Raw genomic sequence first — 115,343 nt, forward strand, 5'->3', positions numbered from 1 at the left:
AAATTCTTTCCGGTGCACAGGCTGGAACACAAGTATTTGGTCAAGATCCGTTATGGCTTGCATGGGCAACTGATTTAGTGAACTTGAAGGATGCCGGCGATGCCAGCCAATATGCTTATGTGCTCAGCAACTGGACACCGGCACGTTTCAAAGTAGGTCAAATGATTGGTTCATCAGGTATTCTGATGGGGATGACATTGGCAATGTATCGCAATGTAGATGCTGACAAACGTCATAAATATAAATCTATGTATGTTTCAGCAGCATTGGCTGTATTCCTGACAGGTGTAACTGAACCGCTGGAATTCATGTTTATGTTTGCCGCGGTTCCATTATATGTCGTTTATTCTGTCATTCAAGGGTTGGCTTTTGCCATGGCAGATATCATCTCGCTTCGTGTCCATTCCTTTGGGAACATTGAGCTTTTAACACGAACACCATTGGCAATCAAAGCCGGCTTAGGCGGCGATTTAATTAATTTTGTGCTTGCGACGATTCTATTCGGTGTTCTTACTTATTTCCTTGCGAATTTCATGATTAAGAAATTCAATTTTGCTACACCCGGTCGAAATGGCAATTATGAGAACGAAGGCGATACAGATGGTGGTGGCGCAAACAGCGCTGTTACTTCTGATCAACAGGTAATTGATATCATTAACCTTCTGGGAGGTCGTGAAAATATCACCGACGTGGATGCTTGTATGACAAGATTACGTGTCACTGTCAAAGAAACAGACAAGGTTGGCAGCGAGCAAAATTGGAAACGAGCCGGTGCAATGGGGCTGATTCATAAAGATAATGGTGTTCAAGCAGTTTATGGTCCGAAAGCGGATGTATTGAAATCTGATATACAGGATTTGTTGGAATCGGGAGCTGAAATTCCAGCATCTACCTTCATGCAAGAGCCTGTGGCGACTCAGGCAAATCAATCAGTCGCATTTACTGGTGTGGTTGAGGAGCTGGCAGCAGTTGCAAAAGGTGAGGTTATTTCTATTGAAGCTGTCGCTGATGAGGTATTCTCCCAAAAAATGATGGGTGATGGCTTTGCAGTCGAACCGGCTAGTGGAGACATTTATGCACCTGTGTCAGGAACGGTAGTCAGCGTTTTTCCTACAAAGCATGCGATTGGCTTACAAACGGATAGCGGTTTAGAGGTTCTTGTGCATATGGGCTTGGATACCGTGGAAATGAAGGAGTCTGCTTTCACTATCCTTGTAAAGGATGGGCAGAAAATCACTATTGGAGATAAGATTGCCGAGGCTGATTTAAGTAAAATCAGAGCAGAAGGTAAAGGAACCACAATCATTGTTGTTTTCACAAATAGTGAGAAGATTCAAGCCGTTCACTTGGATAAAAAAGGAATTCAGGATGGAAAAACAATCGTTGGAACGGTAAACTTATAGATAGGAGCATACTCGGAGCACAAGTGTTCAGTCTATAGTGAAACTAAGATACAAGCAGGGCTATACGGGGAACAGCTGCATTGGCTTCCGTCGTAGCCCTGCTTTTTAGAAACGAGAGCAGTACAAAAGTGAGTAGCTCTGAGAGGATAGTTCCACTTAACAGATAGGTCTGCGAAATGATACGCGGAATACTGATAATGCTGAATGAATAATGGTTGAAGGAGTCGTAATACTAATGAAAATACTGACGTTAAATACCCATAGCTGGCTAGAAGATAATCCATTAGAAAAGCTGGAGCAGCTGGCAAAAGTTATTGTGGAACGAGAGTATGATTTAATTGCTTTGCAGGAGGTCAATCAAAGCATAACAGCTGATACCGAAGAAACCGATGTCTTTTTCCACGGAGCTGCATTGGACGGACTGGCCATACATGCAGATAATTTTGCTTTGCTGCTTTCAAAAAAATTGCAGTCGTTTGGTCAGTCGTATTATTGGTGCTGGCAGCCGGTACATATCGGTTATGGTCGTTATCATGAAGGCGTTGCTTTGTTTTCCAAGAAGCCAATTGATTCAAAAGGGTATTTGGTATCGAAGCAGAGCGAGTTTACTGATTATCGTACGAGAAAAATTCTATTTGGAAGAACGCAGTTGGATGGGCGAGAGGTGGTTGCTGTTTCCTGCCATTATTCATGGTGGTTAGAAGATGAAACGGAAGGCTTTCTAAAGGAGTGGCAGCAGACATTGGAGCATTTGGCTGAGTATGATGTACCCATTCTTCTACTGGGAGATTTCAATAATCCGGCTGGTATGAGTGAGCAAGGCTATGAACTGGTTCTAAAACATTTTCGAGATAGCTATGAGCATGCAGAGGAAATTGATGGCGAGCATACGGTCGTCAAAGAGATTGATGGTTGGTCTGGGAACAATCAGAAACTGCGCATTGATTTTGTATTTACCTCTGAGGAAATCAAGGCTAAGCGCTACGAGGTATTGTTTGATGGTCGAAAAACACCAATCATTAGCGATCATTTTGGGATTGAGGCGACCTTGGACTATAGATAGTTGCATGCCGTTGTGCATTCGAAATAGTGCCGATTGTATGTTTGGAGAGTATGAGTCTGTTAGTTTGCTCATGCTCTCTTAGTTTTTTGCATTGACAAAGCAACCGTTTGCATTTATTCTTAAGAAAGAAAAAGACAGCTTAATTCAGGAAGTAGAAATCCTGAAATAAATAGATAAAGAGGGTAACGATAATGAGTGTGACAATCAAGGATGTAGCTCGAGAGGTGGGCGTAGCGCCATCAACAGTTTCAAGAACCTTACAGGATCACCCAAGTATTTCCAAGGCGACAAAAGAGAAGGTCAGGAAGGCGATGGAGAAGCTTGGGTATGTGCCCAATGCGGCTGCGCAAAATCTGGCAAAAAAATATGCCAATACGATAGGTGTGGTATTTCCTGTCCTTTCCTCTTCTGATAGAAAGAGCAATCCATTCTATTTGGAAGCCATTACTGCAATGAACCAAGAAGCAGGAAAGCAGGATGTGACGATTTCGATTGCCTCCGGAGAAACGCAGGAGGAGCTTTTGGAGAATGTTCAGCTGATGTACAAGCAGAAGCGCGTGGATGGATTTATTCTTCTGTATATACGCAAGGATGATCCGGTGCTGAATTATCTGGTAGAGTACAATATTCCCTATACAGTGATTGGTCAGCCTTATCGCTACAATAATGGGACAAGCAGTGTAGATAATGATAATCAATTATTAGGAAGAACGGCCGCTCAATATCTAATTGATAAAGGACATGAAAGAATTTTATTTGTCACGAATTACGAGAAGGAAAATGTTTTTCAGGAGCGGTTTTACGGATATGAGAAATCGATGGAGGAGAACGAGCTGAAGCCGTATCCTTATGTCGTATTGAAAAAGCCGGAGGACTACACTGCGTTTGAAGACGTGCTAAAGGAAAGTCAACCGACAGCGTGTATTGCAATCGATGATATGTTTGCGTTGCGGGTGATTCAGCTGTGCAACCTATACGGGTATCAAGTGCCGGACGATATTTCTGTCATCAGCTTTAACAATTCAATATTCACCTCACTGATTCATCCCTATATTACGTCTATTGACATTCATACGGAAGAGTTGGGGAAGGTTGCTGTACAGCAGTTCTTGATTCAGCTGAAGGATCAGCAGGCATTGAAGCAGAAGGTATTGATTCCACATACGTTGATTGAAAGAGAGACCGTACTGGATCGAAACAAACAGAAATAGTACTGTCTGCCAGTTTGCAACTCTAATTATTACCAAAATAGTCAAGAATATTGAGAATACCTTGATTTATCAGGTTTTCTTGACCGCATCAGAGCTTTTTCTATGCAAAATGAGGTTGAAAACATTGGAATTTTTGTGGTATCCTTTTTGAGCTTGGTTTTTAGCCAGTCAAATAAGAATAAAAGGGGTAAGAAAATGGAAGAAAAACAAATCAAGGTTTGGCCATTAGTTGGTATGCTTATGGCTGTTGTACTAACTGCTATTAGTGTCTTTTTACCAATAGCAACAAGCGGTTCGAGAACGTATGAGTCTCTTATCGTAGATAGCGGCGGCGAAACGGGGCGTACCGTCCTTATTGGAGCAATTATTATTGGTATTTTACCTATTGCGGCATTGATTACAAAGAAAACGCTGTTGAGTAAGCTTGCTGGAATATTAGGTATCTTAGGAGGGCTAGGACTAGCGGGAATTCAGGCTGTTTTGTATTATGGCTTAGTTCATTTCTCTATATCACCTGCTGCTGGTATGTATCTTGGTTCGGTAGGAGCGGTACTTGGTTTTGTTATGGGAATCGCATCGTTGCGTTCAAAGAAAAGCTAGTTTGTTTTCCATAATGAGTTATTTAAAAACGAAAGTTGAATAGTTAGATAAAGTGTGGAGAGGCGTGGCTTCTTCATGCTTTTTTTGTACACTTTTTAAGTTAAAAGAAGAAAACAATTTGCGACTGATGAAGCGACCAACCTCTTTTTTTTATAAGGGGGAAAACTCTTTAAGGGATACTGCTTTTGTTTTTGAACCATTACTCGTCAAAAAATACCCCCTAAAAGCTGTTTTCATGAACAGCTTTTAAGGAGCGTGCTATATGATTACCCATTCTTATTTTGAGCATAGAACCTGTAAAAGTTTTTACGCAATAATGGTTTCCAACGCTAAGACAATCATATCATTAAATGTCGTTTGACGTTCCTCTGCGGTTGTCTGCTCACCTGTAATCAAATGGTCGCTGACAGTTAACAGAGACATTGCCTCAACCCCAAATTTTGCGGCCAGATAGTAAAGTCCCGCTGTTTCCATCTCGACACCCATGACACCATAAGTTCCCAGACGCATAAACTCTTCCTGATGATCTTTATAAAAAGAATCATCTGATAAGACATTTCCCACACGAACATTCATTTCCTTTTCCTTTGCAAGGTGATAGGCGCGATCAATCATGTCGAAGTTTCCGATTTGAGGAAAATCATACTGAGGAAAATCATTTTTGATCATTGAAGAATTTGTAGCTGCAGCTTGTGCAATCAGTACGTCACGAATGGCAATATCCTTTTGAATAGCTCCGCACGTCCCGATGCGAGATAGCTTGTTCACACCATAATCCTTAATCAATTCATGGATATAAATAACTGCGGAAGGCATGCCCATTCCTGTTCCTTGAATCGAAACCGGCACCCCTTTGTAGGTTCCCGTGAACCCCAGCATTCCTCTAACCTGATTATAACAAACCGCATCATCTAAAAATGTTTCTGCAATATACTTGGCCCTCAATGGATCTCCCGGTAGTAAAACCCTCTCTGCAATTTGCCCTTTTTCTGCTTCAATATGAAAACTCATAAAATCCCTCCTGTATTTTTTTGTATACGCTTACTTTTCATAATATAACACAGGAGGATTTCAATTCGCCGTTAATGGCGTTACGTTAAAAGTGTGAATTGGCTCACATTTTTAGTGTTATCGGCATAACTGAAGAAAGCGATTTCAAATGTTAGGATACAGATATAGAAAGACTATTTCCATTTTCTTAAATCTTGGATTTCTTCGGCTTCATCACACATGGAGAACAGTTTTTCCTTATCAATAATATGCAAGTATTTTCCACGGAAATTGATTATTTTTTCATCCTGCAACTCATTTAAAGTTTTAGAAACGGATTCTCTGGAAACACCAAGCATATTGGCAAATAGAGACTGATTGATTTTCATATCGATTTTTAGCATACCATCTTCGTTATTGCCGAAATTATAGTAGAAATCGGCAATGAGGTTAGCGACTTTTCGACGAACATCATAAAAACTTAGATAGCGAATCAGGCGGTTCAATAATCTGGTTCTGCTGGCCAATACAGAGTAAGCCCGCTTCAGAATACAAGAATGCTCATCAATTAATAAGAGAAAATTCTTTTTGGAAATTGTTAGCAAGGAAACATCAGAGAGTGCTTCAACTGTTGAAAGACGATATTCCACATCAGAGAGAGCCTCCGTTTCACCGATGACATCTCCTGGAGTGGCGATGCCAAGAATAATTTCTTTGTCTTCATGCATTCGATATATTTTTAACAAACCGGATTTGATGAAGTAGATTTCTTCGGTATCATCATTTTCAAACATGAGGATATGGTTCTTCTTATAATTTCTTATTCTGAAAAAATGTTCATAAGAAGCCAATTCATCTTCTGATAAATCCGTAAAGATTTCAATATCTTTCAAATAGTCAATCATCTTAGTAAACCCCTTTCTATATTGCGGTTATATAAATCTAGTTTACCATTTTTTCACATAAAAGATTGGAGAATAAAGGAGGAGTTCGATGCAATTTAAGAAAATTTGTGTCATTGTCATGGACAGTGTCGGGATTGGAGAACTGCCGGATGCGGCCCAGTTTGGAGATACAGGCAGCCATACCCTGGGACATATCAGTGAGCGAATGCCTGATTTACAACTACTGAACCTGAGAGATTTAGGATTGGGCAATATTGCACCATTAGCCAATATTTCTGCTGTTGAGAAGCCGTTGGCCTGTTACGGAAAAATGAATGAGATTTCTGTAGGGAAGGATACCATGACTGGTCATTGGGAATTGATGGGGCTGGAGATTACCAAACCCTTTCAAGTATATCCAAACGGATTTCCAAAAGAACTGCTGAAGGTTTTCGAGGAGAAAACCGGAAGAGGGATTCTGGGTAACAAGCCGGCTTCCGGAACGGAGATTTTGGAAGAATTTGGAGAGGAGCAGAGAAAAACCGGGAAATGGATTGTTTATACTTCTGCAGATAGTGTCTTTCAATTAGCAGCAAACGAAGAGGTTATTCCTTTAGAGGAATTGTACAACGCTTGTGAAGTGATTAGAGCGCTCACTCTCGAACCACCTTATATGGTTGGTCGAGTTATTGCCCGCCCTTATATCGGTCAAGCAGGTGCATATGTTCGAACCCCTAATCGACATGATTATGCATTGGCTCCGTTTGGGCGGACAGTTTTGGAAGCGCTGACAGATAAACAGGTGGAGGTAACCTCAATCGGCAAAATCAGTGACATTTTTTCAGGCAAAGGTATTTCTGCTTCTTATCCAACGAAGAGTAATGAAGACGGCATCTTGCAGACTATCAAACAATTACAGGAAGTTTCATCAGGATTTATTTTTACTAATTTAGTTGATTTTGATTCATTGTATGGTCATCGCAGAGATGTTCAAGGCTACGGGCATTGTCTGGAAGAGTTTGATCGTTATCTTCCTGATATTATGGCAGAGATTACACAGGAGGATCTGTTGATCATTACAGCAGACCACGGGAATGATCCGATTCATCCTGGAACGGATCATACAAGAGAATATGTTCCGCTTCTGGTTTATAACCCAACATTTGCAGAAAAATCAGAAAAAAATCTGGGGATTAGAGCTACTTATGGTGATTTGGCTGCAACACTGGCAGAGAACTTTGGCACGGAACTGCCGAAAATCGGCAATAGTTTTTTGAAAAATTTACTTTAGGAGGAAATGAAATGAAGAAAATGGGATGGAAATGGACACTCTCACTGGGAGTTGTTTTAGTCACTTTAGTCGGATGCGGCGGAAATGACACCGGCGGAGCAGAGAAAGGCTCCGGAGATAAAGAGTTAAAAATAGGGATGGTTACAGACCTTGGAAGTGTGAATGACAAATCCTTTAACCAGAGCGCATGGGAAGGGCTGCAAAAGCTGAACGAAGATTTTGGTTATGAAGTGAAGTATCTGGAGCCAAAAGCAGATGCGGATGTTTTGCCAAACCTACTCGAATTTGTAAATAACGGTTATGATCTGACCTGGGCGACTGCGGCTACTTTAGAGGATGCAGTGAAGCAAATTGCAGAAGAGAATCCTAATGCAAAGCTGGGGATTGTCGATTCTGCTTTGGAAGTAGAGAATGTAGCTTCGGTTTCTTTTAAAGAAAATGAAGGAGCCTTTCTGGTAGGGGTTATTGCCGGTTCCATGACGAAAACAGATAAAGTCGGCTTTGTCGGCGGGATGGAAATCCCTGTCATTCAGAAATTTGCTGCCGGCTTCAGAGAAGGGGTTAAGGCTGTAAATCCGGATGCAAAAGTGATTGTTAATTATACAGGGCTGTTCAATCGTGTAGACATGGGGAAATCTGCTGCTTCGACAATCTATAATGATGGGGCTGATATTATTTTCCACGCTGCCGGCCTAACAGGAAATGGTGTGTTTAATGAAGCAACAGAGCGTAAAAACAATGGGGAAGACGTTTGGGTTATCGGTGTAGATAAAGACCAGTCGATTGAATTTGGCGATGAAGTAACATTGACGTCCATGATTAAAAAAGTAGACGAAGCAGTTTATAAAATCAGTCAGGACTTGGCTGAAGGGAATTTTCCGGGAGGAAAGGTAACAGAAATGGGCTTGAAAGAGAACGGAGTTGACATTGCACCGACCTCTGATGTTAATGTTCCGGCTGATATTCTGGAAAAAGTGGAAGAGTATCGAGAAAAAATTATCAATGGAGATATCACTGTACCAACAGAATGAGCGGATTGAGACATTGAAATTAACTGTATTAAGGGAGGAAAGATTCCTTATGTTTCCTCTCTTTTTACTTAAAAAAGAAGGTGGAGTATATGGAGACAGTTTTAGAACTAAAACATATTAGTAAAGCATTTGGCTCATTCATGGCAAATGAAGACATAAATTTTCAACTAAAAAAAGGAGAAATCCATGCACTTCTTGGTGAAAACGGCGCTGGCAAATCCACACTCATGAATATTGTTTTTGGGCTGTATCAACCGACAGCGGGCGAAATTTTTATTCATGGGAAGCAGGAGGTAATGGATAGTCCAAACAGAGCAATTGATTTGGGCATTGGGATGGTGCATCAGCATTTCAAATTGGTTGAACCATTTACTGTGACAGAAAATATCATTATAGGAACTGAACCGAAAAAAGGAATCAAGATTGACATTGAGAGAGCCAGACAGGATGTTATCGCTTTATCAGAAAAATATGGGTTGGATATTAATCCAGATGCCAAGATTGAAGATATTAATGTCGGCATGCAGCAGCGTGTCGAAATCATTAAGACATTATATCGGGGTGCAGAAATTCTGATTTTTGACGAACCGACTGCTGTGTTGACCCCTCAGGAAATCACTGAGTTTTTGGATATTCTAAAAAAATTAGTTGCTGAAGGAAAATCAATTATTTTAATTACACATAAATTGAAGGAAATCATGGCAGCCGCAGATTCCTGTACAATCATCCGCAGGGGAAAAGTAATTGATACAGTCACTGTGTCAGAAACGACAACCGATGCATTGGCTGAAATGATGGTTGGCAAAACAGTCCAATTTTCAACTGAAAAGACACCAGCTTCACCCAAAGAGGTTTTGTTGGAGGTTAAGGATTTAGTTGTGGAAAATGCTCATGGCAAGAACAGCATCAATCATTTGTCCTTTGATATCAGAGCCGGGGAGATACTAGGTATTGCTGGGGTAGATGGCAATGGGCAAACGGAACTGATTGAAGCCATTACAGGAATGAAAAAAGTAACGTCTGGCGACATTCTGCTTGAGGGTCAGTCTATTACGAATCATTCACCAAGAGATATTACCCAAGCCGGGGTTTCACATATTCCGGAAGATCGACATAAATATGGACTGGTTCTGGATTTTTCTGTCAGTGAAAACAGTATTCTGCAGACGTATTACAAGCCGGAGATTACACCGAAGGGGCTTATTAATCGAGAGGCAGTGAAGCAGCTGACAGATGGTTTTATTGAAGAATTCGACATTCGAGTTCCTTCTTCTGAAACCATTGCCCGTTCGCTCTCCGGTGGGAACCAGCAAAAGCTGATTATTGCCAGAGAGATGAATATGAAGCCTCAGGTAATGGTGGCTGTCCAACCGACAAGAGGTCTGGATGTGGGAGCCATTGAATTTGTTCATAAGCAGCTAATCGCACTCCGTGATCAAAATGTCGCAGTACTACTGGTTTCTTTTGAACTGGAAGAAATATTAAATGTTTCTGATCGAATTTTAGTCTTATTTGATGGACAGGTTATCGGCGAAACGAGACCTGAAACAACGACAGATCGAGAGCTTGGCTTAATGATGGCTGGAAAATATCAGGAGGAGGGAAAGTAAATGGAAAGTAAAATACAAAAAAAATACCATGCGGCCCTGATTCCTCTGATTGCTGTTGTCTTCGGCCTTCTTCTGGGAGCGGGAATGATGTTGATTAGCGGGTACGATCCTTTGCTGGCTTACGGCTCGCTGATTAAAAAAATTATTGGTAATGGCTATGACCTTGGAGAAGCGTTTCGAACGGTAGTTCCGCTGGTGATGAGTGGGCTGGCAGTTGCTGTTGCAAGCCGTGCAGGATTGTTTAACATCGGGGTAGACGGACAAATTGTCATGGGTTCTTTGGGTGCATTAATTGTAGGAACACAGCTAAGCTTACCGCCTATTTTACACGGGGTGGTGGCGTTGCTTGCAGGCGGTCTGTTTGGCGCAGTTTGGGGCGGCTTGGTTGGCTATCTGAAAGCAAAGCGTGGCATTAATGAAGTCATTTCTTCTATCATGTTGAATTTTGTTGCTCTTTATCTCAGTCACTATTTGATTCGGCTCTTTATGGATCAGCCGGGAACGCAACGGTCGGCATTAATTAAGGATTCCGCAAGTATTACAATTGGCTGGCTGTCTCAACTGTTGAATGGTGCACGTGTCCACTGGGGCTTTTTCATTATGTTGGCGATGGTTGTTTTCTATCATATCTATGTGAATCAAAGCAGACCGGGCTATGAAATTCGAGCGGTGGGGCTTAACCCCTTTGCATCAAAATACGCTGGGATGAAGGTTCCTTCTGTGATGATTCGTTCTATGATGCTGTCCGGTCTGATTGGTGGTTTGATTGGCAGCTTTGAAGTATTGGGTGTATTCAATTATATTGCAATCAGCTCAACAACATCCGGGATTGGTTTTGATGGGATTGCAGTAGCTTTATTAGGCGGCGGCTCCGGATTAGGTATTCTGCTGTCTGGTAGTTTGATTGGTCTGTTAACGTATGGCGCACAGGGAATGAGCTTCGGAGCAGGGGTTCCGAGAGAAATTATCAACATGGTGATTGCATTTATTATCTTCTTTGTTGCCGCTTCGGGAATTGTTAAGCGCTTTTTAGGATTGTTTCTCAAAAAGAAACTGGCAAAGGAGGAAAGCTAAATGGATATTTTAGCAAATTTATTTAATGGTATGCTGGTTTTTTCAACACCGTTAATCTTTGCCGCACTTGGAGGAATGCTGTCTGAGCGGGTAGGTGTGACGAATATTGGAATTGAAGGTTTTATGGTTTCAGGCGCTTTTTCTTCAGCGATAACTGCTTATTATGCAGAACAAAACGGGCTGGGAAGCCTAACTCCTTGGCTTGCTTTATTGGGAGCATTTATCTTTACGGTGATTTTTTCCAGTCTTCATGCAGTTGCTGTGTTGAAATATCATGCAGATCAAGTCGTCAGCGGTGTGGTTATTAATATGCTGGCAACAAGCTCGACATTCTTTTTGGTCAAAATGATTTTTGATGGTTCGGCAGAAACACCGATTATTACGCACGTATTAAAAAAGATTCGCATTCCAGTGTTAAGTGATATTCCAATTTTAGGTAAAGCACTGTTTAATGCGTATCCAACTACGTATGTGGCGTTAGGGTTGGTTGCCCTGCTGTTCTTCATTTTCTTTAAAACACCATTGGGATTGCGTCTGCGGGTAATCGGGGAAAATCCAAGCGCCGCTGCTACTGCTGGTGTAAATGTGATGAAAATCAAGTATTTGACAGTTATTCTTAGCGGCTCTGTGGCGGCCTTGGGTGGAGCGACCATTGTTTTGACATCCAACAGCAATTTTGCATTCAATACAATTTCGGGACAAGGCTACATCGCTCTGGCAGCAGTTATTTTTGGTCGTTGGCACCCTGTTGGAGTAATGGGAGGAGCGCTCTTCTTCGGTCTGGCTCAAGCTGTGAAGGACCAGTTTCAGATTTTTGATTTTGCGGCGGCAATCCCGAACGAATTCTTCTATGCACTGCCCTATCTTTTGACACTGCTGGTCTTGTTGATTGCGGGTGGAAAAACAAAGGCTCCCGGTGCTTTGGGGGAGCATTATGATGTTGGAAAACGATAGAAGGAGCTGTTTTTTTGAAAAAATTTCTTGAGAGTAGGTTCCATCTTGAAGATGAGCAGACAACTGTCCGTAAAGAAGTTTTGGCTGGAATTACAACATTTGTAGCAATCTCGTATATCATTGCAGTCAACGGATCAATATTGAGTATGGCAGGAATGTCTTATGAGTGGGTGACGCTTTCAACTGCCTTGACAGCCTTTATTGGCTGTATGCTGATGGCTTTTGTGGGGAACTCTCCTCTAGTGGTTGTGCCCGGAATGGGAGATAATGCATTTTTTGTTTTTGTTCTGGTGGCTTCCTTTGGGCTCACTTGGCAACAGGCTTTGGCGGCAACACTGATAGCAGGAGTGCTCTTTTTAGTGATAGCAAATAAGAAAGTGACTAATTATCTAATCGAGGTCATTCCAAAATCAATGATTGCTGCCATGTCCGGTGGGATTGGGATGTTCATTGCCTTTTTAGGATTTAAGAACAGCGGTATTATCATTGGTGACGAGGCTACCTTTGTCCGCTTGGCTGACTTAAGAGAGGCTGTTCCTTTAGCTGCTGTTATCACTCTGATTATTATGGTGATTCTTTTTCTAAAAAATATAAAAGGAAATTTTTTGATTGGCATTATTTTGGGCACACTAATTGCCGCTGTTTTTGGTCTGGTGGATTTTTCGGGAATAGGACAAGGGGCAGTTTCCTTTAGTGGATATAGCAGTCAGCTGCTTGCCTTTGATTTTTCAGCAGCTGCGAGCTTTAATTTTTGGATTGCTGTTTTTTCGTTGACAATGATGATTGTTTTTCAAAATATGGGTGCTCAGCTGAGTATGCTGCCGGAAAAAGAGAAATTTCCAGTTTCTTTTCGGATCAATGCACTGTCAGTGATTATTTCAGCAATATTAGGTACCTGTGCAACGACCTCGGCAGCAGAGAATGCTGCGGGATTAGCAGTCGGAGGCCGTACCGGGTTGACATCGTTTGTAGCTGGAATATTATTTTTACCGGCTATACTACTGGTCCCACTCTTTAGAATTATTCCACAGAGTGCTATCTCACCTGTACTGATAATTGTAGGTTGTTTAATGGTGATGAGTGTGAAGGATGTCTTGTGGGGAGATTTTAGTGAAGCATTTCCGGCGTATTTGATGATGGTGATTATGCCCTTGTCTTTCAACGTAGCGAACGGTCTGGCTTTTGGCTTTATTGCGTATCCGCTGGTTAAGTGTGTGATGGGGAAAAGCAAAGAGGTGAAACCGTTAATGTATCTACTATCAGCTTTATTTCTGATTTATTTTATTTTGGGAAGCGGCTGAAAAATGGAAAGGATGAGTATGAAAATGATGAAAAAGAGATTAGTTGTATCAATGCTGGCGGTTGTAATGGTGTTTGCAGGCTGCAATAAAGCCAATGACGATACTTCGTCACCAGCTGCTGATGAAAAGGGTGAGGTAACCATCTATTTGACACGTCACGGGGAGACGATGTTCAATGTCTTGGGAAAAGTTCAGGGCTGGTCAGACACGCCATTGACTGAGGAAGGCGAACAGATAGCGGTTGATTTAGGCAAAGGTCTGGAAGGGGAAATCACCTTTGCAGCTGCTTATTCCAGTGATTTAAAACGGGCATATGATACTGGCGTGTCTGTACTAAAAGGAATTGGACAAGAGGATATCGAGGTGCAACAGCTGGCAGGATTACGGGAGTCCTGTTGTGGTCAGTTTGAAGGAGAGTCGTTGGAGACTGTAGGTGACAGTCAAGTAGCACAAACAGAATACAAAGACTATGAAGCGTATGAAAAGGCAGTAAGAAAAGATGACGAAGATACTTGGTCATGGTTTGCCAATGCGCATTATCATGCCGACCAATCAGGCTATGCAGAAAAACCGGAAACAGTGAAAAAACGAATGACAGAAGCAATCATGGAAATTGCAGAGGAACAGAGTGAAAATGGTGGTGGAAATGTTCTGGTGGTTAGTCATGGCATGTCAATCAATATTATGCTGTCGGGCATGACAGATAAATACACCGGCGAATCCTTGAAAAATGCCAGTGTAACAAAAATTCATTATAAAGATGGCGAGCTGGATGTAGAATCTATTGGAGATATGTCCTATCTTGAAAAAGTTGAAAAAGAGTAATATATAGGTATTTGCATGGAATCTAAGGAGAGGGAGGAATAACCCTGTCTTTAGATTTCTTTTTTTGAATCCGGCAAAAAGCTGTGCAAATGGCTCATTAAGTCTTTTTATGAATAATTGTATATAATTGACTATAGATAGAGTAAAATTGTTTTGTAAGCATATATATTTGTTGTTGAAAAAGCTGTTCATGAAAGGAGAGAAAAATGAAGCTGATTTTAGAGAATATCACAAAAAGGTTTAACGAGAAAGTCGTTTTGGAGAACGCTGATTTTACGTTTGAAACAGGGAAAATATATGGATTATTAGGGCGTAACGGAGCAGGAAAAACAACGTTGTTTAATTGTATTTCGCGAAATTTAATTCTTGATGAGGGAACAATTGGTATCGAGGAGGCAGGTGAACTTGATGAGAATTATGAAAATACAGCAATCGGCTTTGTTTATACGCAACCGCATTTGCCTGTATTCATGACAGCCTATGAATTTATCAAGTTTTTTATGGAGATTAACAGCGCAAGAATTTCGGAACCGAAAACACCAGAAGAATATCTGGATTCTGTGGGTATCGAGCGTGATGACCAACATCGGTTACTAAAGGACTTTTCCCATGGAATGCAAAATAAGGTTCAGATGTTAGTTTCGTTAATGGTGCAACCGCCTGTCTTGTTGCTGGATGAACCGCTGACCTCTTTTGACGTAGTAGCTGCTCACGAGATGAAGGAGCTAATCTTACAAATGAAGTCGAAATCCATTGTAATTTTTTCAACACATATTTTACAGCTGGCTCAAGACCTTTGTGACGAAATTGTCCTGCTTCATCATCACAAGCTGAATAAGGTTGATTCAGCAAGAATTCATGACAAAGGCTTTGAAGAGGAAATCATTGAGCTGTTATCGGATAAAGGAGTGCTAGATGAATCTAAAGAAAAAGAGGTGCAGTCATGACTCTTTTTACAGCTTATCTAAAGGATTACTGGTATTACAAAAGAGTTGGGATTGCCAGTAAGGTTAATGGGCTAATCTACTATTTTCAAAGAATTCCATTTATTGGTAAATTCATTCCTCAAACAATTTATAAAACCTACGGTATCAAACAGGCTTTGTCGGTTTTAGGTGTGATATTCAGCTATGTTACCAGCTTTGCTGCGAAATTCTTTTGGCTGGCACTTTATTACGGTGCAGCAATTTTGTTAAGTGGTATGGGAATCACAGGAGAAAAAATCGAATTTTTTAACCAGCAAATATTTCTTTCTGGCTTGTTTTGCTGGTGGCTGTTTGTACCTGTTTTTCTTGGGTTTTATAATGGGTACGCATTTTCAGCACATAAACCATTGGTTGATTTTATCGATCAATTTAATTTGTCTCGAACCATTGTTGTTAGAGGGCATATGATTATGGATGTTGGCATACAAGGCCTGGCATATATACCCGCAGGACTTGTTTATGGTGCATTGCTTGGTCGTCCGATAGAGGTGTTGTTATTCATCTTGTTTACCTATTGGGGCTTCAACTATCTGTTTCTGTACTTGGGTCGATTTCTATATACCTTGCATTTATCAAAAAAAATGCGTTGGGCTTTAGGTAGTGTCGTTGCTGTCTTCATTTTTGCGGGAACTGGGCTGATTTATTGGCAGCAGCTCGTGATTCCGATTGCTTCAGCGTTTGTTTCCTGGCTTGGTGTTGTCTTGTTTGGTCTGCTTTTTGCTATCGGTACGTATCTGCTTCTTCATTTTAAGCAGGAAAATGAGTATCTGCTGTATTGGATTAATCAGGCAACCGTAACGCTGGATCAAGCAAAAAACCAGACGAGTAAAAATAGTTACATCAGTGAAGGTTTGGCGATGCAGAGAAAGCTTGAGATATCTAATGAGGGTGAGTATAGTCACCTGCAAGGAAGTCAGTATCTGAATGCTCTGCTTTTCAGTCGTTATCGTACAATTTTGAATAAGGCGCTGCGTTTGAGATTCTTAGGGATTGCTGCTGCATTGGTTGCTGTGATAGGTGCTAGTCTATTTGGACTTTTTCGTTCTGTGACAGCTCATGAGATGACAGCGACCTTACCGATACTTTTCTTTCTGATGTATTTGATGACCTTCGGGAAAAAGGTCGTGCAGATGGTTTTCGTTAATTGTGACGTCTCAATGCTGTATTATCCTTTCTACCGTGAAGCAGGTACAATTATCAGCGGCTTCAATTATCGATTTAAGCAGACACTTTTTTATAATGGGCTGCTGTCGATAGGGATTTTCAGTGTTTATTTGTTGCTGAGTGTGCTGAACAATTTCTTTTTAACTTGGAACTTTTTTGCCGTTCTATTTTTACTGCTGCTGGCATTATCTGCATTGTTTTCTTTTCACGAATTGTTTATCTATTATCTCATTCAACCGTTTACAGGAGATATGGAGGTAGTCAGTCCACTGTATAAAATCATTTCAGGTGTTTTCTACTGGATATCCTATATGAATGTTCAGGTTCGCTTTACCGGTTTTTATTATGCACTGACTGTTTCCGTGCTGAGTCTATTATACGTTGGCATCGGTTTTATTGTAATCTATAAAAAGGCGCCGCAGACCTTTAAGATTAAGGGCTAAAAGGAAATGACAATGGAATAGCTCACTTGCTGAAAATAGAGAGAAATATAAAAAATGAAGTGAGCTATTGAGGTAAATAGCCAATCATGACAGTATTTGTCGTTCTAGCATGTGTCTATTGTCTGTGTTGATGTATTATTGATTAGATTTTTTTAGGTTGCTAATTCAGTTTGAATAGATGGAAAGGATGGGATTCTAAATGTATCCCGTCTTTTTTTGCATCATTCGAGCACCTTTCCGGCATATCGTAAAGGAGATAATCTTTTAGATTTCAGACCCGGACACCCCTTTATTTTCGTTTTTAATAAAATTATTAAATTTTGTTTATTTTTGAGATAGTTATTCTGGTTTTTATGTGTTATTATTCAATTGTTGTGTATGAATTATTTTCTATTAGAGTTGTTAAAAGCTCTTTGTAAAAATGGGAACGATAGATTTCATTAGGGTGAGGGATAATTATGATTAGATTGACGAGTGTTGAAAAATCTTATTCTTCTGGGGAAAAGAAGATCAAAGTAAGTAATGATGTGAGCTTGACAGTGAGGGAAGGAGAGTTTGCGCTTTTTGTTGGTGAATCCGGTGCGGGAAAATCAACAATCTTAAATATTATCAGCGGTTTAGAAAAACCAGATTCCGGCAGTGTTAAAATCAGGGGAAATGATGTGAGTCGATATACGGAAAATGAACTGGCTGATTTTCGAAAAGAGCAGGTGGGATTTGTTTTTCAATTCTATAACTTAATTCCCAATCTGACAGTAAAGGAAAATGTTGAATTAGCTGCTAGGATGAAAGAAAACAGCCATGATACAAAGCAAATATTGAAAATTGTTGGGCTGGAGCATCGGCTAAACAGCTTTCCAAGCCAGCTTTCCGGGGGAGAGCAGCAAAGAGTGTCGATTGCTCGAGCCATTGTTAAAAAACCAGATATTTTATTGTGTGATGAACCAACAGGAGCGTTGGATCAGCAAACTGGAAAGGATGTTTTAGCTTTGCTTCAACAGCTTTCCGTAGACAATGGAATGACCATTTTAATGGTTACCCATAATAGAGGGCTAATACCTATGGCTAATCGAGTGTTCGAAATTTCAGATGGAAGAGTACAGAAGGAAACCAAAAATGAAAAACCAACGTTTGTTTCTTCGCTGGAATGGTGAGTAGGTAACATGAAGCAAATACTGAGAAAAGATTTATTAAGGGAAATTAAGTATTCATTTATGCGTTTTGTATCGATTGCTGCGTTGATTGCTTTAGGCACTTCTTTTTTTATTGGGTTGAAATCAGCGGCACCGAATATCTTAGCAACAGGAAGCAGCTATTTTGACAGATTTCATTATTATGATGCACGCATGATTTCTGCTGACGGCATCACAGAAGATCAAGCAGAAGCATTTCAGAAATTAGATATCGTAGCAAAGGTTGAGCTTAAGCAAATGGTTCATCAAATCATTGAGCCTAGCGGACTTACAATAGAGATGGACACATTTGAGGATGGGCAATATGAGCTTATTAAGGGAAGAGAGCCTAAAGCTGCAAACGAGATTCTTTTAGATGAGAAAGCACAAGAGTATTTTGCCTTAGATGAGTTTGTAACTGTTGGTGGAGCACCGAATGAGGAGCAGAAAATTTTTAAGGACTCAGCATTCAAGGTTGTTGGTTTTGCCAACTCCTATCGGTTTATCAGCAAGAATAATCGAGGAATTACGACTATTGGAAATGGTGAGCTCACTCTTTTTGGCGCCGTTCTTTCTTCTTCTTTTTCTGAGCAAGGATATAATGTATTAGATATTCAACTAACCGAGGAATTTCGTAATAAGGATCGATTTAGTGAAAGCTATTCAAATCAGCTGGCTGAAGCAAAGCTGATGCTTCACGAAATGAGGCTTGAACAGCAGGAAGAAATGAAACAAAGTTTTGAAGAGGAGCTATCCGAGAAGGAAGCACAGCTAGAATCAGAAAGGAAAGATGTTGAGGCGCTGATTAGTCAACTGGACGGTCAAATCAAAGAGGCAACCATTTCTATGGCGAATCTTCCAAGTGACATGTCACAGCTGCCCGCTGATTCGATTCAACAACCAACGAATGATATCATCGCTGAATTAACTGCAGAGCGCAATAAAGGCTTGGAGGCCAAGTCTCAGCTTGAAGAAAAAGAAAAAGAGCTGGCTGATGTTCGAAACGCTTATAGAGAACCAACCTTTGATTTACAAGGAATTGATGAGACTGTAACGTTTAGTAGTTTCAAGGAAAATATCCAATGCTTAGATGCTTTAGGAAATATTTTGCCAATCATTTTCTATTTTGTCGCTTGTCTGATTACAGTGTCGATTATTACTCGTATGATTGACCAAGAACGCAAACAGATAGGAACATTAAAAGCGTTAGGAGTAAAGTCACATCTAATTATCAGAAAATACAGTACCTATAGTTTGTTGTCAGGCAGTGCCGGCTTTGCTATCGGGCTATTAATTGGCTGTTTTCTTTTTCCGACTCTGCTAATCAGACTTTATTCCCCCTTATATATTTTTAAAGAGTATGACTTAATTATATATTGGCCGCTAGTAACGATTGCAGGGATTGCCAGTCTATTGTCAATAGTCATTATTCCGTACTTCTTTTATCGAAACACACTGAAAAGTCCGCCGCTTCATTTAATGCGGAGAAAGCCCCCGGTTAGCGGAAAAGCAATTTTTTTAGAAAAGCTTCCTTTTTTTTGGAATCGGTGTTCTTTTTCAGCGAAAATGGGGTTACGAAATATTTTCAGGTATAAAATGCAGATGTTGCTGCTTTCTATTGGAATTACAGGATGTATGGTGTTATTGGTTACCGGTTATGGCGCAAGAGAAGCAGTCTCCCTTTTACAGGAACAGCAATTCGATAAAGTTCTAAACTATGATATGATTACTGTTTTTCATACAAATGCTAATGCGGAAGAGAAGTCTAGTTACCGACAGCTCACACAATCTAAAGAGCTGCAGACGCTTGGAACTATTCAAGAAAAATGGGAAACGAGTTTGAAAAATGGAAAAAGTGTCCAAATAAATACGATTGTTCCCATCTCTGAAAGCAAAAAAAATCAGTTGTCTGAGTATATTAAGCTAACAGACAGTATAACGAAGCAGCCGATAACCATTAGTCCAAAGGATGCTGTTGTTACTGAAAAACTGGCTCAGCTCTTGAACATAACGGTCAATGATCGTTTGAAAATTAAAAATTCTGCAAACGAAGATGTTGAGGTAACCATCACTCATATCGCCGATAATTATTATTTGCATTATCTTTATTTGGGTACAGAAATCTATAAAAATCAAATTAGCGAAGAGCTTTTGCCAAACATGGAGCTGATTAGGTATGATCGGCTTACAACAGAGGATAAAGTAAAAATTCTTGAAGAGAAAGCATTAACATCACTTACAACAGTGGATCAAATGAGTGAACAAATGACGGAGCTGACCGCTCAGCTTGATCGATTAATTGCTATCGTTATTATTGCTGCAATCGTTTTGGGGATAGTGGTTATTTACAATCTATCCTATATTAATATTCTGGAACGAAAGCAGGAATTATCTGTTGTTTATGCAATGGGCTATCGACCACTTAAACGAACATTCTACATTTTTAGAGAAATGATTATTTTGGGAGTTTTATCGATGTTAATCGGTTATGGCGTTGGTGTGCCTATCTATCAGCTTATCATGAAGCAGCTTGAGCTTGAATTTTTAAAATTTCCGGAGCCGATATATTGGCAGATTTTTCTGCAATCCTCCGTTACTTTAGTCGTTGTTTTTTGTATTCTTCTTATCCTAATGCATTATAAAATTGGAAAAGTAGATGTTTTGGGTGCATTGAAAGACCGAGAATAACGTGTGGTGAATACCGAAAAGGGCTAAGTAGACAGAGCATGAAAAGAAGGAGTGGAAGAACACATCCTTCTTTTTTTCTCTGCTATTTATTTTTTTACAGAAATAAAATTCTAAAAAAGCTTTACAAGCCAAAAAATCAGTGATACAATAAATTCAAGTTAAAGGTAAAAAATACCTAAAATAAACTGAAAAAAGATTTGATAGTCTTCATTGGTTTTTTCTTTTAAATAATTAAAGGTAAATTTTACCTAAAAAGGAGTGGCGAAAATGAGGAATAAATTAACAGGAACAAATATAGGTGTATTTTTTGGGACGTGGGCACCCATGCATATTGGCCATATTTCAGCAGTACATCAGGCAAAACGATTATGTGATGGTGTGATTCTGGCAGTTAGCGGCTATGACGGAGATCGAGGAGATCAGATTGGTCTAAGTCTGGAAAAGAGATTTCGCTACACCAGAGAAACTTTTAAAGAAGATGAACTGATAGCTGTCGATAAAATTGACGAGACAGCAATTCCCCGTTATCCACAAGGCTGGCTGCCATGGCTTGAAATGCTGGAAACAGTGATTAGTAAAAACTGTGAAGCAAGCGAAATGACAATTACCATTTTTGTCGGGGAAAAAGAGTATGTCGAGAAGCTTAATGAACTGCGTCCTACGTGGAAGGTTGTGCTAATTGATCGACAGCTGCTGCCAATTTCAGCAACACTTATCCGAGAAAATCCTTTGAAATACTGGCAGAAAATTGCCCGTCCATTTAGAAGACACTTTAGCAAAAATATTCTAATTGCGGGTTCAGCATCAGGAGGGAAAACAACGTTAGTTAAGGATTTGGCAAGAAGCTATGGAAGTCCTTTTTCATTGGAATATGCTCGGCATTATCAGCAAAAGTACAATGTACTTGATGAAGAGCTGAATGCAAAGGATTATGTATATTTATTGGCTAATCAGTATCGTCAGACTTCGAATGAAATTGAAGGAACAGCCAATAACGGACTTGTATTTGCAGATACAAACAGTACAGTTACTAAGGCTTATATGGATTGGTACCTAACAGCTGATGAACAGGAAGCACAAAGTAAGGAAAAAACACTGGTTCAAAAAGAGGAATTCGAGGCACTAAATCGGCAATATGCAGCAACGGTGCAGCAGGAAAAATGGGATATTATTTTTATCGTTCCACCTGTGACGAAATATGTCGACGATCATTTTCGAGACATGACAATGGCAGAAGAGAATATTCGTTGGGCCTTTCACGAACATCTGCTCCGGCTGTTTGAAGAAGCCGGATTGGGAGATAAGGTTGTCTTATTGGAAACAGAAATGACTTCAGCTGACCCTCAAGGCTTTTATAGCAGGTATCAGCTGGCTCAGGATAAAATTGCAGAGATATTGGATATAACTGTTTGGTAACTAACAAGAATAATTTGTTTTTTATAAATGAGAAGGAGTGGACAGAATGGAAGCAGTGAAAGGGATTAAATATTGGGCAATGGAAAGATTACAGGGAAGCTATTGGAAAAACAGAGGGAAGGACATAGTGAGTAATCTTTCGATGCTTACAGCACAGGCGAAAGCACTTGGCATGAAGGGTCTTCTAGCCGCGTTAATCAAAGATATTTTCTTAGGCTGGAAACCGTTGGAAGTAGTTTATTTATTGGTATTAGTTGGGATTCAGATTGGTGTCTACATCAAACAGCCGGATAGTTTTTTAGGAATGATTGCCGGCGCAACAGGAATTATCAATGTGATTTTCGTGACAAAGGGAAAAATCAGCAATTACTTTTTTGGTCTGATCAATGTTGTCATTTATCTTTATTTAAGTGTTATTAGCGGTTTTTATGGCGAAGTGTTGACATCTATCTATTTTTTCCTGATGCAATTTACAGGAACCTATCTATGGCTTCTAAATTTAGATAAAAAAGAAGATGATAAAGATGAGCTGGTCTATGTGAAGCCTAAGAAGCTTTCTTTTGCAGGCTGGGTAAAGGCGGTTATCGGTATGATTTGTATCTGGGGCATATTCGGACTGATTTATCGCAGCATTGGGGCAAACCGTCCCTTCCGAGATTCTGTAACCGACGGAACAAATTACGTTGGACAGTGGCTGATGAATGGTTCCTTTTCAGCACAATGGCTATTTTGGATTGCTACGAATGTATTCAGCATCTATTTGTGGTGGGGAGCCAGTCTGGAAATGGTCGTCATGTATTGGGTATTTCTAATTAACTCGATTGTAGGATATATTCGTTGGAGCATTAAAAGCTGAACGAGCTCGGTCAGTTTCTGAATAATAAGGAAAAGCGGCAGAAGAGGAGTGTTCTTCCTCAATGCCGTTTAGACTTATTATTGAGGAAACTAGCTCGTAAAGCTGGATAAAAGTAAAAGCTGAACGAGCTCGGTCAGTTTCTGAATAATAAGGAGAAGCGGTAGAAGAGGAGTGTTCTTCCTCAATGCCGTTTAGACTTATTATTGAGGAAACTAGCTCGTAAAGCTGGATAAAAGTAAAAGCTGAACGAGCTCGGTCAGGTTCCGAATAATAAGGAGAAGCGGTAGAAGAGGAGTGTTCTTCCTCAATGCCGTTTAGACTTATTATTGAGGAAACTAGCTCGTAAAGCTAGATAAAAGTAAAAGCTAAATGAGCTCGGTCAGTTTCTGAATAATAAAGAAAAGTAGCGGAAGGAAAAAACTTTTTTTACAATATTTTCCATCTTGCTAGATTACCTAAAAAATACTTAGCAAAATAGATTGACCTCAGAAGTCTGGTAGCATAAGCTTAAATTAATAAGCAGTTAAAATGAACTAAAAGTGAGTGGATAAGATGAAATTCAAAGAATATGCGGAAGAAAAAAAGTATTATGAGCAAGAAGCAAGTCAGGAAGAATTCTTGAAGTGGTATCAAAAGCAAGACCTTCCGAAATATGAAAAGCCTTCTGTAACTGTTGATAATGTGATTCTTGGCTGGGATGAGGAAGAGGTCAAGCTGCTGCTGATCAAGCGTAAGGCCAACCCCTTCCGAGATCATTATGCCCTTCCGGGAGGGTTTGTCGATAAGAAGGAGGACACAACAGAGGCTGTATTAAGAGAGGTTCAGGAAGAGGTCGGCATTACTTTAGATGAAAGCTATGTAGAACAATTGAAGACGATTGCCACACCTAATCGAGATCCAAGAGCCTGGACAATTACCGTAGCCCATTTGACCTACTTACCTGATATGCAGGCTGTGAAGGTTACTGCAGGAGATGACGCAAGAGAGGCACATTGGGTCACGTTGAGAGCAGATAGAGAAGGAATACCTCATCTCTTTTTTAAAGGAGAAGAAATTCCATTGGAAGAGTTAGCATTTGACCACAAAGAAATTATTTGTGAAGCAGTTCATCGGATCAAGAATCGTTTGGATTACATACCGACAGTTTTACAGATTTTAGGAACGACATTTACTCTGACTGAAGCAAGAAAGGTTTATAGTAAGTTTTTAGGTGTAGAGCTGGATGAATTGGATAATAGCAATTTTCGTAAAACCCATGGAAAGTTTTTTACAGAGATAGGCTTTGAGACAAAGCCGGTAAAGGGCAGACCGAGAAAAGTGTATAAGCTGAAAAGCCTTACCTAGTAAAAGAGTGCGAAGGCGATTAAAAAGAACAGCAATGAATGGAGTTCTTGTTTCTACTATATTAATAGTAGAAACATTAGCAGAAGTACCAAAGGTGGGATACAGAATGGCTATGTTATCCTTAGGGTCTCCTCTATGAAATCTCTATTAGGAAAATGAAATGTTATTAAAACAAAAAGACTAGCTAAAAAATATTAGCTAGTCTTTTTGCTTTTTTTGATATTAAAAAAATAAGATAAATTATATGGACATATAATAATTTCTGTTATATTATTAATTTTATGATGATTATTCTCTTTATATAAATTATTTTTTCTTATATGAAACGAGTATAGGAAAAAATGTGAAAAATAGATTGTTGTATCCGCTCGTTTATTCAATTCTTTATTCATTTTAACGTATTAATTAGAAATAGTCTACACCAAAAAAAGAATTTTTTCGATATTTTTATCGTATTAATGATAAAATTATTTTTCTTTTTGGGTGAAATGGCAATAAATTCAACAATAGGATGAAAATAACACAGAATAATTACATATATTTTTAAGCCGTCAGATAAGCCGTCATTTTTTTTCGGAGAGGATGTTATTTTATGAGCAGAAGAGGAGAAAACATTTATAAAAGAAAAGACGGTCGTTGGGAAGGCAGATACATCAAAGCAAGAGATGAACAAGGAAAAATTGTTTATGGTTATGTGTATGGGCGCAAATATACAGCGGTTAAACAAAGGCTCGCTGAGCTGAAAGTACAGTATATTGCCAGCTATGGAAGTTTGAAAATCTATGAGGGAACCTTGGAGCAGTGGCTTTGGTTTTGGCTAAATGGACCTATGAGGAGCAGAATCAAGGTTTCGACCTACTCAAGCTATCAGCTTAGGATAAGAAAATATATCCTGCCATTTCTTGGTCAAATCAAGCTGATTGATTTAAAGCCGAACCAAATTCAGGCATTTGTCACACATTTAGGAGACAAACAGATTTCCAGCTCTTCGATTCGTTCAATTATTACCGTATTGAAAAGTGCGTTGAATCAAGCCGTGGTCGACAATCACCTATTGAAAAATCCCTGTCAGAATATCGCCATCAAGAAAAGCGATGTAGATGATGTCAGAGCGTTGACAAAGGAGGAACAAAAACGAATAGAGCAGGCTGCACTACAGGAACCAACCTGTTCCCCAATCATAGTGGCCCTTTATACGGGGATGAGAATCGGGGAAATCAGCGGCTTGAAATGGTCGGATATTGATTTCAAAAATGGGCGAATAGCGGTTAATAGAACCTTGTATCGTACGACTCTTGATGACAAAAGAGGGAAAACACAGATAGTTATTGATTTGCCAAAGACCAAATCCTCCAAAAGAATGATTCCAATTGCCGGGAATTTGAAAGAGTATCTATTAAGTAAAAAAGCGGCAGCCGTATCTGATTATGTGATATCCTGCCGAGAACATTTTGCTGAACCACGACTAATCAACTATCGTTTTAAAAAGACCTTGAAAAATACCGGGTTGGATCATATCCATTTCCATATGCTGCGGCACACATTTGCTACACGCTGTATCGAGCAGGGGATTGATATCGTAACAATCAGCAAGCTGTTGGGGCACTCCTCGACAAAAATGACCCTTGATGTTTATGCAGATTCTATGTGGGAGAATCGTTTGGAAGCCATTACCCTTATTGACAGCCAATTGAATAGTAACTAATTAAAAACCAAGCTCAGCATTTGTCGCTGAGCTTGGTTTTTTTATGTATAAAAGGAAAGCGTCGGGTTTTGTTTATTGACTGCTGTCTATTTCGTTTACGTCGTCAAAAAATGGTCAGATAACTATCAGGTTGTTATTAAAGCAGAGTTGGTTGGCATTTTTCCTATACTCGTTTCATATAAGAAAAATGCAAAAGAATAGTATACAAGTACAAGCAACAAATTCTTCATCCGTGTAAAACTCATATATGCTGACCGCCAAATAAGCACAATATGACTGTTGTTATCCGCTGACTTATTTAGAGTATAACCTATAAAGGGTCTTTTTGTGGAGTCAAAACTCTTGTAGGCAATGCTGAAGTGATGAGGTTAAGGAGGAGATAGGATGTATCACATTGGCTATTTGGTTTCAAAAAATCAAAAAAGTGAATATATTGATCGTTTTTTGGATGATCAATTATACAATTTCCATGAAATCGGAGAAGATGAGTTATTTGATTATTCTTCGCTAGATGGGCTTGTACTGGAAGAAACAGATTCAAATATTAATTGGGTGTGCAGCTTGCTGATGAAGCTTAAAGAACGTTCTGATTTACTAGTTTGGGTATTGTCCCCTGAGGTAATTGTTCCAAAATCAATTCGACTTGTTTATTTACAGCTTGGGGCAAACGGAGTGGCAGATAGTTCGGATGACTTCGATGAGTTCAGCTTGATTGTAAGAAACACGCTGGAGCGCTGCAAAGATACTGGTAGAGCGTTACCGAGCAAAACAGCGATTGAAAAGGAAGAGACACATGATTTTCAATTACTTCCTAAAAATTTGAGTGTGGTTTTAGAAGACGGAAAAGAAGTAGAGCTGACAAAGCTGGAATTTATGGTTATCCAGTATTTGCATCGACATGCTCAGGAAACTGTTACGTATGAAGAAATCTACGAGAATGTCTGGAAAAGCGGTGAACCTTGCAGGTATCGTGTAAGCAATATGATTTTCCATTTAAGAAGAAAGATTGAAAAGGATGAAAAGGAACCAAGATATATTAAAAATGTCCGTTCCTTGGGATACAAGCTTGTCATTTAATAGGGGAGGGAGGAGTAGAACGATGTATCGATCAGACTACAAAATCTGCCGCGAAACTGGCTAATTCACACACACAGCCAGGAGGGAGGAAATACCTAAAGTTTCAGGCAAAAAACACTTTACAAAAATTTAGGAGGAGAACAGTTTGAAAAAGACAAACATTCTTAAAAAAGGAATTTTAACGCTAGCTGCAACATTTGCACTTGGTGCAGTTGCAACATTAGGTGTGGAAGGAGTTCCATTCTTGGCACCTCAAGGCGTTGAAGCGGCGGCTAGTACGGTTCAAGTAGGTACAGTTGGGGAGTTTGAAGCGGCACTGAAGGATTCAAATGTCAATGTAATCGTCGTGACTTCTAGCATTTCATTCAACAAAAACATTACAAATATTCCAAACCGTGATGTTGAAATCCGTGGAAGAAAAGGACAGGGCGTTATTATCAACTCAGGTCACTTTTCAATTTATGGAAAACAAAACACTAAAGGTAGAAACACACTAACTATCAAAAATGCACGTATTATCGGTGACAGTGGCGATGGCCGCTTCTTCACAGGCGGATCCGGAAACGGTCCTTCAAGCTATGGTTGGGATGTTGTTGCTCAAAACGTAAACTATGATGGTGCTCGTTTTGTTCATTTGAGCGAAGGAAAATTAACCTTCGAAGGTAACAACGTAATCAATACAAGAGCTGAAAATGCTTGGGTACATGATTTGGAATTTGCAGCTGATTCTGTTTATACAGGAACTGCAGCAAACCGTGATCATTCTCAATTCTCAGCTTTCTACTTCAATGGTGCTTTGATTAATGGTAAAGCAACTGGTGAAGTAACAATTGGTGAAAATGCAAAAGTAAACGTAAAAATTGGACCTCAAAGTACAGTGAACTATTACTACCCAGTATTCTACGACAAAGTAGATACAGTAACATTGAAGCCTAAAGCAGAATTGAACGTTGATGCAGCGGGTGTTGCATTCCAATTCATTCCACGCGCAGATTATAAGAGTGGAAATCCTAGCTTGAACCTTGAAGAAGGAAGCTCTGCAAACTTCAACGGTCGCGGCGGCGGTAACTATGCGGCAATGAAACTGCAATATTACAACACAGAAGTAAACTTAGATGAAAACTCTTCATTAGTTGTTACTGGTAACAGTACAAAAGGTGTTATCGAGAGTGAATACAAAGGTGCTTCAATCAACTTAGAAAATCCTAAGAACTTTGAAGTAACAAACAACAAAGCAAATTCTAAATTATTCTACTCAACTAACACAACAATCAATGGTTTTGGTACAGGTGAAATTCTTGCTTGGAACCAACGTGGTGCAGTTTATCCGGAAGATCAAGATTACGGATTTGACGGTGGTAACTTCTCTATCAGCTTTGGTAAACTTTGCAACAGCCAAACATTATCAACATTTGGTAAAGGCGTAAAAGATATCAAGCTTGAAAACTATGGAAAAATCCAAATTGGCCAAGGGGTCAACTAATTTTTTCAATCATAAAGTGAGGAGGTTATGAGTTGAAAAGGAGAATATCAAAACGAAACCTGTTTATTCTATCTTTGACTTCCATCATTGCCTTTAATCTTATGTATTACTTTGGAACACAAGAGCCGCTTTCGGCGGCTCCTGTGTCTCTGGGATATGAAGATATATTAGCGAATTCTTCTGTCAATAAGGTTGGTAACAGCGGTTCAGATGTGGAAATTCCGGGAGATTACGGCTTTATGCTGAAGATTCAGGATGACACTACATATGAAGGAATCAATCCGAGTGAAGTGATACAGTACCGCAGCTCTCAATCCAATATCTATAGATTTGCGAAAGGCTCCAGCCTTGATCAAGGTGTTTGGATTCGAAATGCCGGATTTTATAATGGTAAAAAGATTGATGTTAAATTAGTTATTGATTCACTGAGCTTTCAAGAGTCGCCATATTTCAACTTCTTCGCTTTGAATCCGGGAGAGGCAAAAAATTCTGCACAGCTGCCAACAGGAAGTATCAGTACCTGGGAAGAAGCATACTTTATGGTGGGAAGTAGTAGTAGTGCACTGTCCGGATTTGCTGACAGATACAAAAAGGGTGATACTGCCGAATATCATTATGAGTTTTACGATCAGTCAGGGACACAAATCTCGATTAAAGGAAGTTGGAACTACAACAATATTAATAGTCTTAAGTCTGTAACTGTTCCATTTAAAAATGATTTTGGAAACATCTATGTAAAGCAGGATAGTTGGATTGGCTATAAAACGGACACACCTACAGCTGGTGAGTTGGAGCTTTACGGAGAAACACAAAATGTAAATGATGAAAAGAGCAGATTGACCTATTTATATTCAGGAAATAACTATGCAACGAATATGGTTTTCCGTGGTGACACAGATAACCGGATGGGGGTTCTTTACAGCAACGAATCTCTGGCGAGAATTGCTCCGGCCACACCGATTGTTATTGGTGAGAAAAACTCAGCCGGGCACACAGAGTCAGACTACTTAGAGTTGCGTTACTCCATTCTGCAAAATGTGATGGATAACAAGGTGGAAAACAGAAACAGCAGCGTGATAGTCAATACTGAAGTGCCGGACTTCTACTCGATTGATTCAATAAAAGTGTACGAATTCGGACGTTCAGAGGATGTCAGCGGTCGTTTCTATATAACAATTACGAACAACAAAGCAGTTTTAGAAGCGAGAGATCCTAAGTCTGATGCATTCAATGGTCAAATTTATGATATTCAGGTAGTTGCTAAAAAGAATAATCAATTCAGCTTTGATAAGGTACTGTACAACTACCAAACTGGTGATAGCAATGCTGATAACGGTCATATGGTTTTTGAAGAGGGCGGCATTAGAACATCTACTTCTTATAAGTATAATGATCCTACAAATGCAAGTGTTGTTAAATTTGAAGGAACATTGGCAGCTGATGTTGTTGATGGGCAATCTCAAGCAAAAGTCAGATATGACGGTGTTCCATCGGCAGATGCCAGAGAAAATGTCACCTATCCGGTGGGAACAGATTTTGGCAGTCTAACACGACAAGAAATCGAAGATACATTGATTGAAAATATTTCTGTTGATACAGGAAATTTTCCACTCGATGAAATAAAAACGATCAAAGTCGATGAAACACGATTGCCTGATACTTCTACTCCCGGAGAAAGAATCGTCTACGTTATTTTGACGACCAACCAAGGGGTCAGTACAACGGTTCCTGTTACAGTTACTCTGGGACAGGCAAGTGCTGATTTGACTGTTCGATTTGTTGATACAAGCGGAACTGATATTGTCGGCTACACGCCGGTTACACTCACTGATGTGATTGGAGAGACGGTAGATTTAACACGGGAAGATCGTGTAACGGATGTTCTGGATGCGCTGTATCTTGCTGGCTATGATGTCACAGTACCAGGAGGCCGACCTGCAAATGAAACAGCTGTAGAGTTTGTTGAAGGCGGATCAGAGGTTAAATACATCCTTAGTAAAGCAAGCAGTACGATAACGGTGGAATTTTATTATGTATCTAAGCAAGGTGTGGAAACAGCCATACAGGAGGTAGCTCCAGTTGTATTGACGAATAAAGAAGTTGCTACATCAGTTAACTTGACTCTGGAGTCTAGTGTAACTAATGCGATTTCTACAATTGTTGATACTGGGCGTTTCACGTTACTTGATACAGGACGTCCAAGTGATGAAACAGCCGTGCTTGTTGAACGTACAGCTAAAACAGTGAAATACATCTTTACCGGTCAATTGAAGTTAGAATCCGTACCAAGCTTGGATTTTAACAAGCAGTCAATTACAGTAACAGACGAGATAAAAGTAGACAACCCAAGTCTGATTGACAATGAAAACTACACTGCGGCGGATAATGTAGACAACAAAGATAAGCTGATTGTCTCGGATTATCGGAGTATGGCAAACGGCTGGACACTGTCTGTTAAGCTGTTGTCACCATTGCTTCCTGATGAAGCAAATCCAGATAATGCTTATGTATTGGCAGATGCAATCCGCTATAACACGGGTAGTGAAGAAGTGATTATTACAGAAGAGCTGCGAGATATTGTTTCCGAAACACACGAGGGGCAATATGATGTGAGTTCTACTTGGACTCCTTCAGGCAAAGGGTTCAAGCTGGAGCTTCCAGCAGGTGCAGTCAATAAAATGGGTAAGTATAAAGCAACAATGCAGTATGTGTTAGCGAACACACCATAGGATGGAGGAAGAAAAGAGATGAAAAAAAGAGTACCTGTATTACTGATTACTTCCTTCTTCTTGGTGTTGAGTTTAGTTGCTTCTTTTCCGGTAAGAGCTGCAGCAAATGGAAATGGCGGTTCAGTTCAAACAAACGGTGTTATCAGTTTCTATGATGAAACGATCGCATCTTCTTCAACTGACCCGACAGATTCATCTACAACAGATTCTTCGACTTCACAATCATCAACTACGGATTCAAGTACAGTTGAGAAGCCGGCTGGCGGTAAATTGCCTTCAACCGGTGAGCTAGTGAAGATGAGCCTGTCTATCAGTGGAGTTGCTGTTATTGCAGCTGTTCTGTTCTTCTTCTTCTGGAAGAAGCGAAAAGACAACAGTAAGAGAGAGGGGAATGAATAAATGAAGATAAAAAAACTGCTTCCAGCCGTTGTATTGTTTTCAACCTCCCTGCTCTTTTTCTGTGGCAAGACAGTTCAAGCAGAAGAAGGAGTCGACCAAGACGCAGTCATTGAATTTACAAACGGAGCAGAGATCGATTATATCGTAGACCCGGAAAACCCGGAAAATCCGGTTAATCCCGGAGAAAGTCCGAGTACATCAGGAAGGCTGAGGATTGATTTTGTTCCTCAACTTAATTTTTCCGCTAATCGTATTTCGGAGGAAGAAATCGCCTATCCAGTCAATGCACAACTGTTTTTAGATGACACAAGTCCGCGAGGAAACTTTATTCAAGTTTCTGATTATCGGACAACAGCAACAGCTCAAGGCTGGACGCTGCAAGTAAGGCAGGTAAGTCAATTTACAAATTCAAATACGACAAACAGTTCATTAAATGGAGCCGTATTGTCCTTTGATAAATCATGGACCAGCACACCAAATTCTACGACAGGTGCTCCCATTGTCTCCAGCGAAGTTATTCGTTTGAACAACATTGGCGATACCTATGTATTAGCTAAAGCTGAAAAGGACAGCGGAGCAGGAACCTGGAGTATTTCATTTGGTGCCTCCCCAGGGCACACAAACGGTCAAGCATCAACTTTGACCCCTAAGGTTGGGAAGGATGACGCGCCTGTTTTAGATGCGTCATTTAACAATCAGCAAGTCCATGAAAACAGCGCAATAAAACTAACTGTACCGCGAGGAACAACAGTCGATCCGGTACCCTATTCAACGGTGATAACTTGGATATTAGCCGAGTTACCATAAATATCATACACATTTATTAGGAGGAAACACAAATGAAATTGACAAACAAACTTTGCGGAGCTGCTTTATTGGCAGTAGCAGGAGTTGCGATTGCAGCACCAAATACGAAAGCGGTAGATAATCTTGAACACAGTGGCGATGCGTACATCGAATTTACACGTAACACAGATGGCGGACCGGATACAACAATCACTAAACCTGGTACAACTGATTCAACAATCACAAACATTCCTGGTGTTACAGATCCAGGTGATTTCGGAATTATGGCTGTAACACCATTGGACTTCAGCTCTCATGAAGTAGTTGCTGGTTCGATTGCAATACGTGAATACTTTGCAGAACCATTTGAAGCGAACAAGGGTAACGCAGATGCATACAAAGTAGAAAACTTTGTTAAATTCCGTGACAAGCGTTCAACGTTAAATCGTAAATATTCGTTGAGTGCTAGAATGACTCAAGAATTTACAGGTAATGTAGATGGTACACCAGTAACATTGGAAGGTTCTATTTTGACATTCACGAACTTGCAGTTGAAATCAATTGAGCCAACTCATTTACAGCCGCAAAACCCTACAATTAGCGCAACTGTTGCATTGGCAGTGGCTGATGGGACATCAAAACCCTTTGTAGTGAACAATGAAGCGGATAGAGGTGCCGGAAACTATGAGCTTACATTTGGTACTTACGATAATGGTAGTGCTGATAAAGCGGTAAGACTGGACATTGATGGTAAAGCTCAAATTTATGAAACAAAATATACAGCTAAAGTTCTTTGGACTTTGGCAGAGGTAAAATAAGTCACAGGTTAAAAAGGATTTACCGGTTCGCTTGAACCGGTAAATCTTCTTGTTGAAAATATGAAAGGTAGTAAGGTAACCGAACGATGAAGAGAAAGAAACACTATTTATGGCCATTATTCCTTCTGTACATAGTTACAAGTTTCATTTGGGGTGTCTCTACATATGCAGAAGAAGCAGCAACAACTGAAAGCGGAACAGAAGATCCGCTGGGCGGATTTAATTATCAAGTTATTTTTCCGGAGAATCAACACACCAAAAATGTTGGTTACTTTGATTTAATGATGACACCGGGACAGGAACAGACAGTAGAGGTGCAATTAATCAATGATTCAGCGCATGAAATGACCATTAACATCTCATTGAATGGGACGAAAACGAATGGGAATGGCGTAATCGAATACGGACCAACGGACATAGAAGATGACAAATCATTGAAATATAAGTTTACAGATATAGTGACTGGGGAAAAGAAGGTTACTATTCCGGCACAATCACTTGTGTCCTATTATCTGACGATAAAAATGCCGGAAGCTTCCTATGATGGACAGATTGTTGGTGGGATACAAATGCAGCAGGAAGTAGACAATTCTAAGAGCCAAGGCGGAATCATCAACGAGTATGCATACATGATTGGTATGGTACTTCAAGAAAATGAAAACCCATTAGAGCCCAATTTGGAAATGAATAAAGTCTATGCAGGATTATCAAATTATCGCAATGCTGTTTTTGTCAATTTCTCAAATACAGTAGCTGATTTTATGCGTGATATGACAGTAGATGTTCAAATTATGCCAGCTGATTCAGATGAGGTTCTCTACGATACTAAAAAAGCCGGTATGGAGATGGCGCCTAATACATTGATTAACTTTCCGGTAACAATGAATGGTGATCGAATGGAACCGGGAGACTACAAGGCGTATGTTCTGGTAACCTCCGGTGACAAACGTTGGGAATGGACGGAAAATTTTACGATTACCGATGAAGAAGCAGATAAATTCAATGGACAGGATGTATCGCTGCTGCAGGAAAGAACCATTGATTGGAAAACGATTGTAGCTCTTGTTGGTGGCGCATTAGTAGTCATCCTAATTATTTTTGTTGTCGTGCGTATAATTCTTAAAAATAAAGGCAAGAAAAAAGGGAAACGTAAGTCTTCTAAAAAAAGGAATAGAAAATAGTTTGAAAATGAGGGAAAATCTATGAATTTGAATATGAGTATACTGGATTTGACCTTCATAGGTCTACTATCATTGGGAATTCTTCTATTCTTATTAGGGATTCTATTTCTTTTTCTTAACGCAGCTTCCAGACGAAGCTTAAAAAAATTAAAGGCTAAAAGGCCCAAAAATAAGAAAAAGAGAAAACGATGGCAACGAATTTGTAAGAAGACGGAGCAGACGAAAAAGAGACGCTTAAGAAACGGTATATTATTGATTGTTTTATCTTTACTATTGGGCGGCAGTGCATCCTATGCACGATACTATCAATTAACAAGCCTAAGTTCATCCAATTCAGCGGCATTAGCAAAAAGTTATTATCTAATTGGTGAAATTGAAGGTCAGCTGGAATCTTATAACAATGGTGCCTCGATTGAAAAGACAACTAAGAATATTCGTGACTTATCTCAACAGCTTGCGGGAGCCGGAACTGAAATGGCTTATGTAGGGATGGCTGTTGACGGGCAGAGATTGGTCAACCGACATTTCAATTTGGTAAAAAATTTGGGCATCAACCTGAATGCGCAAGCACGAGAAATTTTGGAAAATCAAGAGGAAATGACAAACTATTTGTCGGATATCGAAAAAGTAAAAGCAAGTCAGCAGGAAGTATTCAAGAAATATCAAGTGAACGAAAGTGCTTTGCAGCAAAAAAAATGATTCGGCATAAGAAGTGATACGCATGAAGAAAAACGATAAAAAGAATAGAACGAAAAAAAAATCATTAAAAGCGCAAGGAAACCGCGTTCCCTTGCGTTTTACTGAAGATGAAAAAAAGCATTCTGTGAGAAAGAAAAAGAGCGTAAAAACAGCAAGACCGCATCGACAATCCTCAAAGAAAAAAGTAAAGAAGCCCTTGAAACGGAATGCCCCGTCGAAAATAGCGAAGGGGAAGCGGAATAAAAGGCGCTTCTCTACTGAAAAACAAAAGAAAAAAAGGCTGAAGCTCTTTATGCTGGAGCTTGGTCTTACAATGGGTGTATTTTTGGGTCTGTTTTTACTCATCTATTTCTTCACCTTTAGGATTGTTCAGACACAGGGGTATTCAATGACTCCGACGTTAAACGATCGGGATCAATTATTTGTGAGTAAATTAGAAACGATCGAGCATTTTGATTTAATTTGTATCAAAGAGGCTGGAACCAATGAGCTTCTTATCAGGCGCGTTATTGGTCTGCCGGGAGATCGTCTGGAATATAGAGAAGATCAGCTTTATATTAATGAAACGGAAAAGGTTGAACGGTATTTGACTGCCGGTATTGCACAAAATGGAGAGGTTCAATTTACAGAGGATTTTACTTTGAATGAATTAACGAAGAAAAATCAGGTTCCTGAAAAAAGCTATTTTGTACTGGGAGATAATCGTCCGTATGCACTGGACAGCCGTCACTTTGGTTTTGTCTCGGAGAAGGATGTTGTCGGTGTTGTAAAGCTTCGCCTTTTCCCGTTCCATACAATGACCGTTTTTTAGTTGCTCAAAGAAATGACACTATATCTCGCTCAGCTTTGCGGGATTACTAGAGATAAGGACAGACTGGATAATGAAAAGAAAGAAATTAATTGAATTCCGTTTGAAAAAACAATCTTTAGCAAAGCAGAAAGAGTTCCTTATTTCTGCTTTCTTCTTTATTTGTATTGTCGGCTTGGCGCTTCTATTTTTCTTGAAGATTCGAACCCATCGAATTGATGGTGATTCGATGAAGCCGACATTGCATAACGGTGATCGCGTAGCTATTTGGAGAACGGATCAGTTGAAACGGTATGAGTTGATTACTTTTGTACCGGAGAATCAGCCGGATGAATCGTATATCAAACGTGTAGTAGGAATGCCGGGAGATCAAATCTGGGTGGAAGGGAATGCTCTATTTATCAATTATCAGATGAAAGACGGTAAGCCAAATGAGACGATTCCTGCGAAAGAATTACCTGATGGCACATTGAAGGTGACGATTACAGAAAACGTCTGGAATGACTTGGAACACTTGGATGTTATCCCGGCTGACTGCTATTTTGTTTTGGGAGATAATCGGACTCATTCAACAGATAGTCGGCATTTAGGACTCATCAAATCGGAGCAAATAGAAGGAACCGTAATGTTTCGTTACTATCCGTTTTCTAGTATAGGAAATGTAAATTAATGCAAATGAATGTGAGGAATATATGAAAAATAAGATAGGCAGCTACATTAAAAAGAATTACATTGCTTTGCTTGCAAGCTTTATACTGCCAATAATGATTTTAGCGATTGTGTATGCCATGAATGGCATCTATTTTGGTAGTGAATACACCATACTTGCCAGCGACAGCTTTTCTCAGTATTCCAATTTTCATGCGAGCTTTAACAATGTGCTGCATGGTGAACAGAATATCTTTTATACATGGTATGGATCGCTGGGGCTAAACTATTGGTCATTTTCTGCTTACTACCTCAATAGTCTATTCACGCCGCTGGTTTTCTTTTTTGAGAACAGTGCGATGCCAGATGCTCTTTATGTGATTACCTTGGTGAAATTTGGTGCGATTGGTTTCTCGTTTTGTGTTTTTGCTTCCCAGACATTTAAGCGGATGTCTCCGTGGCAATATATTTCCTTCAGTGTAGCATATGCGCTGATGGGGTACACTGTTGCCTATTCGCCAGTTATTATGTGGTTGGATGCATTTGTGTATCTGCCTTGGATTATTTTGGGCATCAATCGGTTATTAAAGGGAAAGAGTCCTCAGGTGTTGTTTTGGAGCTACCTGCTGCTTTTTTTGTCTAACTTCTATATGGCATTTATTGTTGGGGTGTTCTCTTTCTTGTTTTATGTTGTCCATCTATTGATTGATTGGAAGCAGTACAAGCAAAGTATTCGCGGGTATCTGGTTGCGGCGTTTTCTGCCGGCGGAGCGTCAATGGTAACGATTCTGCCAACTATTATGGATTTAAAGAATAACGGTGAATCATTAGAAACTGTTCGAACTTTTTTTACAAAAGATACGGGTATCTGGGATTTTGTTGTGAAAAACATGGTTGCAGCATATGACACCAGTAAATATGAATCTGCCCCTTTTATTTATATTGGCTTGATTCCTTTGATTTTTTGCTGCTTCTATTTTGCATCTGGAAAAGTTTCTTTAAGAAGCAAGCTTGGATATGGCGGGCTGCTGTTGCTGGTCGTAGCCAGTGTCTATATTGAACCTCTCAACCTATTCTGGCACGGCCTTCATGCTCCAAACATGTTCTTATTCCGATTCAGCTTTCTTGCCTCTTTTTTGGTCATTTATCTGGGCTGTTCTGGTTTTGAAGTTTATGAAAAGGAAGATCGAAATAAGCTATTCAATATTTGCTTGTTGCTAGGCGGCTTGTTCATTGCGGCTATTCTCTTTTCGAATCCGAAAAGATACAACTATATCACAAACGAGATGCTGTATATAACGATTGGCTTATTGATTGCCTATCTGATTTTTATTTCCGTCTATAAGACAAAAGGACGCTTGGAGAAAGTTGCTCCGCTACTTTTACTCGCACTAATGCTTATCGAAGTCTTCTTTAATACAAAAGGGATGGTTACAGGAATACATTCGGACTGGGGGTACCCTAAACGAGAATATTATACTGAGTCTTATTCGGATATAGAACATTTGGTAGAGAAAACAAAAGCTGAAAACGATTCGTTGTATCGTTTGGAAAACCTTGACCGTATTACTCACAATGACAGCTTCAATTATGGGTACAGCGGCGTGACAATGTTTTCTTCTATTAGGAATCGGCACTCCTCGGCCTATTTGAATGGCTTAGGGTATCGTTCGCTTGGAACCAACCTGACAATTAATTATGAGAACAATACACTTTTTATGGATGCCTTGTTGGGGATTAAATATAACCTATCAAAAGAAGACCCTATGAAGTTTGGGTTTGAAAAAACCTCGGAAAGCGGAGAATACAGCTTATACGAAAATCAATACGCACTGCCTCTGGGGGTGTTGACAGATGAAGAGATTTTTGGAACGGATGCTGTAAAAAATCAAGTAGATTTATTTACCCATTTATCAGGAGTAGAGGATATAGGGATAGAAATAATTGAGCCAAGGCAGGTTGCTTTGGAGAATGCGACGGTTATTACAGAAGGAAGAGAACAGACCTATACCGAAATCAGCCCGACGAAGCCGCAAACAGTGACGTGGTCCGTTTATGTACCGGCGAAGCAACAAGCCTATATTAGCTTATATCCGACAGATGTGAGCTATATGTTTGAGAGCAGTGTTGAAACAACAGTCAATGGGGTAACCAGAGAATCCAAAATAGTTTCCATGGGTCAGTATTATAATCTGGGCTATTACGAAGAAGGAACAACTGTACAAGTTACGGCATCGTTTACTGGTGCCGGTATGGTCAAAATCTATAAGCCGGATATATTACTGATTGACACAGAGGATTTTGAAACGGCTGTTGAGGCGATTCAGGCAAAAGGCGTAAGCTTTGAGACAACAGGACGAACGGCAACTGCAACGGTCAATTTGGAAAAAGATCAGGTGATTTTTACTACCATTCCGTACGATGCAGGCTGGAGTGCTTATATCGATGGCAAGAAGGTCGAGATGCCAACCTTCAAGAAAGCCTTTCTAACGCTTAATGTACCTGCCGGCGAGCATGAGATTAAATTTGTGTTTTTACCACAGGGATTCAAGATTGGTGCCCTGCTTTTTGTCAGCGGTCTTGTGCTGTTTCAAGCATATATCTGGTATGACACCCGAAAAAAGAAAAAGAGTGAGGAACGATAAATGAATAAAAATGGGTTACGTATAATTGTGTTGCTGCTCTTTATCTTGAGCGGCTGTTCAGCAAAGCTGGCAGATGAAAAAACGACATTCGAAGGAGCCGGACGCCAATTTGAATTTAAGCTGCCGGATTCATGGAAAGCACAGGAAGCTTCAGTCTATAAAAATAATTTTGGTGAGAATGCTGTTTTTGGTGCAGAGGATGAAAAAAGCGATTCCTTTATGTACATTTTGACTTTTTCGAAAGAAGACATTGAGCTTGACGGATTTGGAGAAAAAACGAGAGAAGATTTGCAGAAGGTTCACGGATACAAAAATATCGACGACATTTTTATGAAGGAATACGAAGTGAACGGTTATCCTGCATTTAAATATACAGTCAATACTATTTATAAGGACGAAAGTATCTGGGCTCATTTCTATTATCTTGTAACAGAAAATAGCATGGTTCAAATCAATTATTACTCTGCTGATGATCGAAACTATGAAAAACGTGTAGAAATTTTGAATGAATCTGCGGATAGTTTAAAAGAAATCGGTGAGGCAGCAACTAAGACTGAGGAATCCACTAGTGAGATAGAAAATAGTGATTTGTCTACTGAAAACGAAGAGCTTCGTTTTGATGTAACAGGTTATCGGAAAATCACTGTCGAAGACCAGGAGTATTTAGCTGTGCGATTCACATTATTGAATAAGGCCGATACAGTGGTAACACCTGAGCTTTGGTACGAGAAGACAACGCTTAAGCAAGGGGAAAACAAGTTGGTTCAAGCTGAGTTTCCGGAGGATGCAGAGGCAGCGAACCTGAAGGAACTGGCGATGACAAACGATGAAGAGCTTTTAAAGGGACAGGAACAGGAAGGTCTGGCTTTTTATAAGGTTTCTTCCGATAAAGATGAACGGATTGTCAGCATTCAATTTAATGAGGATGAGTTTGAGCGTGACCAAGAGATTCATCTGGATTTGAGCACATTTGATGAATGATGATTATCACAAAGAATAGGATGAGGTGAGTTGAATGATTTTTTGTGAGAAGAAAATAACTGCGAAGCTGCTCTTTGCATTTTTATGCTGCAGTCTACTACTGGCGGCTTGCGATAAATCAGAAACAAATGCCAATAATTTAACACCGGAAGACCAAAAAATCAGCTGGTCAAAATCAAGAGAATCAAGCTTTTACAATTATTCGTTTGACGAACTGAGTAAAGAAGAAGCAGAAGAGCTGCTTACAGATAAATTACAGCTGGCATATACAGAAACCTTGACATCTGCTTCAGAGGTCTTAATGGATCAGTTGGCAGAAACCGACAAATGCTGGGTCGAGTCAATCCAATATACTATTTCCTCAAATAAGAAGGAAACAAATTATGGGGAGTATTGGACTTTTAAGACGAGTGAAGGCTATTACCCATTATATGTTCAAACTCAGACGATATATACTTATAATGAAGAAGAGAAACTGGCGTATGCTTCACGAGAAGTAATTGAAGTGAAAAACGTAACCTCTACTGGAGAATTTAACGGAAAAGATTTGAAGAAGCTGATTTCTCAATTGAGTGGCGTATACAATATTCCTGAAAAGGACTTTTCAGTTAAGCTTTCGGAGGTCTTACAACAAACGGATGACACAACCGTCCTATATGATACTTTGGAAGCAGCTGAGAAAGAAAAAGTAATAGGCAAAAAACTCTATATAAAAAGAGCAGAGAATGGCATCGTCTCTCAAATTGTTGTTGTGATGGAGGACAATAGTCATTAAAGGAATCTGTAGTTGAATGATATGAGCTGACTGGCTTGCTTTAGAGTGGAATAGTATTTGCAGAGGAGTAGCTGGGTTTACAGCCTACAAAAATAAATTGAATTATCAAAAAGTGTATGGGACAGAAATAAACATCCAACTCTTTTTACACCTAAAATCCGAATAAACGGTGGTCCAAAAGCTGCTTCTTCGGAAATAAGGCGAATGATACTGAAAATGTGAGTAGCCATTTTCGTATCATTCGCCTTATTTCTTGAAGCAAAAAACTTTTGGCCCAACCTCTTTGTAAGCTGTTAACTAAGATTAAACCGATTGGTGATAATCGAAAAGTGTATTCAATCGATTCGCATAATCTGTATAGCCCAATGTGTCAGAGAAGATTTCAATAATTTTCTGACACTCTTTTGCTCCCGCCGAATCGCTCTTTCTGATAAGAAGCAAGCCGTGGACAAAACGGGCAAACAAGTCATAGTGAATGTAGTAGAATTCTCTATCGCCAGTTAGTTTACTGAGATAGGTATTAAGCAGACTATCCGCTTTTTGCAGCTCACTTTGCCTCAATAATTCCAAAATAATATGTAAGACTGCGTCACAACGCCATTGGTTAATCGTGATTGAAACGGAATTACGCTTTAGCAGCAGCTTTCCATAGAGAAACATTTCTTCTACTTCGAACAGACTACCGGAATAGGTCAGTAAGAATAATTCAAATTTTCCCCATTGTTCTGTTTGGCGCAGATACTCTTTAATTTCAGTGAGATCAACTGTATAAAGCTGGAAAAACAGGTAATTGTAGTATTTTTTTCCTATATCCGCAACATATTTATATTTACTATCCTTTGTTTCCGCGTATTCAGTTTCCTGTTTTTCAATGAACTTTTTCATCAGGAAAGAGTTTCCAGCATTAAAAGCATAGTCCAACTCCTGTTCAACTTTCATTAACCAGGTGTCCATATTATCGGTAATGTGCGCCAGAAATTCTTCCGTCGTCACGTTCATTCTTGATAGTAGTTGTAAAAGGTTGGTAAAGCGAATGTCACTATTGCCACTTTCATATTTGCCTAAGAATTGCGTCGTGACGATATCTGCCGCTGTTTCTTTGACAGACAGATTTTTTTCCTCTCGGATTTTTTTGAATATTTTCCCTGTGGATTCCAAGTAATCCCACCCCTTTCATTTTGAAACTATAGTTTCATTCTTTTATAGTTTATCAAAGATGGCACGTCGAAAAAGCATTTTTTGAATAGATTTTTTCTGTTTTTTAATTTTCGATCAATCAGCTGTTATGATTATAGTCAAATAGAGGAGTGATGACGATGGAAAATTTAACGATTAGTGAACAGTTTTTCTTATTGATGATGAACAAGAAAGGGACTATCGGTGCCCTTAATGATTATGGAAAAATCAGCCTAGTCATGGCAGGTCTGCTAGATTTACAGAATGCAGGGATACTCAAAATCGAAGAAAGCCAAGTCGTTCTTTTAGAGACAGAAATACCGGAAAACTACCAAAGTCTGGCACCATTGGCTGCAAAAATATACGAGATGAAAAAACGAACACTTGAAAAAATTGCTGATGCGTATGGCGGGACCTTCCTTGATAGAGAGCTGAATTTGCTGATACAAAATATTCGGCAGAGGTTAGAGGAGAAAGGCGTCATTCAAAAGAAACAGGAAAGCGGGCTTCTAGGTGAAAAAGTCAGCTGGTTTGCTGATGAAGCCAAAGTGGGAGAGATTATAGATTCATTGAAGGGTGCTTTTGATAATATCGATGGACACCTAGATCAATTAACATTAGTGTTGTTGCTGCAAAAATCCAATGCCTTGGCACAATACCTATCTAAGTACGACCAGAAAGTAATGAAAGAAGATTTGAAAGAATTGAAGCACAGCCCATTAGCGAAAGATGTCCAGAAAATGATGAATGTCATTGACCAGATGTATGTGATACTGGCAGTTGTTGCGATTGTATGATAAAGGAATAATAGAAACCGGATGGCTCAGCGGGCCATCCGATTTTTTATTCGATAAATAGGTACAGATTTTCTAATGAATCGCCTTTTTAACGGTATGAAGGTCAGCCTTCGCAAGGCGGGTTGAGCCCTTTGTGCTCTTGGCTTTCCTTTTAATATCGCCGCTTTTAGAGACTTTAACTCTTTTCTTTAAGCCGCTGTGTGTCTTCATTTTTGGCATAATCGTGCTCCTTTAGTTGTCATTGAATTAGTATCGAATGAGGTAAGGCGGAACTACGCGGACAGTCTTCATACAAGCTACCTCCTTAATAGATAAGATAAGAAAAAAGACTATTTTCTAATAAAGAATCTTCTGTCTTGAATCATCTTTATTATAGAAAAAAGTCTTTTTATAAACTTCTGAATTCTTGCCTTATTTAATAGGGATACAAACATCTATCGCGACACGGTCATTTTCAAAATCGGCTCTTCGGTAAATCGTTAATCCATATTTTTCGGTCATTTGATAGGGACTTTTAGGTAGCCAAATACTGAACAAGCCTTGGATTTCTCTAAAAATATCTTGAACACTTCCACTAAAGGAATAAACAGCATATTTTCCGCCGGTTATTACGTCAAAATTTTCCTCAAAAGACTCAGCTTCGACAATGGGTATACATAAATCGCAAACATTATTATGAAGGGTGGTGGAGGAAGGATCACTATAGAATCTTTCTATTAAAAGGTTTTCTTCATTCAAATCGCCTTCATTTTTATCGATAAACTGCTGCCATTTTTCTTTTATATCAGCATAGTTTCCCAGCGTCCGTTCATATACTACATAGAAGCTGTCAAGCTCCTTGATTTGAACCTTACTGTCAAACGATTCATAAGAGTCAAAGCATTCAGTGATTTCCGGATAAAAGGGGTTCACTGTACTTAAGCGACCAGCTAATTTTCTATAGTCCGATGGAGAAGAGTGGTAATGTTGTTTGAAGACAGAGCTAAAATTTGTAGAGCTGTAACCATAATTTAAGCCAATCTCTGAAAGCAGTTGTTTCTCGTTGATTTTGAGTTCTATGGCACTTTGTTCCATTTTGAATCGTTTAATAAAGGCATAAACACTCTCTCCGGTCATCTCTTTGAAAATTCTGCAGAAGTAGTATTTTGAAATATGGAGCTGATTTGATAAGTCATCGATTGTAATGTTTTTTTCAAGATTAAGCAAAATATAATCGATACTTCTGTTTACTATCTCTTGCTTGTTCAAATCAATCATCCTTTCAAAGAGCGTCTGTTTGTTAGTAAAGAAGCTATGTTTTGTGTATTCCTGTAGACAGTTGAATCATTGAAGTATTTTATAATAGTTCGCTTGATTTTTTCGTTTCGTGAAGCCGATATGTTCATAGAAGCGATGAGCAGCGGTTCGGTTTTCCCCTGAACTTAAGCGGATACCTTCAGCTTCAACATCAAGGGTCCACTTTTCCATCGCTGTCATCAGCGCTTTTCCACAGCCTTTGCCATGGAAGTCATTGTCGACCGAGAGAGCTAAAATATTAATCATTTTTGGTGCGTAAAGTGTTTGGTAAATCGCGCCATGAATATAGCCGCATACCTGATTATCAATGCTGCATACAATCAATTTGTTGTCAGCTTGTTCAAGCAAGTCCGCCAGCTGTTCTTTTGTCTGTGCTAGTGGATAATCATAGCCTAATGATGTTTGATTAATAAAATGCAATGCTCCGGCATCTGATAACTGTGCTTCTCTTAATTCCATTATTGATTCCTCCCTGTATAGTGATTTTTATCAGTCAAAGCTTTTTGTATAAGAGGGTCTTATCCCTTCTCAGCAATCTTTTGTGCCTTAGCAGTATTGGCAAAGTGAAGCTTGGCATAATTCTCTAAAAGGGAGAGGCCGCCTTGTTTCAAAATACGAGCTGCAACTTGATCTGACTTGGCACCTGCTCCGGAAGGAACTGTATAGCCCAATTCTTGGCTCTCCTTTGTCAGCTCCTCCAAGAAAGCAGCGCGACAAATGATTGATGCAGCAGCGACTGCGATATGATATTGCTCTCCCTTGGTAACAAAGTATAGTTTTTCCATGACCTGATTTTTTTCTGCTCGTACATACTTCCGATAATTGCCCTCCGGTGTGAACTGGTCAATGAGTATGCCCTCCGGTTTAATTGGGTCCAAGTCTCTTAAAAGCAGAAAGATCGCTTGATTATGCAGAGCCACTTTCATATGGACTGCATTATACTTTGGTTGAATTTCATTGTATTTTTTTGGTTCCATAACCAATAAGCGATAGGGAATCAGCTCTTTGATGACTTTTGACAGCTTGACGATTTGGTCATCAGTCAGTTCTTTGGAGTCTTTTACACCTAAAGCCTGCAGCTTAGAAATCATGTCCTTTTCAACATACGCAGCACAAACGGTGACGGGACCAAAATAACTGCCGTTTCCAACCTCATCACTGCCGATAGCGGAACGCTGAGCAAAACCGGCTGGAAGTGAAGGACTGTTTTTTTTGGACTTGGTACTTGTTTTTGGAGAAAGAGCAGCACCCCATTTAGCAGCCTCTCTTTCTGCATCGGCACCTTGAAACATCACTTTCCCAGAAGTATAGGCGGTAATGGTCGTGGCTCCGACTTTTGCAACGAAGTGCGTATAAGGGACGACCTTATTCAGAATATTTTTTTGATAGGTTTGCTTCATTTTATTTAGAGTATCTTTTGATACTTTGATTACTTGATTAGCCATTCTTTTTCCTCGCTTTCATTTCTTCTATGGTAAAAGAAAATCGAACAAAAGAAAAGCGTCAGCTGAAATTAATCTTGGTTTTTAATAAGGGAACAGGTAATATAAAGGAAAAAGATGGAAAAGAAGAAAGTTGGCTAATAGATGAATGCGAAAATAATTGAAAAAAACGAGTTGTATTATTATGGCTTGGTTAATCCCAAAAGAGAATCAACGGAGGTTATTGAATACAGTAACTCGTTAGTTCCGCAAATGTACGATCATAACTTTTTTTATATGAAAGCACCGCTTTTGGCATCTGAGCTTCCGGCTTTTATGAAAGGTCAAGCGGCAGAGCAAGGCTTTCTAAAACTGTTCGGACGAATTTTTCCAACAAAAAAACAAGCAGAGTGGCCCGCACCTGCATTTGAAGGCTATGACTATGCAGAGGAGGAGCTTGTTTATTTATCCTTGGCAGATTATCAGGCACTAAATCAAGCTCAGACAGAAGTGGCTTATCGAAAAGTGGAGACAGAGCAGGACTTGCAGTTGTATTGTGAGTTCTCCTTTAATGATGCAAAGCGAATCTCCTTGAGTTTTGCAGAAGAAAAAAATAAGTTGATTCGTTGGCTGTACCAGCTCCCTCCAGCAGCATTTTATATAGCTGTGTCAGAAGGCAAGGTTGTCGGAAGTATTGATGTATACGAGCTGTCGGACTACTATAAAATAGAAAATGTCTATGTAGATGAAGCCTATCGAAAACGAGGCATTGCAGGCTCTTTGATTAAAACAGCTGTTCAGGAACGCCAAAAGAAAGCCTTGGGCGTTGGTTTGACAACGCATGTTGAGGGAATGGCAGGTTCTCTTTATAAAAAGCTGGGGTTTGTGGAAGAAGCGTTTTCTGTTAATCATTTGTTCACGAAGCCAATGGAGAGCTCAGAGGATTAATAACAGAGGAAGGGCAACTAAATCTTTGGCAGTCTTGTATCTGTCTGCCTGTAAGAGAACATAAAGAATTTGTCTATTTGAACTTTCTTCCTATTTATGGTAAACTATGCACAAGTAATGATACTGATTGTGAGTGAGCGGGTTTCTGCTCACTCTTTTTAATGGCATTTATCAGGAGCCTTGAGTTGCCAATGGTACGTTACATCTAATCTCGAAGGAGGCGAAAATTTTGAGTAGTGTCGTGGAAACTGTTACGGAGTTAGTCACACCGATCTTGAAAGAGCAGAATTTTGAACTTGTAGATATAGAGTTTGTCAAGGAAGGGAAGAACTGGTTTTTACGCGTGTTTATTGATAAAACAGGCGGTATTGATATTGAAGAATGTGCATTTGTCAGTGAACAGTTGAGTGAACGACTGGATGCCATTGAATCAGATCCGATTCCACAGGCTTATTTTCTCGAGGTCTCTTCTCCGGGGGCAGAACGTCCATTGAAGAAGGAATCAGACTACGAAAAGGCTGTAGGAGAATATATCAACCTTTCTTTCTATCAAGCAATAGATGGTGAGAAGCAGATTGAAGGAACATTGGAAAGCTTTGATAAAGAAACTGTTACATTAACAGTGAGAATCAAAACAAGAACAAAAGAAATGGTCATTGATCGAAAAAATATTGCAAAGGCTCGTTTAGCAATAAAATTTTAAGACAGTAGCTTCTAACGGTTTGTCTTTCAGTAAGGAAGGGCAAGATTCGTTCAGCTTTGACTAAAAAATCAGGAGGAAAGAATAACTAATGAGCAAAGAAATGTTAAATGCTTTAGAGGCATTAGAAGCTGAAAAAGGAATAAAAAAAGAAATAGTGATCGAAGCACTGGAAGCTGCGTTGGTTTCCGCATATAAAAGACACTATGGACAAGCGAATAATGTTGAAGTCGAATTTGACGGTAAAAAAGGGAACATCCACGTTTATGCTGTAAAAGAAGTGACTGACGAAGTAATGGATTCGCAGCTGGAAGTATCTTTGAAGGATGCGATGGAGATTAACATGGCTTATGAAGTAGGCGATAAGATTCGTTTTGAAGTAACACCAAAGGATTTCGGACGAATTGCTGCTCAAACGGCAAAGCAAGTTATTTTACAACGTGTTCGTGAAGCTGAGAGAACAGTCATTTATGACGAGTTCAGTGCATACGAAAATGATATTATGCAGGGAATTGTTGAAAGACAGGACCGTCGCTATATTTATGTCAACCTTGGTAAAATCGAAGCGGTGTTATCCAAACAGGACCAAATGCCTAATGAATTTTATCAACCTCATGATCGAATCAAGGTTTATGTATCACGAGTAGAAAATACATCTAAAGGACCTCAGGTTTTTGTAAGCCGCAGTCATCCGGATTTACTACGCCGTTTGTTTGAACAAGAGATTCCGGAAGTGTATGATGGTATCGTGGAGATTGTGAGTATTGCCAGAGAAGCGGGAGACCGCTCTAAGGTAGCTGTTCGCTCCAATGATTCAAATATCGATCCTGTCGGAACTTGTGTTGGACCGAAAGGGCAACGTGTACAGGCAATCGTGAATGAATTAAAGGGCGAAAATATGGACATCGTCGAGTGGGATGAAGATCCAGCCGTATTTATCAGTAATGCATTAAATCCGGCACAGGTTGTTGATGTAATTTTTGACGCTGTAAATCCAAAGGCATGCACAGTTGTTGTTCCTGATTTCCAATTGTCATTAGCCATCGGAAAACGCGGACAAAATGCTCGTTTGGCAGCGAAGCTGACAAACTTTAAGATTGACATTAAACCGGAATCGGAGATGGAAGACTTTTATGCTCAGCAAGCAGAAGCTGCTGCTGGAGAAGAGCTTCTGGACGGAGATGCAGAAGAGTTCGTAGAAGCGAACGCTGTTGACTACGATGACGCATCTTACGAAGAGACAGAATACGAAGAAGCTGAGTTGGATGCTGAACAGCCGGAAGAGGCTGAGCAAACAGAAGAATAACGTTTTGGAGGGGATTGAAAATGAAAAAAAGAAAAATTCCAATGCGCAAATCTGTTGTTTCAGGAGAAATGAAGCCTAAAAAAGAATTGGTTCGTATTACTCGCTCTAAAGAAGGAGAAGTCTCTCTTGACCCGTCTGGTAAACTGCCTGGGCGAGGCGCCTATATAGCACTTGATCCAGAGGAAGTTAAGAAGTCACAGGCGAATAAGATACTTGATCGAGTATTGGAAACTACACTGACGGACGCCTTTTATCAAGAGCTGCTGGAATATGTTGAACATCAAAAAGCACGTAAAGAGTTGTTTGGAAATGAATAAAGAGAAAACATTAAGCCTACTTGGTCTGGCGATGAGAGCTGGAAAATTAATCACAGGTGAAGAATTGACAGTGAAAGATATACAGAGCGGCAAATCAGCTTTTGTATTTGTTGCTGCAGACGCAAGTGAAAATACACGAAAAAAAATCAAAGATAAGTGTTCCTATTATGAAGTTTCCTGTAACAGTGAGCTGTTACAGTCAGAGCTTAGTCAGGCGATTGGCAGAACGCGAATGGTCGTGGGTGTAAACGACCGAGGCTTTGCGGGAAAATTCGAGGAATTAACAAAAGGCTAGGAAGGTGATTGCATGGGAAAAAAAAGAATATATGAATTAGCCAAAGAAATGAATCAATCAAGCAAAGAGGTAGTGACTAGAGCTCATGAGCTGGGGATCGATGTGAAAAATCACATGGGAGCAATTAGCGCGGATGACGAAACAAAAATTCGTTCTGCATTTAACAAGAAGACCAGCCCGGCACCTCAACAGAAACCAGCAAATCAGCAGCCAACTAAACAGCAAGGACAGAAACCAAACCATATGAGAGATAATAATAATAACCGTCCACAACAAGGACAACAAAACAGACCGAACCAACAAGGTCAGAGTCAAGGCAACAACCGTCCACAACAAGGACAACAAAACAGACCGAACCAACAAGGTCAGGGTCAAAGCAACAACCGTCCGCAGCAAGGACAACAAAGCAGACCAAACCAACAAGGCCAAGGTCAAGGTAACAACCGTCCGCAGCAAGGACAACAAAACAGACCAAACCAACAGGGCCAAGGTCAAGGAAATAATCGTCCGCAACAGGGACAACAAAACAGACCAAATCAACAAGGCCAAGGTCAAGGCAACAACCGTCCGCAGCAAGGACAACAAAACAGACCGAACCAACAAGGTCAGGGTCAAGGAAATAATCGTCCGCAACAAGGACAACAAAACAGACCAAACCAACAAGGCCAAGGTCAAGGCAACAATCGTCCACAGCAAGGACAGCAAAACAGACCAAACCAACAAGGGCAGCAGGGCGGTCAAAACCGTCAGGGTACCGGGACTGGAACTGGAACAGGTCAAAACAATCAAAACCGCAGCAATAACAATAACCAAAATAGAAATAACAGCTTTGGTGGCGGTGGAAATCAGAACCGCAATCGTGGAAACTTTAATAACCAAAATCGTAATAGATTTAACAAAAAAGGCAAAAAGGGCAAGTATCAAGAGTCTACGAAGCCTCCTGTACCAGCTAGAAAGTTCAAAGAGCTGCCTGAAGTATTAGAATATACAGAAGGTATGAACGTTGCAGATATCGCTAAAAAAATCTACCGTGAGCCGGCAGAAATCATCAAGAAGCTCTTTATGATGGGCGTTATGGTCAATCAAAACCAATCTTTAGATAAAGAGACAATTGAGCTTTTAGCTGTAGATTATGGTATTGAACCGAAAGAAAAAGTACAGATTGATATTGCAGATATTGATAAATTCTTTGAAGAAGAAGCTATTTTAGAAGAAAATCTTGTGACACGCCCACCGGTTGTAACAATCATGGGGCACGTTGACCACGGGAAAACAACCTTGCTTGATACACTGCGCAACTCTCGTGTAACTTCAGGAGAAGCAGGCGGAATCACTCAGCATATCGGTGCGTATCAAATTGAAATCGAAGGTAAGCCAATCACTTTCTTGGATACTCCGGGTCACTCGGCGTTTACAAGTATGCGTGCTCGTGGTGCAAGTATCACAGACATCACCATTTTAGTTGTAGCGGCAGATGATGGCGTTATGCCTCAGACGGTTGAAGCAATCAACCACGCAAAAGCTGCGAAGGTACCAATCATCGTTGCAGTGAATAAAATCGATAAGCCCGGTGCAAATCCGGATAGTGTGAAGCAAGCATTGTCTGAGCATGAATTAATTCCGGAAGAATGGGGCGGAGATACAATCTTTGTCAATATCTCAGCGAAATTCAACCAGAATATTGATGAGTTGTTGGAAAATGTATTGTTAGTCGCAGAAATCGAAGACTTGAAAGCTGATCCGACACAAAGAGCAATTGGTACAGTTATCGAAGCGCGTTTGGACAAAGGGAAAGGTTCTGTAGCAACATTGTTGGTACAACAAGGAACTCTGAAAGTCGGCGATCCAATCGTTGTCGGCAATACCTATGGACGTGTTCGTGTAATGACGAATGACATTGGCCGCAGAGATAAAGAGGCTGGACCGGCAACACCAGTTGAAATTACTGGGTTGAACGATGTTCCTCAAGCGGGCGATCGTTTTGCTGTATTGGAAGATGAAAAAACTGCTCGTCAAGCCGGGGAAGAAAGAGCGAAGCGTGCTTTGTTGGAACAACGTTCTGCAAACAGCCGTGTAACACTGGATAACCTGTTCGAAAGCTTGAAAGAGGGCGAATTGAAGGAAGTAAATGTTATCATCAAGGCTGACGTGCAGGGTTCTGCAGAAGCCTTGGCAGCAAGCCTTCAGAAAATTGATGTTGAAGGCGTGCGTGTCAAGATTGTCCATTCAGCAGTTGGTGCAATTAATGAAAGTGATGTAACGCTTGCAGCAGCAAGTAATGCAATCATCATCGGTTTCAATGTTCGTCCGACACCTCAGGCAAAACAACAGTCAGACCAGGAAGAAGTAGACATTCGTCTTCACAGAATCATCTACAATGCGATTGAAGAGATTGAAACGGCGATGAAAGGGATGCTTGATCCTGAGTTCGAAGAAAAAATCACCGGACAAATGGTTGTTCGTGAACTATACAAGGTTTCTAAAGTCGGAACAATTGCCGGCTGTTATGTAACAGATGGCTCTATCCGTAGAGACAGCGGTGTTCGTGTTATTCGTGACGGCATCGTTATCTATGAAGGTGTATTATCCAGCTTGAAACGCTTTAAGGATGATGCCAAAGAAGTAAAATTAGGATTTGAATGTGGAGCGATGGTCGAAAACTTCAATGACCTGAAGGTTGATGATGTGATCGAAGGCTTCGTAATGGAAGAAATTAAACGAGCTTAATTCCTCTGCTCCATAGTTGAGAGGAGAAAAAATAAATGGCAAATTATCGTGACCGTCGTGTTGGACAGGAAATTTTGCGGGAGATTAATGACATCTTACGAAAACGTGTCAGAGACCCCAGAGTCCAAGATATTACGATTACAGATGTACGTGTAACGGGTGATCTGCAGCAGGCAAAAATTTATTATAGCCTGCTTTCAGATTTGGCTTCTGACCACGAAAAAGCACAGCAAGGGTTAGACAAAGCAAAGGGATTGATTCGTAAGGAATTAGGCCAACGCTTAACCTTATATAAAACACCCGAGCTGATTTTTGAAAAAGATGAATCAGTCGCATATGGAAACCATATTGATGAACTGATTCGCAAATTGAATCAAGAATAGCAGATGTGATAGAGAGAGCCTTCAGGGAAATTTTTCCTTGAAGGTTTTTTTGGGTGGAAAATAGGCTATACGCAGATACGATCAAAAAAATGTAAGATAATAATCTGAGGCTGGGCCAAAAGTGTTTTGCTTCAAGAAATAAGGCGAATTATACGAAAATGGCTACTCACATTTTCAGTATAATTCGCCTTATTTCCGAAGAAGCAGCTTTTGGACCACCGTTTATTCGGATTTTAGGTTTAGGAAGAGTTGGCTGATTATTTCTGTCCCAGACACAGTGAAGTCTATCAACGACAATAACTCTCTGTTTTGTAAAAATGAGAGTTGTTTAAGTAATACTTAAGCTTTGAAGAACGAAAACTTATCTTTAACTCAAAATAATGGAACATGCTAAAATGTTAGCCATTATAAATCGTGCATTTTAGTGGAAATAGTTGTGATGTTTTCGATAAAGCTGATTAAAATTTGGCGGTGTTTTTCTAGTCAGAAGACAAATTTTGAGTAAATCATCGAATGCTTGAAAACATAAAAGTCTGGGAGAGTCAATTTCTCTTGAACAATTTGACTAAGAAAGAAGGGGTAAATCGTGAAAACCATTTATCAATATGGAACTTTAGGAATGCTGATGGAAGGCTTACTGGAAGGGACAAAACCTTTAGCTGAGATTTTAGCACATGGGAATTTTGGCATTGGAACGCTTGATTCTCTAGATGGAGAAATGACGATTCTTGACGGGATTGCCTACCAAGGAAAATCCGATGGACGTTTAGTAAGATTGACAGGAAAAGAAAAGGTACCATATGGAGCAATCACAGATTTTAGCTCTGATACACATTTTAGCTTCCATGAGGAAAAAAAACTTTCAGAAATAAAGGTTGGTCTAGAAGAACATATTCAGAGTAAGAATCTATTTGCGGCTGTAAAAATTCATGGACACTTCAAGCAAATGACCATCCGAATTATGCCAAAGCAAACACCGCCGTATAAGCATTTGATTGATATCCCACAGCTTGAATTTAAGAAGCAGGAAATTGCAGGGACAATTGTAGGGTTATACACACCAAGTCTGTTTCAAGGAGTGGCTAAGGGAGGATTTCACCTGCATTTCATTGATGATGCCCGCACTTTTACTGGACATGTTATCGATTGTATCATGGAAAATGGTACGGTTGAAATTTCTACTGCTGCTTCTTTAGCTGTTCAGTTGCCGGAGACATCGGATTTTTTAGCTGCTGATTTGGACTACACTAATTTAGAAAAGGAGATTGAACAAGCGGAGTAAGCGACGGCTTGTACACAATCAGAATAAGGCTGGTTTTTTTGAAAATCGCTTAGCTGAGTTGTTCTCTACTAACTGACCGTTTCAAAGGTATAGCTGATTTCATACTAATTAAAAAGCGGGATTTTATTTCCTGTCGGTTACTTAGTAGGAAGTAATGAAAAGGTAAAATATGATGAGAACGGCTTGCTACGAATTGCTTAATAATTTAAACTGGTAAGAGAAAGAGAAGTATTGTTTGTTAGTAACCGCATGACATGAGCAGATAAACCAATACAGCAGAGGTGAATTATGGGAGAAAAGCGTCCTCGAATAAATGTGGAGATTGACCATGTAAAGAATTACCCATTTATACGAAATGAAGTGCAAAAGGATTTAGAGAAAAACTACCCGGAAGAACCTGAAAAAGTAGCCGAATCACTTTCCTGGTTAGACCAGCTTCATGATTTGGAAACTGAAATGCAAAAAATTATGGCAGTCGTTGATGAAGAGCTGTTGAAGGCAGAGAAAAAATCATTGACGCTATTAAGCAGTACGCCTGAACGGATTCCCTACTATATCCAACAGTTATCGCAGCGCTATGAAGAGTGGAAAAAGGAACAAGAAAACCTTGATTCTTAGTCTAAAGATAGAACAAAAATCCTGACAAACATGTTTGTCAGGATTTTTGTCGTGTTAAATAGCCAGAGGTGTTCCTAAAGCTGAAGGAACTATGTCAGGATATCTTCTAATAATTGGGTCAACAATGTATTGGGTCGGATGAAAGAAATACTTCTATGTATTACTCTTAGCCTTCAGTTGAAACAGGTAATTCTTTTGACATTTTCACACAAAGAATATTGTCTTCCAAATAGGTTCCTGATTTTTTCTCATAACCAAGTTTTTCATAAAAAGGAACAACACTGATTTCAGCAGATAATGTAGAAGTTGTGCAGCCTTCGGCAATTGCCTTGTCTTCCAAAGCTTTCATCAGCTTACTGCCCATCCCTTTTCTTCTATAGTCCTCTTGAACACATAGGCGGTCAGGTTGAACAATACCTTCTTCTGCTAATTCATAGCGCAATGTTCCAACGACTTCTCGGCCTTCGTATAAGACGAAATATTTACGGTCCGGTGTATCCAGCTTATCAAACTCATCTTCAATTGAAATGTGCTGTTCCTTAACGAATACCTCATATCGAAGGGCAAATGCTGCAGCCTGATTCCAACGTTCACTTCCAAAATGTAGTTTCATGATTTTCCTCCATGTTTCTTATAATAAAATAGTGATTCAGTGGTATACTTATAATAACAGAAAAGAGGAAGAAATACGAGGAGGTTCTTTTATAGTGTTCATGGAGCAATTAGACTGGATCAGCTGGAAAAAAATGTCTGATAAAGCTAAGAAGTCTGTGTTTCAACAGGTTTTGCTTTATTATGTACATCCAATGATAGAAATCAGCGACATCCGCTTGAAAGATTATGAATTATATGGAATAAAATGCCGAACCTTCGAACTAGAGCTAGATGGCGAAACATTTGTATTTATTCCCGGAAATCAAGAGGCAATTCTGGGCTGGGACCTTGGAACCGAAGGCTTAAGAAGTCATGAACTGCTTGGTTTTGACTTGTTGGAAACAGAGGAAAGAACCTTTAAAACAACGCTCAATCAAGAAACGCTGGGGGAAGCGGCAGATTGGATTGAAGCAGAAGATTCTTATGATTTTAGTTCTCTTGAGGGCATCAGTCTATACATCAACGATCATACCAGCGAATTAAGGCGGATGAAAATCCCGGCAATGCTGGTTCAAAAATATGCACTACCGGCAGGAACTGAGATATTAGGAATCATGGACACAGTCACAGGGACCTTCAAAGGAGAAGTTGATAAGTTTCTTCCCTATGAAGAGGAAATTACAGCAGCTTTATTTCCACCCTTATCTGCTGTAGAAAGTATTTTTTGGGAATTTCCTAAGTCCGTTCATAAGCGAAACAGCTACTACTTAGAGTTTGTTCCGACGACTGATGCGTATTTGGTCTACTCTTCACGTGAACAGACACATAGCCAATTAAGAAAAAGAATTGGGCAGAAGGGCTTTACTCTTTTATCAGAGGACCAATGGGAATTTGCTGTGGGTGCAGGAACAAGAAGACTTTTTCGCTGGGGAAATGAGTTATTGCTGCCGCCCAAAGCCTCCGGTCGCCAGATTCTTGATAAAATAAATGGTCCTAATATGTTTGGTGTCGTCGTTGATACGCACCAAAACAGGTATGAGCTGACAGACAACGAGCAGATCGTTAAGCTGGAACGACAACGACCTCAGCGATCGTTGATTGAGAATATGCTTCCGCTATCTACTTACTATCAGACACGTCATACACTTTCTAAGGATCAGATACTAAGCCCTGATATCTATTTGTATAGAAAAGCAGTAATTGTCTCGCTTTGATGAAGTCAGTAGTTGACATTCTCATGTATTTTCCTTATACTTTGAGAAGAAATCTAAAGGATATCTTTTTAATCTGATGTATTTACAGAAAGTTCTTTATTGCTGAGAGAAGAACAATACAGGGTTGATTTGGCTCCCTTTAGCAAAACTTCAGCAGAAATGCTGACGCAACTCAGCGTTAACGAGCTTAAGAGGTAATGATAAACATCATTGCAATCAAGGTGGTACCGCGAACAATCGTCCTTGACTGCGATGGTGTTTTTGTATGCTCTTTCGGGATTACCGTAAGTATATTCAGAATTGGCGCTCTAGGTTTAACGAAAAAGGAGCCTGTCACTGTTTACGGAATCGTGGTCATTCAGAGCATCGCTGCAGCAAAAGAAATTAATTGAAGAAAGCAGGAATAGAAAAGATGAAACAATTATCCAGTAGTCAAGTCCGTCAGATGTTTTTAGATTTTTTCAAGAGCAAAGGGCATTCAATTGAACCAAGTGCTTCACTTGTTCCAGTAAATGATCCAACATTATTATGGATTAATTCAGGCGTAGCAACATTAAAAAAATATTTTGATGGTTCTGTTGTCCCTGAAAATCCAAGAATCACTAATGCACAGAAATCAATTCGTACAAATGATATTGAGAACGTCGGAAAAACAGCGCGTCACCATACAATGTTTGAAATGATGGGGAATTTCTCGATTGGGGATTACTTCAAAAAAGAAGCAATCCATTGGGCATGGGAGTTTCTAACTTCACCGGAATGGATTGGTTTTGATCCGGAAAAACTATATGTGACTGTTTATCCAAAGGATACCGAAGCAAAAAAAATCTGGCGTGAAGAGATTGGTCTTTCAGATGAACACATTGTTGATGTAGAAGATAATTTCTGGGATATTGGTGCGGGACCTTGTGGACCTGACTCAGAAATTTTCTATGATCGTGGAGAAGCATTCTTAGATATTCCGGAGGATGATCCGGAGAACTTCCCTGGCGGAGAAAATGAGCGTTATCTGGAAATCTGGAATCTGGTATTCTCAGAATTTAATCATCAGGCAGATGGCTCTTACGAACCGCTTCCTCATAAAAATATTGATACGGGAATGGGACTGGAAAGAATGGTCTCTATCATTCAAGATGCACCAACTAACTTCGAGACAGATTTATTTATGCCAATCATCGGTGAAGTTGAAAAGTTAAGCAAACAAGTAAAATACGGAGAAAATCCTCAAACGGATATTTCCTTTAAAGTTATCGCAGATCATATCCGTGCATTGTCATTTGCGATTGGAGATGGTGCCGTACCTTCTAATGAAGGACGCGGATATGTCCTTCGTCGTCTATTGCGTCGCGCAGTTATGCATGGCAAAAAGCTGGGAATCGATAAATCCTTCTTGTATGAACTGGTTCCTGTAGTTGGTGAAATCATGGTCAGCTATTATCCGGAAGTTCTGCAAAAGAAAGAATTTATTGAAAAAGTTGTTCATAATGAAGAGCAGCGTTTCCATGAAACAATCAATGAAGGTCTGGAAATTTTAAATCAAGTGATTGAACAGGTCAAAGCTTCAGGGGAAGATACACTAAACGGAAAAGATATCTTCAAGCTGTACGACACGTATGGATTCCCTGTAGAGTTAACTGAAGAAGTTGCTGAGGATGCAGGCTTAAAAGTGGATCATGCCGGCTTCGAAATAGAAATGAATGCTCAGCGTGAGCGTGCTCGTGCGGCCCGTAATACTGAATCTTCAATGGGAGTTCAATCTGCTGTTTTGACAGATATTAAGGTAGACAGTAAGTTTGTCGGCTATACAGAGCTGGCAGCTGAAAGTAAATTATTAATCATCTTACAGGATGAAGAGATTATTGATTCTGTCTCAGAGGGAACTGCTCAGGTCATTTTTGCTGAAACACCATTCTATGCAGAAATGGGTGGACAGGTTGCTGACCATGGGACGATTGAAGCAGCAGATGGAACAGTAGTAGGGAATGTTGTAAATGTTGTGAAGGCTCCAAACGGACAGTTCCTCCATACTGTTGAAGTAATCGGTTTGCTGACAGAAGGTAGCAGCTATCAGCTGAAGGTCAACGAAAAAATGCGTAATCGTATTTTGAAAAACCATACAGCGACTCATTTGCTGCATCGTGCATTGAAGGACATCTTAGGCGATCATGCCAATCAGGCAGGATCACTTGTGGCACCTGGACACCTACGCTTTGACTTCACACATTTTGGCCAAGTAACAGCGGAAGAATTGGTTCAGATGGAAGCCATTGTTAATGAAAAAATATGGGAAGCTATTCCTGTTGAAACAATTGAAACGGATATTGATACAGCGAAAAATATGGGCGCCATGGCTCTGTTTGGTGAAAAGTATGGTAGAGAAGTCCGAGTAGTCAATATCGGTGGCTATTCTATCGAGCTTTGTGGTGGGACACATGTGAAAAATACCGAAGATATCGGTATCTTCAAAATTGTTTCTGAGTCAGGAATAGGGGCCGGTGTTCGCCGGATTGAAGCTGTGACAAGTAAAGAAGCCTATGAGCTGATGAACGAAGAAGAGAAGCAATTGAAAACAATTGCGGGAATCGTTAAATCTCCTCAGCTGAAGGAAGTTGTTTCTAAAACGGAGCAACTGCAACAGCAGCTTCGTCAATTACAAAGAGAAAACGAACAGCTGGCAGGAAAACTGGCAAACCAACAAGCAGGAGATATTTTCAAAGATATTAAGGAAGTTAACGGTCATAGCTACATTGCAGCGAAAGTAAATGTAAAGGATATGAACCAGCTTCGTCAGCTTGCCGATCAATGGAAGCAAAAAGAACTATCTGATATTTTAGTGTTGGCAACAGCTCAAGATGAAAAAGTTAGCTTATTGACAGCTATGTCATCAAAAGCGAATGAATCAGGTTTGAAGGCCGGAGATTTAATTAAAGTCATTGCACCAAAAGTAGGCGGCGGCGGTGGCGGTCGTCCTGATATGGCACAAGCCGGTGGTAAAAATCCAGCCGGAATTGCCGATGCATTGGCAGAGGTTGGCGTTTGGCTTGAAAGCAAGTAGGTAATAGAAGACTAAATAATTTTAAATAACAAGACGAGGTTGTGACAAAAGCGTCCAGCTCCGAGAAATAAGCCAAAGAATCCGAAAATAGCTTTCCATATTTTCGAGATTCTTTGGCTTATTTTTGAGAGAGTTGCTTTTGGAACACCGTTTATTGACTTTTAAGAGATCAGGACATTTTGATGTTCCGGTCTCTTCTTTTTGTGTGAAAAGGAACGCTTGGTTTCTTTGAAAGGCAACTGAAAAACTGCGTCTTGCAACATTTATTTAGAAGGGCAGCAAGTTCTTTTATTTTTCAGTGTTTTGATTGATAAGGACATAATTTTAGAAAATGTTTGATGAAATGTAAAAATTATGAAAATTACATGAAAGCGAAATGGATGATTTGTCATTGATTGCGACAAAAAAACAAGAATGTCTGTATTCAGAAGCAATATATTTCCAAAAAATTTATCTTTTTTGTAAAGTAAGGGGGAGGAATCATAGGGGAGGAATATCAAATGAATAAAAAACTGATATACAGTCTAATGGCTGTACTTATTTTCCTGCAGTATCTGGCACCTTTACCGGCTATTGCACAGGAATTGGTAAAAGCTGAGAATGAGCTGACATTATCAAGCCTAACGGTAGTCGGTGAAACAGAAAGCACAATTGATGTGAAGCTAGATGGTCGAGCAAACAATAGTCAAGATGCACCAGTGAACAAACAGCTAACTGTAGGAATAGCAGCGAAGCTAGTTGCACAAAGCAGTTCGACATCGGGAAGTGTAGTAGCTCCTGTTTCAGTAACGGAAAATGGTGTTCAGCTTGCTATTCCTGCCCAGACACAAGGAGATTTCAGTCTTACTTTTTCAATTGATCGACAATCTGTAGGAGCGGATTCTTCTTTTATTTTAAATGGAGAAGGACAAACAGTTTCTACAACTCTTCCAATTCAAGAAGATACCAGCAGCTCCAGTTCAGAAGCTGTCCAAAGCAGTGATACACAGGATAGTAGTACAGTTATTGAGTCCAACAGCTCTTCACAAGAAAGCGAAGCGAGTACAGAACAGAGTACACAGAATTCCTCCTCAGTTCCGGAAAAGCAAGTAAGAGCAGAAGGCGGAACAGATATTCGAACTTATTTTGACGGTGGAAACGGTACAATCATTTCCGATGCCAAAGTAACTTATTATGACAGTGATGGGAATGAGCTGACTGGTTCAATCCCAGCCGATGCCAATGTTAATATTCATTATAGCTGGTCAATTCCGGAAGAAATCCGTGATAAAATTCAGCCCAATGATTATTTTACCTTCCAGCTTCCTGATGAAGTAGTTGCTACTCCTCATAGTGGAGAGTTGAAAAATGCAGATGGAACGGTTTACGGTACGTATACGGTAGATGAAAATGGAAAGGTTACAATGCTCTTTAATGAGAATGTAACGGATGAGTTTGATATTAACGGCAGCTTTGATTTCGATACGAAATTCAATCCAAACGTTATTACTACGCCGGGCGACAAGACAATTACTTTTCCGGCGGAAGACAATTTACCTCCAGTTGATGTTGTTGTCAAACCAACAACCGATACCTCTATTTCAAAGGCCGGTAAAATGGATAAAACGCCAAATCCGGATAGCGTTACTTGGACGGTTGATATCAATCAAGCAATGAATGAGCTCGAAAATCCAACCGTAACAGAAACTTGGCCAAATGGGGTGACGTTAGATAAGGATTCAATAAAAGTATATAAATTGGTTATGAACCTAGATGGGACTGTTAAGTCTGTAGGAGAAGCATTAACGCCTGATCAGTATACTGTGGATGCCAACGGTAATGTGACGATTCTTGGAGATACCTCCGATGCCTATCGTGTAGAGTATGTGACAGATATCGATGATTCTACGATACCAAATGGCGGCGGTTCAGTTCCCTTAAAAAATCATGCGGACCTATCTGATGACAAAGACCCAACCAAAATTCCGGCTGAAGCAACGGTTACAGCGGACTATGGCAAGCTGTTGGAAAAAGACAGAAGTGGTTACGATTCAGCAAATCAGCAGTTTAGTTGGACGATTAAATACAATTATGGTGAAAAGGATATTGCTAAAGAGGATGCAGTTATTACAGACACAATGAGTGATAATATGGAACTTATCCAAGACTCATTAGTCATTTATCCAATTACCTTTACTGCCGACGGGAAGGAAGTTCAACAAGATCCACTCCCTGCTTCTGCTTATACCATTGAACCAAATCCTAATGGACCTGGGTTTGTAATCAAGTTTGCAGATGGTATTGATGGGGCATACAAAATCACATATAAAACCCAAGTCAATGGAGTTGTTACAGGTACCACTCCAGTTGACAACAAAGTGACTGTTGATGATGGTGAAAGTAGTACAGGTGGTGGTAATGCCACACAGCAAAATATCATTAAAACGATGCGCTCAGTTGACTATACGAATTCCACAGCTACTTGGCGTTTAGTTATTAACAGAAATCATTATACAATGAATAATCTGACTGTTAAGGATGAATTTGATCCGGTTCCCGGTATGGCGTTGGCTCGACCTGATGAAGGAGTAAGCGGCGGTTATGAACTGAAAATCACTTCCTCTTCTGGAAAGGTTTTGGAGCTGGGAAAAGATTATGAACTAGTTGTCAATAATTATGACGGCAGCAGTGATTATGGTTTTGATATCAAATTTATTGGTGATTATGCTCAAACAACTGAATCATTTACAATCGATTATACAACCAAGTTTGATATAAGTGTGATTGACCCTCGTGATCCGGCTAAAGATCATTTCTATAATAAGGGAACTGCTTCATGGACCGATGAAAACAACGATCCGCATACTTCGACGGATGATAAGGATTTTGAACCTAAGCCGGAGTTTTCATATAATGCAGGTAAAAGCGGAGCATATAATGCACAATCAAAAACGATTACTTGGACCATTCAGACGAATCTCAGTCAAAATCAGTTGCATGATGCTACATTGACTGATCCGATTACAGGGAATCAAGAATATGTTCCTAATTCTCTGAAGATTTATTATGGTGTGACACATGCTGATGGTACAGTGACAAAGGAAAGTGACACACCGATTAACGATCAAATGGTTACGGTTAAACAGCCGAATGAAAATAATAATACATTATTCATTCAATTTCCAAATAATCAAAAAACCTATTATATTGAATTTGAAACATCATTGACAGATAAGGTGGTCAATGAAGCGAAGACTTATGAAAATACTGCAACTTATGTCAATGATGGTGTCAGCAGAGATATCGTCGGAGAAGTCTCAATTAAAAACGGAGGTTCTCATGTTCAGAAAAGCGGGAAGCAGGATCCGACTGATCCTAATTATGTACTATGGGATGTAACAATCAATCCTAGTTTGTCTACGTTAAGCGATGTTGTTGTGACTGACAAACCATCTAATAATCAAATCGTCGATCAAGAGTCAGTGAAGCTATATGGAACGACGATTGCAGCTGATGGAACAGTAACTGTCGATCATAGCAAGGTGTTGATAGAAGGGGTCGATTACACGGTAGCAGTCACAACGGATAACGCAACCGGAGACCAGGAGCTGAAAGTAACATTTTTAAATGAAATCAATACGGCCTATGTTATGGAATATCGGTCATTAATCAGCTCTTCGGCATCGGGAAGTACAGACAAGGTAAGTAACCAAGTATCGATTACCGGAACAGGATCCGAAGAGGTTGATGATAATGGCGACAGTGATGTGACAGTAGAAATTGACCATAGTTCAGGTAGCGCATCAGGGACTAAGGGTAAGATTACTCTGGAAAAAATAACAGAGGATCAAGTAGTTATGCCGGGCGTACATTTTGAGCTTTGGAATTTGGACAAGACGCAATTGCTTCGTGAAGGTGATGTGGACGCAAGTGGCCATATTACGTTTGGTAATTTGAAATTAGGGCAATATCTGTTGATTGAAACCAGTACGTTGCCAGGCTATACGATTCCGGATGACCTTGTTTCCGGAAGAAAAATTACGATTTCTCAGGAAACCAGTAAAGAAGCTGCACAACCATTAGATGTGATTAATGAGACATCTAAAGTCTATTTAACAAAAACAGGACCGGATGGTACACTTTTGGCTGGGGCAGAGTTTCGATTAGAACAGAATTTCAATGGTGTTTGGCAACCTGCTTCAGCAAATAGTACCTTTGTGACGAATGCACAGGGAATCTTAGAAATTGAAGGACTGCTGCCTGGTGAGTATCGCTTGATTGAGACTAAAGCACCTGCGGGCTACTTATTAGATGCAACACCAATCAACTTCCCTGTTTCAAAAAATGCGGAAAACCAAATACCTGAAGTTGATTTAGACATGACAAACTATCAAGGCTCAGCAAAACTGTTGAAGGAATCCGTAGATGGACAGGTTTTGGCGAATGCTCAATTTAATGTCGTTGATGCTTCCGGAAAAGTAGTGAACGCAGCGCCGTTAGTCTCAGACAGTTCAGGAGTTGTGACGGCAAAAAATCTTGCTCCGGGCAATTACAAGTTTGTTGAAATTAAAGCACCAGGCGGGTACATTTTGAATCAACAGGAATACCCATTCACCATTGATTCTGAAGCATCTGGAGAGCCTGTGATAGTTGATGCGGGAACAGCGGTAAACTACCAAGGCGCTGCGGCTCTTGTGAAGACAGATAAGGATGGCACTGGCTTAAGTGGTGCGTCATTCGATGTGTATGATTCCAATGATGTAAAAATCAATCAAGCTCCGCTGACTTCCGGAGCCGATGGCACAGTCAAAATTGATAAGCTGGCACCGGGAACTTATTACTTCAAGGAAGCAGCAGCTCCTGATGGTTATATATTGAATACGCAAACCTATTCATTTACGATTCCTGAAAGCAATAATGGCGAGCTTCCATTGGTTACTGTCGGTGAAGCAATAAACTACAAAGGCAGTGCCGAGCTGACTAAGGTAAATGGTCAAGGAGAACACTTGGCTGGCGCAGAATTTTCTGTTTACGATGAAAATAATCAGCTGATAAAAGCAGGAATTACCTCCGATGCAGATGGTAAGGTAAAGATTGATGAATTGGCACCTGGAAGATATTACTTCAAGGAAACAAAAGCACCCGTTGATGAAAACGGTCAGGATTATGTCATTAACGATTATCCCGTGTTCTTCACCGTTCCTGAATCAGCAGATGGAGAACCGGAAGTACTGAATTTAGGCGAGTTCCAAAACTTCAAAGGAAAGATTTCCTTAACGAAAGAAGGAGAAGCGGCTCAAACAATCGCTGGTGCAGAATTTACGATATATCGGGCAAATGATCAAAATGAAGAGGTCGTTGAACGAGTAGTTACCGTTGATAAGGATGGTCAAATCGACATCAGTAATCTGCGTCCCGGAAGCTATAAGATTGTAGAAACAAAAGCACCAATTGGCTACATCATCAATACACAGCCGATATACTTTGTGATTAACAGCGATTCAGAAACAGAGCCGGTGGTAGATCCGGTAACCGTGCCGAATTACCAAATTTCCATTGTTGCGTATAAACTGGACGGGGATTCCAATGCCCCCGATAGAGGACTTGCCGGTGCAGAGTTCGTTGTCTTGAATGAAGATGGTTCACCTTTAGATGAAACACAGCAAATTTACGACGCGAATGGCAACGAAATTACTGAAAGTAACAAATTAACATCCGATGAAAACGGAAGAGTTTATGCTTCTGGGACTGCGGCTGGCACCTTCCAGTTAGTGGAAACGAAAGCACCGGATGGCTATATCCTAGATACAACGCCAATTTTCTTTACAGTAGAAAATCAAGCCGGTAAACCTGAAAGTATTGAGATACCTTTAGGGGACATCAATAACTACAAGGGAAAATTCGCTATCAAGAAAGTGAACGAGGATGGCAAGCTATTGACTGGCGGTATTTTCCATATTGAAAATCAAGCCGGTGAAAAACAGACAGTAACGGATATAATGGGTAACTCAGTGACTGAGCTTTCTGCAAATGAAAAGGGCTTAATTGCAGGCGGAGGATTGGCACCGGGAACTTACACGCTTGTAGAGGATGAAGCACCTGACGGTTACATGGTAAACACAGAGCCATTGTCATTTACGATTAGTAAAGAAATAACTGGAAAACCGACAACAGAGAATGGCGGACTGTTCAATGGTCAGTTTGTCAACTACACCGGTAAGGCACAGTTGTTGAAAGTTGATGACAATAATCAAACCTTATCCGGAGCTGAATTCATGCTGTATGACAACACCGGTAAAGAAATGAAGAGCTATGTATCAGATGCTGAAGGGAAAGTGGTTCTTAATAACCTAACACCTGGCAGCTATGAATTAAAAGAAATCAACGCGCCAAGTGGTTATCAGTTAAGCGATAAAGTAGTTTCCTTTACTGTATCAAATGAAGCTGCAGGTAAGCCAACTCAAATTGACTTAGGCAGCTACGTGAATGATAAGATTCCTGAAACACCACAAACGCCGAAAACACCAACACGGAAGCCAGGTGGAAGACTGGCCAACTTGAACTCACTGGTTAATAATTTGTGGGTATACGCTGGAATTGTCGTTGTATTAGTTGCTTCGGGTATACTTATTAAGCGGCAAAGAAAGACTGAAAAATAAGAAAATAGATACAGTATTAGCAATCGGTCAGTAATAATAGACTGAGTGATAAAGTGAGCGTGAGGCAAAAGAGGCCTCACGCTCATTTTTTATAGATAAGAAAGCCCGCAGAATATTTTACTTACTATTTTTGAATGTTATAATATGCAGTGGAGGAATCAAGACATGAATGAAAATCAATTATCGAAACGTTTGGAGCGTGCAGGCGAGCTGGTACCGTTTGGTAGTCGTTTAGCTGATATTGGATCTGACCACGCTTATTTACCAGTGGCACTTATGCTGCAGGGAAAAATAGAATTTGCAGTTGCGGGAGAGGTTGTTCAGGGACCGTTCCAATCTGCTGAAAAGCAAGTAAGAAAAAATGGATTAAGTGAAAAAATCATCGTTCGTTTGGCGGATGGTCTGGATGCAGTTCTTGCGGAGGATCATATCAATGCAGTCTCTATCTGCGGGATGGGCGGTACCTTGATTCGTGACATCCTTGAAAAAGGGCGTGTCACAGGGCATTTGAATGGGCAAGAGGTGCTGATTCTTCAGCCTAATGTCGGAGAACAGGTGTTAAGACAATGGCTGACAGCCCAAGGCTATACTATTTTGGCAGAAGATATTTTGGAAGAAAATCAAAAAATCTATGAAATTATTTGTGCAGAAAAGAAAGAAGCTGTAGCAAACTATAGTGAAGAAGAGCTGATGTTTGGTCCACTTCTGCTTCAAAAAAAGGGCGCTGTATTTATTAAAAAATGGCAGCGAGAAATCAATCAGCGAAAAAATGTGGTGGAACAGCTGAAGAAATCAAAAGTGAATCAGCAAGAGAAAATTGCCGATTTGGAAAAGGAAATTAAGGCGATTGAGGAGGTTCTAAAACCATGAGTATTACTGGACGCACCTTTATTGAAAAATTTGAGAGCTACTGCCCTCAGTGGCTTGCTGAAGAAGGCGATCCGGTAGGGCTTCACATCGGAACACTGAACAAGGAAATGAAGACAATCATGGTGACATTGGATGTTCGCCCGGAAGTAGTTGCAGAGGCAATTGAAAAGCAGGTTGATTTAATCATTGCTAAGCATCCGCCAATTTTTCGTCCTGCCAAAAGGCTCGACACGGATCAGCCTCAGACAAAAATGTATGCGGACCTTCTTAAGAATGATATTGCAGTATTTGCTGCACATACCAATTTAGACATCATTGATAATGGCTTAAATGATTGGTTTTGCGAGCATTTAGGTATTCAGCATACGACTTATTTGACTAAAACACACACTGTTCCTTATAAGAAGTTGGCTGTTTTTGTACCAGTAGACCATGCAGCAGAAATGAGGACTGCATTGGGACAGGCAGGTGCCGGTACACAGGGGGATTATGTAAATACCAGCTATTCATTAATTGGTACCGGACGCTTTACGCCAGTTGGCGGAGCGAATCCCACAATCGGCGAGTTAAACAAGGAAGAATGTGTACAGGAAGCCAAAATTGAAGTGATTTTTCCTGAAACGATAGAGGAGCAAGTGCTCGCTGCAATGTATGAAGTGCACCCTTATGAAGAGCCCGCTTTTGATCTTTATACAATTGATAACCTAAAAAAGAATTATGGTTTAGGACGAGTTGGAGAGTTGGATAAACCAGTGCCGCTTTCTCAGTTCGTTGAGACAATCAAAAAAACATTTTCTTTAGAAGGTCTACGCTTAGTGGCAGTGGACGAAGAGAAGGAGATTAAGCGTGTAGCAATATGCGGCGGCAGCGGTGAAAAATTCTATAAGGATGCATTGGCTAAGCAAGTAGATGTCTATATTACCGGAGATGTCTATTATCATACAGCCCACGACATGGAAGCAGAAGGGCTGACCGTGATTGATCCTGGACACCATATCGAGGAATTATGCATGCCTGAGTTGGTCAAGCTATTCAATCAATGGAAAAAAGACTATAATTGGGATGTATCGTTTATACAGTCTGAAATAAATACGAATCCATTTAAATTTAGATAGGAGCAATTAAGATGTACGAAAATTTATTACCTCGATTCTTACGCTATGTAAAAACAGAAACTCGGTCAAATCCGAAAAGTACAACAACCCCTTCAACTGAGACGCAAATCGCCTTTGCCCATACCTTGAAAAAGGAATTGGAAGAGCTAGGAATGTCCGATGTTTTTTATAATGAAAGTAACGGCTTTGTGATAGCTACTTTACCGGCAAACACAGAAAAAACAGTACGTACAATTGGCTTTATCGCTCATATGGATACAGCAGATTTTAATGCGGAAAACGTTAACCCGCAGATTGTTGAACACTATGATGGAGAATCAACAATTAAGCTGGATAAAGAAGGAAAATATACATTAAATACAAAGGATTTCCCAAATTTAAAAAATTATGCGGGTCAAACCTTGATTACAACAGACGGTACAACCTTGCTTGGTGCCGATGATAAGTCGGGGATTGCTGAGATTATGACGGCTATGGAAATCTTGATTAAGAATCCGTCTATTAAGCATGGAACGATTCGTGTTGCCTTTGGACCGGATGAAGAAATTGGTGTTGGTGCAGATAAATTCGATGTAGAACAGTTTGACGTTGATTTTGCTTATACCATGGATGGCGGTCCTGTTGGCGAATTACAGTATGAAACCTTTAATGCTGCTCAGGCTGAAATCACTTTCTACGGTAAGAATGTCCACCCAGGTACTGCAAAAAATACGATGATTAATGCGCTGCAGTTGGCGATTGATTTTCATAACATGCTGCCGGCAGATGAGGTTCCTGAAAAAACAGATGGCTATGAAGGGTTTTTCCATCTGTTCTCACTAACTGGCACACCTGAGGAAGCTTCTGCTACCTATATTATCAGAGACCATAATCGACAAAAATTCGAGGAACGAAAAGAGTTGATTACAGCCATTCAAGAAAAAATGAATGAGGTCTTTGATCAAGAGCGAATTGCTGTGGAGATGATCGATCAATATTATAATATGAAGGAAATTATTGAGAAGGATATGAGTATTGTTGAGCTGGCGAAAAATGCCATGCTCGAGTTATCTATCAAGCCTTTAATCGAACCTATTCGTGGCGGAACAGACGGGTCTAAAATCTCTTATTTAGGCACACCGACACCTAATATTTTTGCCGGAGGCGAAAATATGCATGGTCGTTTTGAGTTCGTTTCGTTACAGGCTATGGAAAAGGCAACAGATGTAATTGTAAAAATTGCAGAGCTAAACGCAAAATAATTCAAAATATTGAGGCTGGAGCGGACTGATTTGGCATGCTCCGGCCTGACTTTTTCTGACAGGGAGCGATTGTATGAAAAAATTCATGATTTTATTTAATGGTACCTCTGGAAATGATGAGGGACAGGAAATCGCTGAACGCTTCAAGAACTATGCGGAAGAAAAAGACAGTGATTTGACCTGCTATCTTCAAGAAATTGGACCAGATATTGATGACCAACAAGCAGTGGAAGCAGCAAGAGACAAAAAGATAGATAGTCTAATTATTATCGGTGGAGACGGAACGATTAATCGAATGACGGCTGCGTTTAAAGACGACTTGCCAAAGCTGACTGTGGGGATATTGCCGGGAGGAACGGTTAATAATGTGGCTCAAGCGTTAAACATTCCAACTGATTTTGAAAAAGCAGCAGATATTATTCTCGCCGGTCATACCAAAGGGATTGATTATGGATTGATTGGCGAACATAGTATAGTCAGTACAATGACCATTGGTATATTGGCAGACACAGCGGCAAGAATTACCCAAAAAGAAAAGCAAAAATATGGTAAACTAATCTTTATTAGAAATTTTTTCAAGCTGCTTTTGAAGAAAAAACACTATAATTTAGACATAACAATCGACGATAAACATTGGCAGGGAAAGACGCAGCTTGTCGCACTGCTGATGACGAATTCTGTTGGCGGGTATCGTAATTTTGATGCATTGGCAAAACCGGATGATGGGTTGTTTCATCTAATTATTTTGCCTCATATCAATTCATTTCGGCTAATTTTTTATCTTCCCAAAGTGATGATGGGGAAGGTCAACGAATTACCGGATATCGAGTATTTAACAGGTGCTCATGTTACGATTAAGAATAGGAAGAGTGAAAAAGTAGGAACTAGGGTGGACGGAGATCCATGTGATGATTTGCCGGTAGAGCTGGTAATGGTCAAAAGAGGGCTTTCAGTTTTTGCTCCGCAAGATGCTGATTAACCGACTGATTTTCTATGATTCTCCGAAAATCAAATGAAAGCGAGAAAATTATGATAACCGAACGTTTAAACGAACTATTCTGGATTTATCTAATCGGTATTAACTTGTATACGTTAGTTATTATGTATTACGATAAAAGGCAGGCGAAAAAAGGCGGATGGCGGATTCCGGAAAGTCAGATTCTGCTGGTTGGCATTCTTGGCGGCGGACCTGCCGGCTTGATTGGTCAGCGCCTGTTTCGTCATAAAACAAGAAAACCGAAGTTCTATGTTGCATTTATTTTTGGTAGCATTGTCTTCTGTGGTAGTCTCTATTTTTATTTCACTAATTATTATCATTAAGGGGAGAAGGAATGAAAAACAAACCGAAATTGAAGATTTTTCTAAACATTCTGCTGATGGCGGTTATGATTGGTGTAGTCTTCTATGTGGTGGATAATTCATTAAGCGATATTATTGCCCAGTTGGCGAAGACTAGTATAGTGGTTGCTGCGATGGTCGTTATTCTTGGTGTGGTTTATCAGTTTGTTGAAGGCCAGTCGATCCAGGAAATTGTCAAAAGCTTTCAGCCGAAATTTACGATGACCGATGGGTTCTTTGCATCCTGTTATGTTGCATTTTATCGAGTCGTGTCGTTTGGGACTGGGACGTTGGTCTCGGAGGTTCTTTTTTATCGTAAAAAGGGGCTCGCGGTTTCTCAAGGGATGGGCGTGACGGCTCTCCATATGATTATGTACAAGCTTGCAGTGGTTTTTTGGGCCGTTCTTGGGCTGGTGACTCAATTCGGCGAGCTGTACGAAAGCTCACCAAAAATGATTCCATTTATTTTGGCTGGGATGATTATTACGTTCTTGATTATTTTTGCCATTCTTGCTTTGTCTGTCAGTATTCGTCTACAGGTTATGCTAACTGTTTGGGCGGATAAAATTCTCAAAAAGCAAAAGCTGAGAGATTGGGTAGATACGTGTAATCTCCAAATTTACTCTTTGAGAGATACTGTTCAGGCAATCATCAAGGACCGTTCTGCATTGCTGCGTATTTTATTATGGAATATCGCAAAGGTATTTGTCTGGCTGCTGATTCCGTATGTAGCATTAGTAGAACAGCACAGCGCGATTGATTTGCTGCAAGTATTGTCATTTACCAGTTTTTCAATTGTATTAGCAGGTGTGATTCCTACTCCTGCGGGTATCGGCTCTTTTGAATTTGTTTATCTGCTCTTATTTAAGCCATTAGTCGGTACGGTAGATGCAGTGTCTTCACTGCTACTCTATCGCTTTAGCAGTTTTGTACTGCCATTTTTAATTGGTCTGGTCTATGTCATGCAAATGAAGCGTAAGGAAATTAAGGCAGAAATTATTGCAGTCAGAGAAGAAGATTCCGTAGATTGAATGTGAGAAAAAATAGCTTTAGCTATACGTATTATTGAGGATTCAGCATCATAAACGTTTCTAAATGATAGGGTGCCTTGTTTTTATTAGGCAGTCGACTTAACTTTGGAAAGGATGCCTGCTGAAGAAATCAAATTGTTTTATTTAATTGTTCTGTGATATACTGTTAGACATACTAGGGGAGTCATTATGACTGAGATGTTCACTTGAACGGACCCTTTGAACCTGTGAGTTGAGACTCGCGTAGGGAAGTAGTCTAAGGAATAGAATAGATATTTCAGACTCTTCAAAATGGTTCACTTACCTATTTGAAGAGTCTTTTTCTGTTTTTTCGGCTTTCTTCTCAAAAAATTATGAGGAGGAACATCATGCGTTTTACAACTGAAGCAAGAGCTGCAGCAGAAGAGTTGTGGGAAAAAAGTAAAAGACATCGCTTCATCCAAGAGCTGCAGGCTGGAACATTGGCACCGGAGGTTTTTCGTTATTATCTTCTACAGGACAGATACTATTTGGAGCAGTTTGCCAAGATTCATCAAAAGGCAGCTGAGCTGGCAAAGCAAGAAGAAGAAAAACAGCTTTTTCTAGCAGGAGTGACAGGACTGGAAGAGGCAGAGATAGCTGTAAGGGAAGGTTTTTTCAAAGAGTTGGGAATTACAGATGAGGAGATAGCCTCAGCACCAATTGCTCCTACTGCATATCACTACACGACACACATGTATAGCGAGCTGCTTTCAGGAAGCACGGCACGAACAGCGGCAGCACTGTTACCCTGCTACTGGCTTTATCAGGAAATTGGTGAGCATTTGATAGAAAGCGGTTCCTCACATCCGCTATATCAGCGCTGGATTGAAACCTATGATAGTGAAGGATATAGGGAAGGGGTTGACAGACAAAGAGAGCTGACGGACCGCTTGGCAGAGTCCGTGGCAACAGAGGAACGGCAGTCAATGCTGCAGGGCTTTTTAATTAGCAGCTACCAGGAATGGAAATTTTGGGAGATGGCCTATGTACAGGAAACATGGGAGGACAGCGCATGTATCCATATTATTTAATTGATGAAATAAGAAAGCAAAATCCGTTAATTCACAATATCACGAATATCGTCGTAGCGAATGATTCTGCAAATGGACTGCTTGCTATCGGCGCTTCGCCATTCATGTCCAGTGCTCCGGAAGAGATGACAGAGGTTGCTGCTCTTGCTGCTGCAACGGTACTGAATACCGGGACCTTATCCAATGAACAGCTTGACGCGATGCGCTTAGTAGGAAGACGTGCAAACGAGCTGGGAAAGCCGGTTGTGATTGACCCTGTCGGTGTAGGTGCTACAGGCTTTAGAAAACGGGAAATTGTCCGACTGCTTCATGATGTTCAGCCGACTTTAATTCGTGGGAATGCCGGAGAAATTGCGGCATTGGCAGAAATCGAGTGGCAAAGTAAGGGAGTAGACGCAGGAGCAGGCTCAGGGGATATTGTTGCTGCGGCAGAAATGACAGCACAGAAATTTCAAACCTTAGTATCTGTAAGCGGCGAGACCGATATTATTACAGATGGTCAAACGACTTATTTTGTTGAAAATGGTACTTCTGCATTTACTTCAATGACTGGTGCCGGCTGTCTGCTCTCCTGTGTTTGCGGCGCATTTTTAGCTGCGGATAAGAAGCCCTGCCTTGAGGCGGTTGTGGTTGCCAATTGCGGGTATGCGATTGCGGGAGAACTGGCAGCTGCTGAGTTAGAGGGGCTTTTAGTTGGAACGTTTAGAAACAACCTGTTAGACGTTTTATCACAACTGGATAGTGCGAAAATCAAACAGTTTGCAAAAATCAGGAGGAACGCTTAATGAATTCAACGATACAGGCATTGACGATTGCCGGATTTGACAGTGGTGGAGGCGCCGGCTTACAAGCTGATTTAAAAACATTTCAAGAACGGATGGTCTTCGGTACTTCGGTTTTGACTGCGTTACCTGTCCAAAATACGCAAGGAGTAAAGTCCGTATACGATATCCCTTTATCAGCCATTTCCGATCAGCTGAAAGCGATAGAAGAAGATTTTTCAATCAATGCAGTGAAAACGGGGATGCTCTTTACAGAAGACATTATTCGCCTGACTTCAGCATTTTTGAAACAAGGAAATTTTGGACCATTGGTAATCGACCCGGTCATGGTAGCGAAAAGCGGGCATGCACTATTGAAGGAGTCAGCAGTACAGGCATTGATGGAAGAGCTATTGCCGCTTGCAACTGTTGTAACGCCTAATATACCAGAAGCAGAGGTTATGACTGAGAAGTCGATTTCTTCAAAAGAAGATATGATAGAAGCCGGAAAAATGATACAAGCTTTAGGAGCAAAAAATGTTATTGTCAAAGGTGGGCACCATTTGGAAGGAAACGAATCTTCTGACATGCTGCTTCTTTCCAATGGCGAGATTGACTGGCTTTCATCTGAACGAATACAGACGAAAAAAACACATGGAACAGGCTGTACTTTTTCGGCCTGTGTGACTGCGGAGCTGGCGAAAGGTTTTTCTGTTCAAGAAGCAGTTCACACAGGGAAAGCCTTTATTCAAGCTGCGATTTCAGACAGTATCGATGTGGGGCTGGGCAATGGACCAACAAACCACTGGGCCTATAGAAAGGTGGAGCAGTTATGAGAAGTCCGCTGGATTACTTGCCTGTTTATTTTATTGCCGGTACACAGGATATCGTTAGCGGAACGTTACCGGAGCTGCTTGAACAGGCCTTGAAAGCCGGAGTTACCTGCTTTCAGTTTCGAGAAAAAGGAGCAGGCAGTATCGGGGAAGCAGAACAGCGCAAGGTACTGGCTGCGGAGTGTTATGAGCTGTGTCAAAAATATGACGTACCTTTTATTGTCAATGATGATGTAGAGCTGGCATTGGTACTTGATGCAGATGGCATTCACGTTGGGCAAGAGGATCAGGCAATAGAGGAAGTGTTACGACTATTTCCCGGAAAAATCGTTGGTATTTCATGTTACAATAAAGAAGAAATTGTTGCGGCGAATCAACTGAAAGGAATCAGTTACTATGGTATTGGTCCAGTTTTTGGAACAATCTCCAAGTCGGATGCGAAACCGTCAATTGGTATAAAACAATTGGATGTATTGGCAAGACTGGCAAAGAGACCTTCTGTAGCAATCGGTGGAATCAGCATAGAAACGGTTGCGGCGATTCAGGAAACGGCTGTCGCAGGCTCTGCGGTGATTTCAGCTATCACGCGGTCTGAGGAGGTAAACAGTACGATAAATAAATTAAAAGTAGGAGGATGAAAAAATGGAACATCATGGAAGCTGCTTATGTAAAAAGGTTCAGTTTACCATCAAGGAAGCCGAGCCGACTGTATCAGCCTGTCATTGCAGTATGTGCAGACAATGGACTTCTGGTCCGCTTTTATCAATTGATGCCGGAAATTCTCAAAACATTCTATTTTCAGGAACAGAGGAGATTGGTCGCTATCAATCATCTGAATGGGCAGAACGTGGATTTTGTAAAAATTGCGGGTCATCCTTGTTTTATTATGGGATAGAAGATGATAGTTATTATATCCCAATTGATTTATTGGATACGGTTGATCAGGCACAGCTGACACTGGAGATTATGTATGACAACAAACCGTCCTATTATTCCTTTAGTAATGAGACAGAAAAAATGACAGCAGCCCAAGTCTATCAGCAGTTTGTTGAAGAAACAACAGCGATTGATGAGTAGTTTTTTTTGCAGATGTTAATAAAATGAGAGAAATAAATGTGTCATGAGAATTTAGTGTCGGATAAACCTTGATTATAAAAGGTTTATCCGCTTTTTTTTATTCATGAAATTAGGATGTTCCGAGTAAATAGAGAAAATGATGGCGAAACGCTAATAAATAAAAAGATATTTAAGAGTAACAATTGTGTTAGCGGGAAAAACGAGTATGATAATACTATTGAAAAATGCATGTTTAAACAGAATAACTGACTCTGGGAGAACGAATGCTATTATTCATTACGCGTTTATTTAAATCAAAGGAAGTGTTTTTATGGAACAAAAACAACTGAGATGGTTTAGTGTTGGCTTAATCGCCTTCAACATGGTTTGGGGAATTGGTAACGTCGTCAATAACTACGCCCAACAGGGAATATCCGTTGTGACTTCATGGATATTGATTTTAGTACTTTACTTCATTCCGTATGCATTGATTGTCGGTCAACTAGGTTCAACGTTTAAAGACAGTAACGGAGGTGTCAGCTCTTGGGTTCAAAATACGAGTACCAAACGACTGGCATATTATGCAGCTTGGACCTATTGGGTAGTACATATTCCATACCTTGCGCAAAAGCCTCAAGCAATTTTGATTGCTCTGGGATGGGCAATTCAAGGGAATGGTAATTTGGTTAACACCATGTCCATATCTACTGTTTCTTTTCTATCACTGATTATCTTTCTTCTATTTCTGCTGTTGTCTACGCGAGGATTAGCGACACTGAAAGTTATCGGCGGAATTGCGGGAACAGCGACGTTTGTGATGTCTATGCTTTTCATTCTCTTTGCAGTGGGAGCGCCGGCTATCAATTCATCCGTTGAATTTGCAACACCTCATATGGAGCAAATCAGTACGTATATTCCAAAATTTGATTTTAGCTATTTTACAACTGTGTCAATGCTGGTTTTTGCTGTCGGTGGAGCTGAGAAGATTTCTCCATACGTAAATGCAACAAAGAATCCCGCAAAAGAATTTCCGAAAGGGATGATTTTCCTTGCGGCCATGGTAGGAGCATCTGCTGTGTTAGGCTCGTTTGCGATGGGGATGCTTTTTGCAAGTAACAATATTCCGGAAGACTTAATGGCAAATGGTGCCTACAGTGCATTCCAAATTCTCGGTGAATATTATGGTGTAGGAAATCTGTTAATGATTATTTATGCATTGACGAATGGAGCTGGGCAGATTGCTGCGTTAGCCTTCTCAATCGATGCGCCGTTGAAGATTCTTCTTGCTGATGCTGATCCTGACTTTGTCCCATCCGCTCTTCGTAAGAAAACCAAAAAGGGTACGTTGGTCAACGGGTATTGGTTAACTGGTATTTTAGTAAGTATCATCATTGCTTTGCCAATGTTTGGATTGAAAAACATGAATGAATTAGTCAAATGGTTGACGAACTTAAATTCAGTAGTCATGCCAATGCGTTATCTATGGGTATTCTTTGCCTATATGATGTTGAACAAAGCATATAAAAACTATCAATCTGAGTACAAGTTTATGAAAAATCCCAAAGCAGGCTTCATTTTTGGCTTATGGTGCTTCCTGTTCACAGCTTTCGCCTGTGTATTGGGAATGGTACCTAAGGTTGACTTTGCAGCCGACCCTCAAGGCTGGTTCTTCCAGTTAGCTTCAAATATCCTAACGCCAGTTGTTTTAATCATGCTGGGCATGATCTTGCCTGCAATTGCTCGACGGGAAAAGGATAAAGTATAAATTACGGTTCATGATCGTTAAGAAGTGAAGACGAGCTATCCGAAAGCGGCCAAGCAAATGTTTCGGATAGTTCGTCTTCTTTATAAAAAAATAGGATAAAAATTGAAGAATGAATTATTTTTTTTACTGTTTCGACTTGAAATATAGGATGAAAATCGTTATTTCTCTGCTTTTAAAGGAGTCAGCTATTAGTTTTATCATGAATTGACTAGGTGTTGGGGAATCATGAAAAACGAACAATATTTTGTGTAACTTTGCCGATTTGCCTGGAAAATGGTAAAATAGTCTTTGTTGACTCACAAATAGTGGTTTTTTTGGAAAAAATTGAGAGCAATTTTTATTTATAAACGGTATAATTATTGAGGAAGTGTATTTTTCTTTTTTGAAAGATGATTATAAAATAAGATAAAGACTATTCAAGGAAGTGAGAAAAATTAGTAAACGGGGTAAAAAGTCAGACGTTGAGAAAAAATCTGTCTTTCTATGCAAGACAGTCGATCCTGAATTTTTAGGTAGAGAAATTTATGCTGATAATGTTGAAACACCATACAATTTCTACCTGATTCGTGAGTTAAATTTGGCAAAGGACTACCAGAATCTTGCTGAAGGTGAGGCTTATTTTGATGCTATTTGTGATAGCTGGGATGCAGCCGAGGAGTTCAATAAGCTAGTTGTTAAAAAAATCTACATGTATGTAGAGACAGAACTAATGTATTACACATTAATGATGGGGAGCTTTGAGCCTTTAAGCAGAGAAGCAAAAGTTGAACTGAAGCAGTGGCTGACAGACGTAGCCGTTGAAAAGGAAACACAACCCCTTGTTCAAAAAGAAAATACTGAAATCGAATCTGCTGAATTAAGCAGCGTGATGAAACAAATGCTGGAAACCTCCAATGAAATGTTCCGTCTACGTAAAATGATTGGAGACCTTAGTGAAACAATCGGTCAAGCGAGACTTGAAGCGAAGACTCAGCCGTTAATGTCAAGAAGTGTACACACCATTCATCTAAAACGTGCACAGCCATTAGTGATAGAAAATACCGAGGAACCCAACAAGCCTGTGAAAAAGCTTGAGGTCAAGACAGAAGAGGCTCCTACCATAGAAGGAGAGTACTCGGAAGAAAAAGAAGACGTAATTGAGATTCAACACGTGACAATTGAACCAACAGAACCAGTGGAACAGGAAACAGAAACTGGAAAAAAGCCGATGAGCGGACTGAGTTCAAAAACGGTCCAAGAAGATATCCCGTCAGTCGAAGAGGCTACAGTCTCTCCAAACGACCAAAAAGATAACTCTGCTGCAAGTGTCAAAGAAACTCCTGCAGAGAAGCTTCGTCGAAAGAATTTGGAAAATCAGCTGGAGAAAGCCCCTATTGAGGAAGAGCAAGCGGCAGAACCAGAATCCACAATTTCTGAGGAAGAAATTCGGGAGCTTTTGCTGTCAAAACTGGTTCTTGCAAAGAACAAAACAAGAAAACGAACACCAAGCAATTGGCCGCGTTTTTCTAAACTAATGACAGACAGCCATACAATTTCGGCACCTAAGAGAATTCCTGATTTCTCGAGAAGTGAAATGGAAAATCTTGAAGATGATATTTATCTTCGCTTTATGAGCAAACGTATAAATATCGGCAAGAAGAAGAATCGTGATCAGAAGAAGAGCATCTCTCAAACAGAATTGTTAAGTCAAATATCAAAAGCTGAATACCTTAGCTATTCATGGGGACAGGTTCTGAAGCTGCGCAAGGAAGATGTATTGATTTGTAATCGTCTGAGCAGCGCCGGTCTCGTGAGTGGTTTGGATGATTTTCTTTATGATATGAAGCGAACAGCTAGCAGACCCTCTTTTTTCACTAAGAAGGTCAAATGCTCTGTCGATCGATTAAGAAGACTTGAAGGCTATGTGTTGATGGATCAGTATATGCAAAAGCTAAGTCAGCTATCCAAAGAGGATTATAAATAATAAAAAAGAAAGTCGTCAATTCCGTTTGGGGTTGGCGGCTTTTTATGTATGAAAAAAATGATTAGATAAAAATATCAAGCTTTGTGAGAAATGATAGTGAAAAATTCGTATTTTATAGTATAATTTTCAAGACGGCAGAAAGGTGGAGAGACCATGAAAAAAAAGCCAATATATGCGGTCGTTGATATAGAAACCACCGGGACTGATCCACAGGTAGACCGAATTATTCAGTTTGGCTGTGTGCTGATAGAAGATGGCGAGATTGTCACACGCTTTTCAACAGATGTGAATCCGGGAAAAAGTATTTCACCGCAGATTCAGCATTTGACAGGAATCACAAATAAACAGGTGACGAAAGCGCCGTATTTTGAAGATATCGCTTTGACTATCCATCATTTGTTGGCAGAGACAGTATTTGTTGCCCATAATATTTATTTTGATTACTCCTTTTTAAATCAAGAGCTGCAGCGCTGTGGCGCTCCCGAGCTGAGTATTCCGGGAATTGATACAGTGGAGCTCTCCCAAATATTCTTTCCTACTGAAAAGAGCTTTCGTTTAAGCGATTTATCTGAAAGCTTGGGGCTTGTGCATGATAACCCGCATCAGGCGGACAGTGACGCACAGGTAACAGCTGAGGTATTTCTTTTAATTGAGAAGAAAATCAGAGCATTGCCACTACTGTCGCTAAAGACGATTCTATCGCTAAGTGATCAGCTAGGAATGGAAACAGGTACGTATTTGAACAGAATTTATGAAGAGATGAAGGAGCATCCGGATTCTTTAAGAGACGACCTTAAAGTCGTTGAGGGATTAGTACTGAAGAAAAAGCAAGTGACTTATTTTGAGACACCAGTTTATGAAACAGCGCAGTATCCTGCAACGAAACGACAAAAGGAACGGGTTTTTGCCGAAGCATTAACGTATCGAAAAGAACAGAGCCGGATGATGAATGATGTCTATAAGCATTTTACTGCAGGTGAAGAAAAAAATTTGTTCATCGAAGCAGCAACCGGAATAGGAAAAACCTTTGGCTATCTCTTTCCTAGCAGTTATTTTGCGGAACCCAAAAAACCGGTGATTGTCAGTACAGTATCTATCATGCTTCAAAATCAGCTGTATGAGAAGGACATTCCTTTTACCAATCAGTTTGCGCAGCAAAAGCTGCAGGCAACGGTGTTGAAAAGTCATCGCCATTACCTTGATCTGCAACGTTTTAACGAAACCTTGAAGAATCCAATCAAACAAAAACAGTATGCTCTTTATCAAATGAGAGTACTTGTCTGGCTATTGGAAACGGAAACCGGTGATCTCGATGAACTGCAGTTAATCAATTTTAACCATATTTTTTGGCGAGACACGACTCATCGAGGAACTGAGCTTTTGAAGAAGGATGATTCTTTATACCATGAGGATTTTGTCCGATTTTTATATAAGAGAGCAGCGCAAAGCAACCTATTGATTGTCAATCACGCATTTCTAATGCAGGAGTCGTTTAGAAAGCGGCCACTGCTGCCAGAAGAGGCGAGCTTGATTATCGATGAGGCGCACCATTTACCCGATATAGTCAAACGAACAGCCTTACAGACGATTCCGATTTATGGGTTTCAAAAGCAAGTCATTCAGGCACGTGAAGAAGGGCAGTTGTTTGATCAAGTCCTGGAATTGCTGGGAAAACTACCGACAGAAAAGCGTTATGTAAACATGTATTCGCAGACCTTGCTTGATGTCGTAGAGGACTTGAAGGATTTTGCCTATGAACTGGCACAAATTTTGACAATTGATAAGCGTGAACAGCTTCAGGAATCTGTGATACAGAAAACCCAGTTCGATCAGCTCTCCTTGGATGGCGAGAAATTGATTCGGAGACTGGAGACCTACTTGAGTGATTTAGAAGAAATTCAGCAATCGGTTCGTAGAGGAATACAACAACAGCTAGAGAGTTTTTCTGTTTCCGAACGTATGCAGCTGACAGAGCTGTTTCAGTTGTTTTCAGAGGTTTCTCAATTGGCAGAATGCTTTGATATTTTTGTTAATCAATGGGAAGCTCATTGGGTCAAGGAGTATCGAACAGACAAGAAAGGCTTAACGGTGTTAGCTGTTAACGACTTAAGCGCCGGAATCATAAAAAAGGCCAGTTGGTATCCGAATTATCAGCACATTCTTTATACTGGAGGAACCTTGGTGTTTGGCAAGAATCGGCACTATTTACCGAATAAATTAGGCGTCAATGATTTCTCTGTCAAGGTTTTACCGGACCCGTATAATTATGAGCAGGCAGCACGCTTGTATGTGCCTAAATTACCTTTGGCTATTCATGAGGTGTCTGATGCGGAATTTGCGGAGTATATCAGTCAGACTGTAGAACAGATAGCAAAGCAAGAGGACAGACCTATTCTCGTTCTGTTTACCTCTCATGAAGTATTGAAGAAGACGTATCATCAGCTGCATCAACCAATGCTCAATGTCGGCAGAGAGGTCATGGCGCAGGGAATAAGCGGTACACGGGAAAAGCTGCTGAAACGATTTTATCATAGTAAAAACAGCATCTTGCTTGGCGCAGACAGCTTCTGGGAAGGTGTAGATCTTCCAGGTGACTCGCTTCAGCTGTTGATTGTTACTCGTTTACCCTTTGAAAATCCCAATCGTCCATTAGTTAAAGCGGAGTATGAGTATCTTGAAGCGCAAGGCATCAACTCCTTTACAGGAGAAGCCCTGCCTAAGGCCTCGATGCGGCTGCGGCAAGCATTGGGTCGGCTGATTCGCTCGGAAAACGATCATGGCGTTTTGCTGGTGCTGGATCGTCGACTGGTTCGAACGAAGTATGGGAAGAGGATGTTGCGGGCATTACCTAAAAAGCTTCCGATAGAAGATTTGCCTTTGGAAGAAACACTGCAATCAATCCATGAATTTTTTAAAGAAAAAGGATAATTTTCCCTCTCTTGGAGCAAAAAGATTTTATTTTCTGATATAATGAAAAACAGTAAGTTTTGAAAGGACGAGCGTGATTGTGATATCAGAAGAACAGAAAGAACATAAAAGGGTTGTAGTGCTTCTGGCACTTGTTGCTATTTTGCTGACTATTATTGTTATGTTAAGCATTTTTTATATCCGTTCGACCCATTCAATGTCTCAGGCAAAGCGGGAAGCGGTAAAGATTGCGCAGGAGCATGCGCAATTGGACACAGTAGATAATTTCTACTGGTATAATCGAGACGAGACTTATTTTGGCTTGACCGGAAAAGATACGGCTGGGAAAGAGATTGTAATCATTATTCCCGAAAAAGGCGGAGATATCCTAACCTTTGCCAAAGAGGAAGGTCTTAGCGAAGGACAGGCGAATCATGTAGTAAAAGAACGATACGGTGAAACGACGATTCAAAAGTCAAATCTTGGTATCTTTGACGGCAAGGCGGTTTGGGAGGTTGTCTGCAAAACCGCAGAAGGGTCGTTGAATTACTATTTAATTGCTTTTGAAAACGGTGAAGAGGTCAATACAGTTCTGAATGTTTAATAAAACTCAGCAGCTGTTCTTTGCTTATAGCAAAATAGAGGAAAATCAAAAATGAGGGGTGGAAGTATGAAAATATCAAAACGCGCACAGCAGTTATCACCATCAGTTACTTTGGCGGCATCGTCAAAGGCGAAAAAGCTGAAAAGTGAAGGTAAAGACGTCTTGAATTTGACTGTTGGGGAACCTGATTTTGCAACACCTAAGAATATTCAGGAGGCGGCAATTCAAGCAATCACGGATGGCAGAGCCAGCTACTATACACCATCAGCCGGGATACCTCAGCTGAGAGAAGCAGTTGTCGAAATGATTCGTAAAGTGTATGGACTGGATTATGAGGCAAAAAATGTGATTATCACAGATGGTGCAAAGTATTCTTTGTACTTGTTGTTTCAAGCGATGCTGGATGTCGGAGACGAGGTTATTATTCCGGTTCCCTATTGGGTAAGCTATGGGGAACAGGTAAAGCTGGCTGAAGGGACACCTGTATTTGTTTCTTGTAAGCAGGAAAATGAGTTCAAGGTAACCGTTGAACAGCTGGAAGCAGCTCGTACGAAGCAGACGAAAGCCATGATTTTGAATTCACCATCCAATCCTACAGGGATGATTTATACAGAAGCTGAGCTGACTGCTATTGGAAATTGGGCGGTTGAGCACGACATCATGATTATATCAGATGATATCTACGGGCAACTCGTCTATAATGGAAATACATTTACACCGATAGCAACAATTTCTGAAGAGATACGCAAGCAGACAATCATTATCAATGGGGTGTCTAAGTCTTATGCCATGACAGGTTGGAGAATCGGCTACACGATTGCCAATGAAGAGCTGATTGGTGCAATGAATAATATTGCTTCCCATTCAACCAGCAATCCAACAGCGGTTAGCCAATATGCGGCGGTTGAAGCCTTGAATGGCAGCCAGGAAACGGTTGAGGAGATGCGACAAGCGTTTGAAGCGCGTTTGAATACTATCTATCCGAAAGCAGCAGCCTTACCGGGCTTTAAGCTGATGAAACCGCAGGGGGCCTTTTACCTGTTTCCGAATATTCGTGAAACATTAACTCTATGCGGCTACGATAATGTGACCGACTGGGTGGACGATTTACTTGACGAAGCATACGTTGCATTAGTGACAGGCGAAGGCTTTGGCTCAGCTGACCACATCCGTATCAGTTATGCATCGGATTTAGCAGTATTAGAGCAGGCAATTGAGCGAATCGCTGCGTTTATTGATAAGAAGATACAAGCAAACAACTAAGAACAAACTTAATTCGGGATTGGTAAAAATTGAAGGAACGGGAGAGACAATAGTGGAACAAATTCAAATCATTGATTCAAAGAATCATGTAGGCGAAACAGTAAAAATCGGTGCTTGGGTAGCGAATAAGCGCTCAAGTGGTAAAATTGCATTTTTACAGCTTCGTGATGGAACAGCTTATTTTCAAGGCATTGTAGTAAAAAGTGAGGTGCCGGAAGAGGTTTTCCAGCTGGCTAAAGGTCTGAATCAGGAAACAGCAGTGCTGATTACCGGTGAAGTAAGAGAAGATACTCGTTCAAAATTTGGCTACGAAATCGGAATTACTGAGATTGAGGTTGTTGGGGAGAGTCATGAATACCCAATCACACCAAAAGAACATGGAACTGATTTTCTAATGGATCATCGTCACTTGTGGCTGCGTTCTTCAAGACAACATGCGGTGATGCAAGTTCGTAATGAAATCATCCGTGCCACCTATGAATTTTTCAATACCAATGGTTTTGTGAAAATTGATCCGCCAATCCTTACAGGTAGCGCGCCGGAAGGAACAACGGAGCTATTCCATACGAATTATTTTGATGAAGAGGCGTACTTGTCACAGAGTGGGCAGCTTTATATGGAGGCAGCTGCAATGGCCTTCGGTAAAGTATTTTCTTTTGGTCCGACATTCCGTGCCGAAAAATCTAAAACACGTCGTCATTTGATTGAATTTTGGATGATTGAACCGGAAATGGCTTTCATGCATCAAGAAGACAGCTTAGAGGTTCAGGAAAAATATGTTGCCTTCCTTGTGCAAAATGTTCTTGATAATTGTGACTATGCATTGGATGTATTGGAGCGCGACAAAGAGCTTCTGAAAAAATACACGCAACTACCATTCCCACGCATCTCTTATGATGATGCAGTTGAGTTGTTGAAGAAAAATGGCTTTGATGATATTGAGTGGGGCGATGATTTTGGTTCTCCTCATGAGACATTTATTGCCAATTCATTTGAACAGCCTGTGTTTATCCTGAACTATCCAAAAGCAATTAAACCGTTCTACATGAAGCCTCATCCAACGAGAGACGATGTTGTGATTTGTGCAGATATGATTGCTCCTGAAGGCTATGGCGAAATTATCGGCGGTTCAGAGAGAGCAACAGATTATGAGTTCCTGTTGGAGCAGATTCGTCAGCATGGACTTGATGAGAAGGAATACTCCTGGTATCTGGATTTAAGAAAATACGGGTCTGTCCCTCATTCCGGCTTCGGCTTAGGTTTGGAACGAACAGTTACTTGGCTTTCAGGAATTGAACATGTGCGAGAGTCTATTCCATTCCCGCGTCTGCTAAACAGATTGTATCCATAGAAAGAGTATATATGAGCTTTACCAATCAAGAATGCCTTATAGGTTTTTCTTGGATGGTGAAGCTTTTTTTCATTATATTTTCCATGTTTTCTGAATGTATCCAATGTGCTTTTCATAAGGGGTATTGATTGAGTAAAACCTTCAGTGGTGCTAGACTGAAGGTAGAGATAACAGGAATCAAAAAGGGGGAATCTGTATGGAGGAAAATTCAGTCTGTAGGCAGCTGCCAAGGCATTATATTTTTCTTTTACAACAGCTGCCTGTAAGGAGGGATGCGCTGTATCTATAGATTGGTTTACTTGGGGAAGTATACAGCTCATTACATTGGAAAGCGAATACTTCCCTTTATAGCTATTGGCTTGTGTGTCTATAGAGGCACCATATTGGATGACTAATTTTATAGATTTCATTAAGCATAAGCAATTTTTATAATGAGGCAGTATTTTCTTACAATCAATTAATGACAGTTAAAAGAGATTGGGATAGATAGTCATGGTGGGAACCGCCATGGGTGTTTGTCCCAATGTTTATTTAGGTATAGAGACACTGAAAGTCTGAGGATTTATTTATGCTCCCGGCTTTTTCTAATTATAAAAAAATTATATAGATTTCTGTTTAATCGTCTTCTGTTTGAAAAAAGTAAGGTAAGTTGTTTAGAATTTCAGAGTTTTATGGTAGAATGGACGGAAAGCAAAGATAAAGGACTGACGTGAATGGGAAATCCGGCACAAGTAACAAGAAAACATTTTCGATTTCCAGCCTATGATGATCAGGTAGGGGTAAAGTTGGCTACTGGCAGCAGACGCCAGCTTTTTCAAAACGAACCGCTTTTAAATGAGCGAGGCAACCTGACAGGAAATGGCTATCAAGAATTCGAACCGACAATGATGAATAAAAATGTACCAACAAATACAGCAACAGCTGCTCCTAAAAAGCCAGCCGCTGTTGACCAAAAGCAAGTACATACAAAAGCACAGCAGGAAGAGCTGAAAAAGCATAAACTGAATTTACCAGATTATTCGACTAATCACAGCAGAGTGATTGAGCCGCAAAAGAAACCAAATCTATTCGGGAATATGCATAAGCAAAGTAAAGAAACTTTCGAAGCCTCATCCTTTGGCAAACGGACGACAGGCAGAAAAATTACTAATTTCAATGACTCAAAAAAAATGGAGTCATCTTATTTTGTCCCAACCTATGTTCCGGCATCCGTAATACCGGATGAAGTACCTGAATTGACAGAGATTTCCGACCAGGAGCTTCTGGCAGCGATGAAAAAGGATTCGACATCTTATTTGATTTTGGACAATGAAGATACATTGTTCAGAGAAAAGAAGACAGATGATCCTGCAGTTCAAAAATTCAACGTACCAAATGAAGAGCCTGATATTCCGGTAACTCGTCGTCAGTATCAGAAAATTCGTCCGAATATGCAGCGTTTCGGCGGTACAGATACAGAACAGGATTTACCTCGTTCTCGTACAGAGCTTAAATCTGCGAAGAATCAGACGTCATATGCTCAGAAAGTATCTGAAGCAGAGAGTCAACAGAAAAAGGGAATTATGGATAAATCCTTGAGTGGTATTATTGAGGAGTCCAGCTTTGAAATGGATAACAGCAAGTATTTCAATTGATAAAAGCAGAAAAAGCAGGGGATAATGCCGTGCTCTGAATAATAAGCCGAATCGCGCCAAAATTGTTTTTTGTGAATTTTGACGTGTGTTCGGCTTATTTTTGAGAAGCTTATTTTTTGCATCCTATTTGTATTTGATTTATCTAAAATATGAGAATATTTTTTTTTAGTTGATTATTTTACTGTTTTATACGATAATGGGGAACGTACAATTTAGGATAATTTTAATAATTACTATTTACTTACATAGAGAGTTGAGAGAAGAGGATCATAATGGAGAATCGTGAAAATCAGTTATATCATTTTGTAGGGATCAAAGGCTCTGGTATGAGTTCACTGGCCTTGGTTCTTTTTGAAAAAGGCTATCATGTTCAAGGATCTGATGTAGAAGAATATTTCTTTACACAACGTGATTTAGAAAAAGCCGGAATCAAACTATTGCCGTTCGATGCTGAAAATATTACAAAAGATATGGTTGTGATTGCAGGGAATGCCTTTCCTGATGCACATGAAGAGTTAGTTCGTGCCCGTGAATTGGGTGCAGAAGTTATTCGTTACCATGATTTTATTGGACAATTTATTCAACCATATACAAGCATTGCTGTAACTGGGTCTCATGGGAAAACCGGAACAACAGGATTGCTGTCACATATTTTGAGCGGTATCAAGCCTACAAGCTACTTGATTGGTGATGGAACCGGTCATGGTGTACCGGATGCAGAGTTCTTCTCATTTGAAGCCTGCGAGTACCGTCGACACTTTTTGGCATATTCTCCGGATTATGTCATCATGACAAATATTGATTTTGATCATCCCGATTATTATAAGAGCATTGAGGATGTTTTCTCTGCATTCCAAGCAATGGCCAGTCAAGTGAAAAAAGGAATTTTTGCTTATGGTGATGATAAGTATCTGCGTCAGCTTGAAGCTGATGTTCCTATTTATTACTATGGTATGAACGAAGATGACGATATCCAAGCAAGAAATATTGAGCGAACAACGACAGGCTCTGTATTTGATGTGTACCATAATGATGATTTTGTTGGCCGCTTTGATTTACCGGCCTTTGGTGAGCACAATATCATGAACGCTTTAGGCGTTATTGCTGTTGCGTATTTTGAAAAGCTAGATATGAAGAAGGTTGCTGAAGAGATGTTGACCTTCCAAGGAGTAAAACGTCGTTTTACTGAGAAACAGGTAGGTGATGTAGTGATTGTTGATGACTATGCGCATCATCCTACAGAAATCAAAGCCACGATTGACGGTGCACGCCAGAAATATCCGGATAGAGAGATTATTGCTGTTTTCCAACCACATACATTTACACGGACAATTGCGTTGATGGATGAGTTCGCGGAAGCATTGGATTTGGCGGATCATGTCTTTTTGTGTGACATCTTTGGTTCTGCCCGCGAGACGCAAGGGGATGTGAAGATTGAAGACCTTGGCAATCGTATCAAAAAAGGTGGACAGGTCATCAAAGAAGAGAATGTTTCACCATTACTTGATTTCGAAGATGGCGTCTTTGTCTTTATGGGTGCCGGTGATGTTCAAAAATTTGAGCAGGCTTACGAAACATTATTAAGTAATACAACAAGAAATGTACTATAAATGAGTGAAAAGAATACAGAGGCGTAGGAAGTTCTTTCCTGCGCTTTTTTTAGCGATATAGGATGAAGTTTCTGCGTAGTCAATGCATCAGCTTTCGCCAAACAGTCCGGCTCTTGTTAGATATTCTTTTCTACTTGCCTTTTACAGTGGTTTTGGTACAATTATCATATCATTAATGGAGGTGTACTAATTTGAACATCGGAAAACCGAGAAAATTAGGCAAAACCATCGAAGATATTGAGGAAGGCGATTCGCTGTCTTTAACGGAATCTATTGAAGACAAAGACTTGCTGCTTTATTTAGGCTTGACGAATGATGCCAATCCCCTTTATATCCAACATGATTATGCCAAACAAACGGAGTATCAAAAACCGATCGTACCATCGATCATGTTGATGGGAATCATCACAAGTGCCATTTCAAAACATTTGCCTGGACCAGGCTCGCATGTGGTCAATTTCTCTATTAACTTTTTAGAGCCTGTTTTTCACTATGAAACACTGACCTTTCATTTTGAAGTAATCAAGATAGACAAGATGAAGGATGTCGTGACGATTTCGATTGAAGCAGTTAATGAAGAAGAAAGCCGTGTGCTGGATGCAGTTGTCATTGTGCAACCGCCGAAGCACGTTGTTTTAGATGAACCAAATGAGAAAGAAGGGGTATTAAATGAATCAGATTGAAACAACAAAAGCGCAGGAAGGCTTGAATAGCTTTTACGCGAAAATTTATGGATTTTTAGCATTGGGTATCGGTATCAGTGCAGTTATTTCCTATTTGATATTGAATGTATTCTATTTTGAAATGTTTATGTTCCTATATCAGTATCCATACGCATTCATGGGTTTATGGATTGCTGAGATTGCTTTGGTTATTTTCCTAGGTATGAAGGCACAAAAAAATCCACCGCTTGCGATTGGCGGCTTTATTGCCTATTCTGCCATTAATGGTATTACCTTAGCGGTCACGTTGACGATGTACACAGAAGCAACCGTCGTTTCAGCATTTGTCAGCGCAGCTTCAACATTTGGCTGTATGGCAATCGTTGGTGTTCTAACGAAAAAAGATTTGTCAGGAATGGGACGGGCTTTACTTACAGCGTTAATCGGAATTATCGTTGCGATGGTACTGAACATGTTCTTCTTCCAAAGCGGACCGATGGACTACGTCATTTCTATCTTGATGGTCTTGATTTTCTCAGGGCTTACAGCGTATGACAATCAACGAATCAGAACGATTTATTTTGCTACAAACGGAACTGCAGGAAATGGTATTGCTGTTTATATGGCATTACAGCTGTATCTGGACTTCATTAATCTGTTTCTGGCATTTCTACGAATTTTCGGTAAGAAATAAAAAGAAGCTTAATTATTTACTTATAAGCTTCCGTTTATTCGGTTGGAAGGATTGCGGCATAGTGATGTCACAATCCTTCTTTTGTAGTTATTGTTAGGAAACATATAGAAAGAGGAGTGAATCAAATGGAAAAGCTGAAAGAGGCTCTAAAAAGAGAAGCAGAAACATTTCCGGGAGCAACGGTTTATTATCGTGAAAGCTGGGATTGTGACTATTTTGATATCGCTGGAAAATTTTTTGCGATGCTGGGAGAGAATAAAGAGGGTGAAGCCATATTTACATTCAAAGGTGAGCCTGAAGAAAATGAATTATTGAGAGAGCAATACAGCTTTATTGTTCCCGGCTACTATGCAAATAAGACTCATTGGAATTCAATTATCCTTAAAGAGAATACCTTGGATGAGAAGCAATGTGCGGCACTGCTAAAAAAATCCTATGAGCTGGTTGTAGCGAAATTACCGAAAAAAGTTCGTGAAACACTAGGTGAGTAAATTTTGTAAAACTGATTCTTACAGAATAATGTGAGGATCAGTTTTTTTCTGTCTGCTGCTTTCTATTTGCGAACGTATGTTTTATAATAGAAGAGATTGTGAGGTGAAAGCAGATGTTCCATTCAGAGAAAATTCCAATTCGCAGACTGGTAGAGTTTATTTTGCGCAAGGGAAGTATTGATTCCCGCAGAACAAGCAACCACACTGCGCAGGAAGGCTCAAGAATTCATCGCAAGCTTCAGAAGGAGGCCCGCAAAGGCTATCAGAAAGAGATTAAGATTGCCAAAGAGGTCAAATTGAATGAGAAAATATATTCGGTTGAAGGACGTATGGACGGTCTTTTCACAGATGAATCGGAGCAGCTGATTATTGATGAGATTAAGACCTCAGAAACAGCCTTTGATGATTTGTATGAGGAACAGCTGGCAATGTATTGGCACCAAATTAAGTGTTATGGGGCGATATACAGCGAACAGGAAGAGCTTGAAGCGATTACGCTGCAGCTGACCTATTTCCAAACAACGACAGAAGAAATCACGAAAACACAAAAGATATTTACTCGTATAGAGCTAAAGCAATTTTTAGATGATTTATTGACTGAGTATGAAAAATGGTTGATATTCAGTGATAATTGGCGTACGGTGCGTAACCAGTCGTTGAAAGAGCTGCCGTTTCCGTATGGCGAGTATCGGAAAGGTCAACGGGAGCTGGCCGTTTCGGTATATAAAACGATTCTTAGCGATCAGCGGCTTTTTGTTGAAGCGCCGACAGGTACAGGAAAGACAATTTCAACGCTGTTCCCATCGCTAAAGGCAATCGGAGAAGGTAAAGCAGAGAAAATATTTTATTTAACGGCTAAGACGATTACCAGACAGGTGGCTGAAGATGCTGTACAGGCAATGAATCAGCGAGAGATGAAAATCAAAAGTCTGACCATTACAGCAAAAGATAAAATCTGTTTTTTAACGGAGCGAAACTGTACACCGGAAAATTGTCCTTTTGCCGATGGCTATTATGATCGATTAAATGAGGGGTTGTGGGATATCCTGCACCACGAAAATCAATTCAGTCGTGAGATTATTGAGAAATATGCACAGAAGCATCGTCTGTGTCCCTATGAGCTATCTTTAGATGTGAGCCTTTGGTGTGACTTAATCATTTGTGATTATAACTATGTTTTCGATCCAACGGTTTACTTGCGTCGATTCTTTGATGAAGGAATTAAGAAGGATTATCTGTTTTTAATTGATGAGGCGCACAATTTGGTCAGTCGCTCCAGAGAAATGTATTCTGCTGAGCTTTCCAGAGGGCAGCTTCTCCTGATGAAAAAGCTGTTGAAAAAGAAGCATGCGCCCTTGACTCGGGCAATAAATAAAGTAATTGATGAATTTGATAAACTAGATGAGCTATGTATCAGTGAAGAAAAAGAGTTCATTTCTCAGCCTGCTTATGTTGATAGCATGGAAAAAGTAATTTTTCGATTGACGGAAAAAATTGGGGAATGGCTGCCGCAAAACCAAGAGCTGCCGGAGCTGAATCAGCTGTTAGACATCTACTTCTCCTTGTTGAACTACTTGAAGATCGGTGAGTTTTATGACGATCATTATTGTACTTATATTCGAAAACGAAATCGTGAAGTGTCTATTAAGCTGTTTTGCTTAGACCCTTCTTATTTACTCGCACAAAAGCTGTCTATAGCGAATGCCAGTATCTTGTTTTCAGCCAGCTTCACACCGTTGAGCTACTATAAGGATATTCTTGGCGGAGAAGAGGACAGCTTGACTTATCGAATCCCCAATCCGTTTCCAGAGGAAAATCAACAACTGCTGATTGCCCGCTATGTTCAAACGACCTATCGAGAAAGAGAGAACAGTCTGGATTACTTGGTTGAAAGTCTGACGACGATGATTCAGCAGAAGACGGGGAATTATTTGTTTTTCTTCCCATCCTATGCGTATTTAGATATGGTTTATGATGCCTTTAAAAAGAAGAATCCTGCTATCCGGACATTGATTCAGCAAACCGATATGAATGAGCAGGAACGAGAAAGATTTTTGGCAGAGTTTATACCTGATCCGAAAGAAACTTTGATTGGTTTTTGTGTCCTCGGCGGCGTGTTCTCTGAAGGGATTGATTTGAAGGGGAGTCGTCTGATTGGGACAGCGGTCATTAGCGTTGGACTGCCACAGATTAATGAAGAACAAGAATTGATTAAGAATTATTTTGATGAGCAGGGATTGGGCTTTCAATATGCCTATCAAATTCCCGGAATGAATAAGGTACTTCAAGCCGCAGGCCGAGTTATTCGAGATGCTGCGGATCGAGGTGTGGTGCTGCTGTTGGATCAACGATTTGCAAGTCCGGCTTACCAACGATTGGTTCCGCCACATTGGTATCGCGCACAGGTTTTGTCGACAATCCATCATTTAGAAAAAAATATTCAGGCTTTCTGGGATGAAACAGATGGCTGACGAAAGGAAATGACACGATGAAGAAAATTCTGGTTTTACACACTGGCGGTACAATTTCCATGTCTAAAGACGCAACCGGCGGTGTCATCCTGAATGAGCAAAATCCTTTAATGAATCAAAATGAGCTGTTTCAAGGAGAGATAGAGCTTGTTGTAGAGGATATCTTCAATTTACCTTCCCCACACATGACATTGGAGCAAATGTTTCAGCTGAAAGAGCGCATCATACAAGGAATCGCTGAAGGTATCGATGGCGTTGTTATCACTCATGGAACAGATACGCTGGAGGAAACAGCTTATTTTCTTGATTTAACCGTTCCTAAAGGCGTCGCTGTTGTAGTGACCGGCGCGATGCGTTCTAGCAATGAAATTGGCAGTGATGGTCTTTATAATTTTATGAGTGCTGTCTGGACAGCTGCTTCGGATGAATCTAGAAATAAGGGTGTTTTGGTCGTGATGAATGACGAGATTCATATGGCAAAATATGTGACGAAGACCCACACAACAAACGTTGCAACATTCCGAACACCGACATTTGGACCAATCGGCATGTTGACAAAGGGAAGAACATTTTTTACGAAAGAAGTAATGCCGGAAGAAGTCTGTGATGTTCCATCTGTTCAGGGCGAAGTCTTTTTAATTAAAGCCTATGCCGGGATGGATGACCAGATATTCAATCTGATTCATACCGAAAAACTTGACGGCTTGGTCATCGAAGCCTTGGGTGCAGGAAATTTACCTCCGGCGGTATTACCGGGATTACAAAAGATATTAGATCAAAAAATTCCTGTTGTTTTAGTTTCAAGATGCTCAAATGGGATTGCTGAAGATATTTATGCCTATGAAGGCGGCGGTGCAGGCCTCCGTAACCATGGAGTAATCTTTATGAAGGGGTTGAATGGTCAAAAGGCCCGTATTCGTCTTCTTGTAGGATTGAATGCTGGGAAATCAGCAGAAGAGCTTCACCGTTATTTGGAAAGCTGATAGCTGAAGACAAAACTGAAGTAAAGATACAGAAAGATTATCAAAAGGATTTGTTCGAAAGAATGGTCTTTTCAGATAATCTTTTTTGTGTATTTGAATAGATAAGAAACTGGCCTGTTTTATTATTTCCACCGAATAGGTAAGGGTTCCTGTATATAAAGTATTTCTTTAAGTTCCTTTTAAGTTCTTGCTGTTATTCTCTTGGTACGTTAACAGGAAAGTAAGGTGAGAAGATGTCAGTCATGATTGTGATTCCCAGCTATGAGCCTCAGGAAAAAGTTATCCCTTTTATTCAGAGGCTGAGTGAGCAAACAGGAAAAAACATCTTAATTGTGGACGATGGCAGCGGTGCAAGCTACCAATCAATTTTTCAAGAATTATCAGCGATTCCAGCCATTACTGTTCTTTCTTATGAGAAAAATAGAGGAAAAGGCGCGGCGCTAAAAGCAGGATTTCAAAAAATCATCGCTGAGTATCCTAATGTGCGTGCTGTTGTGACTGCAGATTCTGATGGTCAGCATAGTATTACTGATATTAGCCGTTTGATTGCTGCAATTGAGCAGACAGAAGCACGCACCTTACTTCTTGGAACAAGGTCGTTCAAGAAGGCGGAAACACCCTTCAAGAGCTATTGGGGAAACAGGATATCTTCTATGTTTTTCTATTTTGCAACTGGCATAACCTGTGAAGATACTCAGACGGGTTTACGAGCGATGAATACCAGCTTGCTGCCGGAACTTTTGACAGTAGAGGGCGAACGATTTGAATACGAGATGAATGTCCTTTTAAAGAGTAAAGTGTTAGCGATCAAGCTAGAGCAGCTGCCGATAGAAACTATTTATGAAAACAATAATGCTCATTCTCATTTTAGAGCAGTTCAAGATTCTTATCGCATCTATAAACCTTTATTCCGTTATCTTTCTTCTGCCATTCTCTCATTAGGCGTCGATGTAAGTGTCTTTTTACTGCTTTTATTTTTATTTGGTGGCTCAAATGAAATGGTGATACCAGCGACAATTATTGCGCGACTTTTTTCGGGAATCGTCAATTATTCATTAGCACGCAGCTGGGTCTTTGGGAATGAGGAGCGAGTATCAAGCACGTTGTGGAAATATGGCCTCCTATTCCTCGGGCAAATGGTGTTAAGCTCTCTAGGTGTTCGTTTGCTGCTTCTTATCCTTCCAATCGCTCTAATCAGCAAGTTGCTGGTGGATGGACTGCTGTTTGGATTAAGCTTCATCATTCAAAATCGAGTGATTTTTCAAAAAGGAGGGATGAGGTAATGAGGAATGTAAAACAGTTTTTTTCAAAAAAATATTTTTGGGCTATTTGTGTGAGCTTTTCATTATCTGCGGCAATTGCAGCAGTATTGCTGGATACCTTTGTTTTAACGCATAAAATCAGTGTAGAAGCGGTATCGGCAACAGTCTCCAGCACAGAGCCAACTACGAGTGAAGCAACTGCTTCTGAGACTGAGGAGACAGCGACGGAAGATACCACTGATACGGAGCCTGTGGTTACAGATACCAGTTATGCAGACGACCATTTGTCTATATCACTCACAACGACTAGAAAATATGATACAGATATTTACATTGTGGATGTTCAAGTTAGTGATCCTGAGGCGTTGAAAACAGCCTTCGCTGAAAATTCATATGGGCGAAACATTAAAGAAACAACCTCGCAAATGGCTGAAAACAATCAAGCGGTTTTAGCGATTAATGGAGACTACTATGGTTTTAGAAATAAGGGATTCGTAGTAAGGAATGGTGTCCTTTATCGTGAGACTGCCAATACAGGAACGGAAGCGCTGGTCATTGATAGTAATGGTGATTTCAGTATTGTAGAGGAAGAACAATCATCTGCGCAGGACTTGCTGGATAACGGAGCTCGTCAGATTTTGTCCTTTGGTCCCGGTCTGCTTAAAGACGGTGAAATTTCAGTTACTGAGGATGAAGAAGTAGGACAGGCGATGCAAAGCAATCCACGGACAGCAATTGGTCAAATTGGTGAAAATCATTATGTGATCGTTGTAGCAGATGGACGCACGGAAGCTAGTGAGGGGCTGTCTCTTTATGAATTGGCTGAGGTGTTTCAAGATGCAGGAGCTACGACTGCTTATAATCTGGATGGCGGAGGCTCATCTACGTTGTGGTTCAATGGAAATGTGATTAATCAGCCAACAGAAAAAGGCTCCGGAGAACGCTCCGTGAGTGATATTCTATATTTCAATTAGGGGGAGAGTCAATGAACAGGAAAAAAATAATAGTCAGTTATACGACAATCGGTCTGCTGCTCTTCCTTTTTCAAAAAGTGTATCATTTTTACGGACATGGTGTTGTTTCCTTTGCCTTATCCTCTGTTTGGATTGCACCGCTTGTAGTGGGGATATTGTTCGTCGTTTTTCTTTTCAGCAAACCCGACAAAGGAACGACCTCACTTTTTCGTTTGAGTTTCAATCTGATGAATACTAGTTTAGCTGTATTTACAGCAGGGCTTATCCTGACCGGTGTGACAGAAATTGCCGGTACCGATTCGCCGTACATTCTGTATTTCTATATTGTGAGTGTGTTGTTTCTTGTTCCGGCATCTGTGTTGACACTGGTTGCGTATATAAAATGAGGTGATCTGGATGTGGTTTTTTTGATTATTATTTTTACGGCGGTACTAGGTCTGATTTGGCTGATTATTCCGAAGGAGTGATGAGCATAAGGGCTGAGTTGATTTCGTTTGTTCGGGCTGAAGTGCTGTTAAAAGCGATACTTAAAGAAGCCAAAAAGCTGTTTGGTATTTCCAAAAGTTTAGTTGAATAAATAGAAGGTCCCACAACCGATATCCGTTTACTGGAATTGGTTGTGGGACTTTTTTGACTGTTTGTCTAGCTTCGCGAGCTAGCTCTCTTCGGCGATAAGTCGAGTCAACCTCATGATAAAAAGCATCATGTGTTTGCCTCAAGCTTATCGCTCGAGAGCTGGCGAGCTCGTTCAACTTTTCTATTTGTCTAGCTTCATGAGTCAGCTCACTTGACGATAAGATAAACTGCCTTCAGTGGTAAAGAACACCACTGAGTCAGTTTGCTATATCGCGCATGAGCTAAGCGACTCATTCAGCTTTTCTATTTGTCTAGTTTCGCGAGCTCGTTCAACTTTTCTTAATTATCTATAATTGTTAAATTGCAGTTCAATTGGCAGTTCTAAATTTTTCAATAAAGTGATGATTTTTTGTAAATCGTCTCTGTTTTTTCCAGTTACACGGATTTTATCGTCTTGAATCTGTGATTTCACCTTTACACCGGAATTTTTAATAGCTACATTGATTTTTTTTGCATTCTCTTTGTCGATACCGCTAACCAGCTCACCATATTGTCGAGCAGTCCCACCCAACGCTTTCTCGCTGGTTGAAAACTGGATATTTTTTATTGGAACACCGCGTTTTACCAGCTTGCCAAACAAAACATCCTTTACCTGTTCCACTTTATAGTCATCATCTGCAATCACGACTAGGCGATTATTCTCCAATTTGATATCAGCAAGAGAATCTTTGAAATCAAAACGATTTTTAATCTCCTTTAAAGCGATCTGCATTGCATTCTTCACTTCTTCCATGTCCATCTCAGAAACAACATCAAAACTTGCATCCTTCGCAGCCATATGCTAACCTCCTAAATTCTACTTACATTCATAGTAACAATGAAAGCGCAATACGACAAGTGATTTATTGAAACCTTAAAAGAACGAGCAAATAGGAAATAATTAATAAGATGCAGACGTATTCTCATTAGAAGAACAGAAAGAAGATTTTGATGATAAATGCCAGCGAATATCTTGCGAAAATCGTGATAAACCATATAATGGAAAAGGATATGTTTTGTGAAGAAAATAATAGGGATAAAACTGATTGCTTCATATAAGGAAAAAGTGTTGAAACAAGCATAATAAGTGTGAAGAATTTCAAAAACACTTAACAAGGTTTTCGTAAAAATAAAGGATATTGAACCACTAAAATGAAGGAAATTGCCAGTTACCTGAAAAACTTTCAAAAAAGGAAAAGGAGGGCCATTTCCCTTTTACTAAGAATGCTAGGGAACTGGACAACGGACCATCAAAATGAAGAAACCAGCCAGTTACCTGACTAGTTTCCTCAACAAACAAAAGGAGAACCGCAGCTCTGTAGTAAACAAGAACCTAGAGCCAGCGGATATCGGACCACCAGAATGAAGAAACTGGACAGTTATCTGGCAAGTTTCCTCAAAAAGTAAAAGGGGAGCCATTACTCCGTTGTACAAGGAGTTAAAGCTGGAAGATGCTCCTACGGTTCTCGCCAAGCTGTGATCCTCGTCGCAAAGCATTAAGCCAAGACCGCTTGGCTACCGGACCACAACAAACAAAAGGAGAACCGCTGCTCTGTAATAAATAGGAACCTAGAGCCAGAGGATAACGGACCACAAGAATGAAGAAACTAGTCAGTTACCTGACTGGTTTCCTCAACAAACAAAAGGAGAACCGCTACTCTGTAGTAAATAGGAACCTAGAGTCAGCGGATAACGGACCACCAAAATGAAGAAACTAGCCAGTTACCTGACTAGTTTCCTCAACAAACAAAAGGAGTGCCATTACTCTGTAGTAGGAACTTCTAGAAGTAATGGACATCGGACAACCAGAAAGAAGAAATGAGGCAGTAACCTGCCTTATTTTCTCAACAAACAAAAGGAGTGTAAAAATGGGGAAAAATCTTGTATTGCATAAGCGTTCCGAGTTTATAAAAAAGATTTTTGTTATTGCTTTGACAGGTATTACAGGTGCAATGGGCTTAAATATGTTTTTGATTCCGGCTCAGGTTTTTTCAGCAGGAATGAATGGGATTGCCCAAATTTTGGCGACGCTATTATATAGCCACTTGTCCATTACAATTGATACCGGCTTGTTTATCTTTCTGTTAAATTTGCCTGTTTTTGCCTTGGGATTTTGGAAGCTTGGTAAAGAAGCCACGATTTTCAGCTTTGTGAATGTTGCTGTTGCTTCGGCCATGACAATGATTTTACCTGTCTATACTGTGACAGATAATCCATTGATGAATGCGATTGTTGGCGGGGTGCTGATTGGTATTGGCGCAGGCCTTTCTCTGAAGATGGGATTTACCACCGGTGGGATGGATATCATTTCTTTGGTGCTTTCAAGAACAACAGGGAACACGGTTGGAAAATATATATTTGCTTTAAATAGTATTATTGTTGCGATTGCGGGCTTTCTTTTCAACTGGGAAAGTGCTCTTTATACGATTATCTCGATTTATTGCATGACCCAAGTCATCGATGCACTCCATACTAGTCATCAAAAGGTTACTGCGATGATTATTACTACAAATTCAGATGCGGTGGTTCAAGGAATCGCTAGTCAAATGGCGCGTGGGATGACGTTGCTGCCATCAATTGGCGGCTATTCAAAAGCAGAAGGACGAATGATTATGATGGTCATCACCCGCTACGAGTTATATGATTTGGAGCAAATTGTTCATTCAATTGATGAGAATGCTTTTATGAATATTGTTCCGACCCAAACTGTTTTAGGTAGATTTGCCAATGAAGATGAACAAAGATTTTTCAAAAGTACTGGCAGTTTTCCGGAGATGAAAAAGCATCGAATTCGATAATACCTTGGGCTATAAGTATGCAATAAGTACAAGAAACGTCAGGGAAGAAGAGTGAGTTTGTGAAAAGATGAATAAAATTTTCTGAAAAAAGTAATTTTAGTAGAAAAGTACCTAAAGTTCTGATAAAATGTAACTGTTGGTTAAGGATTGCCTTAACAAATATGGTTTTTAAAACTTAGGAGGAATTTTTTATGCCATTAGTATCAGGAACAGAATTTCTTAAAGCAGCTCGCAAAGATGGTTACGGTGTTGGCGGATTCAACACAAACAACCTAGAATGGACAAAAGCAATTCTTGAAGCTGCAGAAGCAAAGAAAGCACCAGTATTAATCCAAACTTCAATGGGTGCGGCTAAATACATGGGTGGTTATCAAGTATGTTATGACTTGGTAAAAGACTTAGTAGATTCAATGGGCATTACTGTACCTGTTGCACTTCACTTAGACCATGGTGAATACGAAGATGCATTAGAATGTATCGAAGTTGGTTATACTTCTGTTATGTTCGACGGTTCTCATTTACCATTCGAAGAAAACATCGAGAAAGCAAAAGATGTTGTTGCTAAAGCTCACGCAAAAGGTGTTTCTGTAGAGTGTGAAGTTGGTTCTATCGGTGGAGAAGAAGACGGAATCATCGGTTCAGGCGAATTGGCTGACATCGAAGAATGTAAACAAATGGTTGCGACTGGTATTGACTACCTAGCTTGCGGAATCGGTAACATCCACGGTTCATACCCAGAAAACTGGGCTGGTTTGGCTTTCGATCACTTACAAGCAATCGCTGACGCTGTTGGCGATATTCCATTGGTATTACATGGCGGATCTGGTATTCCTTTGGATCAAATCCAAAAAGCAATCTCAATGGGTGTTTCTAAAATCAACGTAAATACTGAAGCGCAAGAAGTATTTGCTGCTGCAACTCGTAAATACATTGAAGAAGGAAAAGACCTTGAAGGAAAAGGCTTTGACCCTCGTAAATTGTTAGCACCTGGTACTAAAGCAATTACTGAACTAGTTGAACAACGTATCGAATGGTTCGGTTCAGAAAACAAAGCATAATTTTTATAAATCAAGTCGTTGACACATTTTTGTGTCAGCGGCTTTTTTGATGGCAACTTTGTAATAAGCAATAAAGAAATATAGTGAAGCGAACCATACTTGAGACAGCTCAGGTAAATACTCTGTTTATCGATAAAATGATTTTTCAGTTTTATCTAGTCTTTTAAAATATCCTTTTAGATATAAATATTATTGCACTTTCTTTACCTTCTATCCAATAAAGCCTTTCTAATCCCTGTTGTTTTGCATTTCTTGGAAATCCTTGCTTTTGTATTATAGCTTCTTGTGTTAGAATAGTTTGGGTATATATAAAAAAGAATCAGATTCTGACATAGTTAGGTGAGATAAATAGATGAAAAAAATAGTAATAAACGGTAATCGTCCTTTATCAGGTGAAGTGTGTATCAGTGGTGCGAAAAATAGTGCAGTTGCGTTAATTCCCGCTGCGATTTTGGCCGATTCACCAGTTACTTTAGATGGCGTTCCTGATATTCAGGATGTTCATTCCTTGATTGAAATTTTAGAAATTATGGGTGCAAAAACAACATTTGAAAATAATACATTAGTTATTGATCCGACAGAGATTGTTTCTGTGCCAATGCCAACTGGAAAAATTAATAGCTTACGCGCTTCTTACTACTTTATGGGTTCATTACTTGGGAAGTTTGGAGAAGGTGTCGTTGGTCTGCCGGGCGGCTGCTATTTAGGACCTCGTCCAATTGACTTGCACATTAAGGGCTTTGAAGCCTTGGGAGCTACAGTCAATAACGAGCATGGCGCTATGTACTTGAGAACCGACCACGGATTGACAGGAACTAGAATTTTTATGGATATGGTTTCTATTGGTGCAACAATCAATGTCATGCTGGCCGCAGTAAAAGCAGAAGGTAAGACAATTATTGAAAATGCAGCTCGTGAGCCTGAAATCATTGATGTTGCGACGTTGCTGAATAATATGGGCGCTAAAATCAGAGGTGCCGGTACAGATATTATCCGTATCGAAGGGGTGAAGGAACTGCATGGCTGCCGTCACTCTATTATTCCGGACCGAATTGAAGCCGGAACCTATTTGGCAATTGCTGCAGCGATGGGGCAAGGCGTAAAGGTGCGCAATGTTATCTATGAACATCTGGAAAGCTTTATTGCCAAGCTGCAGGAGATGGGCGTGAAAATGACCATCGAAGAGGACATGATTGAAGTCCATCCATCTGATGAGCTGAAAATGATTAATGTCAAAACCTACCCTTACCCGGGATTTGCGACGGATTTGCAACAGCCAATGACGCCGCTTTTGTTAAAAGCCTTCGGTACAGGTCAGGTAATGGATACAATCTATGCGCAACGGACAAAACATATTCCGGAGCTTGTCCGAATGGGCGCAAATGCTTCTGTTGAAGGAAACATGATTATTTTGAATGGTCCTGCGAAGCTTCATGGGGCGGAAGTTGTTGCTTCTGACTTGCGTGCCGGTGCTTGTTTGGTTATCGCCGGTCTAATGGCGGAAGGGACAACCACTATTTATAATGTAGAGTATATTCTACGTGGGTATGATCACATCATAGAAAAACTTACTGCTTTAGGAGCAGATATTCAAATGATAGAAACAGAAAAGGAATTTGAGGTGAGCCAATGAGCGACTATTTGACGATGGCCGAACTTGAAAACAGTACATTGAAAGATATCTACGCCTATGCGAAGGAATTCAAAATTCCTTATTATAGTCAAATGAATAAAAAAGAACTTTCTTTGGCTGTGATTCGTGCTCAGGCTGAAAAACAAGGCTTCTTCTTTATGGAAGGAATCTTGGATATCGTCTCTCAAGATGGCTATGGCTTTTTACGTCCAATCAATTATGGTCCAAGTGCGGAGGATATCTATATTTCTTCCTCTCAAATTCGTCGTTTTGGCTTAAGAAATGGAGATAAGGTGGCTGGGAAAGCCAGACCACCGAAGGAATCAGAACGTTATTATGGGCTGATGCATGTAGAAAGTGTCAATGGAAAAGATCCGGAGGAGGCAAAGCTGCGTCCGCATTTTCCGGCATTGACGCCTTTATATCCGGAAAAACAGATTAATTTAGAAACCACTCCAGGCAGAATCTCTACACGGATGATTGATATCTTTTCTCCTGTCGGTTTTGGGCAGCGTGGGCTGATTGTGGCCCCTCCAAAGGCTGGTAAAACTAGTGTTTTGAAAGAGATTGCCAATGGCATCACTGAAAATCATCCTGATGTAGAATTAATTCTATTATTGATTGACGAACGTCCGGAGGAAGTAACTGATTTAGAGCGAAGCGTGAAGGGGGATGTTGTTTCATCAACCTTCGACCAGCAACCACAAAATCATACACGTGTCGCTGAACTGGTATTGGATCGTGCAATGCGCCTTGTTGAGGATAAGCGTGATGTCGTGATTTTGATGGATAGTATTACTCGTCTGGCGAGAGCGTACAATCTTGTTGTTCCTCCAAGTGGCCGCACGTTAAGCGGCGGGATTGATCCGGCAGCCTTTTATAAACCGAAGCGTTTCTTTGGGGCTGCGAGAAATATCGAAGAGGGCGGCAGCTTGACGATTCTTGCGACTGCTTTGGTTGATACAGGCAGCCGAATGGATGACATGATTTATGAAGAGTTCAAAGGAACCGGAAATATGGAGCTGCATCTTTCAAGAGAGCTGGCAGAGCGCCGTATTTTCCCGGCAATCGATATCAAGAAATCAGGAACAAGAAAAGAAGATTTGTTGATGGACAGCGAACAGCTTGAAGAGATATGGAAGCTGAGAAAAAATATGAAGGGCGATTCTTTGGAATACACAGAACAGCTGATTAAGTTTCTGCGAAAAACCAAGAACAATCAAGATTTTTTTACGGCGTTTCATGACGTTTCCTTCAATAAAGCAGCACCCAAAAGAAATTTGAAAAGATGATTGCAACAGAAAATAAAACATGCTATTATTGTACTGTTGTATATCGACAAAATAACTCTGTTTCAGCAAATGACTCAGGGCAAAGGAGCGAAAGAAAGTATGAAACAAGAAATTCATCCAGATTACCATCCAGTAGTATTTATGGATTCAACTACTGGTTTCAAATTCTTGTCAGGTTCTACAAAGAACTCTCAAGAAACAGTTGAATGGGAAGACGGAAACACTTACCCACTGATTCGTGTGGAGGTTACATCTGACTCTCATCCATTCTATACTGGACGTCAAAAATTCACTCAGGCAGACGGACGTGTGGACCGCTTCAACAAGAAATACGGTCTCAAAGACGCAAACGCTGCAGAGTAATCAAGAGATTGTCACAAATAAAGAGTTTCTCTTATACAAGAGGAGCTCTTTTTTCTTATATTCAAAAGTGACACATTCAGATTTTCGTGAGGAGTATTGACTTGCTTTTAGAAATACTTCAAAATATATGAAAAGGAGGAAGGCTTATGGAGTTTGTTACATTTGATTTTAGTTATTATAAGCGAACAATGGAAGGGATGTATCACAGCTATTATTTGAAGCGAATTATTCTTATGGCGGTGGGGCTGTTAATCACAGTGGTTTATACACTATTTTTCCCGGAAAGTATTTTGATTAATCTATTGTTGATTTTGCTTTTCGGTGCCGGGCTGGCCTATTTCATTTACCAAAGAATGCAATTTAATGAATTGTATGAAGGCTTCTTAAAGACGAATGAACAAGAACCGAAGATTGAAAAAATCGAGGAGGATGAATTTACATATAACATTCTTCTTGAAGACGGGGAAAAATTGAAAATCAATAAGACTGGTGTTCGAAATCTTCCTTCTAACAACAAGGAGCTGACATTAATGGTTGGCTTCACAAAATCATTTTTCAGTAAGCAGCCTTTCCATGTCGTGTACTATAATATGTTTGATTTAACCTATGAAGAAAAATATCGTTTAAGCAAAAACAGAGTTTCCAGAGTCCCGCGTTTTCTTCGACCGTTTACTTGGAGAAACCTCAAGTCGAGCTCGACTAACTTATTCCGCTTAATTATCGGAAATTTATTTACCTTATATTTACTATATCGCCTAGCGCGCTATGTGATAGATATTATTCGAACATTTATGTAGAAAAATGGGTACATGGTAGTGAAAGGATTGATTTGTTGGCTTGCTGGTCGGCAGGTCAATCCTTTTCTATCTTTATAAAATTCTTGCAAGCAGAGACAGAATAGGAGTGGAAAACCATGATAGAAAAAAGAAATCCAGAGACCGTTCATCCGCCATTAGGAGCATATGTTCATCAAATTGAACAATCCGGAAATCTCCGCTTGTTGACTTTATCGGGACAGGTGGGGATGAGCAAAGAAAAAGAACTTTCGTGGAGTGCCGAAGAGCAATTTCAAGAAGCGCTGGCCAATATTCGAAGAAATCTGGAAGCTGGAAATATGAGCGTTCAGAATTTGACAAAGCTGGTTATTTATTTAGTTGAGCCTATTGCTCCTGAACGAAGAGCACAGCTGCTTTCTTCATTTCTTGAAGGTACAGAGGTTTGCATGACATTACTATATGTCAAAGCGTTGGCTGCACCAAATATATTGGTGGAAATCGATGCTTGGGCGGTTAGTGAACAATAGGTAATTAAGAATAAAATGATGAGTATGCAAAAGATGTACAAAGAATATCAATTACATCCTTCGTTTTTTTGCTATAGTAATAAAAAAGGGAGGGAGTAAGGATGACTAAAACTGGATTTGCTCAATTGAATCAAGTGATTGACTATATTGAATCACATTTAGAAGAAAACATAGACTATAGCACACTGGAAAAAATAGCGATGTGTTCGCTGCAACAATTGCCAAGACTATTTACATTTATCAGTGGTGTCACATTAACTGAATATATCCGAAAACGCCGGTTGAGTGTGGCAGCAGAAATGATTCGCACAAGCACGCAAGCCATTTCATCGATTGGGATGAAATATGGCTATGAATCACAGGCTGCCTTCAGTAGAGCATTTAAGGAACTACATGGTGTATCTCCCTCGCAGCTTCGCAAAAAAGAAGATATGACAATTAAGGATTATCCAAGGCTTATTTTTCATCTGGACGCAGCGGTTGAGCAATTGAATAACTATCGTGTCGTGGATGGTGAAGTAAAGAAAGCCAAGGTCGTTCATAGTGAGTTTCTGCCATTCGGTCCATATAAGCTAATAGGAAAAGAAATTCGAGCCAGCTTCATGTCTCAGGATATTTCACAATTCTGGGGGAGGTGCTTTGGAGAAGGTGTTTTTGATACGCTGCTTTCCTTAGAGGGCTTTATTCCTGAGCTTTCTTACGATAAGTATTTTGGCTATGTTAGAGATGTTGACGCTAAAACGGGAATATTTACGTATGTTATTGGCCTTTTCATGGAAGTGAATGCACCAATTCCAAGTGGCTTTGTCAGCTATGATGTTCCGTCCTGTACATTGGCGAAGGTATGGGTGCAAGGAGAAGAGCTTGATATCTATCCAAATGGTCCGACACTTTCAAGAATGGAAATTACTAAGAAAGGCTATCAGGTGGATGATAAGAACTATTTTCTTTGTGAGGTATATACAGACGAACGCTTTGAAAAACCAAAAATGCTCGGTGAAAAAACGGTGATACTGGATTATTATTTACCATGTAAATCCGAACCTGATTCTACTCTTTTAAAAAAATGATAAAAGACAGCTTTTTCTTTATCGAAAAGACTTGTAAGAAATCTGATTCAAAAAAGGAAGGCTGGTTTTGATTGAGCCATCAGTTGATAATTGCTGTACTGACATTTTTTGGAAAAAAGTACTTGTTAAAATAAAGCACCTGATTTCTTTCCTGTAAAGATCGAAAGAAATCAGGTGCTTGTTGTATTAATTTAGGCTCAGGTAGTTTGTCAGATAATCTGCTAAGCCATCTTCATCGTTAGATTGCGTAGTAATATCATTTGCGACACTTTTGATGTGGTCAGTTGCATTTTGCATGGCCACACCCCAGCCTGCGTACTCAAGCATCTCTTCGTCATTGTGCTCGTCACCAAAGGCGATGATATCCTTCTGCTTGATATTCAAGTAATCTGCAACCTCAGCGACACCCTTAGCCTTTTGAATCCCTTTGGAAACAACCTCAAGAATTGGCATGGCACCGCCCCAAGTTCGGATATCCAAGTACTCACCGTATTGCTTCATTAATGTATCTGAAATACCGCTAACCAACTCTCTTGGTGCACAGAGCATCAGCGAAGTAGGATCGGTTGTCAGATTTTGTGCATTTAACAGGTTTTTTTCCGTTGCTTCTGCAGCAAAGAATTTTTCATCGAAATGATCGAAACTATCAATAAAGAAGGTTTCTTTGTTTTCCGCAGCAACAAAATCCAGATTCAGTGTCTTCTTTTGGGAGATAATGTCGAAAACAATTTCTCGATTTACACTGGAAGCACGTTCCTTCTCCCATTTTTTTTCAGGAATATGAACCAGACCACCGTTAAAGTTGACCATCGGTGTATCCAATTTTAGTTGTTGATAGAACTGGTGGCTGAGACGATAAGGGCGACCAGTGGCGATACTTACATAATGCCCATGGGCAATTGCTTTCTTCAGTGTTTGTTCTGTTTTTTCGCTAATTAAGGATTGCGCGTTCAACGTTGTTCCATCCAGATCAATAGCAATTAATTTTTTCAAAGCATTTCCTCCTTGGCGAATTTCTATCTCACTAGTCTAGCACAAAGAGCAGAAATGACAAGTGCAAATAGTGAAAAAACAAGAGAACAAAAGGGATTTTCCGAAAAGAATGTCAATTGATATTGACACTGATTTGATTAATTGATAGTCTGAAGGGTGAGAACAATAAGGAGGAACATGTAGATGAGAAAGAGAAATAGGGGGCTTTGTCTTTTGCTGGCTTCACTAGCAGCAGGCGGGGCAGGAGGCTTCTTGTTTAGCAATAGCCAAACAGCGCACGCAGAAACTGCTGGGACGGTGCCTGTTCAGCTATTGGGAATCAATGACTTCCATGGGGCTTTGAGTACAACTGGAACGTTTAGGGATGATGCCGGCAATAGCGTGAGTAATACAGGAACGGCTGCTTTACTGGCAAGCTATTTAAATCAAGCTGAGAAAACATTTGCTGATGCCAACGATGGAGCTCAGACCTTACGCGTTCAATCAGGTGACATGGTGGGTGCAAGCCCGGCAAATTCCGGATTGCTGCAGGATGAGCCGACAATCAAGGTACTAAATGAAATGAATTTTTCAGTGGGCACATTGGGCAACCATGAATTCGATGAAGGATTGGCAGAATTTAACCGCATTATGACGGGAGCTGTGCCATCCGCTGACCCTTATGGTATATTGAAGGACTATCCGAGGGAAGCATCAAAAACGGAAGTAGTTATTGGGAATGTGGTCAAAAAGAACACAGAAGAAATTCCATATAATTGGAAGCCATATACAATAAAAGAAGTAGGTACAGATAAAAAAGTTAAGATTGGTTTTATTGGTGTCGTAACAACAGAGATACCTAACCTAGTATTAAAGGAACATTACCAAGATTATGATTTTCTTGATGAAGCAGAGACAATTGCCTATTATGCTGATGAGCTACAAGAGCAGGGTGTAAATGCGATTGTTGTACTTGCACATGTTCCTGCTACAAGCAAAGCGGGAACTGTTTCCGGAGATGCTGCGGATATTTTGAACAAGGTAAATGAGATTGATCCGCAAAACAGTGTAGATGTGCTTTTAGCTGGACACAACCATCAGTATACAAACGGCGTAGTTGGCAAAACGCGTGTCGTTCAATCAACCTCTCAAGGCAAAGGTTACGCGGATGTTCGCGGGTATATTGATGTGGAGACACAAGAATTCACAGAAGTACCTTCAGCTGAGATTGTCCCTGTCTCTCCGGAAGGAAATAATGTGCCTGCCGCTGATGAAGCAACTGCATCAATTGTGGCCGATGCTGATGCCCGTGTAGCTGCTGTAACAAGTAAGAAGATTGGAACAGCGAAAACTGCAGAAGCAATCACACGAGAAGTGAACGAGTATAAAGAATCACCTGTTGGTAATCTGATTACCGATGGTCAAATTGCAATGGCAAAAGAAAAAGGGATTGATGTCGATTTCGCTATGACAAACAATGGCGGTATTCGTGCTGACCTATTGGTTGGTGGTGATGGCGCAATCACATGGGGAGCTGCTCAGGCGGTTCAGCCATTCGGAAATATCATGCAAATTGTAGAGATGACAGGCACTCAAATCGAGCAGGTTCTGAATGAGCAGTATGACGAAGAGGAGAAATACTTCCTACAAATTTCTGGACTATCCTATACATTTGTAAAAACAGATAACGCTGATCAACCTTTTAAGGTTTGGGAGATAAAAGATTCTGAGGGGAATGTTCTTAAAGCAGACCAGACTTATAACGTGGTTATCAATGACTTCCTATTTGGCGGTGGAGATGGATTTTCCGGGTTCACTCAAGCGAAGCTAGTTGATGCAATGCAGCCGGATACAGAAACGTTTATCGGTTATATTGAATCGAAGGAAGCTGCCGGTGAGCTAATCGAAGCTGGTATTCAAGGGCGCAAGAAGCTGATTGAAGAGCCCTCTATCTTACCGGAGGATAAAGAAGAAGCGATTCGTAAAGCAACCTTCTTCGATCCACTTCATGAAAATGATCAATACCTTCAAGGCGTAACCTTACCGAATGCTACGGTAGTTCTATTTGAGGGTGAGATTCCTCAAAGTAAAACAATTGCCAATGTTTTACCGGAAGGAGATATCACTGCAAAAGCAGATAGTGAAGGTCGTGTGAAGATCGATGTTACTGAGCTGAAGCTGAAAGGTAAAAAGAAGGTAACAGCTGTCGTTGTTGATGAAGAAAATAATAGTGCAGTCTTCCCATTAGATGTTTTGGCGGAGGTTTCAGGGTCAGTAGACTCATCAAGCTCTACAGTTGAACAATCCAGCACAACAGAAAATAGTACAGGAACAACGACTTCGTCAGACAAGCCAACAGGTGCATTCCCGAATACCGGTGAAGCAATTACAAATATCAGTCTAATTTCCGGTGTTATCCTTTTAGCCGGTGGGTCTTTCTTGGTTCTTAAGAAAAGATCAAAAGTATAATAACAAGATAGAAAAATGAGGCAATTCTCTGGTTGAGAATTGTCTCATTTTTTCTTTAGCATCGCTATATATTTTTATGAAAACGAATAAAACACGAACATTAAAAATAATTAATGATGTAATAGTTAGTATTTTGTTGAAAAAACTCTGTGGGTCTCCTATAATTTAATAGTATTTGTTGGGAAATGCGACTTGCACTTATTTTTATTTTTTCCGACGATAAACAGGAATTATTTTGAGGGAGAGAAAAAAATTCATGGAAAAGTTTTTCAAGTTAAAAGAAAATCGTACAACGGTTTCAACAGAAATGATGGCAGGGATTACAACATTTTTTGCCATGAGCTATATTCTATTCGTTAATCCATCTATTTTGTCAGAGACAGGTATGCCTTTTCAAGCAGTCTTTTTAGCAACAATTATTGCATCAATTATCGGTACACTTGTTATGGGGTTATTTGCTAATGTACCTTATGCGCAAGCGCCAGGTATGGGGCTAAATGCATTTTTCACCTTCACAGTTGTTTTTGGTCTCGGCTATACTTGGCAACAGGCACTGGCAATGGTATTTATCTGTGGGCTGGTAAACATACTGATTACGGTGACGAAAATTCGTAAATTGGTGATTCGGGCGATTCCGGAAAGCCTGCAGCATGCAATTGGCGGCGGTATTGGTATCTTTGTTGCTTATGTAGGTATTAAAAATGCGGGATTACTTGATTTTACTGTTCAGGCTGAGCCTGTGAATGGTGCTGTAAATGGGGATAGTATTGTACCGGCATTAGGAAATTTCAATAATCCGGGAATCATCTTAGCTGTCCTTGGTTTAGTGATTATGACAATTCTTGTTGTTATGAATGTGCGTGGAGCAATTCTTTTGGGTATTCTTTTTACAACAATTTTAGCAATTCCAATGGGTGTTGTTGACCTTTCAGCCATTGATTGGCATGGTAACTCATTAGGAAGCTCTATTTCAGCTTTGGGAACAACCTTTGGAGCGGCATTTGGACCAGATGGCATGCAGTCTCTATTCAGTGACAGCTCAAAAATTCCGCAAGTATTGATGACGGTTATTGCCTTCAGTCTATCTGATACCTTCGATACAATCGGTACGTTTATTGGAACAGGTCGTCGTACAGGTATTTTCTCTAAAGAGGATGAGGCAGCACTTGAAGATAGTAAAGGGCTTGCGACGAAAATGGACCGTGCGTTGTTCGCAGATGCTGTAGCAACTTCGGTTGGTGCGGTTGTGGGAACATCAAATGTTACAACGTATGTGGAAAGTGCTGCCGGTATCGGTGCTGGCGGTCGTACAGGCTTGACCTCTGTTGTTGTCGCTGTGCTATTTGCATTAAGTAGTTTATTTTCTCCACTGATTTCTGTTGTACCGGCTCAAGCAACAGCACCTGCATTAATTTTGGTTGGTGTAATGATGCTGGCTTCATTCAAAGATATTGAGTGGACAGATTTAGAAGAAGCGGTACCTGCGTTCTTTGCTTCTATCTTTATGGGTCTATGCTACAGCATTTCTTATGGGATTGCTGCCGGCTTTATCTTTTTCGCAATCGTGAAGGTTGCAAAAGGAAAAATTAATGAAGTATCGCCAATCATTTGGATTGTAAACGCGTTGTTTATTATCAATTTCGTGATTTTAGCAATCCTCTAAAAAATGAAGAAGTAATGAAGAAGCATTCGGGAAACGATATAGTGTGTGACAGAGCTGATAGGGAATCAGCTCTGTTTTTTTATGGATAAAGGGGTTATAAGTTTTTTTAGGTTGTAACTTCAGTGATATTAAGGGGTAGCAAGGAAATCATCAGAAAGCTGGACGGGCTCATTCAGCTTTTCTAATGAAATACTATGAACGCTATTGCAGAAAATGAAAAAACGAAAATAAAAATTTTGTGAGTTTTCTGAAAATGGAGTATAGTTAAGGAGAACCCTTTATAGGCGGTGAAAAGAAAATGAAGATAGAGTGGAAGAAGAATTTGATGGTGGCATGGTTAGGCAGCTTTTTCACGGGTGCCAGTATCAGCCTCGTAATGCCCTTCATTCCTGTATATATTGAACAGCTGGGAACACCCAAAAGTCAAATCGAACTTTTTTCAGGCTTGGCAATATCAGTAACTGCTTTTGCAGCAGCAATTGTTGCACCTATCTGGGGGAATCTGGCTGATAGAAAAGGACGCAAAATCATGATGATTCGAGCGGCAGCCGGTATGACCTTTACAATGGGCTCGCTGGCTTTTGTTCCGAATGTCTACTGGCTATTGATTATGCGTTTTCTAAATGGTATTCTCTCCGGCTACATTCCTAATGCTACAGCAATGATTGCCTCACAAGCACCTAAATCAAAAAGCGGTTGGGCGCTAGGTACCTTATCTACAGGAGCGGTTGCCGGAAACTTGATTGGTCCATCGATTGGTGGGGCTTTAGCACAATGGTTTGGGATGGAAAATGTGTTTATCATTACGGGCTTTATGCTATTAGTTACAACGCTGCTGACGATTTTTATGGTTAAAGAGGATTTTGAGCCTGTTGAGAAAAAGGATCTTCTTTCGACAAAAGAGATATTTTCAAAAATCGATCATCTCTCAATCTTAGTAGGCCTGTTTGTTACAACGTTGATTTTACAGGTTGGTGTGACTAGCATCAGTCCAATATTGACCCTATATATCCGCTCGTTAAGTGGAAATCAAGGAAACATTCTGTTTGTTAGCGGATTGATTGTATCAGTTGCCGGTGTATCTGCCATTATTTCTTCTCCTTCTCTAGGAAAGCTTGGTGACAAAATAGGAAATCACAAGGTTCTGTTGGCGGGGTTAGTTCTATCACTTCTTTGCTATCTGCCGATGGCATTTGTGAAAACGCCTTTTCAATTAGGGGCACTGCGCTTTTTACTGGGCTTTTCTACCGGAGCATTAATGCCATCAATCAATACGCTCATCGGTAAACTGACACCTCCGGAAGGCGTCAGCAGAATATACAGCTACAATCAGATGTTTAGTAACTTTGGTCAGGTTCTGGGGCCAATGATTGGATCAACTGTTGCTCATGGTTTTGGCTATAGTGCAGTATTTATTACCACGGCCTGCTTTGTTTTAGGCAATATTTGTTTGTCGCTGTTCAATTTCAGAAAAATTTTATCGAAACGTTTATAAACAGTTGAAAACAAAAAAAAACCAGTTACAATTAATGTAACTGGTTTTTTTGAGAGTAATAGCTTGTCAATTTCTCTGTATGAAGAGGCAACAACTATACTTGAGATGTTTTCTTCTTCGGTACTGCAAGTTGACCAATTAATATAATAAGTATACCGGCGGCAAGCGAGATGATAGACGTCCATACAAAGTCATAACTGCCGTTGTTTAAGGCACCGCCAATGTATCCTACAACTTGCCCTAAGATGAAGGACCAGAATAATACAATAATGTAACGCATGGATAGCACCTCTTTTCTAGCTATAGTTTAGCACAATTTTTTTTAATGTAAAGAAATGAGGGAATTTTGTTATAAAGGAGGGATTCATGGTGTTTCCGCAACTATATACAATTACTTCCTACTCTCTACTTTCCAGCACGATTAGAATACCAGAATTCGTGAAAAAAGCAAAGGAGTATGGGTATGATTATTTAGGAATTGCTGATATTAACGTACTGCACGGTGCTGTTGAATTTTACGAAGCTTGCGTAAAAGAAGATATTACACCGATTATAGGAATGACGATTGAATATACCCCTGCAATTAGTGACCGACAAGTGCAGCTTTTATTATATGCAAAAAACCTTACTGGCTATCAAAATCTAATGCGTATTTCCAGCCTGAAAATGACAAATGATGGAATTTTTCGTTTAGAGGATTTTTCTGAATTTCTCACTGATTTAGTCGTAATTATGCCTGCTGATAAAGGTGTAATCAATTTTTTGAAGGAACGTGACAAAGCCGATGTACAACGTGAAATGAGTGCACTGCTTGAAGCAATTGATTCAGCAGCCTTCTTCATAGGAACTTCTTTTATGTGCAATCCGTCAACAGATTCATTGTTATTTGACTTTATACATAGTGAACAGTATTCTCTTGTTGCATTGCAAGAGACGAGATATCTGGCACGAGAAGACGGCTTTGCCCTTCGTGTTTTAGAGCATATTGAATCTGGAACAGCGATGAAAGTCGATTTGAAAGAAACTGAAATTGATGGTCCTTATTATTTGAGAAAACCTGAGGAGGCGCAACAGCAGCTGCAAGAATTGATTAGTGCTGAGAGTGTTGCAAATGCACGGTCAATCGCAGAATCGTGTCGCTTTGAGATGCCTTTGCACCAAAAGCTGCTTCCTCATTATCCTGTGCCGGATGGACGTGAAGCCGGTGCGTACTTGCGAGCTCTTTGTTTAGAATGTTTGCCTCAGAGGATTGCAGAAGTGACAGATGTGTATCGAGAACGTTTGGAAAAAGAATTGACCATTATTCACGATATGGGCTTTGATGATTATTTTCTAATCGTTTGGGATGTGATGGCTTTTGCTCATCAGCAGAAAATTGTGACTGGAGCTGGAAGGGGCTCGGCAGCTGGTTCTTTAGTATCCTATGTTCTTTCAATCACAGATGTTGACCCAATCAAATATGATTTGCTTTTTGAACGTTTCCTCAATCCTGAGCGCTTTTCAATGCCGGATATTGACTTAGATATTCCTGATAATCGGAGAGAGCAAGTGTTGGCCTATGTGCAAAAAAAATATGGGCATTATCACATGGCGCAAATTGCTACGTTTGGAACAATGGCTGCCAAAATGGTTTTACGAGATGCTGCCAGAGTATTCGGGTTGTCCCAGAGTGAGTCTAATCGCTGGTCTCAAGCTGTTCCGAGCACGTTGAAAATTACGTTGAAGCAGGCATGGAAGGAATCAAAAAAACTGGTGGAGCTGGTGGAAAGTTCTGAAGCAAATCGGCTGTTGTTTGATACGGCGGTTCGTCTGGAAGGTCTGCCAAGACATGTCTCGACGCATGCTGCCGGCGTCGTCATCAGTGACAGAAACTTATTAGAGCTTACACCGCTGCAAACAGGAACCAACGATATCCTGTTGACTCAGTTTACGATGAATGACGTAGAGAAGATTGGCTTGCTGAAAATGGACTTTTTGGGCTTGAGAAACCTGTCAATTATTGATAATACACTGAAATCTGTTAAGCGTGTATACAATGAAGAACTTGTGCTGAATGAGATCCCTTTGGATGATGAAGAGACACTGGCTTTGTTCCGAAAAGGAGAGACAAGCGGCGTTTTCCAATTTGAATCAGCTGGAATAAGAAATGTCCTGCGGAAGCTTGGACCAACAAGTATCGAAGATATTGCAGCAGTCAACGCCCTATATCGTCCAGGTCCAATGCAAAATATTGATTTGTTCATTCGACGAAAAAAGGGCTTGGAAGCCATCGATTATCCGGATCCTTCTTTACAGTCAATTTTGGAGAATACCTATGGGGTCATTGTCTACCAAGAGCAAATCATGCAGGTCGCTGCAAAGATGGCTGGTTTCAGCTTGGGGCAGGCAGATATTTTGAGACGTGCTATCAGTAAAAAGAAAAAGGATGTCTTGGATCAAGAACGGAAACACTTTGTTGATGGTGGGGTAGCGCAGGGATACTCTGAAGAAACAGCTGACAAAATCTATGATTATATTGAACGATTTGCCAACTATGGCTTTAACAGATCCCACGCCTTTGCCTATTCTTTTATCGGGTTTCAAATGGCGTACTTGAAAGTCCATTATCCAGCAGCTTTTTATGCGGCATTGCTTCATTCTGTTCGTCATAATCCGAATAAAATCAAAGAGTATATCAGTGAAGCGCGAAAAAATGGCATCAATATTATTCAACCGTCCATCAACCATAGTCAATACAGCTTTGTGCTGAAGAGCTCCACAGAAATTATGTTTGGTTTCAGTTCTCTAAAAGGAATCAGAAGAGACTTTATTCAAGATATGTTGAATGAACGTAAGGAAAGCGGGTTTTATAAGAGCTTCGATCAGTTCCTCTTT

At 40.2% G+C, this 115,343-nt stretch carries 96 protein-coding genes and 1 riboswitch (2 of these 97 cut by a window edge); of the genes, 85 read left to right on the forward strand and 11 right to left on the reverse strand.

Features of this window, described 5'->3' with window-relative positions:
* The 4 genes from IW510_RS10720 to IW510_RS10735 form a co-directional block, all read left to right on the forward strand.
* A protein-coding gene (locus IW510_RS10720) for a PTS transporter subunit IIBC (protein WP_202059448.1) crosses the window boundary here: on the forward strand, positions 1–1,403 show its 3' portion. Its footprint begins 772 nt before the window's first position; only the last 1,403 of its 2,175 coding nucleotides appear in the window; its start codon lies off the left edge, out of view; the stop codon is at positions 1,401–1,403.
* A gap of 235 nt (positions 1,404–1,638) precedes the next feature.
* A complete protein-coding gene (locus tag IW510_RS10725; RefSeq protein WP_202059450.1) occupies positions 1,639–2,466 on the forward strand; it encodes an endonuclease/exonuclease/phosphatase family protein in 828 nt (275 codons plus the stop codon).
* A gap of 191 nt (positions 2,467–2,657) precedes the next feature.
* Positions 2,658–3,677, forward strand: a complete 1,020-nt coding sequence (locus tag IW510_RS10730; protein ID WP_202059452.1) for a LacI family DNA-binding transcriptional regulator — start codon at positions 2,658–2,660, stop codon at positions 3,675–3,677.
* Between the two features lie 102 nt (positions 3,678–3,779).
* Positions 3,780–4,277: a hypothetical protein gene (locus tag IW510_RS10735; RefSeq protein ID WP_202059454.1), complete on the forward strand. Its 498-nt coding sequence runs from the start codon at positions 3,780–3,782 to the stop codon at positions 4,275–4,277.
* A 306-nt stretch (positions 4,278–4,583) separates the two neighbouring features.
* On the opposite strand, the gene deoD is transcribed toward IW510_RS10735, so the two are convergent.
* Positions 4,584–5,288, reverse strand: coding sequence for a purine-nucleoside phosphorylase (deoD, locus tag IW510_RS10740; RefSeq protein ID WP_202059456.1), 705 nt, complete (start codon positions 5,286–5,288; stop codon positions 4,584–4,586).
* Between the two features lie 173 nt (positions 5,289–5,461).
* Complete coding sequence (locus tag IW510_RS10745) at positions 5,462–6,172, reverse strand: Crp/Fnr family transcriptional regulator (RefSeq protein ID WP_202059458.1); 711 nt, start codon at positions 6,170–6,172, stop codon at positions 5,462–5,464.
* A gap of 88 nt (positions 6,173–6,260) precedes the next feature.
* On the opposite strand from IW510_RS10745, the gene IW510_RS10750 reads away from it, so the two are divergent.
* The 28 genes from IW510_RS10750 (at position 6,261) to IW510_RS10885 (ending at position 41,040) form a co-directional block, all read left to right on the forward strand.
* Complete coding sequence (locus tag IW510_RS10750; RefSeq protein ID WP_202059460.1) at positions 6,261–7,442, forward strand: phosphopentomutase; 1,182 nt, start codon at positions 6,261–6,263, stop codon at positions 7,440–7,442.
* Between the two features lie 11 nt (positions 7,443–7,453).
* A complete protein-coding gene (locus IW510_RS10755; protein WP_202059462.1) occupies positions 7,454–8,473 on the forward strand; it encodes a BMP family lipoprotein in 1,020 nt (339 codons plus the stop codon).
* Positions 8,474–8,562: 89 nt separating this feature from the next.
* Positions 8,563–10,083, forward strand: coding sequence for an ABC transporter ATP-binding protein (locus IW510_RS10760; protein ID WP_202059463.1), 1,521 nt, complete (start codon positions 8,563–8,565; stop codon positions 10,081–10,083).
* Complete coding sequence (locus tag IW510_RS10765; RefSeq protein ID WP_202059465.1) at positions 10,084–11,157, forward strand: ABC transporter permease; 1,074 nt, start codon at positions 10,084–10,086, stop codon at positions 11,155–11,157.
* The gene (locus IW510_RS10770; protein WP_202059467.1) at positions 11,158–12,111 is read left to right on the forward strand and encodes an ABC transporter permease; all 954 of its coding nucleotides are present in this window, start codon (positions 11,158–11,160) and stop codon (positions 12,109–12,111) included. It begins immediately after the preceding gene.
* Between the two features lie 14 nt (positions 12,112–12,125).
* Positions 12,126–13,412 carry an NCS2 family permease gene (locus tag IW510_RS10775; protein ID WP_202059469.1) on the forward strand — a complete coding sequence of 429 codons (1,287 nt, stop codon included), beginning with the start codon at positions 12,126–12,128 and terminating at the stop codon, positions 13,410–13,412.
* 24 nt (positions 13,413–13,436) lie between these two features.
* Positions 13,437–14,237, forward strand: a complete 801-nt coding sequence (locus IW510_RS10780; protein ID WP_202059471.1) for a histidine phosphatase family protein — start codon at positions 13,437–13,439, stop codon at positions 14,235–14,237.
* A 206-nt stretch (positions 14,238–14,443) separates the two neighbouring features.
* On the forward strand, positions 14,444–15,184 hold the full coding sequence (locus IW510_RS10785) for an ABC transporter ATP-binding protein (RefSeq protein ID WP_202059473.1): 741 nt from the start codon (positions 14,444–14,446) through the stop codon (positions 15,182–15,184).
* Complete coding sequence (locus tag IW510_RS10790; protein WP_202059474.1) at positions 15,181–16,830, forward strand: hypothetical protein; 1,650 nt, start codon at positions 15,181–15,183, stop codon at positions 16,828–16,830. Before IW510_RS10785 ends, IW510_RS10790 begins: the two co-directional genes overlap by 4 nt.
* A 458-nt stretch (positions 16,831–17,288) precedes the next feature.
* Positions 17,289–17,984 carry an ABC transporter ATP-binding protein gene (locus IW510_RS10795; protein ID WP_202059476.1) on the forward strand — a complete coding sequence of 232 codons (696 nt, stop codon included), beginning with the start codon at positions 17,289–17,291 and terminating at the stop codon, positions 17,982–17,984.
* Positions 17,985–17,993: 9 nt separating this feature from the next.
* A complete protein-coding gene (locus IW510_RS10800) occupies positions 17,994–20,690 on the forward strand; it encodes an ABC transporter permease (RefSeq protein ID WP_202059478.1) in 2,697 nt (898 codons plus the stop codon).
* Between the two features lie 267 nt (positions 20,691–20,957).
* Positions 20,958–22,106: an AAA family ATPase gene (locus IW510_RS10805; protein WP_202059481.1), complete on the forward strand. Its 1,149-nt coding sequence runs from the start codon at positions 20,958–20,960 to the stop codon at positions 22,104–22,106.
* Positions 22,107–22,152: 46 nt separating this feature from the next.
* Positions 22,153–22,962 (forward strand): nicotinamide riboside transporter PnuC, encoded by an 810-nt coding sequence (gene pnuC, locus IW510_RS10810; RefSeq protein ID WP_202059483.1) that lies wholly within the window; start codon positions 22,153–22,155, stop codon positions 22,960–22,962.
* 552 nt (positions 22,963–23,514) lie between these two features.
* A complete protein-coding gene (locus IW510_RS10815) occupies positions 23,515–24,306 on the forward strand; it encodes an NUDIX domain-containing protein (RefSeq protein WP_202059484.1) in 792 nt (263 codons plus the stop codon).
* Between the two features lie 592 nt (positions 24,307–24,898).
* Entirely contained in the window at positions 24,899–26,011 is a 1,113-nt protein-coding gene (locus tag IW510_RS10820) for a tyrosine-type recombinase/integrase (protein WP_202059486.1), read from the forward strand.
* A 384-nt stretch (positions 26,012–26,395) separates the two neighbouring features.
* Entirely contained in the window at positions 26,396–27,088 is a 693-nt protein-coding gene (locus IW510_RS10825; RefSeq protein WP_202059488.1) for a winged helix family transcriptional regulator, read from the forward strand.
* A gap of 145 nt (positions 27,089–27,233) precedes the next feature.
* The gene (locus IW510_RS10830) at positions 27,234–28,571 is read left to right on the forward strand and encodes a pectate lyase-like adhesive domain-containing protein (RefSeq protein WP_202059490.1); all 1,338 of its coding nucleotides are present in this window, start codon (positions 27,234–27,236) and stop codon (positions 28,569–28,571) included.
* A 32-nt stretch (positions 28,572–28,603) separates the two neighbouring features.
* On the forward strand, positions 28,604–31,300 hold the full coding sequence (locus IW510_RS10835) for a WxL domain-containing protein (protein ID WP_202059492.1): 2,697 nt from the start codon (positions 28,604–28,606) through the stop codon (positions 31,298–31,300).
* Positions 31,301–31,318: 18 nt separating this feature from the next.
* Complete coding sequence (locus tag IW510_RS10840) at positions 31,319–31,699, forward strand: LPXTG cell wall anchor domain-containing protein (protein ID WP_202059494.1); 381 nt, start codon at positions 31,319–31,321, stop codon at positions 31,697–31,699.
* Positions 31,700–32,506, forward strand: a complete 807-nt coding sequence (locus IW510_RS10845; protein ID WP_202059496.1) for a WxL domain-containing protein — start codon at positions 31,700–31,702, stop codon at positions 32,504–32,506.
* 32 nt (positions 32,507–32,538) lie between these two features.
* Positions 32,539–33,303: a WxL domain-containing protein gene (locus IW510_RS10850; RefSeq protein ID WP_202059498.1), complete on the forward strand. Its 765-nt coding sequence runs from the start codon at positions 32,539–32,541 to the stop codon at positions 33,301–33,303.
* 86 nt (positions 33,304–33,389) lie between these two features.
* A complete protein-coding gene (locus IW510_RS10855) occupies positions 33,390–34,484 on the forward strand; it encodes a DUF916 and DUF3324 domain-containing protein (protein ID WP_202059500.1) in 1,095 nt (364 codons plus the stop codon).
* Positions 34,485–34,505: 21 nt separating this feature from the next.
* The gene (locus IW510_RS10860; RefSeq protein WP_202059502.1) at positions 34,506–35,183 is read left to right on the forward strand and encodes a hypothetical protein; all 678 of its coding nucleotides are present in this window, start codon (positions 34,506–34,508) and stop codon (positions 35,181–35,183) included.
* Positions 35,184–35,205: 22 nt separating this feature from the next.
* Positions 35,206–35,994, forward strand: coding sequence for a signal peptidase I (lepB, locus tag IW510_RS10865; protein WP_202059504.1), 789 nt, complete (start codon positions 35,206–35,208; stop codon positions 35,992–35,994).
* A gap of 70 nt (positions 35,995–36,064) precedes the next feature.
* Positions 36,065–36,661, forward strand: coding sequence for a signal peptidase I (gene lepB / locus IW510_RS10870; protein WP_202059506.1), 597 nt, complete (start codon positions 36,065–36,067; stop codon positions 36,659–36,661).
* Positions 36,662–36,683: 22 nt separating this feature from the next.
* Positions 36,684–39,284, forward strand: a complete 2,601-nt coding sequence (locus IW510_RS10875; protein WP_202059508.1) for a YfhO family protein — start codon at positions 36,684–36,686, stop codon at positions 39,282–39,284.
* The gene (locus IW510_RS10880) at positions 39,285–40,265 is read left to right on the forward strand and encodes a DUF5067 domain-containing protein (protein ID WP_202059510.1); all 981 of its coding nucleotides are present in this window, start codon (positions 39,285–39,287) and stop codon (positions 40,263–40,265) included. It begins immediately after the preceding gene.
* 34 nt (positions 40,266–40,299) lie between these two features.
* The gene (locus tag IW510_RS10885; RefSeq protein WP_202059512.1) at positions 40,300–41,040 is read left to right on the forward strand and encodes a hypothetical protein; all 741 of its coding nucleotides are present in this window, start codon (positions 40,300–40,302) and stop codon (positions 41,038–41,040) included.
* Positions 41,041–41,343: 303 nt separating this feature from the next.
* Here IW510_RS10885 and IW510_RS10890 read toward each other — a convergent pair whose 3' ends face one another.
* Complete coding sequence (locus IW510_RS10890) at positions 41,344–42,198, reverse strand: Rgg/GadR/MutR family transcriptional regulator (RefSeq protein WP_202059514.1); 855 nt, start codon at positions 42,196–42,198, stop codon at positions 41,344–41,346.
* A 158-nt stretch (positions 42,199–42,356) separates the two neighbouring features.
* Between IW510_RS10890 and IW510_RS10895 the strand changes: the two genes are divergently transcribed.
* A complete protein-coding gene (locus IW510_RS10895; RefSeq protein WP_202059516.1) occupies positions 42,357–43,013 on the forward strand; it encodes a GPP34 family phosphoprotein in 657 nt (218 codons plus the stop codon).
* A 72-nt stretch (positions 43,014–43,085) separates the two neighbouring features.
* Here IW510_RS10895 and IW510_RS10900 read toward each other — a convergent pair whose 3' ends face one another.
* The 4 genes from IW510_RS10900 to rnhC form a co-directional block, all read right to left on the reverse strand.
* Complete coding sequence (locus tag IW510_RS10900) at positions 43,086–43,232, reverse strand: 50S ribosomal protein L35 (protein ID WP_202059518.1); 147 nt, start codon at positions 43,230–43,232, stop codon at positions 43,086–43,088.
* Positions 43,233–43,424: 192 nt separating this feature from the next.
* Complete coding sequence (locus IW510_RS10905; protein ID WP_202059520.1) at positions 43,425–44,261, reverse strand: AraC family transcriptional regulator; 837 nt, start codon at positions 44,259–44,261, stop codon at positions 43,425–43,427.
* A 75-nt stretch (positions 44,262–44,336) separates the two neighbouring features.
* A complete protein-coding gene (locus IW510_RS10910) occupies positions 44,337–44,768 on the reverse strand; it encodes a GNAT family N-acetyltransferase (RefSeq protein WP_202059522.1) in 432 nt (143 codons plus the stop codon).
* Positions 44,769–44,827: 59 nt separating this feature from the next.
* The gene (gene rnhC, locus IW510_RS10915; RefSeq protein ID WP_202059524.1) at positions 44,828–45,754 is read right to left on the reverse strand and encodes a ribonuclease HIII; all 927 of its coding nucleotides are present in this window, start codon (positions 45,752–45,754) and stop codon (positions 44,828–44,830) included.
* A 141-nt stretch (positions 45,755–45,895) separates the two neighbouring features.
* Here rnhC and IW510_RS10920 point away from each other — a divergent pair, with 141 nt between their 5' ends.
* The 9 genes from IW510_RS10920 (at position 45,896) to IW510_RS10960 (ending at position 54,306) form a co-directional block, all read left to right on the forward strand.
* Positions 45,896–46,678, forward strand: a complete 783-nt coding sequence (locus IW510_RS10920; protein WP_202059526.1) for a GNAT family N-acetyltransferase — start codon at positions 45,896–45,898, stop codon at positions 46,676–46,678.
* Between the two features lie 229 nt (positions 46,679–46,907).
* Positions 46,908–47,381 (forward strand): ribosome maturation factor RimP, encoded by a 474-nt coding sequence (rimP, locus tag IW510_RS10925; RefSeq protein WP_202059528.1) that lies wholly within the window; start codon positions 46,908–46,910, stop codon positions 47,379–47,381.
* 88 nt (positions 47,382–47,469) lie between these two features.
* Positions 47,470–48,684 (forward strand): transcription termination factor NusA, encoded by a 1,215-nt coding sequence (nusA, locus tag IW510_RS10930; RefSeq protein WP_202059530.1) that lies wholly within the window; start codon positions 47,470–47,472, stop codon positions 48,682–48,684.
* Positions 48,685–48,704: 20 nt separating this feature from the next.
* A complete protein-coding gene (gene rnpM, locus IW510_RS10935; RefSeq protein WP_202059532.1) occupies positions 48,705–49,001 on the forward strand; it encodes an RNase P modulator RnpM in 297 nt (98 codons plus the stop codon).
* On the forward strand, positions 48,994–49,296 hold the full coding sequence (locus IW510_RS10940) for a YlxQ-related RNA-binding protein (protein ID WP_202059534.1): 303 nt from the start codon (positions 48,994–48,996) through the stop codon (positions 49,294–49,296). The genes rnpM and IW510_RS10940 overlap by 8 nt, the downstream gene beginning before the upstream one ends.
* Positions 49,297–49,308: 12 nt before the next feature.
* Positions 49,309–52,023 (forward strand): translation initiation factor IF-2, encoded by a 2,715-nt coding sequence (gene infB, locus IW510_RS10945; protein ID WP_202059536.1) that lies wholly within the window; start codon positions 49,309–49,311, stop codon positions 52,021–52,023.
* A gap of 35 nt (positions 52,024–52,058) precedes the next feature.
* Complete coding sequence (rbfA, locus tag IW510_RS10950; protein ID WP_202059538.1) at positions 52,059–52,406, forward strand: 30S ribosome-binding factor RbfA; 348 nt, start codon at positions 52,059–52,061, stop codon at positions 52,404–52,406.
* 586 nt (positions 52,407–52,992) lie between these two features.
* Complete coding sequence (budA, locus tag IW510_RS10955; RefSeq protein ID WP_442896414.1) at positions 52,993–53,688, forward strand: acetolactate decarboxylase; 696 nt, start codon at positions 52,993–52,995, stop codon at positions 53,686–53,688.
* 288 nt (positions 53,689–53,976) lie between these two features.
* Complete coding sequence (locus IW510_RS10960; RefSeq protein ID WP_202059540.1) at positions 53,977–54,306, forward strand: hypothetical protein; 330 nt, start codon at positions 53,977–53,979, stop codon at positions 54,304–54,306.
* Positions 54,307–54,472: 166 nt separating this feature from the next.
* On the opposite strand, the gene IW510_RS10965 is transcribed toward IW510_RS10960, so the two are convergent.
* Complete coding sequence (locus IW510_RS10965) at positions 54,473–54,919, reverse strand: GNAT family N-acetyltransferase (RefSeq protein ID WP_202059542.1); 447 nt, start codon at positions 54,917–54,919, stop codon at positions 54,473–54,475.
* A gap of 100 nt (positions 54,920–55,019) precedes the next feature.
* On the opposite strand from IW510_RS10965, the gene IW510_RS10970 reads away from it, so the two are divergent.
* The 31 genes from IW510_RS10970 to IW510_RS11120 all read left to right on the forward strand — a co-directional run bounded on the left by IW510_RS10970 (position 55,020) and on the right by IW510_RS11120 (position 96,124).
* A complete protein-coding gene (locus IW510_RS10970) occupies positions 55,020–56,114 on the forward strand; it encodes a DUF7278 family profilin-like fold-containing protein (protein ID WP_236674706.1) in 1,095 nt (364 codons plus the stop codon).
* 197 nt (positions 56,115–56,311) lie between these two features.
* Positions 56,312–56,506, forward strand: a complete 195-nt coding sequence (locus tag IW510_RS10975) for a hypothetical protein (protein WP_202059544.1) — start codon at positions 56,312–56,314, stop codon at positions 56,504–56,506.
* A 20-nt stretch (positions 56,507–56,526) separates the two neighbouring features.
* Positions 56,527–59,169, forward strand: coding sequence for an alanine--tRNA ligase (gene alaS, locus IW510_RS10980; protein ID WP_202059546.1), 2,643 nt, complete (start codon positions 56,527–56,529; stop codon positions 59,167–59,169).
* A 500-nt stretch (positions 59,170–59,669) separates the two neighbouring features.
* Complete coding sequence (locus IW510_RS10985) at positions 59,670–65,807, forward strand: SpaA isopeptide-forming pilin-related protein (protein ID WP_202059548.1); 6,138 nt, start codon at positions 59,670–59,672, stop codon at positions 65,805–65,807.
* A gap of 165 nt (positions 65,808–65,972) precedes the next feature.
* Positions 65,973–66,677, forward strand: coding sequence for a tRNA (adenine(22)-N(1))-methyltransferase (locus IW510_RS10990; protein ID WP_202059550.1), 705 nt, complete (start codon positions 65,973–65,975; stop codon positions 66,675–66,677).
* A complete protein-coding gene (locus IW510_RS10995; RefSeq protein WP_202059552.1) occupies positions 66,674–67,792 on the forward strand; it encodes a Nif3-like dinuclear metal center hexameric protein in 1,119 nt (372 codons plus the stop codon). The genes IW510_RS10990 and IW510_RS10995 overlap by 4 nt, the downstream gene beginning before the upstream one ends.
* Before the next feature lie 11 nt (positions 67,793–67,803).
* Positions 67,804–69,033 carry a peptidase T gene (pepT, locus tag IW510_RS11000; protein WP_202059554.1) on the forward strand — a complete coding sequence of 410 codons (1,230 nt, stop codon included), beginning with the start codon at positions 67,804–67,806 and terminating at the stop codon, positions 69,031–69,033.
* Between the two features lie 73 nt (positions 69,034–69,106).
* Entirely contained in the window at positions 69,107–70,012 is a 906-nt protein-coding gene (locus tag IW510_RS11005; protein WP_202059556.1) for a diacylglycerol/lipid kinase family protein, read from the forward strand.
* A 50-nt stretch (positions 70,013–70,062) separates the two neighbouring features.
* Positions 70,063–70,353, forward strand: a complete 291-nt coding sequence (locus tag IW510_RS11010; protein WP_202059558.1) for a DUF1294 domain-containing protein — start codon at positions 70,063–70,065, stop codon at positions 70,351–70,353.
* A gap of 11 nt (positions 70,354–70,364) precedes the next feature.
* Positions 70,365–71,402, forward strand: coding sequence for a lysylphosphatidylglycerol synthase transmembrane domain-containing protein (locus IW510_RS11015; RefSeq protein ID WP_202059560.1), 1,038 nt, complete (start codon positions 70,365–70,367; stop codon positions 71,400–71,402).
* Positions 71,403–71,569: 167 nt separating this feature from the next.
* Positions 71,570–71,669, forward strand: a riboswitch (TPP riboswitch).
* A gap of 101 nt (positions 71,670–71,770) precedes the next feature.
* Entirely contained in the window at positions 71,771–72,454 is a 684-nt protein-coding gene (tenA, locus tag IW510_RS11020; RefSeq protein ID WP_202059562.1) for a thiaminase II, read from the forward strand.
* Complete coding sequence (gene thiM / locus IW510_RS11025) at positions 72,436–73,239, forward strand: hydroxyethylthiazole kinase (protein WP_202059564.1); 804 nt, start codon at positions 72,436–72,438, stop codon at positions 73,237–73,239. The genes tenA and thiM overlap by 19 nt, the downstream gene beginning before the upstream one ends.
* Positions 73,239–74,051 carry a bifunctional hydroxymethylpyrimidine kinase/phosphomethylpyrimidine kinase gene (thiD, locus tag IW510_RS11030; RefSeq protein ID WP_202059566.1) on the forward strand — a complete coding sequence of 271 codons (813 nt, stop codon included), beginning with the start codon at positions 73,239–73,241 and terminating at the stop codon, positions 74,049–74,051. The genes thiM and thiD overlap by 1 nt, the downstream gene beginning before the upstream one ends.
* Positions 74,048–74,686, forward strand: a complete 639-nt coding sequence (gene thiE, locus IW510_RS11035; protein ID WP_202059568.1) for a thiamine phosphate synthase — start codon at positions 74,048–74,050, stop codon at positions 74,684–74,686. Before thiD ends, thiE begins: the two co-directional genes overlap by 4 nt.
* Before the next feature lie 4 nt (positions 74,687–74,690).
* Entirely contained in the window at positions 74,691–75,125 is a 435-nt protein-coding gene (locus IW510_RS11040; RefSeq protein WP_202059570.1) for a GFA family protein, read from the forward strand.
* A 310-nt stretch (positions 75,126–75,435) separates the two neighbouring features.
* Positions 75,436–76,869, forward strand: coding sequence for an amino acid permease (locus IW510_RS11045; RefSeq protein ID WP_202059572.1), 1,434 nt, complete (start codon positions 75,436–75,438; stop codon positions 76,867–76,869).
* 424 nt (positions 76,870–77,293) lie between these two features.
* Positions 77,294–78,832 (forward strand): hypothetical protein, encoded by a 1,539-nt coding sequence (locus tag IW510_RS11050; RefSeq protein WP_202059574.1) that lies wholly within the window; start codon positions 77,294–77,296, stop codon positions 78,830–78,832.
* A gap of 153 nt (positions 78,833–78,985) precedes the next feature.
* On the forward strand, positions 78,986–81,760 hold the full coding sequence (locus IW510_RS11055; RefSeq protein WP_202059576.1) for a helicase C-terminal domain-containing protein: 2,775 nt from the start codon (positions 78,986–78,988) through the stop codon (positions 81,758–81,760).
* 73 nt (positions 81,761–81,833) lie between these two features.
* Positions 81,834–82,343, forward strand: a complete 510-nt coding sequence (locus tag IW510_RS11060) for a cell wall elongation regulator TseB-like domain-containing protein (RefSeq protein WP_202059578.1) — start codon at positions 81,834–81,836, stop codon at positions 82,341–82,343.
* A 66-nt stretch (positions 82,344–82,409) separates the two neighbouring features.
* Complete coding sequence (locus IW510_RS11065) at positions 82,410–83,606, forward strand: pyridoxal phosphate-dependent aminotransferase (protein ID WP_202059580.1); 1,197 nt, start codon at positions 82,410–82,412, stop codon at positions 83,604–83,606.
* Positions 83,607–83,658: 52 nt separating this feature from the next.
* Complete coding sequence (gene asnS, locus IW510_RS11070; RefSeq protein WP_202059582.1) at positions 83,659–84,957, forward strand: asparagine--tRNA ligase; 1,299 nt, start codon at positions 83,659–83,661, stop codon at positions 84,955–84,957.
* A gap of 713 nt (positions 84,958–85,670) precedes the next feature.
* A complete protein-coding gene (locus IW510_RS11075; protein WP_202059584.1) occupies positions 85,671–86,591 on the forward strand; it encodes a hypothetical protein in 921 nt (306 codons plus the stop codon).
* A 272-nt stretch (positions 86,592–86,863) separates the two neighbouring features.
* Entirely contained in the window at positions 86,864–88,201 is a 1,338-nt protein-coding gene (gene murC / locus IW510_RS11080) for a UDP-N-acetylmuramate--L-alanine ligase (RefSeq protein WP_202059586.1), read from the forward strand.
* 191 nt (positions 88,202–88,392) lie between these two features.
* Entirely contained in the window at positions 88,393–88,884 is a 492-nt protein-coding gene (locus IW510_RS11085) for a MaoC family dehydratase (protein WP_202059588.1), read from the forward strand.
* The gene (locus tag IW510_RS11090; RefSeq protein WP_202059590.1) at positions 88,871–89,557 is read left to right on the forward strand and encodes a Bax inhibitor-1/YccA family protein; all 687 of its coding nucleotides are present in this window, start codon (positions 88,871–88,873) and stop codon (positions 89,555–89,557) included. The genes IW510_RS11085 and IW510_RS11090 overlap by 14 nt, the downstream gene beginning before the upstream one ends.
* Before the next feature lie 125 nt (positions 89,558–89,682).
* A complete protein-coding gene (locus IW510_RS11095; RefSeq protein WP_202059592.1) occupies positions 89,683–90,048 on the forward strand; it encodes an MmcQ/YjbR family DNA-binding protein in 366 nt (121 codons plus the stop codon).
* 113 nt (positions 90,049–90,161) lie between these two features.
* Positions 90,162–92,519, forward strand: coding sequence for an ATP-dependent DNA helicase (locus IW510_RS11100; protein ID WP_202059594.1), 2,358 nt, complete (start codon positions 90,162–90,164; stop codon positions 92,517–92,519).
* Between the two features lie 17 nt (positions 92,520–92,536).
* Positions 92,537–93,502, forward strand: coding sequence for an asparaginase (locus IW510_RS11105; protein ID WP_202059596.1), 966 nt, complete (start codon positions 92,537–92,539; stop codon positions 93,500–93,502).
* Positions 93,503–93,735: 233 nt separating this feature from the next.
* A complete protein-coding gene (locus tag IW510_RS11110; protein ID WP_202059598.1) occupies positions 93,736–94,785 on the forward strand; it encodes a glycosyltransferase in 1,050 nt (349 codons plus the stop codon).
* Positions 94,785–95,738: a phosphodiester glycosidase family protein gene (locus tag IW510_RS11115; RefSeq protein ID WP_202059601.1), complete on the forward strand. Its 954-nt coding sequence runs from the start codon at positions 94,785–94,787 to the stop codon at positions 95,736–95,738. Before IW510_RS11110 ends, IW510_RS11115 begins: the two co-directional genes overlap by 1 nt.
* 11 nt (positions 95,739–95,749) lie before the next feature.
* A complete protein-coding gene (locus IW510_RS11120; RefSeq protein ID WP_202059602.1) occupies positions 95,750–96,124 on the forward strand; it encodes a hypothetical protein in 375 nt (124 codons plus the stop codon).
* A 533-nt stretch (positions 96,125–96,657) separates the two neighbouring features.
* Here the strand turns inward: IW510_RS11120 and IW510_RS11125 are convergent.
* Positions 96,658–97,152 (reverse strand): YajQ family cyclic di-GMP-binding protein, encoded by a 495-nt coding sequence (locus tag IW510_RS11125; protein WP_202059603.1) that lies wholly within the window; start codon positions 97,150–97,152, stop codon positions 96,658–96,660.
* 1,069 nt (positions 97,153–98,221) lie between these two features.
* Between IW510_RS11125 and IW510_RS11130 the strand changes: the two genes are divergently transcribed.
* The 8 genes from IW510_RS11130 to IW510_RS11165 all read left to right on the forward strand — a co-directional run bounded on the left by IW510_RS11130 (position 98,222) and on the right by IW510_RS11165 (position 105,870).
* Positions 98,222–99,151, forward strand: coding sequence for a YitT family protein (locus IW510_RS11130; RefSeq protein WP_202059604.1), 930 nt, complete (start codon positions 98,222–98,224; stop codon positions 99,149–99,151).
* Between the two features lie 191 nt (positions 99,152–99,342).
* Complete coding sequence (locus IW510_RS11135; RefSeq protein WP_202059605.1) at positions 99,343–100,209, forward strand: class II fructose-bisphosphate aldolase; 867 nt, start codon at positions 99,343–99,345, stop codon at positions 100,207–100,209.
* Between the two features lie 352 nt (positions 100,210–100,561).
* A complete protein-coding gene (locus IW510_RS11140) occupies positions 100,562–101,842 on the forward strand; it encodes a UDP-N-acetylglucosamine 1-carboxyvinyltransferase (protein ID WP_202059606.1) in 1,281 nt (426 codons plus the stop codon).
* Positions 101,839–103,134, forward strand: coding sequence for a transcription termination factor Rho (gene rho, locus IW510_RS11145; RefSeq protein WP_202059607.1), 1,296 nt, complete (start codon positions 101,839–101,841; stop codon positions 103,132–103,134). The genes IW510_RS11140 and rho overlap by 4 nt, the downstream gene beginning before the upstream one ends.
* Before the next feature lie 99 nt (positions 103,135–103,233).
* Entirely contained in the window at positions 103,234–103,497 is a 264-nt protein-coding gene (locus IW510_RS11150) for a type B 50S ribosomal protein L31 (RefSeq protein ID WP_202059608.1), read from the forward strand.
* Positions 103,498–103,643: 146 nt separating this feature from the next.
* Positions 103,644–104,294, forward strand: coding sequence for a hypothetical protein (locus IW510_RS11155; protein WP_202059609.1), 651 nt, complete (start codon positions 103,644–103,646; stop codon positions 104,292–104,294).
* Positions 104,295–104,410: 116 nt separating this feature from the next.
* On the forward strand, positions 104,411–104,800 hold the full coding sequence (locus tag IW510_RS11160) for a RidA family protein (RefSeq protein ID WP_202059610.1): 390 nt from the start codon (positions 104,411–104,413) through the stop codon (positions 104,798–104,800).
* Positions 104,801–104,901: 101 nt separating this feature from the next.
* Positions 104,902–105,870 carry an AraC family transcriptional regulator gene (locus IW510_RS11165; protein WP_202059611.1) on the forward strand — a complete coding sequence of 323 codons (969 nt, stop codon included), beginning with the start codon at positions 104,902–104,904 and terminating at the stop codon, positions 105,868–105,870.
* A gap of 186 nt (positions 105,871–106,056) precedes the next feature.
* Here the strand turns inward: IW510_RS11165 and IW510_RS11170 are convergent, their stop codons facing one another.
* Complete coding sequence (locus IW510_RS11170; RefSeq protein WP_202059613.1) at positions 106,057–106,863, reverse strand: Cof-type HAD-IIB family hydrolase; 807 nt, start codon at positions 106,861–106,863, stop codon at positions 106,057–106,059.
* A gap of 183 nt (positions 106,864–107,046) precedes the next feature.
* On the opposite strand from IW510_RS11170, the gene IW510_RS11175 reads away from it, so the two are divergent.
* From IW510_RS11175 to IW510_RS11185, 3 genes are all read left to right on the forward strand, one after another.
* Positions 107,047–109,311 carry a bifunctional metallophosphatase/5'-nucleotidase gene (locus IW510_RS11175; RefSeq protein ID WP_202059615.1) on the forward strand — a complete coding sequence of 755 codons (2,265 nt, stop codon included), beginning with the start codon at positions 107,047–107,049 and terminating at the stop codon, positions 109,309–109,311.
* A gap of 256 nt (positions 109,312–109,567) precedes the next feature.
* The gene (locus IW510_RS11180; protein WP_202059617.1) at positions 109,568–110,974 is read left to right on the forward strand and encodes an NCS2 family permease; all 1,407 of its coding nucleotides are present in this window, start codon (positions 109,568–109,570) and stop codon (positions 110,972–110,974) included.
* Positions 110,975–111,272: 298 nt separating this feature from the next.
* Complete coding sequence (locus IW510_RS11185; RefSeq protein WP_202059619.1) at positions 111,273–112,469, forward strand: multidrug efflux MFS transporter; 1,197 nt, start codon at positions 111,273–111,275, stop codon at positions 112,467–112,469.
* 94 nt (positions 112,470–112,563) lie between these two features.
* On the opposite strand, the gene IW510_RS11190 is transcribed toward IW510_RS11185, so the two are convergent.
* Positions 112,564–112,749 carry a YjzD family protein gene (locus IW510_RS11190; protein ID WP_202059621.1) on the reverse strand — a complete coding sequence of 62 codons (186 nt, stop codon included), beginning with the start codon at positions 112,747–112,749 and terminating at the stop codon, positions 112,564–112,566.
* A gap of 86 nt (positions 112,750–112,835) precedes the next feature.
* Here IW510_RS11190 and dnaE point away from each other — a divergent pair, with 86 nt between their 5' ends.
* Positions 112,836–115,343 carry the 5' portion of a DNA polymerase III subunit alpha gene (gene dnaE, locus IW510_RS11195; protein ID WP_202059623.1) on the forward strand. It continues 822 nt past the right edge of the window, so only the first 2,508 of its 3,330 coding nucleotides appear in the window; the start codon lies at positions 112,836–112,838; its stop codon lies off the right edge, out of view.

The sequence above is a fragment of the Enterococcus sp. BWR-S5 genome (assembly GCF_016745255.1).
In the GTDB taxonomy this organism is placed as follows: domain Bacteria; phylum Bacillota; class Bacilli; order Lactobacillales; family Enterococcaceae; genus Enterococcus_L.

Bases quoted from the DNA above. Each gene is read 5' to 3' on its own strand.
- IW510_RS10875 (WP_202059508.1), top strand. From the start codon at position 36,684: ATGAAAAATAAGATAGGCAGCTACATTAAAAAGAATTACATTGCTTTG.
- IW510_RS10800 (WP_202059478.1), top strand. From the start codon at position 17,994: ATGAAGCAAATACTGAGAAAAGATTTATTAAGGGAAATTAAGTATTCA.
- IW510_RS10910 (WP_202059522.1), bottom strand. From the start codon at position 44,768: ATGGAATTAAGAGAAGCACAGTTATCAGATGCCGGAGCATTGCATTTT.
- IW510_RS10765 (WP_202059465.1), top strand. From the start codon at position 10,084: ATGGAAAGTAAAATACAAAAAAAATACCATGCGGCCCTGATTCCTCTG.
- IW510_RS10855 (WP_202059500.1), top strand. From the start codon at position 33,390: ATGAAGAGAAAGAAACACTATTTATGGCCATTATTCCTTCTGTACATA.
- IW510_RS11175 (WP_202059615.1), top strand. From the start codon at position 107,047: ATGAGAAAGAGAAATAGGGGGCTTTGTCTTTTGCTGGCTTCACTAGCA.
- IW510_RS11135 (WP_202059605.1), top strand. From the start codon at position 99,343: ATGCCATTAGTATCAGGAACAGAATTTCTTAAAGCAGCTCGCAAAGAT.
- IW510_RS11015 (WP_202059560.1), top strand. From the start codon at position 70,365: ATGAAAAACAAACCGAAATTGAAGATTTTTCTAAACATTCTGCTGATG.
- IW510_RS10745 (WP_202059458.1), bottom strand. From the start codon at position 6,172: ATGATTGACTATTTGAAAGATATTGAAATCTTTACGGATTTATCAGAA.
- IW510_RS10895 (WP_202059516.1), top strand. From the start codon at position 42,357: ATGGAAAATTTAACGATTAGTGAACAGTTTTTCTTATTGATGATGAAC.
- tenA (WP_202059562.1), top strand. From the start codon at position 71,771: ATGCGTTTTACAACTGAAGCAAGAGCTGCAGCAGAAGAGTTGTGGGAA.
- pepT (WP_202059554.1), top strand. From the start codon at position 67,804: ATGTACGAAAATTTATTACCTCGATTCTTACGCTATGTAAAAACAGAA.
- IW510_RS10735 (WP_202059454.1), top strand. From the start codon at position 3,780: ATGCAAAATGAGGTTGAAAACATTGGAATTTTTGTGGTATCCTTTTTG.
- IW510_RS10755 (WP_202059462.1), top strand. From the start codon at position 7,454: ATGAAGAAAATGGGATGGAAATGGACACTCTCACTGGGAGTTGTTTTA.
- IW510_RS11180 (WP_202059617.1), top strand. From the start codon at position 109,568: ATGGAAAAGTTTTTCAAGTTAAAAGAAAATCGTACAACGGTTTCAACA.
- IW510_RS10985 (WP_202059548.1), top strand. From the start codon at position 59,670: ATGAATAAAAAACTGATATACAGTCTAATGGCTGTACTTATTTTCCTG.
- IW510_RS11010 (WP_202059558.1), top strand. From the start codon at position 70,063: ATGATAACCGAACGTTTAAACGAACTATTCTGGATTTATCTAATCGGT.
- IW510_RS11120 (WP_202059602.1), top strand. From the start codon at position 95,750: ATGAACAGGAAAAAAATAATAGTCAGTTATACGACAATCGGTCTGCTG.
- IW510_RS10970 (WP_236674706.1), top strand. From the start codon at position 55,020: ATGGAGCAATTAGACTGGATCAGCTGGAAAAAAATGTCTGATAAAGCT.
- IW510_RS10750 (WP_202059460.1), top strand. From the start codon at position 6,261: ATGCAATTTAAGAAAATTTGTGTCATTGTCATGGACAGTGTCGGGATT.
- IW510_RS10995 (WP_202059552.1), top strand. From the start codon at position 66,674: ATGAGTATTACTGGACGCACCTTTATTGAAAAATTTGAGAGCTACTGC.
- IW510_RS10840 (WP_202059494.1), top strand. From the start codon at position 31,319: ATGAAAAAAAGAGTACCTGTATTACTGATTACTTCCTTCTTCTTGGTG.
- IW510_RS10790 (WP_202059474.1), top strand. From the start codon at position 15,181: ATGACTCTTTTTACAGCTTATCTAAAGGATTACTGGTATTACAAAAGA.
- IW510_RS10760 (WP_202059463.1), top strand. From the start codon at position 8,563: ATGGAGACAGTTTTAGAACTAAAACATATTAGTAAAGCATTTGGCTCA.
- IW510_RS11140 (WP_202059606.1), top strand. From the start codon at position 100,562: ATGAAAAAAATAGTAATAAACGGTAATCGTCCTTTATCAGGTGAAGTG.
- IW510_RS11150 (WP_202059608.1), top strand. From the start codon at position 103,234: ATGAAACAAGAAATTCATCCAGATTACCATCCAGTAGTATTTATGGAT.
- IW510_RS11045 (WP_202059572.1), top strand. From the start codon at position 75,436: ATGGAACAAAAACAACTGAGATGGTTTAGTGTTGGCTTAATCGCCTTC.
- IW510_RS11095 (WP_202059592.1), top strand. From the start codon at position 89,683: ATGGAAAAGCTGAAAGAGGCTCTAAAAAGAGAAGCAGAAACATTTCCG.
- thiD (WP_202059566.1), top strand. From the start codon at position 73,239: ATGAATTCAACGATACAGGCATTGACGATTGCCGGATTTGACAGTGGT.
- IW510_RS11055 (WP_202059576.1), top strand. From the start codon at position 78,986: ATGAAAAAAAAGCCAATATATGCGGTCGTTGATATAGAAACCACCGGG.
- IW510_RS10730 (WP_202059452.1), top strand. From the start codon at position 2,658: ATGAGTGTGACAATCAAGGATGTAGCTCGAGAGGTGGGCGTAGCGCCA.
- thiM (WP_202059564.1), top strand. From the start codon at position 72,436: ATGTATCCATATTATTTAATTGATGAAATAAGAAAGCAAAATCCGTTA.
- rnpM (WP_202059532.1), top strand. From the start codon at position 48,705: ATGAAAAAAAGAAAAATTCCAATGCGCAAATCTGTTGTTTCAGGAGAA.
- IW510_RS11155 (WP_202059609.1), top strand. From the start codon at position 103,644: ATGGAGTTTGTTACATTTGATTTTAGTTATTATAAGCGAACAATGGAA.
- IW510_RS11040 (WP_202059570.1), top strand. From the start codon at position 74,691: ATGGAACATCATGGAAGCTGCTTATGTAAAAAGGTTCAGTTTACCATC.
- alaS (WP_202059546.1), top strand. From the start codon at position 56,527: ATGAAACAATTATCCAGTAGTCAAGTCCGTCAGATGTTTTTAGATTTT.
- pnuC (WP_202059483.1), top strand. From the start codon at position 22,153: ATGGAAGCAGTGAAAGGGATTAAATATTGGGCAATGGAAAGATTACAG.
- IW510_RS11105 (WP_202059596.1), top strand. From the start codon at position 92,537: ATGAAGAAAATTCTGGTTTTACACACTGGCGGTACAATTTCCATGTCT.
- IW510_RS11110 (WP_202059598.1), top strand. From the start codon at position 93,736: ATGTCAGTCATGATTGTGATTCCCAGCTATGAGCCTCAGGAAAAAGTT.
- IW510_RS10795 (WP_202059476.1), top strand. From the start codon at position 17,289: ATGATTAGATTGACGAGTGTTGAAAAATCTTATTCTTCTGGGGAAAAG.
- rho (WP_202059607.1), top strand. From the start codon at position 101,839: ATGAGCGACTATTTGACGATGGCCGAACTTGAAAACAGTACATTGAAA.
- infB (WP_202059536.1), top strand. From the start codon at position 49,309: ATGGGAAAAAAAAGAATATATGAATTAGCCAAAGAAATGAATCAATCA.
- IW510_RS11190 (WP_202059621.1), bottom strand. From the start codon at position 112,749: ATGCGTTACATTATTGTATTATTCTGGTCCTTCATCTTAGGGCAAGTT.
- IW510_RS10780 (WP_202059471.1), top strand. From the start codon at position 13,437: ATGATGAAAAAGAGATTAGTTGTATCAATGCTGGCGGTTGTAATGGTG.
- murC (WP_202059586.1), top strand. From the start codon at position 86,864: ATGGAGAATCGTGAAAATCAGTTATATCATTTTGTAGGGATCAAAGGC.
- IW510_RS10725 (WP_202059450.1), top strand. From the start codon at position 1,639: ATGAAAATACTGACGTTAAATACCCATAGCTGGCTAGAAGATAATCCA.
- IW510_RS11005 (WP_202059556.1), top strand. From the start codon at position 69,107: ATGAAAAAATTCATGATTTTATTTAATGGTACCTCTGGAAATGATGAG.
- IW510_RS11160 (WP_202059610.1), top strand. From the start codon at position 104,411: ATGATAGAAAAAAGAAATCCAGAGACCGTTCATCCGCCATTAGGAGCA.
- IW510_RS10820 (WP_202059486.1), top strand. From the start codon at position 24,899: ATGAGCAGAAGAGGAGAAAACATTTATAAAAGAAAAGACGGTCGTTGG.
- thiE (WP_202059568.1), top strand. From the start codon at position 74,048: ATGAGAAGTCCGCTGGATTACTTGCCTGTTTATTTTATTGCCGGTACA.
- nusA (WP_202059530.1), top strand. From the start codon at position 47,470: ATGAGCAAAGAAATGTTAAATGCTTTAGAGGCATTAGAAGCTGAAAAA.
- IW510_RS10965 (WP_202059542.1), bottom strand. From the start codon at position 54,919: ATGAAACTACATTTTGGAAGTGAACGTTGGAATCAGGCTGCAGCATTT.
- rnhC (WP_202059524.1), bottom strand. From the start codon at position 45,754: ATGGCTAATCAAGTAATCAAAGTATCAAAAGATACTCTAAATAAAATG.
- IW510_RS11115 (WP_202059601.1), top strand. From the start codon at position 94,785: ATGAGGAATGTAAAACAGTTTTTTTCAAAAAAATATTTTTGGGCTATT.
- IW510_RS10845 (WP_202059496.1), top strand. From the start codon at position 31,700: ATGAAGATAAAAAAACTGCTTCCAGCCGTTGTATTGTTTTCAACCTCC.
- IW510_RS10990 (WP_202059550.1), top strand. From the start codon at position 65,973: ATGAATGAAAATCAATTATCGAAACGTTTGGAGCGTGCAGGCGAGCTG.
- IW510_RS11075 (WP_202059584.1), top strand. From the start codon at position 85,671: ATGGGAAATCCGGCACAAGTAACAAGAAAACATTTTCGATTTCCAGCC.
- IW510_RS11185 (WP_202059619.1), top strand. From the start codon at position 111,273: ATGAAGATAGAGTGGAAGAAGAATTTGATGGTGGCATGGTTAGGCAGC.
- IW510_RS10770 (WP_202059467.1), top strand. From the start codon at position 11,158: ATGGATATTTTAGCAAATTTATTTAATGGTATGCTGGTTTTTTCAACA.
- IW510_RS10805 (WP_202059481.1), top strand. From the start codon at position 20,958: ATGAGGAATAAATTAACAGGAACAAATATAGGTGTATTTTTTGGGACG.
- IW510_RS10960 (WP_202059540.1), top strand. From the start codon at position 53,977: ATGGGAGAAAAGCGTCCTCGAATAAATGTGGAGATTGACCATGTAAAG.
- IW510_RS10860 (WP_202059502.1), top strand. From the start codon at position 34,506: ATGAATTTGAATATGAGTATACTGGATTTGACCTTCATAGGTCTACTA.
- rbfA (WP_202059538.1), top strand. From the start codon at position 52,059: ATGGCAAATTATCGTGACCGTCGTGTTGGACAGGAAATTTTGCGGGAG.
- IW510_RS11100 (WP_202059594.1), top strand. From the start codon at position 90,162: ATGTTCCATTCAGAGAAAATTCCAATTCGCAGACTGGTAGAGTTTATT.
- IW510_RS10940 (WP_202059534.1), top strand. From the start codon at position 48,994: ATGAATAAAGAGAAAACATTAAGCCTACTTGGTCTGGCGATGAGAGCT.
- IW510_RS10900 (WP_202059518.1), bottom strand. From the start codon at position 43,232: ATGCCAAAAATGAAGACACACAGCGGCTTAAAGAAAAGAGTTAAAGTC.
- IW510_RS10785 (WP_202059473.1), top strand. From the start codon at position 14,444: ATGAAGCTGATTTTAGAGAATATCACAAAAAGGTTTAACGAGAAAGTC.
- IW510_RS10850 (WP_202059498.1), top strand. From the start codon at position 32,539: ATGAAATTGACAAACAAACTTTGCGGAGCTGCTTTATTGGCAGTAGCA.
- IW510_RS11165 (WP_202059611.1), top strand. From the start codon at position 104,902: ATGACTAAAACTGGATTTGCTCAATTGAATCAAGTGATTGACTATATT.
- lepB (WP_202059506.1), top strand. From the start codon at position 36,065: ATGAAAAGAAAGAAATTAATTGAATTCCGTTTGAAAAAACAATCTTTA.
- IW510_RS11065 (WP_202059580.1), top strand. From the start codon at position 82,410: ATGAAAATATCAAAACGCGCACAGCAGTTATCACCATCAGTTACTTTG.
- IW510_RS10825 (WP_202059488.1), top strand. From the start codon at position 26,396: ATGTATCACATTGGCTATTTGGTTTCAAAAAATCAAAAAAGTGAATAT.
- IW510_RS11125 (WP_202059603.1), bottom strand. From the start codon at position 97,152: ATGGCTGCGAAGGATGCAAGTTTTGATGTTGTTTCTGAGATGGACATG.
- IW510_RS11090 (WP_202059590.1), top strand. From the start codon at position 88,871: ATGAATCAGATTGAAACAACAAAAGCGCAGGAAGGCTTGAATAGCTTT.
- IW510_RS10815 (WP_202059484.1), top strand. From the start codon at position 23,515: ATGAAATTCAAAGAATATGCGGAAGAAAAAAAGTATTATGAGCAAGAA.
- IW510_RS10920 (WP_202059526.1), top strand. From the start codon at position 45,896: ATGAATGCGAAAATAATTGAAAAAAACGAGTTGTATTATTATGGCTTG.
- IW510_RS10975 (WP_202059544.1), top strand. From the start codon at position 56,312: ATGATAAACATCATTGCAATCAAGGTGGTACCGCGAACAATCGTCCTT.
- IW510_RS10880 (WP_202059510.1), top strand. From the start codon at position 39,285: ATGAATAAAAATGGGTTACGTATAATTGTGTTGCTGCTCTTTATCTTG.
- deoD (WP_202059456.1), bottom strand. From the start codon at position 5,288: ATGAGTTTTCATATTGAAGCAGAAAAAGGGCAAATTGCAGAGAGGGTT.
- IW510_RS11130 (WP_202059604.1), top strand. From the start codon at position 98,222: ATGGGGAAAAATCTTGTATTGCATAAGCGTTCCGAGTTTATAAAAAAG.
- IW510_RS10885 (WP_202059512.1), top strand. From the start codon at position 40,300: ATGATTTTTTGTGAGAAGAAAATAACTGCGAAGCTGCTCTTTGCATTT.
- lepB (WP_202059504.1), top strand. From the start codon at position 35,206: ATGAAGAAAAACGATAAAAAGAATAGAACGAAAAAAAAATCATTAAAA.